The 115,343-nt window shown below is 49.7% G+C and carries 109 protein-coding genes, 2 tRNA genes and 5 pseudogenes (2 of these 116 running past the window's edge); 49 read left to right on the top strand and 67 right to left on the bottom strand.

Annotated features, from left to right (window positions below; translation table 11 throughout):
• The 3 genes from IPJ88_00610 to IPJ88_00620 all read left to right on the top strand — a co-directional run.
• On the top strand, nt 1–857 hold the 3' portion of the coding sequence (locus IPJ88_00610; GenBank protein QQR90291.1) for an alkaline phosphatase family protein. It extends 733 nt beyond the left edge of the window; only the last 857 of its 1,590 coding nucleotides appear in the window; the start codon falls outside the window, past its left edge; the stop codon is at nt 855–857.
• 95 nt (nt 858–952) lie between these two features.
• On the top strand, nt 953–1,558 hold the full coding sequence (locus IPJ88_00615; GenBank protein ID QQR90292.1) for a hypothetical protein: 606 nt from the start codon (nt 953–955) through the stop codon (nt 1,556–1,558).
• Complete coding sequence (locus IPJ88_00620; protein QQR90293.1) at nt 1,507–2,097, top strand: glycosyltransferase; 591 nt, start codon at nt 1,507–1,509, stop codon at nt 2,095–2,097. The genes IPJ88_00615 and IPJ88_00620 overlap by 52 nt, the downstream gene beginning before the upstream one ends.
• A gap of 275 nt (nt 2,098–2,372) precedes the next feature.
• Here the strand turns inward: IPJ88_00620 and IPJ88_00625 are convergent, their stop codons facing one another.
• Together IPJ88_00625 and IPJ88_00630 are read right to left on the bottom strand one after the other, a co-directional pair.
• Nucleotides 2,373–2,783, bottom strand: a complete 411-nt coding sequence (locus tag IPJ88_00625) for an NUDIX domain-containing protein (GenBank protein ID QQR90294.1) — start codon at nt 2,781–2,783, stop codon at nt 2,373–2,375.
• Nucleotides 2,780–3,862 carry an AI-2E family transporter gene (locus IPJ88_00630; protein QQR90295.1) on the bottom strand — a complete coding sequence of 361 codons (1,083 nt, stop codon included), beginning with the start codon at nt 3,860–3,862 and terminating at the stop codon, nt 2,780–2,782. Before IPJ88_00630 ends, IPJ88_00625 begins: the two co-directional genes overlap by 4 nt.
• Nucleotides 3,863–4,138: 276 nt before the next feature.
• On the opposite strand from IPJ88_00630, the gene IPJ88_00635 reads away from it, so the two are divergent.
• Entirely contained in the window at nt 4,139–6,358 is a 2,220-nt protein-coding gene (locus tag IPJ88_00635; GenBank protein ID QQR90296.1) for a PQQ-like beta-propeller repeat protein, read from the top strand.
• 552 nt (nt 6,359–6,910) lie between these two features.
• Here IPJ88_00635 and IPJ88_00640 read toward each other — a convergent pair.
• The 17 genes and pseudogenes from IPJ88_00640 to IPJ88_00720 all read right to left on the bottom strand — a co-directional run bounded on the left by IPJ88_00640 (nt 6,911) and on the right by IPJ88_00720 (nt 22,469).
• A complete protein-coding gene (locus tag IPJ88_00640) occupies nt 6,911–7,744 on the bottom strand; it encodes a carbon-nitrogen hydrolase family protein (protein ID QQR90297.1) in 834 nt (277 codons plus the stop codon).
• A gap of 34 nt (nt 7,745–7,778) precedes the next feature.
• A complete protein-coding gene (gene rodA / locus IPJ88_00645; protein ID QQR90298.1) occupies nt 7,779–8,879 on the bottom strand; it encodes a rod shape-determining protein RodA in 1,101 nt (366 codons plus the stop codon).
• 12 nt (nt 8,880–8,891) lie between these two features.
• Complete coding sequence (locus IPJ88_00650; protein ID QQR90299.1) at nt 8,892–9,827, bottom strand: hypothetical protein; 936 nt, start codon at nt 9,825–9,827, stop codon at nt 8,892–8,894.
• A gap of 2 nt (nt 9,828–9,829) precedes the next feature.
• On the bottom strand, nt 9,830–10,738 hold the full coding sequence (locus IPJ88_00655) for a hypothetical protein (GenBank protein ID QQR90300.1): 909 nt from the start codon (nt 10,736–10,738) through the stop codon (nt 9,830–9,832).
• A complete protein-coding gene (mreD, locus tag IPJ88_00660) occupies nt 10,735–11,280 on the bottom strand; it encodes a rod shape-determining protein MreD (GenBank protein ID QQR90301.1) in 546 nt (181 codons plus the stop codon). The genes IPJ88_00655 and mreD overlap by 4 nt, the downstream gene beginning before the upstream one ends.
• 6 nt (nt 11,281–11,286) lie before the next feature.
• Nucleotides 11,287–12,144, bottom strand: a complete 858-nt coding sequence (gene mreC, locus IPJ88_00665; GenBank protein ID QQR90302.1) for a rod shape-determining protein MreC — start codon at nt 12,142–12,144, stop codon at nt 11,287–11,289.
• A gap of 21 nt (nt 12,145–12,165) precedes the next feature.
• A pseudogene (locus IPJ88_00670) lies at nt 12,166–13,200 on the bottom strand (rod shape-determining protein).
• A 124-nt stretch (nt 13,201–13,324) separates the two neighbouring features.
• A complete protein-coding gene (locus tag IPJ88_00675; GenBank protein ID QQR91926.1) occupies nt 13,325–14,287 on the bottom strand; it encodes a metallophosphoesterase in 963 nt (320 codons plus the stop codon).
• Nucleotides 14,288–14,444: 157 nt separating this feature from the next.
• On the bottom strand, nt 14,445–15,941 hold the full coding sequence (locus IPJ88_00680; protein QQR90303.1) for an outer membrane protein transport protein: 1,497 nt from the start codon (nt 15,939–15,941) through the stop codon (nt 14,445–14,447).
• Nucleotides 15,942–15,978: 37 nt separating this feature from the next.
• Nucleotides 15,979–17,379, bottom strand: a complete 1,401-nt coding sequence (gene dnaB, locus IPJ88_00685) for a replicative DNA helicase (protein QQR90304.1) — start codon at nt 17,377–17,379, stop codon at nt 15,979–15,981.
• Between the two features lie 9 nt (nt 17,380–17,388).
• The gene (locus IPJ88_00690) at nt 17,389–17,853 is read right to left on the bottom strand and encodes a 50S ribosomal protein L9 (GenBank protein ID QQR90305.1); all 465 of its coding nucleotides are present in this window, start codon (nt 17,851–17,853) and stop codon (nt 17,389–17,391) included.
• A gap of 25 nt (nt 17,854–17,878) precedes the next feature.
• Nucleotides 17,879–18,427, bottom strand: a complete 549-nt coding sequence (gene rpsF, locus IPJ88_00695) for a 30S ribosomal protein S6 (protein ID QQR90306.1) — start codon at nt 18,425–18,427, stop codon at nt 17,879–17,881.
• Nucleotides 18,428–18,621: 194 nt separating this feature from the next.
• Entirely contained in the window at nt 18,622–19,185 is a 564-nt protein-coding gene (locus IPJ88_00700) for an aminoacyl-tRNA hydrolase (protein QQR90307.1), read from the bottom strand.
• A gap of 16 nt (nt 19,186–19,201) precedes the next feature.
• Entirely contained in the window at nt 19,202–19,663 is a 462-nt protein-coding gene (locus tag IPJ88_00705) for a 50S ribosomal protein L25 (GenBank protein ID QQR90308.1), read from the bottom strand.
• Nucleotides 19,660–19,845, bottom strand: a complete 186-nt coding sequence (locus IPJ88_00710; protein QQR90309.1) for a hypothetical protein — start codon at nt 19,843–19,845, stop codon at nt 19,660–19,662. Before IPJ88_00710 ends, IPJ88_00705 begins: the two co-directional genes overlap by 4 nt.
• A gap of 20 nt (nt 19,846–19,865) precedes the next feature.
• A complete protein-coding gene (locus tag IPJ88_00715) occupies nt 19,866–20,807 on the bottom strand; it encodes a ribose-phosphate pyrophosphokinase (protein ID QQR90310.1) in 942 nt (313 codons plus the stop codon).
• A 102-nt stretch (nt 20,808–20,909) separates the two neighbouring features.
• Nucleotides 20,910–22,469 carry a GAF domain-containing protein gene (locus tag IPJ88_00720; GenBank protein ID QQR90311.1) on the bottom strand — a complete coding sequence of 520 codons (1,560 nt, stop codon included), beginning with the start codon at nt 22,467–22,469 and terminating at the stop codon, nt 20,910–20,912.
• Between the two features lie 285 nt (nt 22,470–22,754).
• Here IPJ88_00720 and IPJ88_00725 point away from each other — a divergent pair, with 285 nt between their 5' ends.
• Together IPJ88_00725 and IPJ88_00730 are read left to right on the top strand one after the other, a co-directional pair.
• A complete protein-coding gene (locus IPJ88_00725) occupies nt 22,755–23,996 on the top strand; it encodes a DUF1624 domain-containing protein (protein ID QQR90312.1) in 1,242 nt (413 codons plus the stop codon).
• A 54-nt stretch (nt 23,997–24,050) separates the two neighbouring features.
• On the top strand, nt 24,051–24,899 hold the full coding sequence (locus IPJ88_00730; protein ID QQR90313.1) for a helix-turn-helix transcriptional regulator: 849 nt from the start codon (nt 24,051–24,053) through the stop codon (nt 24,897–24,899).
• Here IPJ88_00730 and IPJ88_00735 read toward each other — a convergent pair.
• The 3 genes from IPJ88_00735 to recA form a co-directional block, all read right to left on the bottom strand.
• Nucleotides 24,834–25,670 (bottom strand): ABC transporter ATP-binding protein, encoded by an 837-nt coding sequence (locus IPJ88_00735; GenBank protein ID QQR91927.1) that lies wholly within the window; start codon nt 25,668–25,670, stop codon nt 24,834–24,836. The two genes, IPJ88_00730 and IPJ88_00735, sit on opposite strands and share 66 nt — an antisense overlap.
• A gap of 53 nt (nt 25,671–25,723) precedes the next feature.
• The gene (locus IPJ88_00740; GenBank protein ID QQR90314.1) at nt 25,724–26,230 is read right to left on the bottom strand and encodes a CarD family transcriptional regulator; all 507 of its coding nucleotides are present in this window, start codon (nt 26,228–26,230) and stop codon (nt 25,724–25,726) included.
• A 120-nt stretch (nt 26,231–26,350) separates the two neighbouring features.
• Nucleotides 26,351–27,472 carry a recombinase RecA gene (recA, locus tag IPJ88_00745; GenBank protein QQR90315.1) on the bottom strand — a complete coding sequence of 374 codons (1,122 nt, stop codon included), beginning with the start codon at nt 27,470–27,472 and terminating at the stop codon, nt 26,351–26,353.
• A gap of 415 nt (nt 27,473–27,887) precedes the next feature.
• On the opposite strand from recA, the gene IPJ88_00750 reads away from it, so the two are divergent.
• The gene (locus tag IPJ88_00750) at nt 27,888–28,853 is read left to right on the top strand and encodes a hypothetical protein (protein QQR90316.1); all 966 of its coding nucleotides are present in this window, start codon (nt 27,888–27,890) and stop codon (nt 28,851–28,853) included.
• Between the two features lie 32 nt (nt 28,854–28,885).
• Here the strand turns inward: IPJ88_00750 and IPJ88_00755 are convergent, their stop codons facing one another.
• The 4 genes from IPJ88_00755 to IPJ88_00770 all read right to left on the bottom strand — a co-directional run bounded on the left by IPJ88_00755 (nt 28,886) and on the right by IPJ88_00770 (nt 32,710).
• A complete protein-coding gene (locus tag IPJ88_00755; GenBank protein ID QQR90317.1) occupies nt 28,886–29,677 on the bottom strand; it encodes a hypothetical protein in 792 nt (263 codons plus the stop codon).
• 96 nt (nt 29,678–29,773) lie between these two features.
• Nucleotides 29,774–30,589, bottom strand: coding sequence for a hypothetical protein (locus tag IPJ88_00760; protein ID QQR90318.1), 816 nt, complete (start codon nt 30,587–30,589; stop codon nt 29,774–29,776).
• A complete protein-coding gene (locus IPJ88_00765) occupies nt 30,583–31,452 on the bottom strand; it encodes a hypothetical protein (protein ID QQR90319.1) in 870 nt (289 codons plus the stop codon). The genes IPJ88_00760 and IPJ88_00765 overlap by 7 nt, the downstream gene beginning before the upstream one ends.
• 10 nt (nt 31,453–31,462) lie before the next feature.
• Nucleotides 31,463–32,710 (bottom strand): competence/damage-inducible protein A, encoded by a 1,248-nt coding sequence (locus IPJ88_00770; protein QQR90320.1) that lies wholly within the window; start codon nt 32,708–32,710, stop codon nt 31,463–31,465.
• A 280-nt stretch (nt 32,711–32,990) separates the two neighbouring features.
• Between IPJ88_00770 and IPJ88_00775 the strand changes: the two genes are divergently transcribed.
• The 4 genes from IPJ88_00775 to IPJ88_00790 are packed head-to-tail and all read left to right on the top strand — an operon-like array spanning nt 32,991 to nt 38,553.
• Nucleotides 32,991–34,364 carry an insulinase family protein gene (locus tag IPJ88_00775; protein QQR90321.1) on the top strand — a complete coding sequence of 458 codons (1,374 nt, stop codon included), beginning with the start codon at nt 32,991–32,993 and terminating at the stop codon, nt 34,362–34,364.
• A 2-nt stretch (nt 34,365–34,366) separates the two neighbouring features.
• Nucleotides 34,367–35,866 (top strand): insulinase family protein, encoded by a 1,500-nt coding sequence (locus tag IPJ88_00780; GenBank protein ID QQR90322.1) that lies wholly within the window; start codon nt 34,367–34,369, stop codon nt 35,864–35,866.
• Nucleotides 35,867–35,875: 9 nt separating this feature from the next.
• Nucleotides 35,876–37,711, top strand: a complete 1,836-nt coding sequence (gene glmS, locus IPJ88_00785) for a glutamine--fructose-6-phosphate transaminase (isomerizing) (GenBank protein ID QQR90323.1) — start codon at nt 35,876–35,878, stop codon at nt 37,709–37,711.
• Nucleotides 37,712–37,755: 44 nt separating this feature from the next.
• Nucleotides 37,756–38,553 (top strand): hypothetical protein, encoded by a 798-nt coding sequence (locus IPJ88_00790; protein ID QQR90324.1) that lies wholly within the window; start codon nt 37,756–37,758, stop codon nt 38,551–38,553.
• Nucleotides 38,554–38,555: 2 nt separating this feature from the next.
• On the opposite strand, the gene IPJ88_00795 is transcribed toward IPJ88_00790, so the two are convergent.
• The 3 genes from IPJ88_00795 to IPJ88_00805 all read right to left on the bottom strand — a co-directional run bounded on the left by IPJ88_00795 (nt 38,556) and on the right by IPJ88_00805 (nt 42,512).
• Entirely contained in the window at nt 38,556–39,950 is a 1,395-nt protein-coding gene (locus IPJ88_00795; GenBank protein ID QQR90325.1) for an amidase, read from the bottom strand.
• A 168-nt stretch (nt 39,951–40,118) separates the two neighbouring features.
• Nucleotides 40,119–41,408, bottom strand: a complete 1,290-nt coding sequence (locus tag IPJ88_00800; protein ID QQR90326.1) for a citrate synthase — start codon at nt 41,406–41,408, stop codon at nt 40,119–40,121.
• 120 nt (nt 41,409–41,528) lie between these two features.
• A complete protein-coding gene (locus IPJ88_00805; GenBank protein QQR90327.1) occupies nt 41,529–42,512 on the bottom strand; it encodes a GGDEF domain-containing protein in 984 nt (327 codons plus the stop codon).
• Nucleotides 42,513–42,533: 21 nt separating this feature from the next.
• On the opposite strand from IPJ88_00805, the gene IPJ88_00810 reads away from it, so the two are divergent.
• On the top strand, nt 42,534–42,713 hold the full coding sequence (locus IPJ88_00810; GenBank protein ID QQR90328.1) for a hypothetical protein: 180 nt from the start codon (nt 42,534–42,536) through the stop codon (nt 42,711–42,713).
• Here the strand turns inward: IPJ88_00810 and IPJ88_00815 are convergent.
• The 3 genes from IPJ88_00815 to IPJ88_00825 form a co-directional block, all read right to left on the bottom strand.
• Entirely contained in the window at nt 42,710–44,188 is a 1,479-nt protein-coding gene (locus tag IPJ88_00815; GenBank protein ID QQR90329.1) for a DUF1552 domain-containing protein, read from the bottom strand. The two genes, IPJ88_00810 and IPJ88_00815, sit on opposite strands and share 4 nt — an antisense overlap.
• Entirely contained in the window at nt 44,185–45,816 is a 1,632-nt protein-coding gene (locus IPJ88_00820; GenBank protein QQR90330.1) for a DUF1592 domain-containing protein, read from the bottom strand. Before IPJ88_00820 ends, IPJ88_00815 begins: the two co-directional genes overlap by 4 nt.
• Nucleotides 45,817–45,983: 167 nt before the next feature.
• Complete coding sequence (locus tag IPJ88_00825; GenBank protein ID QQR90331.1) at nt 45,984–46,322, bottom strand: DUF4112 domain-containing protein; 339 nt, start codon at nt 46,320–46,322, stop codon at nt 45,984–45,986.
• 558 nt (nt 46,323–46,880) lie between these two features.
• Here IPJ88_00825 and IPJ88_00830 point away from each other — a divergent pair.
• From IPJ88_00830 to IPJ88_00850, 5 genes are all read left to right on the top strand, one after another.
• Nucleotides 46,881–48,035 (top strand): hypothetical protein, encoded by a 1,155-nt coding sequence (locus IPJ88_00830; GenBank protein QQR90332.1) that lies wholly within the window; start codon nt 46,881–46,883, stop codon nt 48,033–48,035.
• 153 nt (nt 48,036–48,188) lie between these two features.
• The gene (locus IPJ88_00835; GenBank protein QQR90333.1) at nt 48,189–48,671 is read left to right on the top strand and encodes a hypothetical protein; all 483 of its coding nucleotides are present in this window, start codon (nt 48,189–48,191) and stop codon (nt 48,669–48,671) included.
• On the top strand, nt 48,671–49,114 hold the full coding sequence (locus IPJ88_00840; protein ID QQR90334.1) for a hypothetical protein: 444 nt from the start codon (nt 48,671–48,673) through the stop codon (nt 49,112–49,114). The genes IPJ88_00835 and IPJ88_00840 overlap by 1 nt, the downstream gene beginning before the upstream one ends.
• A gap of 159 nt (nt 49,115–49,273) precedes the next feature.
• Nucleotides 49,274–49,819, top strand: coding sequence for a sigma-70 family RNA polymerase sigma factor (locus tag IPJ88_00845; protein ID QQR91928.1), 546 nt, complete (start codon nt 49,274–49,276; stop codon nt 49,817–49,819).
• The gene (locus IPJ88_00850) at nt 49,816–50,811 is read left to right on the top strand and encodes a zf-HC2 domain-containing protein (GenBank protein QQR90335.1); all 996 of its coding nucleotides are present in this window, start codon (nt 49,816–49,818) and stop codon (nt 50,809–50,811) included. Before IPJ88_00845 ends, IPJ88_00850 begins: the two co-directional genes overlap by 4 nt.
• Before the next feature lie 11 nt (nt 50,812–50,822).
• On the opposite strand, the gene IPJ88_00855 is transcribed toward IPJ88_00850, so the two are convergent.
• Nucleotides 50,823–51,668 carry a glutamate racemase gene (locus IPJ88_00855; GenBank protein QQR90336.1) on the bottom strand — a complete coding sequence of 282 codons (846 nt, stop codon included), beginning with the start codon at nt 51,666–51,668 and terminating at the stop codon, nt 50,823–50,825.
• Nucleotides 51,669–51,721: 53 nt separating this feature from the next.
• Here IPJ88_00855 and IPJ88_00860 point away from each other — a divergent pair, with 53 nt between their 5' ends.
• The 4 genes from IPJ88_00860 (at nt 51,722) to IPJ88_00875 (ending at nt 55,448) form a co-directional block, all read left to right on the top strand.
• Nucleotides 51,722–52,579, top strand: a complete 858-nt coding sequence (locus IPJ88_00860; GenBank protein QQR90337.1) for a response regulator — start codon at nt 51,722–51,724, stop codon at nt 52,577–52,579.
• Between the two features lie 35 nt (nt 52,580–52,614).
• Nucleotides 52,615–52,845, top strand: coding sequence for a PAS domain S-box protein (locus tag IPJ88_00865; protein ID QQR90338.1), 231 nt, complete (start codon nt 52,615–52,617; stop codon nt 52,843–52,845).
• Nucleotides 52,784–53,623, top strand: a complete 840-nt coding sequence (locus IPJ88_00870; GenBank protein QQR90339.1) for a PAS domain S-box protein — start codon at nt 52,784–52,786, stop codon at nt 53,621–53,623. Before IPJ88_00865 ends, IPJ88_00870 begins: the two co-directional genes overlap by 62 nt.
• A gap of 127 nt (nt 53,624–53,750) precedes the next feature.
• Entirely contained in the window at nt 53,751–55,448 is a 1,698-nt protein-coding gene (locus IPJ88_00875; protein ID QQR90340.1) for a PAS domain S-box protein, read from the top strand.
• Between the two features lie 21 nt (nt 55,449–55,469).
• Here the strand turns inward: IPJ88_00875 and IPJ88_00880 are convergent, their stop codons facing one another.
• Complete coding sequence (locus IPJ88_00880; GenBank protein ID QQR90341.1) at nt 55,470–55,844, bottom strand: IPT/TIG domain-containing protein; 375 nt, start codon at nt 55,842–55,844, stop codon at nt 55,470–55,472.
• Between the two features lie 140 nt (nt 55,845–55,984).
• Between IPJ88_00880 and IPJ88_00885 the strand changes: the two genes are divergently transcribed.
• The 7 genes and pseudogenes from IPJ88_00885 to IPJ88_00915 all read left to right on the top strand — a co-directional run bounded on the left by IPJ88_00885 (nt 55,985) and on the right by IPJ88_00915 (nt 63,851).
• Nucleotides 55,985–57,064 carry a response regulator gene (locus IPJ88_00885; protein QQR90342.1) on the top strand — a complete coding sequence of 360 codons (1,080 nt, stop codon included), beginning with the start codon at nt 55,985–55,987 and terminating at the stop codon, nt 57,062–57,064.
• The gene (locus IPJ88_00890) at nt 57,006–58,118 is read left to right on the top strand and encodes a hypothetical protein (protein ID QQR90343.1); all 1,113 of its coding nucleotides are present in this window, start codon (nt 57,006–57,008) and stop codon (nt 58,116–58,118) included. Before IPJ88_00885 ends, IPJ88_00890 begins: the two co-directional genes overlap by 59 nt.
• A gap of 4 nt (nt 58,119–58,122) precedes the next feature.
• Nucleotides 58,123–59,331, top strand: coding sequence for a thiolase family protein (locus IPJ88_00895; protein ID QQR90344.1), 1,209 nt, complete (start codon nt 58,123–58,125; stop codon nt 59,329–59,331).
• Between the two features lie 25 nt (nt 59,332–59,356).
• Nucleotides 59,357–59,839 carry an N-acetyltransferase gene (locus IPJ88_00900; protein ID QQR91929.1) on the top strand — a complete coding sequence of 161 codons (483 nt, stop codon included), beginning with the start codon at nt 59,357–59,359 and terminating at the stop codon, nt 59,837–59,839.
• 11 nt (nt 59,840–59,850) lie between these two features.
• Nucleotides 59,851–60,981 (top strand): annotated as a pseudogene (locus IPJ88_00905) (DegT/DnrJ/EryC1/StrS family aminotransferase).
• A gap of 45 nt (nt 60,982–61,026) precedes the next feature.
• On the top strand, nt 61,027–62,481 hold the full coding sequence (gene tldD / locus IPJ88_00910; protein QQR91930.1) for a metalloprotease TldD: 1,455 nt from the start codon (nt 61,027–61,029) through the stop codon (nt 62,479–62,481).
• On the top strand, nt 62,478–63,851 hold the full coding sequence (locus tag IPJ88_00915) for a TldD/PmbA family protein (protein ID QQR90345.1): 1,374 nt from the start codon (nt 62,478–62,480) through the stop codon (nt 63,849–63,851). Before tldD ends, IPJ88_00915 begins: the two co-directional genes overlap by 4 nt.
• Nucleotides 63,852–63,871: 20 nt before the next feature.
• Here IPJ88_00915 and IPJ88_00920 read toward each other — a convergent pair whose 3' ends face one another.
• From IPJ88_00920 to ytfE, 8 genes are all read right to left on the bottom strand, one after another.
• Entirely contained in the window at nt 63,872–64,516 is a 645-nt protein-coding gene (locus IPJ88_00920; protein QQR90346.1) for a hypothetical protein, read from the bottom strand.
• Nucleotides 64,517–64,549: 33 nt separating this feature from the next.
• Complete coding sequence (locus IPJ88_00925; protein ID QQR90347.1) at nt 64,550–65,389, bottom strand: ABC transporter permease subunit; 840 nt, start codon at nt 65,387–65,389, stop codon at nt 64,550–64,552.
• Nucleotides 65,386–65,859 carry a hypothetical protein gene (locus tag IPJ88_00930; protein ID QQR90348.1) on the bottom strand — a complete coding sequence of 158 codons (474 nt, stop codon included), beginning with the start codon at nt 65,857–65,859 and terminating at the stop codon, nt 65,386–65,388. Before IPJ88_00930 ends, IPJ88_00925 begins: the two co-directional genes overlap by 4 nt.
• Nucleotides 65,852–66,748, bottom strand: a complete 897-nt coding sequence (locus tag IPJ88_00935; GenBank protein QQR90349.1) for an ABC transporter ATP-binding protein — start codon at nt 66,746–66,748, stop codon at nt 65,852–65,854. The genes IPJ88_00930 and IPJ88_00935 overlap by 8 nt, the downstream gene beginning before the upstream one ends.
• Before the next feature lie 148 nt (nt 66,749–66,896).
• Nucleotides 66,897–68,057, bottom strand: coding sequence for a nitrous oxide reductase family maturation protein NosD (gene nosD / locus IPJ88_00940; GenBank protein ID QQR90350.1), 1,161 nt, complete (start codon nt 68,055–68,057; stop codon nt 66,897–66,899).
• Between the two features lie 62 nt (nt 68,058–68,119).
• Nucleotides 68,120–70,087 (bottom strand): Sec-dependent nitrous-oxide reductase, encoded by a 1,968-nt coding sequence (gene nosZ, locus IPJ88_00945; protein QQR90351.1) that lies wholly within the window; start codon nt 70,085–70,087, stop codon nt 68,120–68,122.
• A gap of 11 nt (nt 70,088–70,098) precedes the next feature.
• Nucleotides 70,099–70,530: a c-type cytochrome gene (locus tag IPJ88_00950; GenBank protein ID QQR90352.1), complete on the bottom strand. Its 432-nt coding sequence runs from the start codon at nt 70,528–70,530 to the stop codon at nt 70,099–70,101.
• A gap of 184 nt (nt 70,531–70,714) precedes the next feature.
• Nucleotides 70,715–71,377 (bottom strand): iron-sulfur cluster repair protein YtfE, encoded by a 663-nt coding sequence (gene ytfE, locus IPJ88_00955; GenBank protein QQR90353.1) that lies wholly within the window; start codon nt 71,375–71,377, stop codon nt 70,715–70,717.
• A 163-nt stretch (nt 71,378–71,540) separates the two neighbouring features.
• On the opposite strand from ytfE, the pseudogene norR reads away from it, so the two are divergent.
• The 6 genes and pseudogenes from norR (at nt 71,541) to IPJ88_00985 (ending at nt 77,476) form a co-directional block, all read left to right on the top strand.
• A pseudogene (gene norR, locus IPJ88_00960) lies at nt 71,541–73,099 on the top strand (nitric oxide reductase transcriptional regulator NorR).
• An 80-nt stretch (nt 73,100–73,179) separates the two neighbouring features.
• Nucleotides 73,180–73,575 carry a FixH family protein gene (locus IPJ88_00965; protein QQR90354.1) on the top strand — a complete coding sequence of 132 codons (396 nt, stop codon included), beginning with the start codon at nt 73,180–73,182 and terminating at the stop codon, nt 73,573–73,575.
• A gap of 86 nt (nt 73,576–73,661) precedes the next feature.
• Nucleotides 73,662–74,498, top strand: a complete 837-nt coding sequence (locus IPJ88_00970) for a hypothetical protein (GenBank protein QQR90355.1) — start codon at nt 73,662–73,664, stop codon at nt 74,496–74,498.
• 28 nt (nt 74,499–74,526) lie between these two features.
• Entirely contained in the window at nt 74,527–75,147 is a 621-nt protein-coding gene (locus IPJ88_00975; GenBank protein QQR90356.1) for a redoxin domain-containing protein, read from the top strand.
• Nucleotides 75,148–75,727: 580 nt separating this feature from the next.
• Nucleotides 75,728–76,243 (top strand): CopD family protein, encoded by a 516-nt coding sequence (locus IPJ88_00980; GenBank protein ID QQR90357.1) that lies wholly within the window; start codon nt 75,728–75,730, stop codon nt 76,241–76,243.
• Between the two features lie 3 nt (nt 76,244–76,246).
• Nucleotides 76,247–77,476: an NnrS family protein gene (locus tag IPJ88_00985; protein ID QQR90358.1), complete on the top strand. Its 1,230-nt coding sequence runs from the start codon at nt 76,247–76,249 to the stop codon at nt 77,474–77,476.
• A gap of 5 nt (nt 77,477–77,481) precedes the next feature.
• Here IPJ88_00985 and IPJ88_00990 read toward each other — a convergent pair whose 3' ends face one another.
• Nucleotides 77,482–78,573: an SDR family oxidoreductase gene (locus tag IPJ88_00990; GenBank protein ID QQR90359.1), complete on the bottom strand. Its 1,092-nt coding sequence runs from the start codon at nt 78,571–78,573 to the stop codon at nt 77,482–77,484.
• The gene (locus IPJ88_00995) at nt 78,570–79,196 is read right to left on the bottom strand and encodes a dephospho-CoA kinase (GenBank protein ID QQR90360.1); all 627 of its coding nucleotides are present in this window, start codon (nt 79,194–79,196) and stop codon (nt 78,570–78,572) included. The genes IPJ88_00990 and IPJ88_00995 overlap by 4 nt, the downstream gene beginning before the upstream one ends.
• Before the next feature lie 27 nt (nt 79,197–79,223).
• On the opposite strand from IPJ88_00995, the gene IPJ88_01000 reads away from it, so the two are divergent.
• A complete protein-coding gene (locus IPJ88_01000) occupies nt 79,224–80,291 on the top strand; it encodes an arginine N-succinyltransferase (protein QQR90361.1) in 1,068 nt (355 codons plus the stop codon).
• Between the two features lie 15 nt (nt 80,292–80,306).
• On the opposite strand, the gene IPJ88_01005 is transcribed toward IPJ88_01000, so the two are convergent.
• Complete coding sequence (locus IPJ88_01005) at nt 80,307–80,597, bottom strand: hypothetical protein (protein ID QQR90362.1); 291 nt, start codon at nt 80,595–80,597, stop codon at nt 80,307–80,309.
• Between the two features lie 381 nt (nt 80,598–80,978).
• Between IPJ88_01005 and IPJ88_01010 the strand changes: the two genes are divergently transcribed.
• Both IPJ88_01010 and IPJ88_01015 read left to right on the top strand, forming a co-directional pair.
• Nucleotides 80,979–81,638 (top strand): prepilin-type N-terminal cleavage/methylation domain-containing protein, encoded by a 660-nt coding sequence (locus IPJ88_01010; GenBank protein QQR90363.1) that lies wholly within the window; start codon nt 80,979–80,981, stop codon nt 81,636–81,638.
• Nucleotides 81,604–81,676: transfer RNA gene (locus IPJ88_01015), tRNA-Phe, on the top strand. Before IPJ88_01010 ends, IPJ88_01015 begins: the two co-directional genes overlap by 35 nt.
• 143 nt (nt 81,677–81,819) lie before the next feature.
• Here IPJ88_01015 and IPJ88_01020 read toward each other — a convergent pair.
• Nucleotides 81,820–82,389 carry a Uma2 family endonuclease gene (locus IPJ88_01020; protein QQR91931.1) on the bottom strand — a complete coding sequence of 190 codons (570 nt, stop codon included), beginning with the start codon at nt 82,387–82,389 and terminating at the stop codon, nt 81,820–81,822.
• A 426-nt stretch (nt 82,390–82,815) separates the two neighbouring features.
• Here IPJ88_01020 and IPJ88_01025 point away from each other — a divergent pair.
• A pseudogene (locus tag IPJ88_01025) lies at nt 82,816–83,015 on the top strand (hypothetical protein).
• A gap of 228 nt (nt 83,016–83,243) precedes the next feature.
• On the opposite strand, the gene IPJ88_01030 reads toward IPJ88_01025, so the two are convergent.
• The 3 genes from IPJ88_01030 to IPJ88_01040 form a co-directional block, all read right to left on the bottom strand.
• Entirely contained in the window at nt 83,244–84,002 is a 759-nt protein-coding gene (locus IPJ88_01030) for a helix-turn-helix transcriptional regulator (GenBank protein QQR90364.1), read from the bottom strand.
• Nucleotides 84,003–84,363: 361 nt separating this feature from the next.
• Nucleotides 84,364–85,734, bottom strand: coding sequence for a hypothetical protein (locus tag IPJ88_01035; protein ID QQR90365.1), 1,371 nt, complete (start codon nt 85,732–85,734; stop codon nt 84,364–84,366).
• Nucleotides 85,735–85,792: 58 nt separating this feature from the next.
• On the bottom strand, nt 85,793–87,412 hold the full coding sequence (locus IPJ88_01040) for a hypothetical protein (GenBank protein QQR90366.1): 1,620 nt from the start codon (nt 87,410–87,412) through the stop codon (nt 85,793–85,795).
• 258 nt (nt 87,413–87,670) lie between these two features.
• Here IPJ88_01040 and IPJ88_01045 point away from each other — a divergent pair, with 258 nt between their 5' ends.
• Entirely contained in the window at nt 87,671–88,963 is a 1,293-nt protein-coding gene (locus IPJ88_01045; GenBank protein QQR90367.1) for a DUF222 domain-containing protein, read from the top strand.
• Between the two features lie 140 nt (nt 88,964–89,103).
• Nucleotides 89,104–89,388: a hypothetical protein gene (locus tag IPJ88_01050; GenBank protein ID QQR90368.1), complete on the top strand. Its 285-nt coding sequence runs from the start codon at nt 89,104–89,106 to the stop codon at nt 89,386–89,388.
• 20 nt (nt 89,389–89,408) lie between these two features.
• Here IPJ88_01050 and IPJ88_01055 read toward each other — a convergent pair whose 3' ends face one another.
• Nucleotides 89,409–89,582, bottom strand: coding sequence for a hypothetical protein (locus IPJ88_01055; protein QQR90369.1), 174 nt, complete (start codon nt 89,580–89,582; stop codon nt 89,409–89,411).
• Between the two features lie 9 nt (nt 89,583–89,591).
• Nucleotides 89,592–90,344 carry a hypothetical protein gene (locus IPJ88_01060; GenBank protein ID QQR90370.1) on the bottom strand — a complete coding sequence of 251 codons (753 nt, stop codon included), beginning with the start codon at nt 90,342–90,344 and terminating at the stop codon, nt 89,592–89,594.
• A gap of 108 nt (nt 90,345–90,452) precedes the next feature.
• Between IPJ88_01060 and IPJ88_01065 the strand changes: the two are divergent.
• Nucleotides 90,453–92,020, top strand: a pseudogene (locus tag IPJ88_01065) (GNAT family N-acetyltransferase).
• A 39-nt stretch (nt 92,021–92,059) separates the two neighbouring features.
• Here the strand turns inward: IPJ88_01065 and IPJ88_01070 are convergent.
• The 4 genes from IPJ88_01070 to IPJ88_01085 form a co-directional block, all read right to left on the bottom strand.
• Complete coding sequence (locus tag IPJ88_01070) at nt 92,060–93,394, bottom strand: hypothetical protein (protein QQR90371.1); 1,335 nt, start codon at nt 93,392–93,394, stop codon at nt 92,060–92,062.
• A 131-nt stretch (nt 93,395–93,525) separates the two neighbouring features.
• Nucleotides 93,526–94,491, bottom strand: coding sequence for an RluA family pseudouridine synthase (locus IPJ88_01075; GenBank protein QQR91932.1), 966 nt, complete (start codon nt 94,489–94,491; stop codon nt 93,526–93,528).
• Nucleotides 94,476–94,739 carry a hypothetical protein gene (locus IPJ88_01080; GenBank protein ID QQR90372.1) on the bottom strand — a complete coding sequence of 88 codons (264 nt, stop codon included), beginning with the start codon at nt 94,737–94,739 and terminating at the stop codon, nt 94,476–94,478. Before IPJ88_01080 ends, IPJ88_01075 begins: the two co-directional genes overlap by 16 nt.
• A gap of 16 nt (nt 94,740–94,755) precedes the next feature.
• On the bottom strand, nt 94,756–95,355 hold the full coding sequence (locus tag IPJ88_01085; protein QQR90373.1) for a hypothetical protein: 600 nt from the start codon (nt 95,353–95,355) through the stop codon (nt 94,756–94,758).
• Nucleotides 95,356–95,394: 39 nt separating this feature from the next.
• On the opposite strand from IPJ88_01085, the gene IPJ88_01090 reads away from it, so the two are divergent.
• Nucleotides 95,395–95,823, top strand: a complete 429-nt coding sequence (locus IPJ88_01090; protein ID QQR90374.1) for a DUF2752 domain-containing protein — start codon at nt 95,395–95,397, stop codon at nt 95,821–95,823.
• 65 nt (nt 95,824–95,888) lie between these two features.
• On the opposite strand, the gene IPJ88_01095 is transcribed toward IPJ88_01090, so the two are convergent.
• Nucleotides 95,889–96,779, bottom strand: a complete 891-nt coding sequence (locus IPJ88_01095; protein QQR90375.1) for a response regulator — start codon at nt 96,777–96,779, stop codon at nt 95,889–95,891.
• Between the two features lie 245 nt (nt 96,780–97,024).
• On the opposite strand from IPJ88_01095, the gene IPJ88_01100 reads away from it, so the two are divergent.
• The 3 genes from IPJ88_01100 to IPJ88_01110 all read left to right on the top strand — a co-directional run bounded on the left by IPJ88_01100 (nt 97,025) and on the right by IPJ88_01110 (nt 99,250).
• Nucleotides 97,025–98,362 carry a methyltransferase domain-containing protein gene (locus tag IPJ88_01100; GenBank protein QQR90376.1) on the top strand — a complete coding sequence of 446 codons (1,338 nt, stop codon included), beginning with the start codon at nt 97,025–97,027 and terminating at the stop codon, nt 98,360–98,362.
• Between the two features lie 178 nt (nt 98,363–98,540).
• Nucleotides 98,541–98,614 (top strand) — tRNA-Pro (locus IPJ88_01105).
• A 27-nt stretch (nt 98,615–98,641) separates the two neighbouring features.
• Nucleotides 98,642–99,250 (top strand): response regulator, encoded by a 609-nt coding sequence (locus IPJ88_01110; GenBank protein ID QQR90377.1) that lies wholly within the window; start codon nt 98,642–98,644, stop codon nt 99,248–99,250.
• Nucleotide 99,251: 1 nt separating this feature from the next.
• Here the strand turns inward: IPJ88_01110 and IPJ88_01115 are convergent, their stop codons facing one another.
• Nucleotides 99,252–100,838: a tetratricopeptide repeat protein gene (locus tag IPJ88_01115; protein QQR90378.1), complete on the bottom strand. Its 1,587-nt coding sequence runs from the start codon at nt 100,836–100,838 to the stop codon at nt 99,252–99,254.
• Between the two features lie 107 nt (nt 100,839–100,945).
• Between IPJ88_01115 and IPJ88_01120 the strand changes: the two genes are divergently transcribed.
• The 3 genes from IPJ88_01120 (at nt 100,946) to IPJ88_01130 (ending at nt 104,167) form a co-directional block, all read left to right on the top strand.
• A complete protein-coding gene (locus IPJ88_01120; GenBank protein ID QQR90379.1) occupies nt 100,946–103,069 on the top strand; it encodes a (Fe-S)-binding protein in 2,124 nt (707 codons plus the stop codon).
• Between the two features lie 90 nt (nt 103,070–103,159).
• Nucleotides 103,160–103,498 carry a flagellar biosynthetic protein FliO gene (gene fliO, locus IPJ88_01125; protein QQR90380.1) on the top strand — a complete coding sequence of 113 codons (339 nt, stop codon included), beginning with the start codon at nt 103,160–103,162 and terminating at the stop codon, nt 103,496–103,498.
• The gene (locus IPJ88_01130; protein QQR90381.1) at nt 103,499–104,167 is read left to right on the top strand and encodes an EscR/YscR/HrcR family type III secretion system export apparatus protein; all 669 of its coding nucleotides are present in this window, start codon (nt 103,499–103,501) and stop codon (nt 104,165–104,167) included.
• 283 nt (nt 104,168–104,450) lie between these two features.
• On the opposite strand, the gene IPJ88_01135 is transcribed toward IPJ88_01130, so the two are convergent.
• From IPJ88_01135 to IPJ88_01155, 5 genes are all read right to left on the bottom strand, one after another.
• Nucleotides 104,451–105,686: an acetyl-CoA C-acetyltransferase gene (locus IPJ88_01135; GenBank protein ID QQR90382.1), complete on the bottom strand. Its 1,236-nt coding sequence runs from the start codon at nt 105,684–105,686 to the stop codon at nt 104,451–104,453.
• Nucleotides 105,687–105,725: 39 nt separating this feature from the next.
• Nucleotides 105,726–106,895, bottom strand: coding sequence for an acyl-CoA dehydrogenase family protein (locus IPJ88_01140; GenBank protein ID QQR91933.1), 1,170 nt, complete (start codon nt 106,893–106,895; stop codon nt 105,726–105,728).
• A gap of 84 nt (nt 106,896–106,979) precedes the next feature.
• Entirely contained in the window at nt 106,980–108,434 is a 1,455-nt protein-coding gene (locus tag IPJ88_01145) for a sigma 54-interacting transcriptional regulator (protein QQR90383.1), read from the bottom strand.
• Nucleotides 108,435–108,582: 148 nt separating this feature from the next.
• Entirely contained in the window at nt 108,583–109,551 is a 969-nt protein-coding gene (locus IPJ88_01150; GenBank protein QQR90384.1) for a peptidyl-prolyl cis-trans isomerase, read from the bottom strand.
• Nucleotides 109,552–109,577: 26 nt separating this feature from the next.
• The gene (locus tag IPJ88_01155; protein ID QQR90385.1) at nt 109,578–110,609 is read right to left on the bottom strand and encodes a site-2 protease family protein; all 1,032 of its coding nucleotides are present in this window, start codon (nt 110,607–110,609) and stop codon (nt 109,578–109,580) included.
• A 33-nt stretch (nt 110,610–110,642) separates the two neighbouring features.
• Between IPJ88_01155 and IPJ88_01160 the strand changes: the two genes are divergently transcribed.
• Nucleotides 110,643–112,295: an NAD+ synthase gene (locus IPJ88_01160; GenBank protein ID QQR90386.1), complete on the top strand. Its 1,653-nt coding sequence runs from the start codon at nt 110,643–110,645 to the stop codon at nt 112,293–112,295.
• 292 nt (nt 112,296–112,587) lie between these two features.
• Here IPJ88_01160 and IPJ88_01165 read toward each other — a convergent pair whose 3' ends face one another.
• The 5 genes from IPJ88_01165 to IPJ88_01185 form a co-directional block, all read right to left on the bottom strand.
• Nucleotides 112,588–113,112, bottom strand: coding sequence for a hypothetical protein (locus IPJ88_01165; GenBank protein QQR90387.1), 525 nt, complete (start codon nt 113,110–113,112; stop codon nt 112,588–112,590).
• A gap of 174 nt (nt 113,113–113,286) precedes the next feature.
• Entirely contained in the window at nt 113,287–113,802 is a 516-nt protein-coding gene (locus IPJ88_01170) for a hypothetical protein (protein QQR90388.1), read from the bottom strand.
• A gap of 47 nt (nt 113,803–113,849) precedes the next feature.
• Nucleotides 113,850–114,044: a hypothetical protein gene (locus tag IPJ88_01175; protein ID QQR90389.1), complete on the bottom strand. Its 195-nt coding sequence runs from the start codon at nt 114,042–114,044 to the stop codon at nt 113,850–113,852.
• A 44-nt stretch (nt 114,045–114,088) separates the two neighbouring features.
• Nucleotides 114,089–114,697 carry an NTP transferase domain-containing protein gene (locus tag IPJ88_01180; GenBank protein QQR90390.1) on the bottom strand — a complete coding sequence of 203 codons (609 nt, stop codon included), beginning with the start codon at nt 114,695–114,697 and terminating at the stop codon, nt 114,089–114,091.
• A gap of 16 nt (nt 114,698–114,713) precedes the next feature.
• Nucleotides 114,714–115,343: the 3' portion of an ArsA family ATPase gene (locus IPJ88_01185; protein QQR90391.1), read on the bottom strand. It continues 531 nt past the right edge of the window; 630 of the gene's 1,161 nt are visible here — the last part of the coding sequence; its start codon lies beyond the right edge, outside the window; its stop codon occupies nt 114,714–114,716.

Raw genomic sequence — 115,343 nt, forward strand, 5'->3', positions numbered from 1 at the left:
ACAAGGCGGTTGGTGTTCTTATCGAGCACGCGGGCAAAGAAAAAGTCGAAGTCACGGTGCTGAGCGATCATGGCTTTGGAGGCTCTTCAGATAAAGTACTTTATCTGAATCGCGTGCTCGAAGCGCATGGACTGCTTCGTTTCAAACGCAAAGGTCTCAGCCATTATGTCGCGCGGCTGTGTAAAGAGGCTGGCCTACGTTTCCTTCCACCCTTTGTTCGTGAAAAAGTATTTGCGCTTGCGGGACGCAGCTTGCCCTCCATCATCGAATCGCAAGTGCGCTTTTCCACCATCGACATGAAGGGCACAAAAGTTTTTAGTGACGAGCTAAACTACTTTCCGGCATTGCATCTGAATCTCAAAGAGCGTGAAACACACGGCACCGTGAGACCCGATGAGGTAGCCGCATTGCGTCAACGCATTGAAACCGCATTGCTTGGACTAAAAGATCCCTGGACATCAAAGCCCGTCATTAAGGCCGTCTATGCTCGAGAAGATCTTTTTGAAGGGGAGTTCCTCGATCGCGCCCCGGATTATCTACTGCAGCTGCATTACGATGAGGGCTATTCCTACAATCTTATGCCAAGCAGCGCAGCTCCACATGAAGGCGCATGGCGCAAACTCAAAGCACACGAGTATCTCGGTCAAAAAGGACGTAGCCTTGCAGGTAGTCATCGGGAAACCGGCTTATTCCTTGCTGCCGGCCCAAAAGTTGAAAAACAGGGCCTCATCGAGTGTGACATGGCCACAGCCACCGCCAATGCACTTTGCCGCATGGACAACCGTGGCATGTTAGATAGCTTAAAACCGCCAAACTTGGCATTAAAAGAGCATTTTTCACGCCAATTGGCAAGATAAGCCTCCGGGCAAATCATCGTCTGTATCCGAGAGCAAGCAAAGTATTTTGGCAGCGCGACTCCGAAAACTAGGTTACATCGATTAGAAGCTCTGTCATGCATACGGTATTGCACGTCGCGGCTTTGCCCTTTCCTAGCACTCAAGGCACCCAAGCCGCGATCAAGCACATGCTTGAAGCGAGCGCTACACAACATGATACCCATCTGCTGTGTTACGCCGGCCAAGCCTACGCGCTCGATAAGCAAGCGTACAAGGTGCATCGTCTCTATGATCTTCCAAAAGATTCATCGCTGCGTTCGGGACCGAGTTTGAAAAAGCTTGCGTTGGATATGCAATTGGTGTGGCAAGTAAGAAAACTGCATGCAGTGCTTGCGCCGAAACTTGTGCTCGCACACCATATCGAAGCAGCATGGGCTTGCACCATGGCCGGCATTCGACCCTGGGTATTCATTGCGCATAGCAGTCTAGAAGATGAACTAGGCAGTTATTTTCATCGTGCTTTTAGTCGACCTCTTTCGCTTGCAGGCCGTTATTTGGATCGTGTGGCCACTTTTCGTCCTTATCACCGCTTTGCAGTGACTCCTTGGCTTTGTAAGACTCTCGAAGGGCGGCATCACAAAAGCTTTTCCTATTTGCCTATTCCTGGCCGATGCATAACACAGCAAGCAACACCCAGAAACGGCAAGCTAGGCAGAGCCTAGGACTTGCTGAAAACGATCGGGTAGCTCTTTACGCTGGAAACCTTGATGCCTATCAAGGCCTTGATCCAGTGCTACGGGGTTTCGCGCAAATCAAAAACGACCGACCCAAACTTGTTGTTCTTACGGCATCCAATGCCGAAGGATTAGCAAAGCAAATCCTGCAACTCAAACTTGGACCCGATCTTATCGTCTTAGCGCTCGATAACACAGAGCAAAGGCAACGCGCTTTATGCAGCGCTGACTTTGCGATTGTTCCACGACAGATTGAGGGAGGACTTCCTGTCAAACTACTTGATGCACTCGCTCTCGCTCTGCCCATCGTCTGTTCCCCAAAAGCCCTAGCGGGCCTTCCCCTCCAAGCAGGCCTCGTCGTCGCCAAAAACAACTCTGCTCCTGATTTCAAGGAAGCCATCCAGCACATGTGCCAAACCCTGCAATCACAAACCGAGCGCATAAAACAAAGCCAAAACTACCTAAAAACCCACCACAGCCCCCAAGCCTACCTCAACGCCCTCTCCTCTATCCCATCACTTTCATAGACAAAGAGTACTCATCTGTTCGCTAGCAATACGATGCACTCACTGCTTTGCCCCGAGAGCCCTATCCACGTGCAGGAGCATCTGCCCAGAGCGCGAGAAGGATTTACGGGAAGTTAGGTGCTAACTAGTTTCGCCGTGCCGGTGGTCTTGAAAGCTCCAGCACGTGGATAGGACTTTCGGGGCAAGCAAGTTAATCGCTTATGCCCGGGCTATGTCTTTTGACGCTATCAAGGCCGCGCCTCCTTCGGCTCACTTAAGTTAAACAAATAAAAATTTTAAGGTGCACTCAAAGCAAGACCGACAGCCTCAACAAGCTGATCAAATTCACATAGCTTACTGAAACCATCTAAATCAACCCACCTAAATTCAGAATGCTCCTCACTGATTGCAATCTCACCAGAAACAACCCGCCCTCGGTAAACCACAACAACCATGTCTTGCTCAGCACGCTTCGCTAAATAACTAAGCAAGGGGCGCTCTTCTAGCTCAACATGCAGAGCTGTTTCCTCGAACGCCTCACGTCTTGCAGCCTCTAGCAAGCTTTCCTTAACCTGCACACGGCCTGAAATCGTTTCCCATTTTCCAGCTGCTGCATCAGAATGCTCCGATCGCTTCAGCGCCAAGACTTTATTCTTCTCAACGATAAGCACTGAAACAGCAACAAGCGCTCTTACATATGAACTCATGCACTTTCGCTTGTTTTTGGAGGAAGCATACTTGGCCGCAAACCTTCCATACAACGTTTACCGCTTGGACCAAGCAACACAGCAATCCAGCGCAGATCTTCGGTATTGGCCAACCAGATTCGAACCATCATGGTAAGCGGCACGGACAAAAATGCTCCAATTGGGCCAAGAACCCAGCCCCATACCAACATCGAAAGAAATACAACCAAAGGAGATAGCCCAGCAGCCTTACCAAAGACACGGGGCTCGATGATGTTTCCGATTACAAAGTTGATGAATAAATAGCCCGAAGCGATGACCATGGCAGCACCAAAGCCATGCTGCAGGACACCAAGCAACACCGCTGGTACCGCAGCCAGAATCGAGCCGAGCGTTGGGATGTAGTTGAGCAAAAATGCAAGCAAACCCCAAAGCCGTGCACCGTCGAGGTCACAAAACCGCGCCCAAAAATAAACGAGAAGTCCAGTCACCACGCTCGCTACCGTTTTGATGAGCAAGTATTTCTGAATATCATTTGTGGCACGCGCAAACCGCAAAGCAGTGCTCTGGGATTCGCCCATAGCTTCTCGGATTTTTGTTTTAAAACCTGCTGCTTCGAGTAAAATAAACATGACCACAAGCAATACCAAAAACCACATGGATATAAGGCGCAGCAAATGCTTTGCCGTATCCACTGCAAACCCCATGGCATAAGCTGGATCAATTGCCTCCTGCAAGGACGAGGCCGCTACATTAATTCCATAGGATGAAAGCCATTGACCAAGCATGGACGTAAGTTCACCGGCACGCTCTTGATAGGAAGGCAATGAAACCGATAATTTTTCAACACTTACTGCCAGCAGAAACCCGATGGCGAGTAGACAAGCCATATCCACTGAAAACGCCACAATAACTGATGGCCCGATCGGCAAGCCACGCGAATTCAGTGCGCGAACGACAGGCATGGACACAATCGCAATGAAGATGGCTAATAGAAGCGGCACAAGAATTGGCGATGCTAATTTAAGCCCCGTCATCACGATAACGAGAGCAGAAAGTATGATAAGAACGCGGCCGCCTTTTCCAAGGTCTACTGACATGTCTGGCATCATTCCACAAAAGGGCAGAGAGCGGGAAGAGATCTTCGGAGACTGCTTTTGCCAAGATGTGTTATTTCAAGGAGTTGGACGGAAAAACGATCTGCGCCGCCAGCCACAGAGCCTCACATTCCCCTATAAAAAGCCGATAATTTCGCCTTTTTGCAGAAGCGAAGTAGGATCAGGCGTTGTCCACTTGTCTTGTCAAGGTGTATTTTTTTTCGTCTTCTGATGGCAAATACTTTGTTAAGAGTCGTACCCAAAACCCCACCTAAAGCCATGAGTACTTTAGGTCAAAGCACGCACATTCCAAAACTAGCATCCATGCTACTTGGGCATGCCCGTGGACCACAAGAGCTGCCCGAACTTACAGATTTGGCCAGTGGACTCATGAACCTTGCCAAAGGCCTGCGTCATAAGGTGATTGTTCCTCTCGCTGGCAGCACCTCGGAGTTTGCTTTTTTACGTCGAGGTTCCGAGATTCTAATTAGCCACTACGACACAAGTTCAGTAGCCGAAGTCTACAGCCTTGATAGGCCTGTACCCTTTCGCGACCTACTTGATGCCTGTGCGGATACTCTGCGAGAAAGCGCGCTTGGCACGAACCATCCTACCGAGCGCAAGGTTGGCCAGCGCTTAGCACATCGCCTAAAGCATATTGATATCGTTCGCGATGTCTATCTCAACCGAGTACCCAGCCAGCGTACAGGCGCAACAGTCAACGATCCCAGTGAACACTTTCCTCTTGCCTTTAGTTTTGAAGCCATGATTCCAGCTGGGGCAGAGCCTTTACGGGAAGCTTCTTCGCGTGCTGATGTTCACGCCACGCTTTTTACTGGAAAACTTTGGGTTCATTCGCAAGGCCGTCGCTACTTGCTTACCGAAGGGCCGATCATGCCTACCGTACAGCGAGCGGTGGATATCGTACGCGCTCTACTTGATGCCTCGGAGACTCAACGTCCTTCCAATATACGCTTGCGCTCCGGATCTATTTCCATTGGCTTTAGACTCAGTCATGAGCAAAAGGTTGCTCTCACCTTTATGACCCAAGAGGGTCAAACCATTACGATTCCCAACCTTGATGTCTCAGGAGCAGCACTACCCTTTTTGCGTCTTGCATCGATTATCATTCGTGCTGTCATCGGAGTAGACCGAAATCAGTCGAGGAATCTACGTATTTCTTCATTGCGTGATCAGGTAAGACGCTTGAGAAAAACAGTTCGAACGAGAGAGAAAGTAAAAGGCTTCACCAATCCGCAACCCGACCGCTTGCGCATGGGAATGCACCCCGATAGCGAACGGCCGCCGACTGTTACGGCACTGCCTGTTTCAAGAGGTTCGGTGCGTTTTCAAAAACGTTGGACCACCGAAATCGAAGGCCTGGATGCTGGCTCAACCTTTTTATGTGGTGATCGATTAATTATAGCTACCCCACGCTACACAATCGCGTTGGAGCGCGATACCGGTGAAGTGATATGGGCGAAGCCGACCTCTTTTACTACGGCGATGATGACCGGTCAGACTCTGGTACGCCTTGGTCTAAACGGCGAAGTCGAGCTTTGCGAAGTCGAGCATGGCGACGTGTATGCCCGTGGTTATATTGCACCGCGAGTTGGCGGACCTGCTCAAGGCATGCTGGCAGGGGGAGGAAGTTTGCCGCCTGTTGCAATCCTAACCGAAGGGCAAAACAGAATCTGCGCAATTGATCTTCGAACAGGGGAGCCTCGTTGGCGCTTTACCTCTCCGTCGGGCACGATGTTTCAAATGACTCGTTCTGGCCGAGTTCTTGTAGTGGTGTGCGGAGACAGTGCAGTGCATGCGCTTGATATCGGTTCTGGTGAGGTCGTATGGCGTTTTTCTCAACACGGGCGTTTTTGTCTAAAACCACATATTGTTGGCGATACCGCATATGCTGTGACAAGTGAACCAGGCGGAGAACCTGCTTTGCTCTATGCACTTGATCTTTTTTCCGGCCAGATGAAATGGCAAGAGCCTCTTGCTGGAAGTCCAACCGCTCCGCCTTATGCCACCTCAACTGCTGTAACGGTACCCTTTCTAATGAATGAGACCCGCGGTATCGTGAGTTTCGATAAGGAAAACGGCCAAGAACATTGGCAAGCGGTGGACCCTGGCTTTGGTCATGGTGGATCGGTCATGCACATCGACAACCACTTGGTGATAAACTCGCCTACTGGAACATTGAGTGCTCTTGATATGAGCAATGGACAACCGAAATGGCAGCATCGTTTATCCGATCCAACCTCCGATGACATTCCGCGTCAGCTCGATCCAGTGTTGCGTGGTGGGGCGCTCTTTGTACCTTCCGCCTCTGTGTACACAGTACGACCTTCCGACGGCTACTTGATGGGTGAACTTGAAGAGTGCGATCTGGTGCCTGACTTTTTGCGTGTTGATGAACGAAGCTGGCTTTATGTTGCCGAAGAAAGCGGCTACATCGCAGCATTCGCTCCCGCTCCTGCTCTTTATGTTGTTCGTTGAAACTGATGGCCTTGAGTGAATCGGAGGCCCCTCTTGTTTGCTGGAGCTTTCAAGATCATTAGGTCGGCGTATTCATCAAAGCCCCATCTTCCTGATTCTAACTTCATGCGCTCTGGGCAGATGCTCCTGCAAACAAGAGGGGCCTCCGATTCAAACCACTTAGATTGTTACTAAATAACAGTTCGCTCTTTTAAATAGTTAGACAACCAGCTATTTTAGGGCCTGCTCAGTTGGTGACTTCGACCTACAATCATAAAAAAGATAATCGACAAAGAGTGCAAAGCTAGAAGGTATAGCTTTTTTCGAGGTTTTCTTGGCTTCGAGTGCCCCCACAGCGACGAGGAGGCACGTACATCGGTACTTGCCGACGAGGAGCGAGGAGGTAAGCCGAAGCTAAGGAAAGCTCGGAAAAAGTGCTGGAAGAAAGCAAGTACCCGACTAGATACCTTCCGCAGCGAAGCGAGGACTGTTTGAGCATGGAGACCCTACGCTCCGTTGCAAGCTTGAAGTCAAATATTTTTCTAGACGATTGAGTCCGTCGCTCGCTCAGCCTTACAGTCGTCGGTGTTTTAAGCTTGGGAGGGAGGTGCGGATTTTGTTTTGGCGTTCGAGATCGATTGTCGCAACGGCTACACCTTGTCCGTCGCTGCATTCGGCGATCACGCAGCCCCAGGGATCGACGATAAGAGCATGGCCGTAAGAGACTCTGTTGCCGAAATGTTTTCCAAACTGAGCCGCTGCAAGCATATAGCACTGCGTTTCAATGGCACGTGCCCGAAGCAAAACATGCCAATGATCTTTGCCCGTTGTCAGAGTAAAAGCAGCTGGCACAGCTATCAACTGAGCACCATCGTCAACCAAACGCCTATAAAGTTCGGGAAAGCGGATGTCGTAACAAATAGAAAGACCAAGCTTACCAGCCACACTATCCGCTAGTACCGACTCTGTTCCTGAACACACCGTATCAGATTCTCTCAGAGATGTACCGTCTGCAAGATCAACATCAAACAAATGTATCTTGCGATAAACAGCTTTAAGTTCGCCATCGTTTCCGAGCAACAGCTCACTGTTATAGACATGCTTACTGTCATCAGGAATGGATTCCCAAAAACCACCCAATACAAGCTCCAAAGAAAACTCTTTAGCAAGGTCGCGGCAGAAATCCAAGATGGCGCCACCTTTGGGCAGCGTCTCTGCAATAGCAAACTTGCCTTCCTCAGGCCCCAAATAAGCAAAGCATTCGGGAAGCACGAGCAGCTCAGCTCCAAGCGAATGTGCTTCGTTGCAGCAGCGCCTGACCGCCGAAAGGTTCGCCTCCACATCCGAGGTACTTGTCATCTGCGCTACGGCCACGCGTGTTCTTTTGTTTGCCTCGGTACCCGTCATCGTCCAATTCCAAGTCTTGCATCTCTGTAATAAACTACACGCGTTGTCTGCGCATGGACACATTCATCATTAAGCCAACGCCAACCATGGTCGTAATAACACTCGATCCACCATAAGAGAACAAAGGTAAGGTTACGCCCACTACCGGCAACATGCCACTGACCATGCCAAGATTAATAATCGTCTGCCAGAAAACAATAGCTGAAACGCCTACCACCAGCACTGCCCCAAAACGGTCTTTCGCCTGAGCAGCAATTTTAAGGCCCCAGAGAATAAAAAAAGTGTAAAGGCCAAGTAGAACAAGTGTTCCGACGAAGCCCTGCTCTTCTGCCCAAACCGGAAACGGGAAATCGGTGGGAGCATCCGGCAAGAACCTAAATTGGTTCTGGGTGCCGCGCATAAACCCCTTCCCCCAAAAACCTCCACTACCAATGGCGATGGTCGATTGATAAGCATGCCAACCCGAATCAAGCACATCAGCTTGTGGATCCATGAAAGCGAGTAAACGCTCCTTTTGGTAATCTTTTAACAGATAGGTCCAAGTGACCGGCGCACTAGCAACAAATACCGCAGTAAGGGTAAGCAATGAGCGCCAGTGCAGATTAGTAAGCATCATAATGCTTCCAAAAATAGCAACTAGCAACAGTGCGGTTCCCAAGTCTGGCTGAATCAAAATCAGAAAAATAGGAAGCGCTACAATTAGCCCTGGAACGATTAAATCCCTGAGTGTTCGCCCTTCCGTTTTTGGATCGTTATGTAGATACTTTGCAAGAGCAATGACCAACACAATCTTAATTAACTCACTGGGCTGCAAGGCAAACTTCCCTATCGGGATCCAGCGCTGTGAACCACGAACTTCTCGACCTAAAAGAAAGACCAAACACAACAGTGCAATGCCCACGCCATAAATCACCCAGGCATAGCGCTCGAATACTCGATAATCGATGAGAGAAGCACCGATAGCGCATACGGCACCAATCGTGAGCCAATAAAACTGCAAAATATAAATATCTGATCGCCCACTATGCACCGCACTCGTCGCGCTATACAGGTTCACGACTCCAATAGCAGCTATGCTAGTTACACACAGAAAAAGTGGCCAGTCAAAAACATCTCTTGTTTCTTGATTCAACATAGTTTCGTCATGCTATCGCTGTCGGAAATATTCCGTTAAAGCGTTGATCGCAATGGGAGCTGCATATTTTCCACCACCGCCCCCATGCTCTACCAAAACAACAATCGCAAGTTCAGGCTGTATTGCAGGAGCGAAACCTGCAAACCAGGCATGATCACGATTCAACTGAAAATTAGGGAAAGCAATGGATGTACTCTCAGCTTGCTGAGATACCTGTGCTGTTCCAGTTTTCCCAGCGATCAGGACACCATCAGGGATACGCGCATCAAAAGCCGTTCCCTTTGAATCGTTAACAACACCAATCATGCCCTTGCGGACTTCTTCAAGATACTCCTGAGGTATACCCAAGGTCTTCTTTATCTTCGCCGGAAAGCCTCTCTCGACTACTTCTTTATCATGCGATCGAACACCATTCACAAGCTTCGGAGCATAGATCACACCTCCGTTAGCCAAAGCAGCGTAGGCCATTGCAAGCTGAAGGAGTGTCACACGTGTGTTACCTTGACCAATGGCTTCGTTGAGGGTGTAGCCGATTCGAAATGGCGTTTTGTAGTGATCCACATACCATTGCCGGGTCGGTATAAAACCAGCCGCTTCGGTATTGATACCAATGCCTGTCTTTTGTCCAAAACCAAAATCAGTGAAATATTTATAGACTCGATCGAGTCCAAGAGTCTCGGCGAGTCGATAAAAATACACATTGCATGACTGGACCAATGCGGCCCGGAGATCGACATCGCCGTGTACCTGAGTGCATCGCTTTCTGTCACGACCCAACTCATAATACCCGCCACACGTGACACGTGGATGGTCCTTAACCACGTGCTCCATCAAACCGGCAATAGCGACCATCGGTTTTAGGGTTGATCCTGGCTGATAGATCTCATAAAGCGTTTTATCGATACGTGGTCTACGCGGGTCAGTATCCAGTTCCTTTGCTCGGGCCACGGTTAGTTTTCCAGCAATTCATTTAAGTCGTATGCGGGCTTAGAGTAGAGCGCCTTTACTTCACCGTTTCGAACATCAACCACAACCGCAGCGCCCGAAGGATGCTCAGCAAAGGCATTTTGCAGAATCTGCATGAGATTCATATCTAACGTAAGCAAAACATCGCGACCAAATTCCGGATCGCGCCGAGTTGTACGCACTTTGCCGTTTGTGCCTTCACTTGGGTTAAGCCCCTGCACATCGACCACAACTTCTTCAAAGCCGTCTTTGCCCTTTAGCACACGCTCCCATGCTCGCTCCACGCCAATGCGGCCAATTTCATTGCCAGGACGATAGCCATCCTTGGCCAATTTTTCTAAATCCTCTTGATTGACCTCATTGACAAAGCCAATGGCATGCGCGCCAAGCGAATCGTAAGGATAGGTTCGAACAGGAGAAACGACCACATCAAGACCCGTAAATTCCTCGGCGTGTGTTTCCAAAACCGCCAGTTGATCGCGCGTGATATCGGAGAACACCTCAATTTGATGGGTACGGCGACGTGCAGGAACAGCTTCCAGATGTTTTTTGAAGGCCTCAGTGGTTGTTGAATCGAGCTCGAGCAAGGCGGACAAACGAGGAAGATCACTCTCCATATCGATCATGCTTGGCGTAGCAAACACGCGATACGATGCACGGTTCGTCGCAACGATTCGGCCTTCGGCGTCAACAATATCACCACGCATTGCAGGGATGCGAATGGTTTTTGTTATATTTCCCAAGGCTTTCTTTGCGAATTTATCATGCTCAACAAGTTGCAACTCGACCATTCGAAATAGGACACCTGCAAAAATGACAAGCACAAACAACGCCATCCACTTATAGCGTTTTCTAAATTCCCCAACTTCACGATGAACAGAAAATAGACTCATCCGTACTCTTTCGCCTGTTCTTGACGGCGCATACTCCAACGTTCAACTAAAGACAGTACAAAAAAGATAATAGGCGCGCAAAACGCGGTGCTTACAGACACACAGAGGAGCACGACAAAGTTCGAATACTCTTCTGCAGGGAAAGGTGCGGGATATTCAAAAATTGCTCGCATCGCAAGTTCAAGACAACCTGCCAAAAAACACACAATAAAAGCCAAGGTAATCTCAGAAAAAACACCTCGCATAAAGAAACGCAGACCAGCAGCACGCGAGACAACATAGGTGGCGACGTGCGTAAGAGTGTATAAACCAAAAGGCAACCCGCTAAACGAATCAAAAAGAAAACCAAGACAGAACGCGACACAAATTCCAACAGGCAACGGAATGCGCGTTGATACAGCAAGGTAAATCACAAAGGGGATCAAAATCGCCGGAACAAAAGGATGTATTGCTAAGTGTCCAGCAATAACATTATGTAAAATTAGTAACGCACAACCCAGCAATAAAAAACGAAAACCATCACTTATTGCTCGAGTTGACATAGTTGCCTACTTTTCCTCAGCAAGCGAGCCACCTGGAGGGGTATTTAACACGACAAATACTTCATCCAGTGTCGAAAAATCTACAATGGGTTTAACGAGCGCTTCCTGATGCAAACCAAAAGACTTTTTCGTAATTTTTTTAATGCGACCGATAGGAATTGAGCTTGGAAAACGCTTTCCAAATCCAGAAGTGACTACCAAATCGCCAGGGCGTACATCGTTAGCTTGATCAAGATATTGGATTCGGCACAAATATTTTTCAGTATCACCTGTACCGCGGAGCACACCGCGAGCACCTGTACGATCGATGACCACGTCGACTGCGCTTCGTCTATCCACGGTCATCATGACGTCGCTATAGTCGGAAACGGTTTTTTCTATCTGGCCTACCAAACCCTGAGGAGAGATGATCGCCATCCCAGGTCGAAGGAGGTCACTTTCGCCGCGGTCAAGACGCATCCGCAAAACTCGGAAAAAAGCATTGGCATCTTTGGAAATCACTTCCGCGCCGATGAGTTCAAGATGCGAACGTTCTCTAAAATCCAACATGGTCCGAAGGCGCTTATTTTCCCGTGCATCGTGGAGCCACTGTTGTCGTTCCAATTTTAAACGAGAATTGCTTGATCGAAGGCGGTGATTCTCTTTTGCAACGTCGACTAGCCAAACATAATACTCGACGCCATCTGATACCAGGCTAGCTAGTGCCCCGCTTACATATTGTACAGGAGCGCTTATTTGTATCACGAAACGATCAACGGAATTTAAATGATCCGGCTTTTTTAGATGGCTATTCAAAAAGAGAAAGGGAATCAGTAGCAAAATAATACTGAATGCGGCATCTCTAAAACGTTGTAGTGTGCTCACGATAACCCAAACCGACAACTACTAATAAACAGTCACTTCCCTTAAAAGATCCATATGATCTAAGGTTTTTCCTGAGCCCAGCACCACTGCTGAGACAGGATCATCAGAGGCCATCACCGGAAGGCCGGTTTCCTCACGTAGCAAAACGTCAAGGTTGCTAAGCAAAGAGCCACCGCCAGTAAGCACGATGCCCCTTGTCCACTATGTCAGCGGAAAGCTCCGGGGGTGTCTTTTCCAGAGCTTCCATTACGGCTTCAAGAATAGCGGAAATCGGTTCACTTAGCGCTTCGCGATTTCATCCCCATTGACCATAACGGTCTTTGGTACTCCCGCCACCAAATCGCGCCCCTTGACCTCCATGGAGTCCAAGGTTTCTTTTTCGTAAGCATTGCCAATCGTACACTTTACGCGCTCTGCAGTTTGCTCACCAATCAAAAGATTATACTTGCGCTTCATATAAGCAATAATGGCTTCGTCCATTTTGTCACCACCCACGCGAACCGATTGGGAGTAGACAATCCCGGCAAGCGAAATAACGGCCACCTCGGTTGTCCCACCACCGATATCGACTATCATGTTTCCGCTCGGCTCTGTGATAGGAAGACCAGCTCCGATAGCCGCAGCCATGGGCTCCTCAATAAGATACACCTCGCGAGCACCTGCACCTTCAGCACTTTCTTTAACCGCGCGCTTTTCAACTTCGGTAATGCCAAATGGCACACAAATAATAATTCGTGGTTTGACAAGAGTGCGCCGTGTATTGGCACGCGCGATAAAATAGCGAAGCATAGCTTCGGTAATCTCGAAATCTGCAATAACACCATCTCGAAGCGGACGGACGGCAGTAATGCTCCCGGGCGTACGTCCAAGCATTTCTTTAGCCTCGCGCCCCACCGCAAGAACTTTCTTGCCGCCTCGACCATCGTGATGAACCGCAACCACCGAGGGCTCGCATGAGACGATACCGCGGCCACGCGCGTAGATCAGAGTCGTTGCGGTCCCAAGATCGATAGCGAGATCATTTGAAAAAAGCCCTTGAAACCAATCTTTAAACATAAAAAAACCAGACGAAAACCGCGAAATTGAAATGAATCTCGCCGCAGGAACTACTCGTCCCTTAATCCGTCAAGTCTTAACAGATTCACAAGGAGGGATCAAGGTGAATCACGATAGCTAACCATTAGATTTTCTTGCTTTTTTTGCTGTTTTTCAAGGGCTGCGAGACCTTTGCAGCTTGGCGGTCACGGGATCGCTGTTTACGCTTCACTTTTGCGGCTCGCTTGGCTAGCGCTTTGGCCGACGGTTTTCTTCCGGGTAAGGGGTTTTGCTCTTCATGATGCTCATCTAAGCTTCCTGGTTCGAGGCCTAACTCGAAGATCGTGACTTCGGGCCTACCTCGATCGCCAATGCGTAAAGGCATGACTGAAGCCCCAATACCAGCTCCGACATAGACGGCTCCCGAGGTTTTTTCGCGATTGTCAAAACGACTTCCATACAGACCATGAACAAAACGGTGTCCTGCCAAGTGTCCCAAAGCAAATTCATGAAGTCGAGCCAAAGTAATCTGTCCTGCATGCGTGTGTCCCGACAGCACAAGAGGAACGCCAAGTTGCCACATCTTTTCTGCTTCCTCCGCAATGTGCGAGAGGCCCAACACAGGCAAATCGGAACGCAAACCTCGACTTGCTTTGCGCAAATCGGCATGCCCCGTATAGGCATCATCCAAACCGAGTACCTGAAGACGCACGTGCCCCAACGTAACGATAGTATTCGCGTTATCGAGTACTTCCGCCCCAGCTTTTTTTAGACTGTGCCGTACTTCTTTTGCGCCTGACCAATGATCGTGATTTCCAAGAACGCCTATGACCGGGGCATCGATCTCAGAAATCACCTCTTCGAGCGCATCCAGATAGGCTTGGCCGTGACATACAAAATCTCCGGTAATCACAACAAGATCGGGTTTTTGTTCGTTAACAAGTTGCACTGCATGCTTTTGTACTGACATCGGGGTCACGCGACCCACATGCTGGTCGGTGAGGTGAGCAACTTTGAGTTCATTAAAATACTGAGAAAAACGAGTGTGCCCGGCAAAGCGTCGAAGAGTCACGGGTTCCTGTTTCTCTTTTTTTGGCGGAGTCCACATCCGGTTGATCGAGCGCTGTAAAGCAGCGAGCATTTTCTCGGATGGAGCAATTGCCATGGTCGTAGTCTACCACAGTCTTGAGCTGCGTTTCTTCCTTGTTTTATATCAGGATATTGAGGTCATTCCCCACCCCACCAACGGGTTTCGGAGCTCAGCTCTAAAAATGAAAATTTGCACCAAGGGCAAAGATATCGAAGTGAGCACTGTAGGTTCCCGCATTGATGACACTTCCACTGAGACTTCCCGCAACAACTTGTTCAAGTTCAGCGTGCGTTTGAGATACTTCAATGGTCTCTTGAAAAACATGTGCAAAGGCTACAGACAGATCCCATGCGCCAAGACGAAGCGTGCTTCCCAGATGCAATCCGAGTCTTTGAGCGGGCATGAAGGTAAGATTTTGGTAGGCAGGCGAGACGCCTCTACTCTCAAACGACACACCAAGTCTTAACGCCAACAGGTTCTGAATAAGGTTGTAGTCGCCTCCTAAATGAGCCGTAAACTGATTGTTCCATTGATAAGGAATTACCGTTTGCAACGGAACGGGAACATTAACGGCTTGCGCACCGAATGCTTCGATAACAAGACTGTTTCCTTGAGGGACGTTGACCTTAAAAGCATCGATTGTTGAATTTAGCTCGTACGCGAGATCAAGTTCGATATCAAAAAGCTCTTGCGCCATGGAATCGTGTTTGTTCTGCTTCGAGGCATGCTTTGCACGAAAATGAACGTAGCGAGTCCCCCAACTGAACTTGATTCGCGATGGGACTTGAAGTTCGGCATTATCAACGCGTGTTGCATGCGGGACGTAACCGCCTTCAGCATTGGTGCCAAAGTCACTGGCGCGTAAGTCAAGGGTTCCGCCGCCGCGAATTGAATCAATCCAGCGCAGCGCTAGAGCAAATTCCAAAAAGCGGAAGGGGCGTAAATTAATACCTGCGTTAAGGACGGGAATAAAAAGATCCTGAGTATTTAGCTTAGTACGAACATCGTTGGCCGGGGATGTCCCTGGTATTGCAGCGCTGTAACTTGTGAAATTATAGAAACCCATTCCCCACCCAAAAGAAGCACCCAGACTGAGCCAAGGCTTGGGTGTCCACGATCCACCAATCGTGGGCCAAATCTCCATAAGTCGCGATTCCACCAGGGTGTATCGTGTGGGCGAAGGCAGAAGCGTTCCGTCGCTATTCTGGATGGAGCCGTTACTATTTCCGTACTTGAGAGTGGAAAGCGCGTTAGGGCTCAGCAATCCAGCAGCCAAACTAAAACCTTTGGGCAGTCGAATCGCAAAAACCAAACTTGGAACAATTGAAGGCAGTCCGTCGTTGCAAACCTTCGGCAGTTCTTGAGCATTGAAATCCGCGGGCTGACCAAAAACCGTGGGAACGTTACCACTGCTCCCTCGCCCATAACTTCCAGCTAAATCCGCACAGGCGCTTAAGACTGCGAGTTGCGCATTTATAGCAAGCTGCCGGCCATCGATTTTTGAAAGCGATGCTGGATTATAAGCCAGCCCCATCGGATCATTTCCGCCAATAAGGTATGCACCGCCGCGTCCCAACCCTTTTGTTGTTGGGCTGGGATATTCCAGCCCCCCCGCCCACGCAGGACGAGCAACAGCAAGGGCTCCCAACAGCACAAGCCCCACTTTTGACATCGAGTAGAACGAGAAGCGAGACTTAATACAACTGCTCCTATCCATTGAAGGGCTGCTCGAAGTTATCGTCGTCTGCCAGGTTATCAAAGCGCGTGTATTCATTAAAGAAGCGTGCTCGCACAACGCCCGTCGGACCCGAACGTTGTTTGCCTATGATAAACTCTGCGATGCCAGCGTCGGAAGTCTCCTGATTGTAGACTTCATCGCGATAGATAAAGATGATCGTATCGGCATCCTGCTCAATGGCTCCAGATTCCCGAAGATCTGAGAGCTGCGGTGGTTTGTCTTTGTTGCCTCGTTGCTCGACGCCGCGGTTAAGCTGTGAGAGTGCAATCACAGGAACGCGAAGCTCTTTGGCTAGCGCTTTGAGCGAGCGACTGATTTCACTAATCTCTTGTTCTCGACTGTCGTTACGGGCACCTGAACGCATCAGCTGAAGATAATCAACGATGATCAGACCAAGATCATGCTCTGACATCAAACGCCGGGTTTTTCCGCGTAGTTCCATGATGGTAAGCGCTGGCGTATCATCCACCCATATCGGAAGCCCGCTTAGCATGCCAGCAGCAGCAACAAGCTTCGGCCAGTCTTCTCGCAGCAGCTGCCCCGTTCGTAGACGTGAACCATCCACTCGGGCTTCACTGCACAGCATACGTCGCACAAGTTGCTCGCTTGCCATTTCAAGCGAGAACACTGCGACGGTTTTCTTTCTCGCAAGGCAGGCATTGACTCCTAAGTTCAAAGCAAAAGCGGTTTTTCCCATACCAGGCCTACCTGCGACGATGACCAAGTCACCCGGATGAAAACCAGCAGTCAAAAAATCCAAGCGATCAAAGCCTGTAGGTAGGCCAATAACGCTTTCTTTCTTTTTTGCCGCGCTATCAATGTCTTCAAAAGTCGCTTTAACCACCGCCGCAATATGTTGAGTGGGGTTACGTTCTCTTTCTTTTGCTATTTGAAAAATCGACTTTTCAGCGCGATCCAAAAAAGCTTCATAATCACCGTAGTCGCCGTAGCCACCTGCAGCAATTTCATGCGAGGCCGATATAAGTCGGCGAACCACCGCTTTTTGATGAATAATTCGGGCATGCGCTTCAATATTGCTCAGCGCGGGAATGGTGTTTGTTAGTGCAAGAAGGTATTCATCACCACCCACAATTTGAAGCTTGCTGTTCTGCACCAACTCTTCACGTAAGGTTACCGTATCAACCGGCTGACCTTTGGCAAAAAGACTAGCCATCGCTTCGAAGACTTGAACATGCGCTTCGCTATAAAAATCCTCACCGGAAATGTGCTCGACAACGGTATGCATCACGCTGTTTTCGAGCAAGATGCCACCGAGCACTGAACGCTCTGCTTCAACAGAGTGCGGAGGAACTCGCCCGCTAATATTGCTGCGAGTTACATTCGAAGAACGGGAATACGACTCAAGCGCCATTCCCAAAAACTACTGAGCGCGTTGCTCTACAACACGTATTTTGAAGTTGGCAAGCACATCGGGTGCAAGCTTGATTTTGATCTCATGATCACCAAGCTCACGAATCGGAGAGTCCAACAAAATTGTGCGACGATCTACCTTTTGACCATGGGTCTCAAGCAACTCAGCAATCTCCTTGGTTGTAACAGAGCCAAAAAGTTTACCTTCTTCGCCCGCCTGCTTGGACACTTCGATGGAAAGACCTTCAATCTCCGTTCGACGCGTTTCAGCATCCTTGCGGAGCTTACTTGCACGAGCTAAGGCCGAGACTTTCTCGTGCTCAACTTGCCTAACGTTTCCACGCGTTGCAAGCACACCAAGCGCTTGCGGCACGAGGTAGTTCCGCGCGAAACCGCGTCGCACGCGAACAATCTCGCCGGTCTTGCCTAGTTTTGGCACATCTTCTCGCAAAATAACTTGCACATTCACAGCCATGATTGTTGCCCTCTTTCAAATTCCTTTAGTTGAGCCCGCTATCATCAGAAGAATCAGCATCACTATCGACGCTGTCTTCTTCAAAGTCATCATCCGATTCACTGACATCATCCGATGGACTTAACGCAGCAGACGGACGTGGCCTTTGAACTAAGCCGAGACGCTGCTCAATGCTTTGCTCAACAACATTGTCTTCGATTTCAACACGACGAAACTGGATTTTCTCCTCGTCGATTACGGCAGCTGATAAATCAACTTCGTCAGCCAACAGATTGGTCTGAAAACGAAATACTGTATCCTGCATACGCAGATTACGTTCGATTTCCGCTACCAAGCCACCTTGTCCGTAGTAACGCAAGTACATGTAGTAGCCACGGTTCTTTTTATCGGTCCGGTAAGCAAGCTTACGCCTACCCCAGTTGTCGATAGCAGCGAGTTTTCCATCAAGCTTGCTAATCACATCCGCCACACGTGAAGTAATTTTCTCCACTTCAGCTTGGTCAACGGTGGGATCAACAGCGAAGATTGTTTCGTATTCGCGAGCTTTGTTTGCTTTTTGAGACGTAACGGACATGTTTTATTAACCTCGGTCGGTCGCTAGTTCAGCCGAGCGCGATAGCACCCAACCCTAACGAAAGGAGGCGGAGTCATACCACGACTTTGGGCAGGATGCACCTTAAGATTGAGTAGATTTCATCACTCGGAAAAGGCAGAATTGGCCGGACTCCCGATCGATTCAACTTACCACAGATTGGATCGCAAATTAGCTTATGAATTACGGCTATTATGGCGATTCATACTGAAATCAAGACCATCGGAAAGAAAGCTCTCACTCATTTCCGCTGCTTTTTCGAGCAGTTCGGGCAGCTCGGCGCGCTCCTCGCTTGAAAAACTACTAAGAACGTAATTTTCTACTTTAATGCCTGGAGGCCGGCCAATGCCGAAACGAAGGCGTCCAAAGTCGTGTCCACCGTGATTTACAATCGAACGCAGGCCATTGTGCCCCGCAGTACCTCCACCCTTTTTTAGGCGAAGGCTCCCGAAAGGCAAATCAAGCTCATCGTGAACGATAAGTACATCAGCCGGCTCGACCTTGAAAAAGGTCTGAGCTTGTTGGACGGACTCGCCACTCAAATTCATAAAGGTCTGAGGCGCAAGCAATACAAAATCTTGTCCCTTGAAGCTTCCTTTAGCAAAGAGCCCCTTGAATTTGTCTTTCAAGGGGCCCGCTCCTAACCTGCTCAGCAGCGTTGCTAACACCATAAATCCAATATTATGGCGATGCGTCGCGTATTTAGAACCAGGATTGCCAAGTCCAACGATAAGCTTCACAAAAGCTCTCTACTCGCTAAGCTTCAGCCTTAGCTGAAGCTGCTTCGCCACCGTCTTTCGCTGCCTCAGGCGTTTCAGCGCCTGCTGCATCAGCAGCCTCACCGCGATTACGCTCAGCTTGGACATGCACCAGTGTTTGAGCGGCTGGCAAAGTAACCTCGACACCTTCAGGTAACTTGAGGTCGCTTACATGGAAAATATCATGCAATTCCATAGGTGTTACGTCCACTTCGATTTTTGTGGGAATCACACCGGGAAGCGCTCGAATTGGAAGTTCATGAAACACAACATGCAACTCACCGCCCATGACAACGCCCGCTGCACGCCCCGTGATACGGAAGGGAACGGTTGTTTTAATGGGCTGATCTTCATAGATTCGATAAAAATCAGCGTGAATGAGATCCCTGCGAACAGGATCGATTTGAAGATCGCGAACCATACTCAACTGAGCTTTCCCGTCGATCTGCAACTCAATCACTGAGTTACGGCCATGTTCACTGCTAAGAACTTGCTTAGCGACTTAGGGGATACTGCTAATCTTTGGGGCTCGAATTTAGCTCCGTAAAACACGCCAGGAATCATCCCAGCTGCACGAAGCCTACGTGCCGGCCCCTTTCCGCGCCCTTCGCGGACCTCAGCCTGCAACGTAAATTTATCCATGATATTCCTCTCTTTTTTTCCTAAACAAACAACGAACTCACCGAGTCGCCGTTGTGAATGCGCTTTATAGCCTCTCCGAGCAAACCTGCAACAGAAAGAACCTTGAATTTCCCCGTCGCCTCCGCTTCCGGGCTGAGGGGAATGGTGTCGGTGACCACAACTTCTTGCAGTGAAGAGGCCGCAATGCGCTCAATTGCAGGCCCAGAAAGCACCGCATGAGTCGCTGCAGCATAAACTTTTTTCGCTCCTTTTTCCATAAGCGCTGCCGCCGCATGGGTAAGCGTGCCGGCCGTATCAATCATGTCATCCAAGATCACGCATTCGCGAGCCTTAATATCACCCACGATGTTCATGACCTCGCTTACGTTCGCGCGTTCACGCCTTTTATCAATAATGGCTAAGTCCGCTCCCACGCGCTTGGCATAAGCGCGAGTACGCTCCACACCACCTGCATCCGGAGACACAAACACGGGAGTATTGCCAAATTTGGGTCGTAAGTATTCGAGAAAAACCGGCAAGGAATACAAGTGATCAAAAGGAATATTGAAAAAGCCCTGTATCTGACCCGCATGCAAATCCATGCTCACCACGCGATTTGCTCCGGCTGTGGTCATCAAATCGGCCACAAGCTTTGCTGTGATGGGGGTTCGAGGAGCGACCTTTCGGTCCTGTCGAGCATATCCGTAGTAAGGAACGACAGCTGTAATCGAGCCAGCTGATGCACGCTTTAGCGCATCGATCATCACCAGCAGCTCCATTAAATTGTCATTGACCGGAGCACACGTAGGCTGCACCACGTAGACGTCCACGCCACGAACGTTTTCTTGAATCTCCGTGAAGACTTCTCCGTCGGAGAAGCGAGACAGAGCAGCACGGCCCACAGGCACTTGAAGGTAGTCGGCAATCTGCCCGGCCAGCTTACGGTTTGCGGCCCCGGAGAATATACAGATCGACTTAAACATGGCTCACCCTCAGTCCAGACGCTGCGATCCAGTATCAAGCCACCCTAGCCCTGTCAACCAAACAAACTCTTCGCAGTGATCAGCTGCCTTTTCTGGAAGTATTTACGAAACGGCTTGTAGTACTCGGACAACCTGTGCTTCGTGGAAAATACGTACCAAATCTGCATCAATATGACCCGATGAAGCTTCAGAAAATAGAATATCCATCGCTCGCTCATGCGGAAGTGATTTTTTGTAAGGTCGATCGGCCGCTGTAAGCGCATCGTAAATATCAGCTACCGTCATGATTTTAGATTGCGCGGGGATCTCGCTATCACCAAGACCATAAGGATAACCAGAGCCATCAAGCCGTTCGTGATGCGCTGCTGCGATCTCAGGAATGTTCTGAAAGGTTTTTCCCCAGGGAATGCGTGATAAAAATTGAAAAGTATGCACTACATGCTTGCGTATTTCCTCGAGCTCATCCGAGGCGAGTGAACCTTTTGTGACTTGCAAGGCTCGGATGTGCTCTTCGTTGAGAAGTGGCACGCGCAACTGTTTAAAATCGCGAAGTTCAATATTTGCAAGACCTTGTATGCGGGAAAAATCTCCCTGCCGAAGAACCGTCGGTTCGTTAGCTCTTTCAATGAACTCTCTTGCTTCTCGGAGCAGAGCACACTGCGCAGCGTAGTTATTTTCAACTGCAGCAAGCTCAGTTGCGGACGCGCTATTCTCAATCAAGGTAAGTTTTTGCTCCAAAAAATCGGCCCGAGTCTGATGAAACAACGCATCGATGCGGGTTTGTACAAGACAAAGCTCATGGTCGTGAAGTTTCTTTGCTTTTAGCAAGACCTGCTCACGCACGCCTATTTTGCCGAAATCATGGAGCAACGAAGCATACTCCAATTCCTGCATCTGTTTTTCGCTGAATTTGAGATCAGCAAAACGACCATCAGAAACATGATCGACTTTACTTGCTAGTTCACAAGCAAGCACACTGACTCTCAACGAATGTCCGCTGGTGGTCGGATCACGTTGCTCGATCGCTTGCACGCTTGCTCGCACAAAACCTTCAAAAAGATTTTGGATGTCCGAATACAAAAGAGCGTTCTCAAGAGCAATTCCAGCTTGCGCAGCCAAGGTCGTAAGGACCTGTTCACTGTGATTGTCAAAAGGAACCACATGCTTTTCAACGGCACTGTCTGAATCGAGTTTTACTTCCTTGCTCTTTTTCTTGTTAATAAGCTGGACAACACCCAAGACTTCACGTTTTGCCGAGACCAGAGGGACCGCAAGCATCGAACAGGTCCGGTAACCAAGTCGATCATCAAAACTTTTATCGAAAGTATAAGGGGTGCCTTTTTCAAGATCGTACACATCATCGATGTTGACGGGCCGTTTACTCAACACAACAGCACCAGCCACCGATGCGTTGGAAATAGGTAAGGTAAATTCGCTGCTTTTGAAATCACAGCTATCATTCTGAGACAACTTAAAATGAAGGCGCGGCTCCTCGCCAGGCACGTGCTCGACAACATAGATGCTTCCGGCATCTGCGTTGGTGATATGACGGCATTTCTGCAGAATGATATCCAAAAGCCGATCAATGTCTTTTTCTTGAGTTACCGCTCGAGCGATATCCACCAACTCGGCCAGCTCACTTTTCGAAGCATTGTTGTCCACCCAAATACAATAGCTTAGAAAGCGGCCTGAACCCACGGTTGTTTTTTAGGAACAGCCGCCTGAAGACCGAGTCGAGCCAGTGAGGAGAGATTTTTTTGATAGTAAGGAAGTTTTTACCGCAAGATCACGTGGCTTCTTACAGAAAAAGTGGCATAGCCATCGGGAAAATATCGCTTCACTTTGCACCGAAGGCTGTCCTGGAACAGCCCAGAGTATCCCTGTATACGCAGCAGTAGCTTGTCCATGCAAACCCTATCCTCAGCCAAAAACGTATGGCAGCAGACCATGAAAAGTCGAGCGGCCGATAAGCCCCGTCAAGACTACGTGGATAGCCTGCGCGGCCTTGCCGTACTTGTGATGGTGTGTTGGCACACGGCCTCCGGGTGGCTCGAGCCAGAACTTCAGCAAGGTTTCGTTTGGGCGAACTTGCTTGCACTGGGCGGGCTCGCCGCTCCACTTTTTTTGCTGATCGTTGGAGTCTCCATCCAACTGCGTTTTTCCTCGGAAGCAAGTGCTCCGAAGCAACCGTTTAGTGTGCATGGTGCACTCGTAAAGCGCGGGGCTTTTATTCTTCTTCTTGGCTATCTACTTCGTTTTCAGATGTGGTTCATTGATGTGTCTATCGCATCGCGGCCACGCACCTGGAAGTTCTATCTGCCCATTTTACTTGCCTTTGCTCTAGCGCTCACTGGGCTATCGAAAAAAAGCAAGTCATCCAAGCAGATTTTTTTATACCTGGGTTTCGCAATATTCTTTTTCTTTCACGGCTACGCCCGGCTTTACGCCTTTTATCCACACCGACTTTATCCTTTGCTCCGTGTTGATATTTTGCAAACTATCGGGCTCAGCTTAATCCTGATTGGATCGGTCCATCAACTTCGATCTTCGATTACCCTCAGTCTTGGTATCGCCTCGCTTCTTTTACTGATCGCGCCTTTTTCGAACAATGTATTGCCTGGTTTCCTCCCCGAACCGATCGCTGCTTATCTGGGACACTGGTCGGAGCAAAATCAGCATGCAAGTCTTGCTATGTTTCCGATATCGCCTTGGTTTGCCTACGTCTTACTTGGACTGGTTCTAGGTAACTGGTGGCGCAACCCTAAAACCAAAGCCATGAGCCTTGCGTGTATAGCTGGTCTATTTCTTGCCTATGTTATCTCGGAAGATCGACGCTTTATTTACAACCTTCTACAGGTCGCTCCGAACCTGATCGAAGTGATTCGAGCACTGCATCGTCTTGCATGGGCTCTTGCTCTTGGCGGCTTTTTGTATTTAGCCGACCTTTTCCTACCTAAGACTACCTTTGTACTTCGTCGTTTTGGGAAAAGCTCATTGCTCGTGTATTGGCTTCATCTGAGTTTTGCCTTTGGTAAGGGCGCAAGGCTCTTTAAGCCTGTCCTTAGCTATCAAGATTGGCTTGAAAAGGCGTTATTATTGACACTAATCCTGCTTGCGCTGGCCATCGCAAAACAGGAACTTAGTCGCCATTTTGCCCGAGCTCGCCGCAAAACATCAAAGGCATCGTAAATTACCCTACACAAAGCGTGGAAATGATCCTCGTAGTAGGTTATTGTATCAAGTATGCTTCCAAGGGTCCTTCTGGCGACCGATCGTTCTTCCTTTGAACAAGCGTGGCGTGCAGCAGGGGCGGAATGCTCCTTTGAGATCGAGACTTGCAAACCAGCACAACTTGCTGAGCATTTAGCGGATGCCGACGGCCTCGTCATTGATGGTGATAGCTCATTTTATGATGAGGACGAACTGCTCGTCGCTGTCGGGCTTGCTAAAAGTAAAGGGCTACTCGTTGCCGTCATGGTAAGCCTTAACCAGAAACTGGGCGGTGAACCGGATCTACTCAACGAAATGTGTGAAGGGCTAGTGGTTAACTACACGCATCCAGTAAGCGAGATGGCATTTCGCGTTGAACGACGTATCGATAAAGACAGGGAACGGCGGTTTGAGTACCTAACCGTTTGTCCCAACGGAAAAGATCTACTCGCTATTGACGGGCAAGCACGTGCATGGGTTCTGAGCCGTCCGCTGTCTGCCGAAGACGATGAAAGCGAAGTGCAAGCCATCACCCTAAGTGACGATGCACGATTTGCCGTGTTAAGTTTCAATAACGGGAAAACCCTTGAACTCATTGCTGAGCATATTTTCAAAAGCAAAAATGCACAGAGCACGCCTCAATCGATAGATGACGATCCAAGCTTCGCATTGAATAACGCAGAACTAGGACCACGTCTTAAGGCTCTTCGCCTGCAAAAAGGGCTGACCCAAGCAGAAGTCGCAAGACGTAGCGGTATTCATCGCCCAAACATTGCACGTGTTGAAGCTGGAAGACATACACCGTCACTTGAAACGCTAAGGCGCCTGGCGGATGCGATCGGCGTGAGCACCGCCGAAATTCTCGCCCAGGTCAACAGCTGACTCGCTACGCATGGGTACAAAATAGCGTTTTTGATTGATCTCATTGAATCCGACATAAACTTCGCAGTCAAACGTGTCCCTGATCCTACGATAAGTCATCACTTCTTCAACGGCGCCTTGTGCGACTTGCTTTCCTCGACGCAGCAACAAAAGTCGGTCGCAATACTGTGCAGCTAGATTTAAATCATGCAAAACAACCAACGCAGCAAGTTTCTTTTGTTCAATACGGCGGCGCAGTAGATCCAGTAAGGCAATCTGATGATGAACATCCAAGAATGCCGTTGGCTCATCAAGCAAGAGCACCTGCGTTTGCTGCGTTAAGGCTCTCGCAATTGAGACGCGCTTCTGCTCGCCAGCGCTTAGTGTGCTTACCGCCCTGTCTTGAAGATGCAGCAAATCGCACTCTTGCATAGCTTGATGGACCACAGCTCTGTCGCTCGGTCTCTCCAAAGAAAGTAGGCCCAAATGCGGCGCGCGGCCCATGGCCACGACCTCAATGACACGAAAACCAAAGGCAATGCTCTCTTTGGCCTCCACGACGGCCACTGAGCGCGCAAGTTCAATGCGAGAAAACTCGGTGCTTAATTTTGAGCCAATCCGGATGTTTCCAGACGCAACCTTGAGTTGCCCCGAGCACAACCCAAGCAGCGTACTTTTTCCGGAACCATTAGGACCCAGCACGCCAAGCAACTCACCAGCTCGAAGCCTTAGACTGATATCCGATAACGCAAGCTCAGCTGCATTGGAATACCGAAAACTAACGGCTTCCAACACAACCTCCGCCTGCGATGTCTGTGAATCGGACAATTTAAGCGCTGATGTGATCAGTCACAAAAAATGCTTTGAATATCTGATTCGACTTTGGCTTCCGAGCAACGACGTGCAATGGCTAGCTCACGTACGAGCAAGCCCTTGGCCTGATCCAAAATACGACGCTCACCAAAAGAAAGCTCTTTGCTTGTTTTGATGCGCAAGATATCACGAAGCACACAAGCCACCTTGAAGGGGGATCCACTTGTGAGCATTTCCATATATTCACGATGCCTACGGTTCCATGGCTGTGCTTCCACAGCAATGTCGTCGGACTTCAAAACGTCAAGCACCTTGCCGGCATCTTTGCGCGAAATAATCGCACGCAGTCCAGCACGCTGAGCACCATCGGTCGGCACCATGACTTTCATGCCATTTTCGAAGATTTTCATGATATAGAAATTCTTCTTGTGACCTGCAATCTCACGAATCTCGATGCTCGTGACCTCACCCACACCATGTGCGGGATGGACTGCTTTGTCACCAACCTTAAAACTTGAGTTTCTTGCCGCTGTACCCATTGATGCACCTAGCTTCTACATTGTGAGCGCGTGTGTGCGCTCGCGTTGGATGATTATACCTTAAAAGTAAGACTTCGCACGATTAAGAATTGCGAGTCGTTGTAATTACTGATTTTTTTATTAGTTAGTCGCTCGTGGACGGGCCGCTTTGCTCTTGGATGCATTGGTTTGAGCAGGGGCTTTAGCGTCGCTAGCTCGTCCAGCTTCTGCATCGTCGGCTTTCTTTACAGCTCGTTTTAGGCCACGTTTTTCAAGCAACTGACTCTCAATTGCCACCAAGATCTTCGGGTTTTCCTCAAGGAAGTTTTTCACATTGTCTCGTCCCTGACCAATGCGATCGCCGTTGTAGCTGTACCAAGCGCCTGACTTATCCACGATGCGATCTTCGACAGCCAGATCGAGCACATCACCGCTGCGGCTAATGCCTTTGCCAAACATGATGTCAAACTCACAGACCTGAAAGGGTGGCGCCACTTTGTTTTTCACGACTTTGACGCGTGTACGGTTGCCTATGGCCTGCTCGCCTGCCTTTATCGTGCCAATACGGCGCACGTCCAAACGTACCGAAGCATAAAACTTGAGCGCATTGCCACCCGAGGTTGTCTCAGGTGAGCCAAACATCACGCCAATTTTCATGCGGATCTGGTTGGTGAAAAATAGAGTTGTATTCGAACGGTGCACTGTCGCAGTGAGTTTGCGCAAGGCTTGTGACATCAGACGCGCTTGCAACCCAACGTGCGTGTCACCCATTTCGCCTTCGATTTCAGCTTTGGGAACCAACGCAGCAACCGAATCGACGACGATCAAATCAACGGCACCGGAACGCACAAGTAGATCGGCGATTTCCAAAGCCTGTTCACCAAAATCTGGCTGTGAGACGAGTAGAGCCTCAGTATCCACACCAAGCTTCTTTGCATAGCCCACATCAAGGGCATGCTCGGCATCAATAAAGGCTGCAACGCCGCCGTTCTTTTGGCATTCAGCAATCGCGTGCAAGGTTAATGTGGTCTTACCACTTGATTCAGGCCCGTAAATTTCAATTATTCGACCTTGCGGATAGCCACCCACGCCGAGCCCGAGGTCAAGCGAGATAGATCCCGTCGAGATTACCGGTAAATCCACCACAGCGTCGCCATCGCCAAGCCGCATGATGGCACCTTTGCCATACTGCTTTTCAATGGTACCCAGCGCGAGTTCTAGCGCCTTGCTTTTGCTGCTATCATTGCTTGCGTTACCGGCCATCGTTTCCCCCTAACAAACCTGAGTGTTGGACAAGAAATACAAGTCTAGCTTGTTTTTGGCCTTTTTTGCGGCGTTAGACCTTCTTGAATTACCCAAGAGGGTAGTTCTGCGTCGGTCTGCCTTGCAAAAAAGACCATATCCTGCGCTATATTTGCATTTCTTGTCCAAAACTCGGGTTACTCCAAAATTGCTTCATTAGTTAGTGCGTTTTTACCCAGCACTCAACAACTGAACACACGTCTAGCATAATTAGCTGTGACTTGGCAACAAGTGCGCTATAGGAGCACAGCTGACCCCAGCCGGGAAAATTTCCCCCACTTGCTAAGCCAAATTAGCTAATAAATTTGAGGGATGTCACGAAAAACAAAGCGGTACGGATATTGCTTACATATAGGCAAAACCAGGACATCAGACCATGCATTTCAGCAGTCAGTTAAAAGAAAACTCTCCATATTTAACTTGGACCTTATGCACGCTTCTCTCTGCGTGCACTGTGGATACCGCCAGTGTTGACGGCCAAAATCAAGCCTACGAGCCCTCGATTCCTGGCATTGGCTTTTGCGATCCGGACGTGCAGGACATTGTTAAAGAAGAACTTCTATCCTTCAACCCTTACTGGTATGGCGCACTCAGTGATCGTCTCGAAGAGCAGCACTTAGTTAATCACGGCGAACACTCTAACCCTTATTATAACACGACAGAATATTACAGCTTGAAGGACGATTCTGGCCTATTCGCTAGAGGCCATTTTAAAACCTTGGATATCTATTTAGACACACCCCGAGGCCTCCCAATGCCTTCAATTGTAGCATATGGATTTGTAAGATTTACGTACGAGACTATTGAAGGAAACGACCTTGCGCTTCGCTATGTTGAAGTTTTCAAGAATCCTCAAGACTCCGCACCTTATCGCTGTGGTAATACCTGCGATGCTCTTGAGGCCGAAGTTTCAACCATCAAAGAAGTACAAGGACCTTATCCTGGAGTCGGCAAAACCTCATCTTTTAGCATCCTGAACGGCGCCAACGATACTGATGTCTTGCGGGTCTCCTTTTCAAACGGTGTTTCTGAAGTTTATGGTGGCAAAAAGCTGCGTGTTCAACTCAAGGGAATCGATGCTGCTCAGGTTGAAAAGCTAGAGCTTTCAAACTTTAGCTGCGAGTCCGGAAACCCCTCAAGGACAACATGCAAAGGCTCAAGCGAAAGCACTGAAGACGGTGGATGCCAAGTGCTGCCCAGCCCCGAAAACGACTCTCTTTTAATTGAAGCACGCTTGGCCTGTAAAGAAGACCTATTCAAAACCGATGGCCAGATCACACTTTCGGTCACGAGCAGCAGCGAACTCGATGAGTGCATCAACTACGGCATTCTCATCGACTAAGTAAGCTTACCCTGTCCTTCTCAATCTTCATGCTAATTGCATTCGCAATCGATGCTCCCCGGATAACCTGGACAAGCATTGCGACATAGGTTCGTAAAGTTTGCTTCTGCGGGCGGTAGCGGATTTGACGTGTTGCAATAATAGGACTTGCCACCATTGGAAAGTGATTCATTGAGCTCAACGACCAGGCAACTAAAATCAGGATCGATAGTAGCCCCGCCAATCCTGCATTTTCCACCACCAGTACAAGTCCAACTATTGTGGAAACTGATCGAATTGCTGCTGCAACCGCAATCGCCTGCATCACATCGATCCGTAGAGCCTTTGTCAACTCGTGTGCTGCCACTACACACTGTGCCGCAAGCGTTAGTTTTGCCGCAACGCACACCTACGCAAGTGTCAGCGGTGTTGGCGCAGGTGCCTCCGCAACCATTGCTTTGGCCGCATAATGGAGCGTTACAGGTTGGCGTACAAACCGGAGTACAACCGCTTCCTGTTTCGCATATACCGGTGCCGCAACTGTTTTGCTGGCCACACGTCACACCTGTACACGTGGGCTGACAGCTCCCGGTGCAACCACTACCTTCTTGGCAAGAACCACCAGGACAACCATCGGAAGCACCACACGTTTTACCCTCACAGTCAGGAACGCAAGAACTTGCATCCGCCACTGCACCGTCGCCCTGGGTTGTACCATCCAGTCCCGTATCTGAACCATCAGAGCCCGCATCATCAGAGCTTCCGCCTTCAATGCTGCCGCCACAGGAAGCAAGGAAAAAACCAGCAACAAACACGGAAAAAACTAAGGATGTCGACCAACGCATAAGCCCAACTTTCTTAGTGTATATTATTGTCCAAGTTCACCGAACTGGCAAATGCAATGAAGATTTAACCCTTTTTCAAAAAGGTTTCTTTTTCGCCTAAAATCGCCAAAAAACATCTAGTTCGGGAATGATGCTTTTGGTTGGCAACACAAAATTGAATAGGGGTACATTGTAGTTTCCGTACCCTAGCCCCACGCGAAGGTTAAAACTGCTCCAGGAAAACAGCATGCTGGGTACGAGCGAGTAGGCTTTGAAATCCAAGGCATCTGTTTTAACCGCGGCATGCACCCGTGCAGTAGTAAAGTCATCCAGGCTTACCGTGGATGAAACATTGGCCGCAGCCCCTTGAAAAACAAGCCAGCGCGCATGAAGCATCAAAGCAAACACACGACTGAATCGCCACTGTAAAACAGCGACCCATTGCAGATTGCTTACCGCCGCTAGGCCCTCGAACTCATCTGCCTCGTAATCGCCTTTCAGCACCGTGTATGTATAGCTTGGCATCACAGACAGCTCGAAGCGGCGATTGAATCGATAACTGACAGCCGCTTGAAATGGCAAGCTGGTAATGCGTGCATTTGAATTTTTATCAAAGCTTTTAAAATTTCCTAAGTTCACCCAGGCAAAGCCCGTACTCAATGCAATGGTCCAGTCTTTATCTTGATACAGGTTTAGCTTTGCCTGAAGATTCGGTACACGCAGAAGCCAAAGGAAGTGATAAGTGCCTAGCTGCAGCCAAGGCGCAAAACCGTAGTCATAGCGCCAAATGCCTAAACGAGATTCATGGCGATCGAGTTGATGCGCTGTATCAGTGACCACAGATTGTTTTTCATCATGATAGGCACTGGATGGTGTAGCACGGAGGCTGCATAGAGCGATGCCTGCCACCACGACAATGCTGCGCACTACCACCTGAGCTCACCGTCAGTTTCACTCACACAACTATTTTGTTGAAAGTCACATGCCCACTCACCGTTTTCTGCACGAATGCCCACTGCACCGGCTCGCGTAAAATAAAGCAGGCTGCTGCCATCTGATAGTGGAATACGAACCACCAACTCGCAGCGGCTTGTGCTTGATTCAAAATCAACTTCAAGTGTTCTCGTTTCGCCATCCATCGTGGAGCGACCTGAATACACCACGATGGCATCGTCGCTATTCAAATCAGCAAAGGCTAATATCTCAGGAAAGATCAAACTTAAGTCTGCATCAAACTCTCGAACGACTCCGTCGCGATTGGACATGCACTGATCGAATACGCCCCACAGCGTTGGATCGATGCCCAGTTCACTGAAGGTAAAAGTAAGCTCGGCTGCACCATTGCTATCCAATGGATGGGCTTCTTCACCTGGACCTCCGCAGATTTTCGTGACCTGAGCATAGCCATCGCCCTCGATATACTGGCTAAGATTATCCGCCTTATCGCCGGAACTTTCGATTTGCCCGTCATTTGCAAGCAGATCCAACAACTCCGCAAGCACATCAAGGCCAGTACATACAGAAAGCGAGGAGACGTGGATATCGCAGTTGGGTGTTTGGATAGCTTCACCACAAAGAAAAGCTAGGGCACCAAGACGCTCCTCTATACCGTCTTCAACGGCCTGAGCATTATCAGCTGTCAAAGGAGCATCTGGCATTCGATAAGCGTTAACGACTGCTTTGCGATTCGGTGCTTTAGGTTTATCAAGCCCATCTGTACATGCCGCTAAGCACAACGCTAGTAGCACAGGCAAAATGCACCAACGTATCGTGTGCTTGTGTGCAGAGTTTCGCATGGTTTTGCTGTTATTTTGCTGCTTTGCTTCGTAGTCTATCTGCGATCATAAAAAGCGCATAATACGATGCAAGAGTCCGTATCCGATCGCGCGATCCACTGAAATACTTTGTGTCGCTGTAAACCGTACCATTCCGATCAGCTAAACCGAAACAGACCATGCCGACAGGTTTCTCTTCGCTGCCTCCGCCTGGTCCTGCAATACCCGTTGTGGATACAGCCATATCTGCGCCAGCTACTCGCATTGCGCCTTCGGCCATCGCCCGGGCAACTTGCGTGCTCACAGCACCGTGCTTGCTCAGTAAATCTTCGCTTACCCCTAACACTTGGGCCTTGGCAGCATTGGAATAAGTTACGCCTCCAAACAAAAAGTATTCTGAGCTACCCGCAACGTCAGTGAGCATCGACGCTATCATGCCGCCCGTGCAGGATTCGGCCACAGCCAGCCGCCGTTTCTCTTGACGCAAAAGCTGACCAACATAGGCCGCATAGCTTTCCCCCCGCTCGGAAAACACAAGAGAGCCTAGCTTTGCTTTGACTTTTTCAGCAGCCACCGTGGCTAACTCTTTTGCCTCTGCTGCAGTTTGTGCTTTGGCAAGCAACTTAACTTCGACCACCGGTATATGCGCCCGGTAACCAAAAGTGATCTGCTTTTCACTTTGTTCAAGCTCTTGCAACATCATGGCTAGCTCAGCTTCGGGCCTGCCATAGGTGTTGAAACGAAGCTGATACAAACCGCTATGAATCAATTCAGCCAGACCGGGCCGAAGGTAGCTATCAAACATAGCCTTCATCTCGCGCGGAACCCCAGGCAAGCAACATACTTTAGAAGAAGCAAGCGATACACAAAAGCCAGGGGCCGTGCCCTCGTCGTTTTGCAAGACTTCACAACCCCGGGGCAAGTAAGCCTGCTTTTTTTGAATTTCCAAAAGCTCACGCCCTCTGGATTTCAAGCGTGCATCAATGCGCTCCAATGAGGGTTGGTGCAGCTCAAGAATTAAACCTGCAGCTTCGGCTACTGCTTGCGCACTTAGATCATCGCTGGTGGGGCCCAAACCACCTGTGCACACTACCAGATCGCAGTAACTTGCCAGTCGCCGCACAGCACCAATGATCTGCGCCGGGTCATCTTCAACCGAAACATGTTCAACAACGCTAAAGCCCATCTCGCACAACGCCTCAGAAAGCCAGGCCGAGTTGGTATTGAGCAACTCGCCACGCGTGACTTCTGTACCAATCGTTAAAACTGCCGCAGGCATAGTGATATGTTTAGCGCAAAGCGATCAAACAAACCAGGAGTCTTTAGGTGACGATCCTATGTGCGCAGCCTTAGTTTACCACGCTAAAAGAGATAGCCGATCATGATTTACCACAGCTCCATAGAGCAAATAGCTACAACAAAAAATCGCTTTTCCCGTGATTCGCCACTGATTACAGCAATGTATCAAAAACCAGCATAACTTTGCCTGCTCCTACATCTTGGCCAGGGGGCGCTCATCGTGGTATCGACGTGGTGATTCTTACACTAAAGGATGTGGCATGAACGCTTTTCGTATCGTTGTTATCATTTCACTGCTTGTATTCTCGAGCAGCTTTTCAGCCCAAGCCAAAGAAACAAGCAGTCCCGAGGACAAACCATCGGCCCTATCGCAGATCTCCATCGTCCGCCATACACTTAAAAATGGCTTGCGCTTGGTGCTTATTCCCGACGAGACCGTACCGACGGTTGGAATTGTCGTTTATTACGATGTCGGATCGCGCAACGAAGAAAAGGGGCGCACAGGCTTCGCGCACCTTTTTGAACACATGATGTTTCAAGGATCAGCCAACGTTGGCAAAGGCGAGCACATTCAATGGGTAGAGCACCGCGGCGGGAAAATGAACGGCACGACCAATTCCGATCGAACGAACTACTTTGAAACCTTGCCCAGCAATGAACTTGCTTTTGGTTTGTGGCTCGAAGCAGACCGTATGCGTTCGCTGGCCATCACCAAAGAAAATTTTGAAAACCAACGGCAAACGGTCATGGAAGAAAGACGGCAATCCGTCGACAACCAACCCTATGGCCCATCGATGCTGCGCATCAACGAGCTTGCGTATGGAGAGTACTTTCCCTACGCACACTCCACCATCGGGGATATGACCGATTTGCAAAAAGCACCGCTAAGCGCTGTTCAAGATTTCTTTAACACTTACTATGCGCCAAACAATGCCGTGCTCGCCATCTCGGGTAAGTTTGAACCCAAAGAAGCCATTGCACTTGCGGATAAGTATTTCGGAAGCATTCCTTCTCGCAGCACAAAAGCTTTTTCCAACCCGCCTCCGCCCAAACAAGATCAACCGCGTCATGAAACGATCTACGATGCAAACGCTGAGCTTGCAGCCTTTCATATCGCCTATCACATTCCGCCATCGCAACAAAAAGATCACTACGCGCTTGATCTTCTAGCGATGGTCCTTGGTGACGGCGCTTCATCGCGTATGTATCAAGAGCTCGTCAAAAAACAGGAGCTTCTGCAAGAAATTTCGATTTCCACCGACAAGCGTCGTGGTCCTGATTTGTTTTCAGCATGGGGCATCGTCCAAACAGGCAAAAAGGCCGAGGATGCACGCAAAGTCATCTATCAAACCATCGACAAAATCGCGAAAACTGGCATCAGCGCACGTGAGCTTGAAAAAGTGAAAAACCGCATTCGTGCAAACTTTGTCTTTGCATTGCAAAGTAATCTTTCACGCGCCATGCGGTTTGGTCGATATGAAATGTACTACGGCGATGCCAACGGGCTCAAAAAGGAACTCGATCGCTATCTTGAAGTAAGCCTTGATGACATCAAGCAAGTTGCAGGCAAGTACTTCAGCGAAAACAACCGCACCGTTCTTGATGTGTTGCCAAAAGGCAAAGGAGCTAACTAACCATGAAAACTTTTCTTATTCACATTGCCCTTCTTGCTGCCTTGCTAATCGCGTGTTCATCCACTGCACCACGCAGATCCAATCATGCTACAAAGTCATTAGCGACGACTGACTACAAAACAAACAAAGCTAAAGAAGCTCCGCCCAAGTCGGATGCCCCCGATGAACTTAAGTTTCCAGCGATAGAGCGACAAAAGCTCGACAATGGCTTGGAGCTTAACGTGGTTGAAATGCACGATTTGCCCATGGTTCATCTGCAACTGGTAATCCGGGAAGGTGAAGCCGCCGATCCAAAAGATAAACCGGGCGTAGCAAGCCTTACCGCATCGATGCTTGAAGAGGGAACGCGCCGTCTTAGTAGCAGCGCCCTTGCCGAGACCATTGAGTTTCTCGGAGCCGAACTTCACGTCGGAAGCAATGCAGATCAGCTTTACGTTGGTATCTCGGCGCTAAGCAAGGACCTGGAAAAGGTCTTGTCTCTGCTTGGAGAAATCATCAGCCAACCCGGCTTTCGCGCAAACGAATTTACAAAACTTAAAAAGCGCGAACATGCACGACTTGAACTTAGCCGCAACGATCCCTATTTCCTAGCAAGCCGCGAGTTTTATAAAGCGCTCTATGGCGATCATCCCTACGCGCATATCGATACCAACGAGCAAGCTCTTGAGACAATTTCCCGTGAGGACTTGATTCGTTGGCACCGCGAGCATGTGCTTCCCAACAACGCTTTCCTCGTTGCCGTAGGCGATCTTGATCAAGAGAGCTTTTCCAAGTTGGCAAGCTCCAGCTTTAAGAACTGGAAAAAACGCGACTTGCCAAAAATGGCAACTTTTGACCCGAAAAGAAGACAAAACAGGCAGGTTTTCGTTGTAGATCGGCCAGAATCTGTTCAGTCCGTAATTTACTGGGGCAACTTGAGTATTGAGCGCAGCAACCAAGATTACATTCCGCTCCTTGTCGCTAACCAAGTGTTGGGTGGCTCGGCTGCCGCGCGTTTGTTTATGGACTTGCGGGAAAAACGCTCGCTCACTTACGGCGCATACAGCCGCTTTGATGAACGTGCAGGGCTTGCTCCCTTTAAAGTTAGCGCCGCAGTCCGCACAGAAGTCACCGGCCAAGCCATGGACGCCTTTGCCGAGCATCTGCACCGTATAACAACGGAGCCTGTACCCGATGATGAACTGCAAAATGCAGAACGCTTGCTTAGCGATTCCTTCCCTCTTCAGCTCGAGACCTATGGAAGTATCGCAGACTTGGTTTCAGAACTTCGTTTGTTTGGACTGCCCGATCACTATTGGGATAGCTATCGCGGGAAAATCCGCGACGTTAGCGTTGAGCAAGCGCAACAAGCCGCACAGCACTATATTACCCCAGACCGCGGTGTCATCGTCGTAGTTGGCAAAGCAGCGGATATCGCACAGGATCTACGTCGCTTCGGTAAAGTTACCGTCTTAGATAGCTCCGGCAAAGAGATTGCAAGCTTTGCTGCTGCTGGAAAGTAAGGACTTCTTATGTGCGGAATTGTTGCTTACGTTGGGACTAAACCTTGCGCCTCGATTCTCATCGATGGACTGAAGCGCTTGGAATACCGTGGCTATGACTCGGCAGGCCTGGCGTTGCTCAACGGCGAGCAGATTCATTTGCGACGCGCGGTAGGTAAGTTAAGTAATCTAGAGCAGTTGCTTTCTGAATCACCGATTCAAGGAAGCACAGGTATCGGACATACGCGATGGGCCACGCATGGCCGGCCGTCTGAAGTAAATGCTCATCCGCACGTGGTCGATGACGTCGCTGTCGTTCACAACGGTATCTTTGAAAATCACTTGGAGTTGCGAGGTAGCCTTGAGCAGCAAGGCATTAAGATGAGCAGCGATACCGACACTGAAATCGTGGCTCACTTAATAGCCTTGGCGCGCAAAAGAACGAACAGTCTGAAAGATGCCGTCAAGCAAGCTCTCTCTCAAGTGCGTGGATCCTACGCTTTGGCTGTAATCTGCCTGAAAGAGCCGCAGACGATTGTGGTTGCTAAAAACGCCTCTCCGCTTGTGGTAGGGAAAGGCGAAAACGGCGAGATGTTGTGCGCTTCGGACATTCCTGCTTTGCTGCCCTACACACGCGATGTGTTGCCGCTTGAAGACGGAGATCTTGCGGTGCTCGAGCCCGGCAAACTCCACATTGAGGATAGCCAAGGCAAAAGCATTGAACGTGAAACGCACCACATTCAATGGTCTGCGGTCATGGCTGAAAAGGACGGTTTCAAGCATTTTATGCTTAAAGAGATCCACGAGCAGCCACGTGCAGTTGAAGACACTCTGCGAGGCCGTTTGCACCGTAGCGAAGGACGCATCGAAGGCAAGGAGATCGGACTTGATGCCGACGCGGTAGCGCAGATCAAACGAGTCTATCTACTGGCTTGCGGCACGAGCTACCATGCGGCGCTGCTGGGTCGCGACTACATCGAACGCTTTGCCAAGATTCCGACAACCATTGAGCTTGCAAGTGAGTTTCGTGGACGTGATGCTGTCATTTGCCCCGGTGATTTGGTGATAGCGATCAGTCAATCTGGAGAAACACTTGATACCTTGATGGCTGCTAAGCAAGCCAAGGCAAAAGGCGCGAAGGTGCTTAGCGTGTGCAACGTGCTCGGCAGCGCTTTGCCCCGCATGAGTGATGCAGCATTTTATACGCACGCCGGCCCGGAAATCGGCGTGGCCTCGACCAAATGCTTTACCACACAGGTCACAGCCATGCTGCTCTTGAGTATCTACTTCGGCGGCATCAAAGGCACGTTAAGTAAAGAGCAAAGCACCGCGCTCATCGAAGACCTCGTTCGCGTACCACAGCTGATGCGCGATACCTTGGCAAACATCGAAAAGCCTTTATCCGAGCTTGCAAAAAGCTATAGCCATGCACGCGATGTGCTCTTCTTGGGCCGAGGTTTGAGTTTTCCCATTGCTCTTGAAGGAGCACTCAAGCTGAAAGAAATTTCCTACATTCATGCTGAAGGTTATTCCGCAGGCGAGATGAAACACGGCCCCATCGCGCTTATCGATGATGCGATGCCTGTCGTCGTGGTTCTTCCTAAAGATGAACATTACGAAAAAACCTTGGCCAACTTGCAAGAAGCACGCGCACGCGACGGCAAAGTCATCGCCATAACCTTCGATGATACACCCGAAGTTGATACGATAGCCGACGAGGTGATTCGCGTCACAACTGTACAAAGTGCCCTAAGCCCCTTATTTACCGTGCTGCCTCTTCAACTGTTTTCCTATTTCGTAGCCGATGCCAAAGGCACAGACGTCGATCAGCCTCGTAATCTCGCCAAAACAGTCACCGTCGAGTAGAACTTGTCCGCGCATATCGGCTGAGTCATACTGCATAACGAACGATGTTTCTTAGTCGATATGTTTGCCTTCTTATGCTCTGCCTGTGGCAGTGTTCCAGTTTTGATGGCTCACTATTGCTGATCGATGACGCCGGTAGCTGCGATGGAGATAGCTGCGATGCTACTGTCACCGACTCCGATGGTGATGGGTTTGCATCATCAGTCGATTGTGATGACAACGATGAAAGCATTGGCTCAGATGCACAGCGCGCTTGTCAGGGAAGCTGCGCTCCAGGCTTAGAGCGTTGTGTATCGGGCACCTGGCAAGCCTGTGATGCGCCCGAGGATTGCAGTTGCACTATAGGGCAGAGTCGCAATCTTGATTGCGCAATGTGCGGTACGCAAGCTCAAATCTGTCCCGAGGGAAGTTGGCAGAACAACGGTACATGTCTCGATCAAGGCAGCTGCAGTCCCGGAAGTCTTGAAACCAGCAGCGCGTGCGGCAACTGTGGCGTGCTTCAACGTCTATGTAACGAGGACTGCAGCTGGGGACAAGATTCATGTGTCAATGAAGGCGTATGCACCGCAGGACAGGTTTTTGCAGAAGAGCAAGCCTGCGGAACAAACGGTACACGATCACGCACATGCAGCTGCAGCAACAGCTGCACAGTCAGCAACTGCAGTGCTTGGTCGAGTTGCACCGAGTGCACCGAAACCTGTCCCGCGGAAAACGATCTTCCTGTCACCTGCAACGGATTGACGGCGACAAGCCAGCAAGGATGCGCCCCAATGCAAAGCAAAACCTGTACTTGCATTGTTCGCGCCACGGGATCCCTATGGCTATGCGCTTGGTGCCAATAGCTTCATTTCTCGGACTCGCCTAACGCAGATTCAACTACGCTGGCTGCGTCGAATAAAATGGATTCATTTCCTGGTGCTGTTGCAAGCATGATGCCTGGCACTAGACCGGTAGCTTCATCGCGAAATTTGGGTGCGGGCACGGTGATCGCAGGAAGGTTCATGGCGTTGCAAAAGGCAACCGAAGTCATGTCTTTGTTTACACCCGGTTTAAGAGAAGCTCGGTTCATCTTACCATGCTCGGGAGCAAGCAGTCCTAAGGTTGGAAACACTAAAATGGCATCATCTTTGAGCAGCTGAGCATAACGCCTCCGGCCATTTTCAAAATCAGCCACAATACGTTCTATTTTCTCGGGGCGTTTTGTTCGTACGATTGGACAAGCAAGAAGGAGTTGGAACAGACCACTATAAATCGTGGGTTTCCCCAAAATCTGAAGAACAGCTTCCTTTACAATCGAAAAATCCTTACCTTTTTCCGTTTTAAGCTGTTTGCGAATATCACTTTCGAAATCATGTGCAAGCAGAGGTTGCAGATTGGTAAAAAACCGCTCGACGTCATCAAAATGATAGTCTTCGCCTTGCATCCCGGAATCAAGCAAAGCGGCTATTGATTCGCTGAGTGCTGCTGCTATGCAAGAAACCTTTGTGTTGATCGGAAAATGCGTTGGCAAAATGAGGCGCAATGCCTTTACCGACTGAAGCGGAGCTGTGGGCTTATCGGCAATCACATTGTAGAGCAAGCGGGCATCGCGCACGGAACGCGTAATTGGTCCGAGTGAAAGCCAGCTGTCCATGTAGCCGTCTATCACCGGCCAAGTTCCCCATTTATCAACTGCGTTGGACGCTGGTTTAAAAGCAACGACACCACAAAAACAACCAGGGATGCGCAAGGAACCTAGGACATCTGAGCCAAGACCTACTGCGCTACTCCCGGAAGCGACCAATACGCCTTCTCCGCCAGAAGATCCGCCGCAGGTCCGTGATGTATTGAGCGGGTTATTGCTTCTGCCAAAACGCGGGTTATCTGTTTCTCCGGCCATGGCAAATTCGGGAATATTGCTTCGCGCAATGATAATTGCTCCAGCATTTTTTACGCGCTTAACAATTTCACTGTCTTCATCGCAGACAATCGGCGGCATCCGAAGTGAACCTGCAGTGATCTGCTCGCCTTTCATGCCAAAGGTTTCTTTAACGCTAAATGGCAAACCTGAAAGAGGACCCGACTTTGGTGATTTGGCTCGCTCAAGTGCTTCGCTGCGGAAAATCTGCACTGCACCGTTGAGCGTCTCTTGCTGAGCTTCCAGACGATCAAGATAGCTTGCTACGAGCTCAACTGCCCGCAAGCTACCCGATGCCATCGCTTCTAAGGACGCCGTCGCGTCAGTGATTTCTTCAGCCATGCCTAGTGTTCGTGTGAATAAGTGGTGACTCGGTTGACTTGTCTTTGCTTCCGCGAGCTGCGTTATTTTTCCTCAAAATATCACCAATATTCCTCGTCAAAAAGCCTTGCTCGCGAAAGCGAATCCGGCGCCAATAGGCTCAACACTTATTCACACGAACACTATTATCTAGCGGCGTTGCGGAATGGGCACAAATTGCCGTTCTTCTTCGCCAAGGTAAATTTGCCTTGGACGCGCAATGCGTTGTTCTTCATCTTCAATCATCTCTTGCCATTGTGCAAGCCAGCCGCTCATACGGGGTATGGCAAACATGACCGGGAACATGTCCATGGGAAGATTCATGGCCTGGTAGATCAAGCCCGAGTAAAAATCGACGTTTGGATAAAGCTTACGCGATACAAAATACTCGTCTTGAAGAGCAATGCGCTCAAGCTCTACTGCAATATCCACCAAGGGGTTTTTCCCAACGGCATCAAACACTTCGTAAGCAAGCTCCTTAATAACTTTGGCACGCGGGTCGTAGTTTTTGTACACGCGGTGACCAAAACCCATGAGTTTTGCTTCTCCAGATTTCACGCGCTTGATGTGATCTGGAATTTTATCGATCGAGCCAATGCTTTTGAGCATGTGAACAACGGCTTCATTGGCGCCGCCGTGCAAAGGTCCGTACAAAGCAGCAGTCGCCGCTGCAGTCGCCGAAAAAGGGTCCACGCGTGAAGAACCCACGGCGCGCATCGCACTTGCTGAACAATTTTGTTCATGGTCCGCATGCAAAATAAACAGCACGTCTAGTGCCCGTTCGATTACGGGATTTGGCCGATAGGTTGGCTCGGTCATTTTGAACAACATAGCCAGGAAATTACCGGTGTAACTTAGATTATTGTCGGGATAAACGTACGGCAGACCACGTCGATGTCGGTATGCATAAGCCGCTAAGGTTGTAATCTTTGCGATGAGACGATGGATCTGGATGCGGCGCGACTCCGGATCTTTAACGTTTTTGGCATCAGGATAAAAAGTTGATAGCGCGCCAATAGCGCTAACCAGCACGCCCATAGGATGCGCATCATAACGAAAGCCTTCAATAAACTTACGAATGTTTTCATGCACCATGGTGTGCTGAGTGATGTTTCTTCCGAAGGCATCAAGTTTAGTGCGGGTGGGCAGCTCACCTTTGATAATCAAGTAGGCGACTTCCAAATAGGTGGCACGCTCAGCAAGCTGATCTATCGGGTAACCACGGTAACGCAATATACCTTTCGCCCCATCAATAAAAGTAATGCTGCTTTTGCAAGATGCTGTGTTCAGATAAGCTGGATCATAGGACATGATGCCAAAATCATCGTCACTGGTTTTAATCTTGCGTAAATCCATCGCATGAATCGTGCCATGCTCGATTGGAACCTCGTAACTCTGGCCCGTACGATTGTCAGTAATAGTAAGTGTATTCTTGCTCATATTCTCCCTCGACGCACTGCATTATAAACCATATCCACGAACATCATGAAGTCCTTTGCAACAAAAGTAGGACGCCCTGAATTATTAGCTAAAATAAGCCGGATTAATCCCAATTCTCAGTTACTCAACCAGAGCTTCTTGCCCTTGGGCGACAATAACACGGCCTTTACCTGCTTGCTTTGCCCGATACATTGTTGCATCCGCTTGCCGAAAGAGTTCACTCACAGTGCTTGGCGGCGTGTTAAAGGATACAACACCTAGACTTATACCTAGATCAGCATCTCCATAGTCTCGCAGTTTACTCTGCATCACCGTATGAAGCCTACCGGCGACCTGCTCTGCGGCCGCAAGATCTGTCATCGGTAGTAGCATCGCAAATTCATCGCCTCCCAGACGAGCACTCACATCGGAAGGGCGAAGCATCGAAACAAGCGCAGACGCAACTTCACACAAGCAGGCATCGCCCCATTCGTGACCTTTGCTATCATTTATTCTCTTAAAGTTGTCGATATCAAGGTATCCGACCGAAAGTGGCGCGCTTTGTCTCATGCAACGCGCAATCTCACGTTCGACCTGCTCTTGAAATCCACGACGATTCAGCAGTCCAGTTAGCACATCCGTTCGCGCATTGGATGATTCCCGCGCAATCGCTCCTTTAAGAACGATGTTGAGCCGCTCCAAACGTTGCTGATCGCGGCGAATACGCGCCACAAGAAAGGCAAAGGCAATGAATATGATGGAACGCATGCCAGCATTGATGCCTTCAACAAACCATTCATGGGGTTGCCGCCATGGAACAATCGCCGCAAACCACCCCAAAGTCGCAAGCGATGCCATGGCGATTCCCCAATACAATCCTGCCCACCACGTCACGAAGGAAATGACTGCAATATAGAATGGCGATAAGCCAACTTTTCCACCGGTCGTGTAGTCTACTATCGTAACGACGCAAATGCCTGCCATTGCTATCAACGCGGCACCAAGCGTTGAAAATTTGATGCGTTTGGCGTCTGGCTCTGTAAATCGCTGTTCCTCTGATTTGCTTCGATTCATACGGGAGATACTCAATCCTTCGGTATGAAGAGTCGCAACGCCAGCTGACAACGTTCCATATGCTATTTCAAGATGCGCCTGCAGTATCGCCATCTTGAAGAGACAGAGGATAACGCCACGCTAGTATGGAACTGGATTTATGCCAATATTCTTCACTTTGCCGTCACTGGTTTTGATGGCAATGAAGTCGAAGCTCCTGTTCGGTATGAGCAGCGGCCAATGCGCCGAGAAGTAGCTGAGATTTCGAGTTAGCTGTTGAGCAAACCGGGAACCGTGCCCTGAAAGCGCGAATCGCTTGCGAGCACCGGATCCCCGAAGAAGTTCACATCAAGGCCCATCACCTGACAGATCGAGGTGAGCACGCGGTTGTGAGGGAAGTGCTTGTCCTTGTCATCGCCCCAAATGCAGTTTGCGGTGCCGGGATCTTCCGCAGGCCAGTTGCACTCGCGAGTCCGCGTCGCAAGATAGCGTCCGGTACGAACTTTTCCGCCGCCGCCGCCCGCAACAATCGTTGGAATACTCCAGGAACGATGCCCCGCGGGATCACCGAGCTCGTTGGTCCAATAGATGATGGTGTTATCGAGGATCGTGCCCTCGCCCAAAGGATCCGGCACGTTAAGTTTCTCGAGCAGGTAGGCAAACATTTCAGCAAACCAACGCTGCGTGATCATTTCATTGACTAAACTCTTCTCATCATCTGCGTTGACGGCGTGTGCAACGCCGTTGTGGATGTCGATATCAAATTCACTTCCAAGCCATGGCATGGCTGGGCCATGACCCGCACCAAAAAGCAAAAGACTGCTGATGCGGGTGGTGTCGCACAAGAATGCCTGAGTGATCATATCCATCTGAAGTTTGGTCACTGCGGGGACCTGGTGTTTGTCCTGGGGATCGACCAGGCTTGGCGGAGCCATGTCTCCGCAAGCGATTCCGCCGGCAAGGCGCTGCTCGACGCCTCGAAGACCATCCAAATGAGCTTCAAGGCCCGGGCGTGCCTGCGCGGGAACTTGGCTTTGCAAGCGCTCGAGTTCCTTGAGATTCTTGTCGAGCACGGATCGTTGGCGCAACAGAAGGCGTTGGCGTTCGGATTCGCTCAGATCATGGTTGGGGAACAGAGTTAAGTAGACCTGGTAGGGATCGAGCTCGGCTGGCACAGGACTCGGAACTCCATTAGCCCAACGAAAGCTCATGTTTTCGTAGATTCCCGACCCACCTCGATCGTAGACCGAAAGCTCAAGTGAATTGAGAGGCGTGCCGGGTTGTAGCTGATCCACCAAATATTGATCGACCGAGATATTGGTGGGTGTCCAACCATCGGATGCGGATTCCTTTCCGCCAGTTAACATGGCGAGCATCCCTGCTTCATGCCCGCCCCCGTCGAATTTTGTGACCGACGCGTAGTCAACACCGTCCAATACAACAAGCTTGTCTTTCCATGGCTCAAGTGGTGATAAAATCGATTTTTCAGCGGGCGCGAGCGGCGAGGGAGCAAAGTCGAAAGTAAAATCGCTTTCCGTTGGAAATCCACCGGCACTGCTTCGCGGGCGCCAGTAAGGTAGCCACGTTCCGTGAGCATTACTTACCGCAATGAAACGGATTGGCGCGCCGGTTTGAGCGGAAACAGCATGGCGCCGCAACATCGAAGCAAAGGGCAGCGCAGCTCCAGCAACGCCCATGGCGGTTAAAAACCGTCTCCTGTTTAAGGTATTGGCCCATTTTTTTGTCATGATCCCCCTAACGCGGCCCGTTCAACAAACTTCGATGAGCGCACCATTGCGACCCATGATTCAAGCACACTAGTCTCTGATTGAACGAACTGCGCTTTGACGTTTTGACCTATTTCCGTGTCATCCGGACTTCCTAAATCCGCACCTAAGCTTCGCTGGATTAGCCGTCGAAGGAAACAATTCTGCGCTCGGGCATCGTTTACAACGACCTGGCTGAGCTCCACCCCGCCAGTAAAGTTACCGGAATCCGCCGCAGGATTGGCCGTGCTGTCATTGGGACTTGCTGAGGCACTCGCTTCTGGCACATAGCCCGAAGCATCCACCGGAACACCGTTCTCTTCTTCACGGTAGCGACCGATTCCATCGTAGTTTTCCAAACCGAAACCAATCGGATCAATAATCGTATGACAACCTGCACAAGCTGGATCCGCGGAATGCGCTGCGAAATGCTCCCGTGTCGTCCCTTCGGTCACCGGCTCAGCGGGCACAATCGGTACGCCCGGAGGTGGATCGGGAAGATCTTGGCAAAGCACCGCGCGCCAAAGAAACACGCCACGTTTTACCGGAGAGCCAGCTTCTGCACGGGCGTGCTTGGCCAACACAGAGCCTTGGGTAAGGATGCCGGCACGCTGCGCCGGATCCAGATCGACTCGCACAACTCCTTCGCCGGGATGCGGCACTCCGTAGAACGAAGCCAACTCGGCTCCGATCCAACTGTAGTTCGCGGTCATGAGGTCACGGAAACCCCCTTGCTGTGAGACAAGGACCTCGGCTGCGAAGGTGCGTGTTTCCTGCAACATCGCCTCCGCCATCGAAGCGTCGAAATCCGGGTATACCGCGCTACTTTTCTGAAGTCCGGAAAGGTCCGAGATAAGGAGCCATTCGGTGACAAAATTCGAAACGGTCTCGGAGCTTTCGCTGAATAGGCGTCGCAGCTGCGCTTCGCGCGTGTCCGGGTTTTGCAGTGTTCCTTCGCTTGCCGCTTTTAAGAGTTCAGCGTCCGGAGGCGATTCAGTTAACATATAGGACAGCAAGGTAGCAATTTCGAAATCGTTTAAAACAGCCACCTGTGAATCTTTGTTTTGGCCAATCTCTGGTCGAAAGAGAAAGTTCGGCGAAGAGAGAAAGGCTTGAATCGCTAGCACGATGCCGTCCTCAAAAGCTGGATCGCTGCCGGATTGGAAGAGCGCCATGTATTCCTGAATTTCTTCATCGCTCAAAGGGCGCCGAAAGGCACGCAAACCAAAGTCCTTGATGAAACTCTCTGCGCAGCTGTCGCCCTCGCTTGCATTGCAAGGCAGAAGATCGCCAAGAACGGCTCTGGACTTTTCCGCGAAATACCCCGCGGCGTCGAACATTTGCCGGGTATAGAGCCTGGAACTTATCAGAGCGGATGCTTGGTTCTTAAAACCATTGACCATGCTATCGGGGCTTAGCTCCGGCAGGGTTGGATCGTTTTTATCAACGACAGCCTCTCCAAGAAGCGCTGCAATCGACTGGTAGTACTCTGTGCGACTCAATCGCCAGACCCGTTGGGTGAGTCGACCATTGATAACTTCGCTTACCGCGGTGTTTTGCTGGTTCGCGTTTCCATCCGGGCTAGAGATGATACCCGAGCAACCAGACACAACAAGACAGAGCCAAACAAGACCTTTGCACCGCATAAACGGTATACTGAGCAACAACTATACCAAGTTTTTTTGTCATATTTCCTAACAATCCCAATGCATCTAAAAAGCGATTTGGAACAAATAGAGCATCTCTAGTTCCAAAAGCTCTGCCAATTGGCGCTCGACTATGCCGAGGCGTCGTTATCTAAATGCCCACGGAGCAACTTCAAATTTCGTCGATTCGTCTTGAACAGCAGATCAAAATAATCACCGATCAACGGCAGCATTCCTAAAACCGCATCGAAGATAATATTCGCAAGCATTCTAGCAACAATGCGCCATGGCAACTTTTTCTTGATAGCTACCCCCACGAGCACCAATGAAACAAGCGCTCCAAGCCAGTCACCGACGACGGGCAGTAAAAAGCCAAGCAAACTATCCCAACCAAAATAGATCTTGGTACCTGGAATACGATAGCCATCATCCAAAAGCGCCACGAGCCGCGAAAGCCAATCCTCTTTCATGACACCTTCATACACCACCTACGCTGCCTTGTGACCGCCTGGCAGATTGTCGCGGCGAAAAGGTAACCGGTCAGTCGGAGACATTTGTCTGCAGCTATCAAACATGTCATCGAGCATGAGAGCCAGGCTAGAAGTGATAGCTTTTTTCGAGGTTTTCTTAGCTTCGAGCAGGTCTAGGGCCCCCAGAGCTCGCTTTTTGTTCAAAGGCCGCTCGCAGCGCTTTGAACGCGCCCAATCGGACGGAGCTCTGCCCCAGACACTCTCCCACAGGGGCGAGGACGATTATACTTTGTATTTGAGGAGGAGTCCCGAGGAGGTAAGCCGAAGATAAGGAAACCTCGAAACAAGTGCTTGCAGTCACCACTGACTGACCAGTTACGCGAAAAGCGATGACACAACCCGAGCCCCGTGGGTTGTTTTATCCCCAATACCTAGCCAAAGCTCTCAACACGGAGTCCGGTAGCAGTAAAAAAACCAATGTTTTCGTATTGAGCTTTCGGCATGTTTTTTGCTTCGGTTTAAAGACACATGAGATTACCGAACTACATCCAGGCCTTTATGAATACATTCAAACACATCCATCCCAAGCGTTTTTTTGCGCGGGCGCTTAGTGCCTCGCTAGGTGCAATCTTGCTTTTCAACGCTGCCGGCTGCTCCAACGCTGAATCGGTTGAAAGCTCAACCGATGCTTCGAAATCAAAAAACAAAGCAGCGAAATACCTTCTGATCGAGGGACTCTGTGAGCTTGGATACTTTTCCGTGTTCGATAACTACAGTTCATGCCCCCACGCTGCAAGCACGCTGAGTCTAGAAGACTTCTTTTCACTTGGAGGCAGCCCACTTAGTGTCATCAAACTCTATACACATGATGGCCGACTCGACGTCACAGAATGGTTGATTCGCAATCTAAACGACGAGCACCAATTTGAAGACGTCAAAACCTTGGCTAACTCTTACGGCAGTACCTTAAGCTGGCGCGACATCGCCGAGCAAGTGCATCCTTCGCTGGGCGATATTCAAAATCAGCTACCCGCTTTGCTTTCTTTGCTCCCTGACAATGAAGTTGCAAACCGTGTACGCTCGATGTTGCTAGCCGCCTTTGATAAGCCTAGCGGCACACAAAAAACTCAAGCCATCGTGATTCCCGGAGATGAGCTCGTTATTCTAGCTGCTTTACTGTTAATTGTGATTGTTTTAGCCATCTACCCCGTGATCAATCCCAACGCTGATTATTCCGGATTGATTAGCTGGTTTGATTCGCTGGTACATCGAGTTACAGCGCCTTCGGTTGTTTTAACCACATCGATCACCATCCCTCACGAACAAGGTGATATTGTCATTGAAAGTCCCGAGCAGTTTAAAGAGCTAATGGAGGCGCTCTATCGGGAGATTCAAGGGCTATCCATAAAGCTTGCAAAAGGCGAAGCGACTCCTGAAGAAGAAGGTCGGTACAACGCACTAAAAACTATGATCAACGCTTTGTTTGATACCATTCGCGAATTGTTAAAGAGCGGAGAACTTTCGGACGACGAACGCGCCTTGCTATGTGACGCTTTGGCAGCCTTTATCGATGTAGCGATGTCCCTTAGTGAGTCTATCATTGAAGTTCCACTCGCTGAGGACGTCGAGCCTTTGGAATACAATCACTATGCGCGAAGCGCTACGGCCAGTTTGTTCGATCTGGCGGAGGAAGCCTACGGCTTTTGCCCGTAGTATCCTACGATAGTATACCAAGAATGGCATAAAAACAGACATTTAATGCCAAGTTTGGCATCTAAAAAGCGTATTTAACGCCAATTCTGTCATATCGATTTAATTTAGATCCTTTCTGACCTTCGTCCGTGTGTATGGGCATCGGAGGTTGTTATGTCAGGAATACACAGGTTTTTTATGATGATGGTGGCTGCGGCGGGCTTGTTTTGTACAAGGCCAGCCCATGCAGCGGAGCTGCTTCAAAGCAAGCAGGGACCTTACTCTTTTGAGGTCTTAAACAACGGCCAGAGGGTATCCACCTTCTATCACAAGGGACAGAGTTATGTGCTCGGTCAGAACGGTCAACGCTATACGATTCGGGTTCACAACAATTCATCCCGTCGGGTTGAAGCGGTGGTATCCGTGGATGGCCTGGATGTACTTGATGGAAAAAAAGCAAACTTTGGCAAACGCGGCTACCTAATTTCCGCGTGGAGTTATGTCGACATTGACGGTTGGCGCACCTCCGATGCCACTGTTTCAGCCTTTCGTTTCTCAAGCGTGGCAAACTCGTATGCTGCTCGAACTAGTGGCGATCGTAATGTTGGCGTAATCGGCGTAGCGATTTTCCAGAATACCAAACGCCAAGGCCAGTAGTGGTGCCCCCGCCAGGCTATCCATTGCCTGAAACGCAATACGACTATGAAGAGCGCAGCAGCGCTGGCTCCGCAGCAGACGAAGGCATGGCTCAACCAAGCGCGCCTTCGATGTCACAAAGTTATCGCGGTGGCGCTAGCTCGAAAAGCTCAAGCGCCGCGCCGGCTCGAAAAAGAAGTTCACGCAATGAACGTCCTGGGCTCGGGACGAAGTTCGCTGAGACACATTACTCATCGGTTGAGCATGTCACTTTCTCTCGAGCTAGCTGGTCGCATCCTGCTTACATTCTAGGCGCACGCTATAATAATCGGACCGGTCTTGTTGCCCTAGGTATCGATGTCGATCGCTTCAACCGTCAGGCCCACGATCTTAGGCTTCGTCAAAGCGCTAGCCCCTTCAGCAATGGCTATGCCACACCCCCACCGAATTGGGAATATCGCTAAAGGCCGGTTAATTCGGTGTCTGTTTGGTGTGATAGCGCAAGGGATACAACAAACCCGCGAGAAAAACGCTTCCACATCGAACAGACACCGTATTATGTTGCCGCAAGGGAGTTCGAAACTTTGCCGCAACTCAATCCTGATAGCAGCGATGAAGCATTAATGCAGGCATACCGCCAGGGTAATCCAGAAGGCTTTGACATGTTGCTCTCACGTTACCAGAAAGCCATTTTTGCGTTTATCTATCGTTTTACACAGAACGCTGCGCACTCCGAAGAACTGCTGCAAGAGGTGTTTATGAAAGTCATAGCTGCAGCACCCACTTACAAAGCCAAGGCAAGCTTCAAGACTTGGCTCTACACTATCGCCCGTCGCAGCTGCATTGATCATGCACGCAAAGCCAAACACCGGCGCACACAAGCCTTTGTTGAAACAGTCCATGAAGACCCGCAGGCGAGCCCAGACACTGGCCTCCGACAAAAGAATTTACAGCAAGGTATTGCCGATGCCTTAGCCAAACTGAGCACTGAGCAACGCGAAGTCTTTTTGTTGCGTGAGTATTCGGGTTTATCTTTCAAAGAAATCGCTACCACGATCGGCTGCTCCGAAGGCACGGTCAAAAGCCGCATGCGTTATGCCCTGCTGAGCTTAAGGCAAAGCCTGTTAAATTTCAGACAAAGCAGTTATCCACCGAAGGAGCTCGCATGAGCAACTGCGATCACATCCAAGATTTGCTCGTAAGCTACATCTTTGACGAGCTTTCCGAGTCCGATAAACGCATGGTACAAGAGCACTTAGGCAGCTGTTCGGTGTGCTCTCAGGAATTGCAAAACCTTGAGGATGCTCGTATAGGCATGCAAGCGTTGCAGGTGCCTGAGCCCGCAGGTCATATTGAGATGCGACTGAAACAGGCGGCGCGCTTAGCTCTAGACGAGAAGAAAGTTACTTGGGGCGGGAAGCTAACGAAGCTCTTTGGCCCCACCTTGCTCGGGCCGGTCTTTTCAGCAGCAGCGGTCACTCTCATTGCAGGCGTGACTCTTTACATGCACCGCAATGATCTTGACCCCGGGCCAAACCCAGCGACTGGGGCAGCATACAAAACCGAAGCTGACGGCGCAAAGACAGATCGAGAGCAGGATACGGCAACACCGCCTTCGGTCGAGAGTCAAACAGAAGCAAAAGAGTCGCCATCTGCGATACCCATCTCCCCCGCACAAAAGCGACCTCGATCACAACGACGAAGTAAAAGAGCAACATCGAGCCTTACGCAACAAGGAACAAAGCCCCGAGCAGAAAGTTTCAGCGCTGAGCAAGCTGATCAAGCCATGCCCTTTGCGGAAATGCGGGGAGCCGCAGCTGAACCAGCGGGTGAATCACTTGCTGCAGAAAGAGAAGCGCCCGCAGCGCAAGCGTCGAAGGCTTCAGCCAGAGCACCTGAAGCCAGCTCTGCTGGAGCAGAATCGGCCATGGACACTGCTCAAGAAGATAAAGTAGCCGATGCAGCGCAGGAGTTAGTTGCCGAAGGAAGTCGGCTTGCCAGAGCCCGAAAGTGTCAACAAGCGCTTGGTTATTTTGCAAAAGCACTGCGTAACGCGAGCCCTAAGACAAGAAAGCAAATCCGAGCGGCAATCACTCCTTGCTTGCCGCTTTCAGATGTCCAACGACGCAACTACCCGAGCCTCGCTGCACTGACAGATTGATTTGCTCCAAGTTAAAGATCGATTTGTGTCACGCTACTAGGCTGCAATGCCTTTCCAAAAAAGCGATTCAAGCGTTCTTCGAAATCACCCGGCAAATCGCTTAAATGAATACGCAACGCGCCTTTGTCTGTTTTGGTGTTCTGTAAACCACGCTGACTCATGATTTCAAAGAGGGCTTCTGCGGCAGCAGCCCCGCTGTCAATCACATTTAGATGACGTCCTGCCATCTTAGTAAGCTGCGTTTCGATGCTTTGATGAAGTACGGGATAGTGCGTGCAGCCAAGTAGCAGCGTATCGATGTCCTGTTTTACCAAAGGTTCAAGGTAGCGCCGAATAGCCAGCTCAGGGAGCTCTCCTTCAAGCCAACCTTCTTCAACCAGCGGCACAAGCAATGGGGCTTTTTCGGCAAACACTTCCGCGCGGGAACTGCAAGCAGCTACCGCACGAACGTAGGCTCCCGAAGCAACCGTTCCAGCCGTCGCCAAAATACCAATACGCCCTTGCTTACTTTGCCGAACCGCTTGTTGTGCCCCAGGATGGATGACTCCGAGCACAGGCATGTCCAAACTCAAGGACAGATCGTCCAACGCCACAGCACTTACGGTATTGCACGCTACGACTAAAAGCTTGATTTGCTCCCTCGCGAGGTGCGCAGCGCAGCGCTCGGCATACCTTAATACAGTTCTCGGTGTACGTGTGCCGTAAGGAACCCGAGCAGTATCGCCAAGATAGAGCAAGTCCTCATTGGGAAAGCGCTCCGCGATGGCACGAAGCACGGTAAGCCCACCAAAACCAGAATCAAAGATTCCGATACAGGCATTTTGCCTTTGCTTATTGTTAGGCTGCTCTTCTGACACTGTATTTTTCCGTTTCCTGGTCTACATGACCTGCCTGTGGAATACTAGTCTTAGTGTTAACCCGGATCCTCGTTATAGACCATGATGCCGAAACCCGGCGCTGGCTCGAGCATATCCTGAGCGAAGCCGGTTTCGGGGTACTTTGTACCGAAAACATTGACGAAGCAACCGCTGTTTTGGCTCAACAGCAATTCGGTCTTTTGCTTTTGGAGCAAGCTCCCGAATCCGAAAGCGGACTGCGTTGGTTGAAGGAGCTACGGGCACGCAACGATGACACAGCTCACATGCCTGTGATCATGGTCGCTTCAAAACTTGAACACGCCGACGAAGTGGAAATTATTACAGCCTTTGAAGCTGGTGCCGACGAATTTCTCCGAAAGCCTTTACGCGCTCCGGAACTTTTGGCGCGCATTCATAGTATTGGACACATGCGAAAGGCACAAAAAGAGGCTGCTCAGAAACAAAAAGATGCCGAAATATTACTTGAGCTTACACAACGCCTCTCTTCGTCGCGCTCGCTTCGGGACAACTTACAACTGGTTGTATCGAGAGTGGCGGAAGCTACTAAAGCTGATCGTGTATCCATTGTAGCCGCTCCAGATTCTGAAAGCTCTAATGATGCATTCGTCGTCGCTTCAAGCGGAACCGCATCCATTCGAAACCTTCCGCTGGATCTACGCAACTATCCAGAAATACACCATGTCCTAAAAACCAATACGATTATAACGATTGACGATCCTTTGGAACACGAACTTTTTGAAAGTTGTCGTGAAAAGATGCGCGATACACAAGTCACATCAATTACGGTGCTACCTATTGCTTGGAAAGAACGCCCCCTAGCCGCGCTTATACTGCGTTCCACGAGCGAACCAATTTGTTTTGACGAGCGTGTAAATTTTGTCAAACCGTAGCAAACGCTACCTCCGTAGCGCTGCGTAACGCACGCGTGATGCAATCGTTGCTCGACCGCACCCGCACACTAAGCTACGCACAAATCGAAACAGAAAAGCGCCTCAAATCCCTTAGCATGTACGCCGACCTTTTTGCATCAGCCGCAGACGGCATGGTTGCAACAGACACCAACGGGCAACTTTTATTTGCCAATCCACGTGCGCATGAAATCGTCGGGATGTCGGGCGGTAACCTTTTTAAAAGAAAAGCTCGGACGTTTTATTGATCCGACTGACCTTGAATGGGCCTACAAAATATGGGTTGGTTTCTCAGCAGGACGTTTCCCGCAAAACATTGATCTAAAGCTTTTCCGCAAAGACGGCCAAGCGCTCATCGTTAACGCCTCCTTTGCACCGTTGCAAGACAGCGAAGGGGTTGTGTTGTGTACTTTCCGTGATGTCACTGAAGAACGTCACATAGCTAGCGAGCTAGTTCAGACTAAGGAATTTTTAGAATCGCTGATTCAAGCGTCAACGGATGCCATTATTGCTTGGGACGTAAACAGAAAAGTCATTCTATTTAATCAAGCGGCTTGCCGCGCAACCCGGTACTCTGAAAACGAGGCCCGTGAGGATCTTCTGGTCTCAGACCTGTATACTGAAGGAGAGTTTGAACGTGTTTGTGCGCTCTTGGATTCTGAGGCTCACGGAGGGGTGGGAAGACTTGAAGCAACACGCCTAAAACTCAAGGATAAAAATGGCACCATTATACCCGTGTCTCTTTCTGCAGCAGCCATCAAGGAAAAAGGGGAAGTGACCGCTTTTTTTGGGATCTATCGCGATTTGCGCGAACGCGTACTCATCGAAGAGCGTTTGGCAGAGGCTCAACAACAACTAGAGAAAACCGAAAAGCAGGCTTTGCTCGCTGAACTCGCAGGAACGGCCGCGCATGAACTCAACCAACCACTCATGAGTATCATGGCCCACGGACAATGGCTTCAACGCATGACGCCTGAGAACACCAAAGATCGCAATGCAGCCAATACCATCGTTTCCGGAAGTTGAGCGCATGGCAGACATCGTCAAAAAATTGGAAAGATTACAAACTACGAAACGAAATCTTACGTTGGTCAACAACGCATTCTTGATCTTGATCGCGCCACAAACGAACCCACCGAGCAGGACCCTCACGATGACCGAACGCAAAAGCCACGAAACGCTGACTTCCCTACTGAAAGGCTTTACACCTTTTCGAAAAGACGCCGTTGTGGAAAGCCACCCAGACGAGCTGAGTGATGACAGCACAAACCTTACATCGCCTAGCACGGAGGAAGTACTTGAAGCGGTTTTAGCTTTTGCGAGTGAAACTTCGTCACGCACCGATGAAGATCAGCTCGTACGACGCTTTTTCGATATCTTGAAACATCTTTTTCCTGCACGACGTTTTGCTGTTCGCTTAATTGATTTCGATGAACTGGATCTTTCGCTTATCGTTTCCACTGGCTCGATTTTTCCGGCGGCCAAGGAAAAAATCTACTTAAGCAAAGAGAGTGTCGAATATCACAAGTTGCAAAACATCATGGCCGAATCCGACCACAGCGGCTCGTTGGAACTGACCGACCACTACGTACCTATCTTTGATGAAGACGCTTTCGGCTTTGAAGTGCCTTTGGTCATCAAAGACAGAATTCTTGGAATCCTCAACGTTGAATACTCACCTAAGGTGCCTATCCTCGCGGAGGATCGCGATATCATACGACAGTTTGCAAGGCCTTTTGCAAACCAGCTTCGTAACGCTCGCTATTTGCACGAATCGCTCTACTTGCGTAACTACTTGGCAAAGCTTTTGGAGCACGCGAATGCACCGATTGTTGTAATCGGAAAGCACCGTCGCATCAAAGTAGCAAACAGAGCTTTTTTGAACCTCATAGGGCAAAGCAAAGAATCCGTGCTCAACATGGATTTTGTGGAACTTAGCCCAGAAACAGAACGCGCAAGGCTCTTACCCGTTTTCATCAATGCTCTACGCGGCGTGCCAACAAGCAACTTCGAGCTTCGAATTCATCGACACAACCATAGTTTCGCGAGACTAGCGCTAAACATTGCTTCGGTGCTTAACCCTGAAGGACAAGTTGAAGGCGTCATATGCATCGGTCGTGATGTCACAGAGTTGCGTGAGCTCGAGGAGCAAATGATCCAAGCCGAAAAGCTCGCTACATTGGGGCAACTCGCCGCCGGCGTCGTCCATGAGTTAAACAATCCCCTCACAAGCATATCGGTTTATAGCGACTACCTTCTAAAAAAGGCGAGGAACTCAAAAATTGACCCCAAGGATGTTGATCGTCTTGAACGGATTTCGCAGAGCGCGGAACGTATCTTAAGGTTTACACGCGATCTGGCTATCTACGCACGTCCATCTACTGCGGAACCTAAACTTGTTTCAATTCACGACATACTTGATCAAGCCATTGTCTTTTGTGATCACCTTGTAGCAGATCGTGGTGTCACTATACAGAGAAACTACAGCACTGATGTTTCTGGTGTCTTCGCAATAGCGTCACAGCTGCATCAAGTATTCATCAATCTAATCACAAACGCTTGTCACGCTACTTCCGATGATCAAGGCCTTCTGGTCATACGTACTCGACTCAATGAAAAAAACAATGTTCAGATAGAAATAGAAGACAACGGGATTGGAATCAGCACGGAAAACCTCGGAAGAATCTTCGAGCCTTTCTTTACGACCAAAACGGAGGGCGAAGGGACAGGTCTTGGCCTGAGCATCGCTCGCAACATTGTCGAGCAACACAACGGAAAGATTAACGTGCAGTCTCAAGAAGGAAAAGGCACAACTTTTGTACTTCTACTTCCCGGAGGAGCTACCGGATGAGACATTCCGATTTATCAGGCTCTAGTACCGCAGTTTCTTTGATTCGGTATTGCTCGTCGTTCCCTTGGAGGGGATAATATAGCGATACCCGTCCTTTATACGAAAGGCCGCTCCATCATCGGAATAAATTGTGACGTCCACAGCGCCTTCCTGGTTAATCCTGGGCGAGACGGCAACAATGGTCTTGTCGTTGATAAGGGTTACAGAATCAGACTTTTCCTTACCGAAATACACGGTGTAGCCGGTATCTGAGCTAAAATTGGATCCCATGATTCGAACCGGTTGATCGCCATCCGTCGGTCCGCTGCTAGGGTCGATGCCTTTTACTGTGGCCTCAGCCGCGCCCCCGCAAGCCATAAGTAATAATCCGCACATCATACCGCTCAGCAGTCTCATAAATTCCTCCCCAGATTGCTGCCCCATGGGCCCCTCCGAATTTGGCTCCAGTCGGCAATTGACGACGGCCCCTTGCGACGTACCTTAGCCAGGTCCGGGCATAGTTACAATACCGGAAGTATTTTGAAAATCAGGTATACTTGGAAGCAGTGGAGCATCAACGCATCATTATCGTGGATCCAGACCAGAGCTACGCCGCCCAACTGACGGAAAAACTCCGATCAGCTGGATTCTTGGTTGAGATAAACACCGAGCAGGACGCAGCCCTATCCCGTATTGAACAACGGGCGCCCGATATTGTGGTCTCTGAGGTTGAGCTCGGTCACGGCTCGGGTTTCAACCTTCTGCAACAGCTTCGAAGCGCTGACCGCTATGCATCGCTCCCTTTCGTTTTTCTTACAAAGAACTATTCACCCGCCCAGAAAATGCGTAGCTTGGAGCTTCAAGCAGATGATTTCCTGGATAAATCAAGACCTATAGAGGAAATTGTAAAAACGGTGAAAGAATCCCTGGTTCAAAAAAGACAACATCAACTTCGCAATAAACTACGTGAAGCTTCCGACGCGGTATCGGGTTCCCTCAAAACCAATTCCGTCAATGATTTACTTGTTGCCATAAGTGCGACTCAAAAAACTGGTGTACTCACCCTCAGCAACAAACACGATCGAGGTGTTATTTATTTTAGAGACGGCTCTCTCATCGACGCTGGTATCGCAACGCTCAACAGAGAAAAGGCCATCTACCGAATGATGCTCATGCAAGAGGGAAGCTACCTTGTGCAATTTCGTGAAGTGCAGCGACCGGATGAAATCGCTATCACCACACATGGACTAGTGAAAGAGGGGCAACGTCGAGCTATCGAATGGAATTCTTTTGCTGAACGATTACCAAGTTTTCAAAGTATATTAAAACTAAACGTAACGAAGATCGCTGATCGTTTGGGCGAACTGCCGGACGAGGTGAACGCTGTACTTCGCTTGTTTGACGGAAAACGATCGATTTTACGAGTGATCGACGATTGCGCAGGAGACGACTTAACTGCGTTGGGCATGATCGCGCGTCTGTTTGAAGAGCAATTTTTTGAAATACTGACCGAACCAGAAACCGAATCACTGGCGGTTTTTGACGAAATGACCCCCTGCTTGGATTCCTGGCCCAGAAATGAACAAACTAGGCCTAGACGCGAGCACCGGAAACACGACTCAGGATCTTCCCTATGAGTCCATCAAAATTGTCGAAGGTGCTATCGCTGTTTCCAATGAACATGAAAGCGTAACAACACGTCCTCCGCCTCCACACACAACGCCGCATCGCCCGCCACCACCACCACCAGCTTTGCCACGCGACGAAAATTCGTCACCCAGCATTCAACGGCAACTCACTGCATATGACATCCCGCTTGAGCCATCGGATTCCAGTCCGAAAGATGTTCCTGAAACCGAGCCTTTTTTTCCTCCCCAAGACATCGTCGAGCCGGAAGAGAACACAGTGAGCTATGCGCACTCCGCATCTATCACAAGGCCTTTTGTACCACACAGCGACGAGCCCCAAGTCTTTGTTTCACGGGCACAAGATGAAGATTTTGATCTTCCAGAGGAAAAGAAAAACTCAAAGTTAACCATCGTTTTTAGCATTGTCACAGTATGTTCCGTCATCGCTGCTGTCATGCTTTACTTCTATGCTCCAGCGGATGGCCCCAATCAACCTTCTGTTCAAGCCACTGAAAGTACTACGCCGAATAAGCAAGTCGTTATTGAAGCGTCCAACATCGTCGACAAGAAACTAGAAGAACGCGAAAAAAGAGAAGAGGATTCAAAGTCTGAGCAAATCGTTATCGAGCAAGCGCAAGTAACGAGCAGCGATAGCCCTGAAGCTCAACCACAAGCCTTGGTCGAAAAACAGGATCAAGACTCGACAAGCACGCTTAGTCCCACTGAATTGAGCAAGCTTCTTCGCCAAGCCAACAACCAGCGTTACCGAAACCCTGAACGTGCAATCGAGCTCTATCTAAAGATCATCGAATTCGAGCCGACTGAACAACGAGCCCTCACCCCCTTGGCCCTTGTCTACTACGAGGCAAAAGACTATAAAAAGGCAGTTGAATTTGCAGCCCAAGCGGTTACAGCAGATGCGACAAACTCCAAAGCTTGGCTAACATTGGGAGCGGCTCGACAATCGCTCGGGGATCGCTCAGGAGCCAATGAAGCCTACCGTTTATGTGCCAGTCATGGAAAAGGAAGTTTGGCTAACGAGTGCCGCCGTATGTTAAGGTGAAACCATGAACCAGCCTGTGATTCTTAGTGCGGTACGGACGCCAATTGGCAAATTCCGAGGTGGCCTGACAAACGTCCGACCTGACGACATGGCAGCACTCGTGCTCCGAGCTGCACTGGAGCGCGTCCCGGAAAGTCGCAACGCAATCCAAGAAGTCTGCTTTGGAGCAACCAACCAAGCAGGAGAAGACAACCGCAACGTGGGCCGCATGGCTGCCTTGTTGGCTGATTTACCTTTTGAAGTTACTGGCTCAACCCACAACCGTCTTTGTGGCTCAGGCATGGACGCCATTGTCAGCGTCGCACGCGGCATTCGTTGCGGTGATTTTGATTTAACCGCCGCTGGAGGAATCGAGTCCATGACACGTGCTCCTTTCGTGATGAGCAAAGCATCCGAAGGATTTTCACGCACAGCCCCCGTTGTGTTTGATTCAACCATTGGTTGGCGCTTTTCAAATCCCCAGATGGCGAAACGTATCCCTTTGGAATCGATGGGGCAGACAGCTGAAAATGTTGCCGAACGTTTTACTATTAAGCGCGAGGCCCAAGATAATTTCGCACATCAGAGTCACCTTCGTGCAACACAAGCTTGGGATAAGGGGCTTTTCAAAAATGAAGTTATCCCTGTTCCCATCATTACCGGGAAGAAAAGCAATACTGAAGTTCTTTTTCAAAAAGATGAATGCATTCGTCCAAACAGCACTGTCGAAAAGCTTGCAGCCCTAAAGCCTGTGTTTAGGGAAGGTGGCAGCGTTACCGCCGGAAACTCATCACCACTCAACGATGGAGCAGCTGCTCTTGTCATAGGCTCGGAAAACTGGGCTAAGAAAAACAACATTAAACCTTTGGCTCGTATCGTAGGCTGGGCTGTCGCGGGGGTTGACCCAAGTGTTATGGGCACCGGCCCGATTCCCGCTACACGAAAAGTTCTCGAGCGCACAGGACTATCCGTCAAAGACATCGGGCTCATCGAACTGAACGAAGCTTTTGCTGTGCAAGCCTTGGCTTGTATCACAGAGCTTGGGCTTGATCCCAACAAGGTAAACATCAAAGGTGGCGCCATCGCATTGGGCCATCCTATCGGATGCTCCGGTGCACGCATCGTCGTGACTTTGGCGCATGCCATGCAAGAACACGACATCCGCTACGGCCTTGCCACCCTTTGTGTCGGCGTCGGACAAGGGATGGCCATGATTTTGGAGAAAGCACAATGAGCGATTTTTTGTTCATCAAAGCGCCATTGTCGATCTACACGCTCATATCGGCAAAGGGACAAAGATCTGGCACTTTTCTCATGTCTCAGAAGGCGCTCGGATCGGCGATGGTTGCATCTTGGGACAAAATGTTTTCATTGGTAGAGACGTTCAGATTGGCAATGGCGTCAAAATTCAAAACAACGTTTCCGTCTATTCAGGGGTAGTCATTGAGGACGATGTGTTTTTGGGTCCGAGTTGCGTATTCACAAATGTGCTGTTGCCCCGAAGTTTTGTTGAACAAAAGCAGTCTTTTTCAGAAACTCGTATTCGAGTCGGCGCAACAATCGGCGCTAATGCCACCATCGTTTGCGGCAACAACATTGGGCATTACGCCATGATTGGAGCCGGCTCCGTCGTCACACATTCAGTGCCTGACTTTGCTCTGGTGATGGGCGTGCCAGCAAAACAGCTCGGCTGGGTCGATCGTGAAGGAAAACGACGTGACACGCCGCCCGCAAAAAGCTAAATACCACGAACATGCCTGAGATTATTCCTTTATTTGATTTGAGCGAACAACACCAAAAGCTTGAGCCTTTACTCAAAAAAGCTTTTGATCGCGTACTGCATTCTGGTCAATTTATCTTGGGCGATGAAGTCGCCGCTTTTGAAAAGAACATTGCAAGCTTTATAGGAGTTAATCACGCGATAGGCGTCTCGAGTGGCAGTGACGCTTTGCTTGTTTCCTTAATGGCGCTCGGAATCGGTCAAGGAGACGAAGTCATCACGCCATCCTTCTCTTTTTTCGCGACCGCTGGCTGCATTGCTCGTTTAGGGGCAGTTCCTGTTTTTGTTGATATCGATGAGCACAGCTACAATATTGATCCGAGTTTGATCGAAGCGGCAATTACGAGCCAAACAAAAGCCATCATTGCTGTTCATCTGTACGGACGTCCTTGTGAGATGTCTGCCATCAATGCCGTGGCAAAAAAGCACAAGCTCTTTGTCATTGAGGATGCAGCACAAGCCATCGGAGCCAAACTTGATTCAGAAAGCCCCGTCGGCGCTTTGAGTGATCTTGCATGCTTTTCTTTTTTCCCCACCAAAAACCTTGGAGCTCTTGGTGACGGCGGACTTGTCAGCACAAACAATCCAACCCTTGCAGACAAGGTACGGCTGCTGCGTGCTCATGGGGCATCTCCCAAATACTATCATCTTACCCTTGGCGGAAACTTTCGTCTCGACGCTCTTCAAGCAGCCTTTTTTAGATTGCAAACTCGCCTTCCTTGCGGAATGGATCAATGCTCGAAAAAAAATCGCAAGCAACTATCGCGACCTCTTTGCGAAACATGGGATTAGCACTGAGCAGATTACGCTTCCAGAAGAAACCATAGAAGGCCAGGTCTATCATCAGTTTGTTGTTCGTTCACCTTTGCGTGATCGTATTCAATCGCATCTTAGCAACAAACACATCGGAACCGCTGTTTACTATCCGAAGCCCTTGCACCTTCAGCAGTGTTTTTCTCACCTTGGATACAACGAAAACTCACTTCCAGAAACTGAAAAGCTTGCAAAGAAGTGCTCGCACTACCCATGTTTCCCGAACTTCGTTTTGAACAACAAGAGCTTGTTGTTCAAGCAATCAAAGAGTCGCTTTCTATCACTCAATAAGAGGGGTTATTAAACTTGTGCTCTTTTACAGAGTTGCTAAGGTAGATAACCATGAGCAAACGATATCACGCCTCTTTCCTTCCTGGCGGCGACTCCCCAGTCGATGAAGCCATCTCTCAAAAACTTCTTAGTTTTGCTTTAGAAAAAGGCGGTGACTACGCTGACCTTTATTTCGAATTTTCAGTCAACGGTAGCTACAGCTACGATGAAGGTATTTTAAAAGCAGCTGGACGTTCCTTATCGAGCGGGCTTGGTGTTCGCGTGATGAAGGGCGACGCGACGGGCTATGCCTACGTTGAAGATCTCAGTTTCGAAGCCATGAAACATGCCGCTCAAACAGCAGCTCAAATCGCTGCTGAGGGAGGATATGCTGGCTCCGTTGCACTAAAAGCAAATGCAATCCCTCAACGCTACAAGGTTGAGACACTCAGCCTCGATGTCGATAACCTGAGCAAACGAGATTTGCTCAGGCGTGCAGACGAAGCTGCTCGTGCGGCTGATTCAAAAGTGATTCAAGTTCAAGCCTCTTTGAGTGAAGAGCTTCGGGAAATTCTTATCGCCACAAGCGACGGAAAGTTTGTTCACGACTCTCAACCTTTGCTGCGTTTTTCCGTTAGCGCTATTGTTGAAAAAGGTAAACTTCGTCAAAGCGGATCTTCTGGCGGCGGAGGGCGCGTCGGCTTGGATTATTTCAAAGACAAGTCGCCTGAATGGCATGGCAAAGAAGCCGTACGTTGCGCGCTCGCCATGCTCGAAGCCAAAGAAGCACCCGCAGGCGAATTCCAAGTCGTTCTCGCTCCCGGCGACAGCGGCGTTCTTTTGCATGAAGCCGTAGGGCATGGCCTCGAAGCAGATTTCAATCGTAAGAAAACCAGTAACTACACGGACTCTGTTGGAAAACAAGTCGCAAGCGACCTCTGTACTGTTGTGGATGACGCCACGCTCATGAATTCACGTGGCAGTATCAACGTCGATGATGAAGGAAACCTGCCTGAGCAGGCCCTTCTGATTGAAAAAGGCGTACTGCGTGGTTACATGCATGATCGACACTCTTCGGCTTTTTTCAAAAGCAAAGCAACGGGTAATGGACGTCGCGAAAGTTTCAAAAGCCATCCGATGCCGCGCATGACCAACACCTTGCTTCTAAACGGACCACATGATCCAGAAGAAATAGTCAGCAGCGTACAATACGGTGTTTACGCAAAGAGGTTTGGTGGCGGACAGGTCGACATCTCCAATGGAGACTTTGTCTTTTCGCTAACAGAGTCTTATTTGATCGAAGACGGTAAAATTACGGCACCGCTTAAAGGCGTAAACCTAATCGGCAATGGTCCTGATGTCATGCGCAAGGTGGTTATGTTGGGAAACGACATGCAGGTATCCGACGGAATCTGGACTTGCGGAAAAGACGGACAATCGGTTCCAGTCGGGGTCGGATGTCCCACCACTAAAATCTCGGCTGTTACAGTCGGCGGAACAGAAGTAGGAGCCCGATCATGAGTGTTGCTTCAAAAGAGGAGCTCGTTGGCCTTGCAGGACAAATGGTCGAGGCAGCAAAAAAAGCAGGCGCGGACATTGCAGAGGCTTACTCTCATCAGAGCTCTCACCTTTCCACGAAAACCCGATTGAAAGCGCCTGAACTTGTCGAAGAGGCTGGCTCTAAAGGTGTTGGATTGCGTGTCATGCTAGGAAAACAAGTTGCACTTGTGCATACCAGCGATCTTAGCAAAGCAGGTCTCAAGCGGACGGTTGAAGATGCCATCGAACTCGCAAAACTAGCGCAAGAAGACCCTTTTGCAGGACCTCCAGATGCGTCTTTGCTTTCGAAAAGCGATCAGCATGTCAATCTGGATCTTTTCGATGAAAGCATGCAGAAGCTTTCGACGGCTGAAGCCATTGAACGCGCCTCCGCTGGCGAAAAAGCTGCTTTTGATTACGACTCGAGAATCACCAACAGCGAAGGGGGCACCTTTGGCCGCATCGCTGGCGCTTCGGCTATTGTGACAAGCGGCGGCTTTCAGGGTTATTCCAAAGGCACTTATGCTTCGCTGGTTGTGAGTCCAGTCGCTGATGAAACCGACGGAAAGAAGCGTACCGGTTATTACTGGAGCGCAAAACGCCATCTTGCTGAACTCAAAGACGCAAAAACGGTGGGCGAGGAAGCAGCGCGACGTACACTTGCAAAGCTCGGAGCTCAAAAAGTCGCAACCCAGCACGCCCCAGTTGTCTTTGACCCCGATGCAGCACGGAGTATTTTGTCTTTGCTGGCAAGCTGTATCAACGGCAGCGCCATATGGCGTAAGAGTAGCTATCTTGCCGAAAAAGAAGGCGAGCGCATCGCAAGTGAACTGGTCAACGTGATTGATGATCCGCTCATACCACGAGCCCCTGGATCAAGACCCTTTGATGGCGAAGGACTGGCTTCTCGTCGTAATACGATTGTCGAAAACGGAGTACTGCGAAGTTATCTTCTGGATAGTTATTCAGCTAGAAAGCTTGGAAAAGAAAGCACTGCCAACGCCTCACGCGGCGCTTCAGGTGGGGTGTCTCCTTCAAGCAGCAACTTCATTCTAAAACCGGGCTCGCAATCGGCAGAAGAACTCCTTGCCTCGACACCTAAAGGTCTTTACGTCACCGACATGATGGGCTTTGGTTTCAATGCGATCACCGGTGACTTTTCTCGAGGGGCATCCGGTTTTTGGATCGAAAACGGTGAGAAAACTTTCCCGGTCTCAGAGGTCACCATCTCGCTCAACATCGATGAGCTCCTCAAAAGCATTGATGCGATCGCCAATGACCTTGAACTGGACACCTCGATAGCTGCCCCAACCTTCCGCGTGCGCTCCATGACCATTGCTGGCCGCGATTAACGATTGCATGCAAAAACAACTTAAACCTCGTCAGCGCGAATGGCGTCTTTTCGGCCAACAATAAGATGCAAAATAGCCAGGATGATCACACCCACGGCAAAAGTGCCTAAAAATGCACTTCCTAATTCAGGGTAACTGTAAGTTGTAAAATTGGCGATCTGTTTACTGCCAATGATGGCAGGCGTAAAAGGCTCAACAGTCACAGGTGCATCGGGCGCTAGATCGTGACCAAAAGAATACAATTTATATACAAAGCGCCCAAACGAAAAAAGACCGATGTACACGGTCATGGCTGATAGATCCAAAAGCGAACGTACCGTTCCCACAACAGCCACCCTCAGCCCCCATAAAATCAGCAAACCAAATGCAAAAGGAAGCCATCCCAAATCGCTAAGAGCTGTGCGATCAATAGGATGCATGCCGATATAATGGTTGAGTGTATTGATCTCCGAAATATGTTGATCGTCATTTCCACCTTTGACAGTGTATGCGTAAATCTCCATCCACAATCCATCCGGATACTGTGGTGCTTCTAAGCGTATCTTCCAGAGTGGAAAAGCAAAACTTGCCAACATAAGCAAGCTTAGAACGATGAGTATCCACCGAGCGTGCAGAATTAATGGTTGATCCAAATACTGATAAAATTTATTTACTGGATGCTTCATATCTATCCTCCATGGGTCGAAGTGGCTACAACACTACAATAGGTCGTCATGGCGTAACGACCAAAAGGAGGTCATCCAAGCAACGCATCCCACTACAACGGGCCATGCCACACCAATGACCAACAACCAGCTTGCACCGAGTCGCGCACCTAAAAAATGGCCAACAGGCCCCAATACTGCCAGATCGGTGTTGATTCCTGCCAACAAAGCCATACGCGCAGCCTGCAAAGGGTTCAAAACAGCCAAAACAAACACGACTTCTGGCTGAAGCTTCCATCGCAACATAAGAGCGATAATACCAAAATCGATAAACGCGGCACTCAGTGCCCAGATCAATAGTAAATAGATCATAGCCCGTGCTTGGTTGCGAACAAAAATCGATACCGTAAGACCAAGAGCAACATAACACCAAAGCAACGCTGCGCTAAGCAGCAACACGCGCAACAAGAAGGACCATTGTATGGTTCCAGATGCAGCCATATGATCGTAAGCAGCCATGCCCACCATCCAAAAAAGAAGAGGCACAAAAATCACCAAGTACCGTACGACGCTCACCGCAGCGAAAAAGCGCCAAGGTGTGATTGGATGAGAAAACAAGAGCTCAAAAGTGCCGTCCTCCCGAGCTTGACTCATGACCTGGCCTGTAGCTGCGAGGGCCAGCAGAGGCAGGATGAGCAAGAGTGTGTGCGAAAAGGAAAGCAGCGCTCTACCCATGCCAGTAAAACCCATGACGGTTGATTCCCGCATGCCTACAAAAATAAAAACAGCCGCTAACAGACAGGTTACGAATGTTGAAAACAGTACCCAACGCGAGCGCAATGCTTCGGCCAAATCCAAATTAAAAGCGGCTCGAAAATCCAGTGCAAGCTTCACGGCGCGTCCTTATCACCAAAATGCATAGGTTGGTGCTGTTTATTAAGAACCATAGCGTTTGCTTCTGAGTAAGGCATTGATCCCGCTGATCCCCTTTTTACTGCTGCTGGGCCATAACCCATCGGAGAACTGTCCACTTTAATAAAAGCAATGCTTGTCTTTGTTAGCCATCGATCCTCTTGATAGGCGCGAAAATAAGTTGCTTGAGCTTCGATGTTCTGTTTAACAAGATGCTCAAACAAACAACCTGGATCGTCAAAATTGAATACCTCGGCATTGTTGCTTTGCACTTGTGCCGCAAAACGCCGATCGCTAATATGCATTCGACAATGTGCACATACATCCCGATCCCATGCGATTGGAACTGGACCTTCGACAGTTCGCTGCACTTGCCAGACAAAAAGAACAAGCGACAAGGCAACGATGATTGTCACTGCAACTGCAATTTTCTTTAACGAATTATTACTCATGTTGTACCTGCTCTTTTGAATTGAGGCCAAGCTCCACCGATTCAATATCCTGAACATAAAGGTGTGCAAGATCACTCCCTAACTCTTTCATCGTCGAGGCTAGAAGGCTTATTTTATCTTTTTGCTTTACTCGCGAAATCCACCATCGTCCCAATGCTGGTTCAAACCCCCGCGCCGCGAGCCATTCATCATGTTTGTGCTGAGGCACATGAAGTTCAACGATGCTAGTAGCGTGATCATCGAGGAAAACACGAGCCGAACCACTGAACACGAGCCTACCCTGTTGCAATAAAGCGACCTCATCAACCAAATGCGTAAGCTCGTCTAGACGATGCGAGGAGAGCAACATGGTGGAGTGTCGTGTGTAGTGAGGTAGAAGTTTAAAAAACGCTTGCCGACTCCCAGAATCCAGACTCGCGGTAGGCTCGTCCATCACTATAAAGGTCGGTTTGGAAAAAAGCGCCAATGCAATCACAAGTTTTTGTTTCATTCCACCCGATAAGCTCCGAAACGACTGAGTGGCAATAGCATCCAGATCAAGACCGAGTTCAGCAGCCAGGATGTGAACGTCATCGACTGGGGCTTCACGTACCATGCAGATGTTTTTGACGATTTCGCCTACCGGTGCTTTGAGTTGCGGTGAAATCTGCGGGACATAGCCAATGTGCCTTGTGAATTCTAGATCTCCGTTTATGAGCTGCTCACCGTTGAAGCATACACTTCCTTTTGAACGCAAAAGTCCAAGCGCGATACGGACAAGGGTGGTTTTCCCAGAACCGTTGGGACCAATGAGGGCAAGTTTGCTGCCCTTGGCGATGCACAGAGAAAGGTCGTTGAGCGCTCTATGCTCAGCAAACGATTTTGAAATATGCTTGAGTTCAATTCGCACCGCAACAGCTACCTTGTTCTAAGAGTTAACCTTGGCTTGGGATCGACCAAGACCAGTTTAGGCTTCAATAACGGCACTGCATGCCCCACAAAGTCAACTATCGATAACGACAGCGTACTGAAGAAAAAGGAAAGCTGCGGGTAGGTGCTTACGAGTTGATTCGAAAGGCTGCGTAGCTCATGGGGATATCGCCAACCCCATCTTCATCCATGTCATAACCCACATAATCATCGAACATATTGCCTCGCCAGGTTGTGTTGAGGGCAGTACCGCCGCCTTCAACGCGCACGGGCGTTTGATAGTCAAAGAATGCATTACCCTTGAAAGTATTTGCTCGCTCGCCGCCATGAAATATCACAGCTACGTCACCAAACTTGAAACGGTTATCGTAAAAATCGTTTTGATCCTCGATCTGAAGTGGAGAAGTATCTAAATACACACCGACCGTGTTGTCTATAAATTCATTGTGTTTGACGCGCAGGTTACCGGATTCTTTGATGCCAAGGCCCATCCCTGCTGCACCCGAGGAATGCCAAAACTCGTTTCTCTGCAATGCGATGTCCCTGGAATACATAATAAAAACTCCCACCACATTATTACGATAACGGTTCCCGATGATCCTGTTTCTGTGGCTGTACATAAAATGCGTGCCGTAGCGACCATGGGTTACTTCATTGTTTTTAAGGACATTGTTTGATGAATACCAAACAACGACATCGCGGCTATGGGCCACTTTGTTGTCTTCAACGCGACTGTGATACACTTCCCACAAGCGAATACCATCGCCTCGTAGACCCAAAGCTGCGCCAGAGTTTCCAAGCACGTGGTTGCCCTTGATCACGGCGTGTTTAACTTTTTCAACCAGTATACCGAAGGTTGCATGTTGCACACGGCAACCTTCAATACGCACATCATTGGCTTTGACGTGTATCGCAGCATCCAAGGTATCAAACCGACCACCACTTCCATCCACTGTCAAACCCAATAAATGAGTACGATCTGCTTGGATTTCCACCGTGGTACCTCGACCAGTGGATTGGATCACGCTTTTAGCATGTCCCCAAAGGACAACAGTTTTTCTCAACACGATTGGACCAGGATAAACCCCTTCTTTTAAACAAAGCACTTGCCCCTTAGGAACCGAATCGAGCACGTGCTGCAAGTCCTGATCGACACGAACCTCCTTGCAAGCCAATGGTTTATCAGGATGTGCATCATGAAAGACGCTGTGTCTTTGAACAGCACGCTCAGATGCACACTGTCCTAGCAAAAGAACAACAAACACCACGATGTTAGACTGAGTTTTCACCTTCGAACTCGAGACGATCCCTGTACCCTAGGGAAAGCTACAAGGATCGTCCCTTTCACTTGTTACAGTTGTCCTTTTGGTTCGACCAGCAAATAACCCGCCATTTCAAGATGCAACGCGGAACAGAACTCCGTGCAGTAGAAAGGAAATACACCAGCCCTTTGTGCAACGAAAGTTACGTTGGAGTGTTTACCAGGCTCGAGACTAAGATGTATGTTGTGCGAATCAATGGTAAAGCCATGCGTGGCATCCTGCGCTTGCTCGACGTTGGTCACGTGCAAATGCACTGTGTCTCCTTGCTTAACGCGGATAATATCAGGGGTGAAATGACTACGCACGGCGGTCATGTAAACGTGCACACCATCTTCTTTACGCTCGATTCCTTCTTTGCCTCCTTCAACAGCAAATTTGTCTTTCCTACCGGATAAAACATCGGTCCCTACGGGTTTGTACACATCCACTGCTTTAATTTTATCGGCTTTTATCATTTGTGCGTAATGCGGTTCCCCGAGGGGGATGGGCAAGTCGTAAAGCAGCTGCATGTTTTCAGTACTTGTGTCGATCAGTTGAAAGTTTTGGGGATGCAAAGGCCCCACTTTGGCAAAACGATCGATGGCCCATTTGTTCATAGCAACCAAGTACTTCCCATCGGGACTGACCGTATCTCCTTCAGCGGTCGCCAAATGGCCTATGTTGTAATGCACTGGTATTTTCTCAACGACTTTGAGATCTTTAAGAGACCATTTGGCCACTTTGGACTCGATAAAAACCGAAGTGTACGCATAGCCCTCATTGTCAAACTGAGTGTGCAGCGGACCAAGACCGATTTCACATTGTCCGCGAATGGCTTTCTTGAAGGGCAAAATAGGCACACCATAAGAATCTTTGCCTTCAAAACTTTTTGACTCAATGAGTTTGATCATCTGTGCCCAATTGTACACTGTGGCATGGGTATCGAGTTTCCCTCCAACAACCATCTCTTTGCCATCCGGCGTCACATCGATGCCATGAGGGCTCTTGGGCTCGCCCACAAAATAAAGCAAACCTTCTTGGATGGCCGTTTCAAGCGAAATCACCGGCATCTTGGCTATGGTTTTGGTCTTCCCACTCTTGGCTACTTGTTCAGCTTTTTTCCAATTGAAAATATGCAGGTAGTCCATGTCATTTTGCGAAGCTCCGGACTCCATGGGCGGTTTGCCTTCCATGTTTCCACCGTACGAGCGCTCCACGTTAAAGGAGTTAAAAAATACCCAACCCTCGCTAGCAAGTTTCCCGGCATCGGATAGATCCTGACCGTAGGGAGGGAGCTCAACCGCCCAACTTTTCTCTGGGATGATCCGTCCTTTTTCGCGATCAAACTTCCAAAATATGGCAGCACCACGGTATTTTTCGTTGAACTCATCCAGCGATGCATAGCCGCCCCCAAGCGGCGCAGGATATTGCGCTGCTTCGATCACGTACTCGGTATTGGGCGTCACGAAAGTGGCGCCATGCTCGGATTGAATTAATTCACTGGCAACAATCTGTTTTGTAACAAAATCATGCAAATCGATGACTGCAACACGCGGATTGGCTTTGTCATTAACAAAAATGTACTGCCCGTCGTATTCCCCCTTGGTCTCGCTCAACGCCGGATGATGCATATCTCCCCAGGTCAGCATCTTTCCATTACGCGAGCCTTGTTTGAGTAACTCGTTGGTATTGTCACCATAACCATAGCCTTGCCAAGGCTCTGGAGTGAACACGCCCACGTACTTCAAGATGCGCATGCTGGGTACGCCAATTACAATAAGGTTTCCTCCATGACCCCCGGAAGCGAAAAGATAGTAATCATCCTTTGTGCCTGTGGGCATGTAGGTTTTTAGAGCCGCGGTCACATCCGCTTCGCTTAGATTGCGTGCTTCCATGATTTCAGCCACCGTTGCTCCAGAAGCGCTTTTCTTGTCGCTCCCGCAATTCCAACCCAAAGACAGCAGAACCAGCGCTGCAATGCCTATTGCAGATACAACTATTTTTTTCTTCTTTGTCATGGCGATTCCTCTCACTTTCCGCTCAGATCGCGAATTTTGTTGCGTAATGCAATGACCACTTCTGCTTTGCTATTCAAGTCTGGATTCGGTGGCATTGCAGCGCTCTTACCCACCGCCGCGCCTCCGTACTGTATAATTTTTTCTAGATGCTCATCCGTGACAGATTTTTGCCACTCCGGATCAGTCAAATCACGCGGCGGCGGCGTTAGACCTTTAGAGGCCGGACCATCACCCTTTCCCATGGTTCCATGGCAAGGCGTGCAACGCGTTGCGAAAATTTCCTCCGCTTGAGCAAGAGCTTCCGGTGAAACGCTTACACTACTCTTTGTTTGAGTTTGTTCAGATGCTTGCGTCTGATTGTTTCTAGAACAGCCGCTTGCCAACAACCCACCGGCGGCAAATCCAATCAATAGACACCACCCGCGCAGTTCTCTTGCATGCATATGCGTCTATCCTCCTTGTTGAAATCGAAAGTAATTGTTTTTCTCACCATTAAAGTTATCTGACAAGGCGTGACTGCAAAGAATCACTTATCGTTCGGACTATTTTTGTTTCGCATGCACAAACCGAGAGTAAAGTGCTGCCGAAAAAAAGTGGACACTGTCTACTTACGCAATCTCCATTGATTCAGCCGGCTAGCGCCCGAGGGAAGAGAATGTTGTTTTCCAAATGGATATGGTCCATCAGCTCAATCTCGAATTCTGCAAGCGCACGGTATAGCTCGTGCCAGCTCGTGCAAGCTTTCTCTGGAACGTTCAGATCATGGGTGAGCTCGCGGATACGCTGCAAAGTCTGTCCATGATCATCGTGCTCCTGCATCATCACCTGGACCGGCATGTGAGCCATGGCACCGCGGCCCGTCACGATGAGCGGAAATAAAATTTGCTCCTCCTTTGTTAAATGCATCTCGATAGAAGCCCTCGCCTCCATTAGCAACGCAGCAAGTCCTTGTGGACAGTGCGCATGCTGGGCATGAACGCGCTCAACTTTTGTTGCAAGCTCAAGCAGCCTGGGTAGCTCACTGCGCAAAGGAGTATGGTAGCGATCAAGGATGTGCTGGATAAGTTCATCCATCGGACGCTCATCCCAAAAAGTTTCATCCTCAGGCTCGAATACGGCAGCTTCAATGTCGCGAAGCACCACTTCAGCATCAATCTTTTTTTGGGCGCACGCTTCGCTCAGCGACCGCTGTCCACCGCAGCAGTAATTGAGGTGATAACCATGTAAGATCCTAGCCGCTCTAGGGTGGGCCATGACGAGTTCAGCCAGCGTCTGCTCAGTATCCTTCATAGGACTCTCCAATGTGTGTCAACTTGCGATCTTTGGCCTGCACAAAGCAAGAGATATGCCAAACTTAAAAGTTCGCTAAAATAGTGCGTTGTCAGACATGTTGTATTTTTGACAACGCCATCTGCCGTTGTGATTTTCACAACATGGTTGTATATATCGCAACATGAGCCAGCTTAATGTTCTTGTCTCCATTGCTTCAGATTTAACTGCGGCGCTGTCCTCCGAGGAACGTTATCATCGTCTACTTAGAGCACTGCGCAGGGTGATTCCATATGATGCCGCTGCTCTTTTGAAATTTGAAGGCGGTGCTCTGTTTCCATGGCCTCTGAAGGACTATCGGCCGACACAATGGGAAGGCGTTTTGCGCTAAAAGAGCATCCTCGACTTGAGATCATCTGCCGCTCTAAGCAGCCTGTTATTTTTACGAGCGACAGTCCGCTTCCGGATCCTTACGATGGTTTGCTTGCTGATGATCATGGGGAGTTCACACGCATCCATGCGTGTCTTGGCTGTCCGCTTCGCGTTGGCGATGAGTTGATTGGCGCTCTGACAGCCGATGCTGCACAGCCACACGCTTTTGATGACATCGACTCCAGTTTTCTTGCCACAGTGGGAGCTCTGGCTGCTGCGGAACTAAGAACTACACATCTTATCGAAGCGCTTGAACACAACGCCAAGCGACAAGGGCTCATTGCTCGTGACCTGATGCGTGATATGGACCTGCGGCAAGGCAACGACATGATTGGAACCGCGGCAGTGATGCAACGCTTGCGTAAGGACATCGATCTTGTGGCACGCTCTGATTTTACTGTTCTCATTACTGGCGAAACAGGAGTTGGTAAAGAACTTGTTGCCCGCGCGGTGCACAATGCCTCGTTGCGTCACGCTGAAGCCATGCTCTATGTCAACTGCGCGGCATTGCCGGAGACTTTGGCCGACAGCGAATTGTTCGGTCATGTTAAAGGAGCTTTCACCGGGGCATCGGCCGACCGAGCGGGAAAGTTCGAGGTAGCCCAGGCTGGGACACTTTTCCTTGATGAAATTGGAGAACTCCCTCTTTCTGTGCAGCCCAAATTATTGCGCGCTATTCAGGAAGGAGAGATCCAGCGCATCGGTTCAGACAAACTCATCAAAGCCGATGTGCGTCTCATCACTGCAACCAATCGCGACTTGGAACGCGAGGTAGCAAGCAATAAATTCCGGGCCGACTTGTTCCATCGTCTGAATGTTTATCCTCTTCGGGTTCCTCCGCTTCGCGAGCGCAGCAGCGACATACCACTCTTAGCGGGATACTTTTGCGACGTGATGAGGCGGCGTTTGGGCTTCGGACCTGTCCGACTCGATCCGGAAGCCGTAGTAGCCCTCAAACACTATCCCTGGCCCGGTAATGTTCGCGAGCTGCAAAATCTCCTTTCGCGAGCCACACTCAAAGCAGCAGCTAACATCCGACGCGGGGAGCCGGTGATCATCCGCTGCTCGCATCTCGGACCTGACTTCAACACTTCATTTCAATCGACCGAGGAGATCATCGCCGCCAAGGCCGAACTAACTCCGATAAGCTTGAACCTCAAGGAAGCAACACGTGAATTTCAGCGAACAGTGATCGAACGTACTCTTGCTCAAAGCGAAGACAACTGGTCGGCCGCGGCACGTGCGCTTGGCATGCATCGAAGCAACCTGCACCACCTAGCCGTGCGCCTGGCAATTAAGTCACAGTCTTAAGGAATAGGGGTGCCGGGGCTGGGACTGCGTCAATTTACCGCATCCAAAACGACTTAGCTTGTGATACACGACCGATCAGTATGACAAAGAGAACTATTTATATCGCACTGATGTTTTTCGTCCTTGGCCCCATGGCCATCACGGCATGCTCGGATGAAGACGACTCGGAAGCTGGAGACTTTATCATCAGCGCAAGTATCGATCCTGATCCTCCTATCGTCGGTCGACACACGATGACTCTTTCCGTCACGGATCTTTCGAGTACGCCAGTGCTCGAAGCAAGTATTGAAGTCGATCCTCAGATGCCTGCACACGGTCATGGTTCCAATGAAACACCACTCGTTACCGAAATAGGTGAAGGGACATACGAGGCTTACCCTGTAACATTCACCATGCCGGGAACATGGGAGGTTACAGTGCATGCTACAGCTGGCGAAAAGCACGGTATGCAGCATTTTAACTACGAAGCCCAGTGAGTTTGTATCGATGGCTAGGCCTCACCGGGATGCTCTTGATGGTAGTAGTTTTTTCGGTGAGCAAAGCAAGCGCCGCAGCGTGTTGCATGTCAGCCACGACCCAGGGCGTAGGCCGTCTTCTCATCTGGGAAGAATTCGCAGTCGGCATCAATACCTCTGTTGCCGTGAGTTTAGGATATTGGGACGCGGAGGGTCAGTGGCGACGCTATGGCAATAGTTACAGCGAGCAGGAGTGGCGTACCGAACTTTGGGGACTATTTGCTTTGCATCGCCGCCTATCGAGCTATTTGCAAATTCCTTTTGTGGTGGGTCACCGCGAAAGTCCGCAGTTAGAAGGATTGGGCGTTGGAGCGGGTGATATTCAAGCCGGCGTTCGCTACGAACTGCTTGAGGTGGGGGAGTACGACGAATTACCCGCGGTGGCCCTCATTGCAGGGGTTTCGGCTCCCGTCGGCACGCCCGTTCAATCGGCCGATGAGTCCCTGGGAGCGGATACCACGGGCCGCGGAGCCTGGGTACTCACGTTGGGCACCAGTCTTGAGAAAACAGTTCTTCCGTGGTTTGCCAGGTTAAACATAGGAGCCTCGCTCCCTCTGCCTTTCAAACGCGATGATCTCGAAGTCTACCAATGGTTTGGTCCTGGAGTACAGTGTGGCGCTATGGGTGGAGTTGAAGTGACACAGGGTGTAGTCGTTAGTCTATTTGCACGCATGTCATGGGAAGCCGACTATCAACTCGACGGACAAACGATTGCCAATTCAGCACGCACTGATGTCAGTGCGGGAACAACGCTGTCCTGGCGCTTAAGTCCACACTGGACACTTCAATCATCGGTGAGTACAGGTTTTTTTGTAGACGGTCTGGGCGATAATCAACCTGGCCGAGTGGTTACTAATCTTGGCATGCGTTATGGGTATTTCTAAACTCACAGGGTTATTATTGTATCTCACGATGAGCGGCTGTGCTTCTGCTGCAGGGATCAGCCATGTTGCACTGTCGCCACCGCCGCCTGAGGTGGTTGCGTTAAGAAATCTTGATGGAGGAGCAGCTAAGCTGGGCGATATTATAAAAAATCATGAAGCCACCGTGTTAATATGGTGGGCCACTCAATGTCCTTGCGTGGCGCGTTATGAGGAGCGCATGACTGCCTTACGCAGATCCTATCCAGAGAATCGCATTGCCATTTTGGCCGTTGCAAGCAACGCTGACGACGATTCTCTTTCCATAAAGAAAACGCTCAAGGAACGCGGTTTTCATCTGCCTCTTATCATCGATTCACACGCAAAGCTTGCAACTTTACTCGGCGTTCGCAGCACACCGACTGTGGTTATACTTGAGCGTTCCGGAAAAGTTCGATTTATAGGCTGGATGGATAATGAACGAAGCCCCGGTGAAACGGACCGCATACCCTACGTCCAGCTCACGCTTGATGCCATGCTTGGAGAGGCCAAGGAAAGCACGCAGAACCGCACTCCTGTCTACGGCTGCATCATCACCCGTTCATTACTCGAAAAAAACACTTGTCATTCTGTGAAAAAGAAATGCACTTATGGACATGAACCAAACCAATAGAAACTTCCTCTATTCGGTGTTGCTCAATCTCGTTGCGATAGCAGCTGTCGGACAGGCAAAAGCTAGCGTGCACAATCGCACAGAATACGTCTTTCAAGTTAGAAAGACGGCAATAGTACGGGCGAAGAAAACTTCTGCTTTTGAAATTCAGATCACACCACGAAAACCCTATCATCTCACCGAAGATTATCCCGTACGGATAGAAATCCGCTGCATGCTTAGACTGCAGCCCTACCCTACAGAACATCCATCCTGGCAAAACTTTACGCACTAGCGAAAACAGGCTTTGGGCATCGTTTGCGGTCACACCTCAAGAACGCGGGCCTAGCAGACTACGGATTGAAGTTCACCTCAGTGTTTGCACCAAACAGGCCTGTATACAAAAAAATCACCAACATACGATGACCGTAAACGCGCAGTAGTGCAAAGATGTTGCTTGGAATTTGGACCATCTACAGCCCCAATCCGAATTAACTGAACTAATAAAACTCGTCCTGCTAAGAACCCCATTGTTCATTTAGCATTGCCGTCGTATTTTAAACCTCTTATTAACCGCGTTTTTATAAAAAAGAATCGACTAATGCAGCTTCCATCATTTTATGCGCTTACTCTTTGGATCCACATCTTGGCGGCTTGTTTGTGGGTGGGAGGACTATGGTTCTTTGTCCTGGCCTTGCTACCGGCCCTTCGTCGGGAAGTCTCGATCACCGAACGCATGCATTTGATCAAAGTGGTAGGTCATCGCTTTCGTGTTGTGGGTTGGATTAGTTTGTTTACGCTTTTGTTGAGTGGCTCCGTAATTCTGTGGTTTCGAGGTATCGAATGGGCTCATTTGTTCTCCTCCTCGTTTTGGCACGGCACCTTTGGCAAGGTGCTAGCGTTGAAGCTGTTCATGTATGTTTTAGTCGTTGCCTTCAGCGGTCTGCACGATTTCGTTCTTGGTCCACAGGCCACTACAGCACTTCGATCGCAACCGGATTCTACCAACGCACAGCGGCTTAGACGTTGGACAGGCCTTGTGGGACGTGCAAATGGGCTGCTGTCCCTCCTCATAATTTTTTTGGCCATCATGTTGGTGCGTGGCTGGTCGTGGTAAACCATGAGTACAATCTTGCCACACGATAGAAACAGTGAAAAAACCATCGCTCAGTCACCAGCTTGGCTCGCTATGGGATTTCGACCCTTTTTTCTGTGCGCTGCCCTTTTCGCATGTGTGACCATCTTGATGTGGCTGCACGCGCTAAGCTCAGGAACTGCTCCGAGTGCAGGCTACATGCCTTTTACACTATGGCATGCACACGAAATGATCTTCGGTTTTACGATGGCCGTTATCGCAGGTTTTTTGCTCACCGCCGCTCGCAACTGGACGCAGTTAAACACCATGCACGGTTATTCTCTTCTTATGCTCGTTTTACTTTGGCTGTTTGGACGAATCGCTATGGCGGGACTGTTTCCTCTGCCCGGAAAATTGATTGCTTTGAGCGTTGTGGGCTTTCAACTGTGGCTAGCCCTTGCGGTGGGACATGTCATCGTGCGAGCTGGAAGTAGACGCAACTTCGGTATTGTTGTCGTGCTGGTACTATTTACAGTCGCCTCGGCATGCGCCCATCTTGATGCACTGGGTTTTATCAACAATGCCGCCACACCAGCCATTCACGGAGCATTGCATCTTATTATTGTACTCAACGTAGTGATCGGCGGTCGAATCGTGCCACTTTTCACTCGTAATCGCACGGGACAACAAAGTATACACAATGTGATTAACGTAGACCATGCCGCGATCATCGCTGCAGTGTTAGTCGCAGCAATAGCGACGCTAGCCACTGTGTTTCAAAACAAAACGCTTGTTTGGACGCTTAGTTCCGTGGCTTGTGTCTCGGGTGTCTTGCAATTGTTACGTATGCGCACTTGGGGAAGCAGAGCAGCGATGCGTATTCCGATGCTTGCCGTGCTTCATGCAGGCTATGCTTGGATCGGCGTGGGACATCTGACGATGGCAGCAGCCTTCTTCATACCAACGCTCAGTCACACCCTCGCACTGCATGCCCTCAGTATTGGTGTTATCGGCACCATGACGCTCGGCATGATGGCACGGGTAACCCAGGGGCACACGGGACGGGCGATTCAAGCCTCACGGCTTTTGGTCGCAGGATTTGTTGCGATAAACGCGGCTGCAGCTGCTCGATTAGCGGCAGCCCTACTTCCGGCTAACCACTTAGCCACAACTTGGATGGTATCGGGCACACTATTTTGTGTTGCTTATGCTGCGTATTTCTTTTCGGCACTCAAGCCACTTACGAGCCGACGCATCGACAATCGAGCCGGATAAGAGCACTAGTTGCTGGCTACTTTTTCGCTATTTCGGTGCTGTTTTACAAAGTCGACTAACTGCATCACATAGTCACGAAACGAGGGACAGTGCATTCCGCTAGCTTCGAGCAAGCTATCGGCGCGACGCGAATCGTATTTAACCTCGGTCAAAGCTTGCTGCAAAAACGAACGCGGCACCGGTGCAAGTCTTTGCATGCCGGGAAACTTCAACAGGGCTCCCAGTAAATCACCGGCAAAACTCTCTGTTGCGATTCGGTGGCCTGTCGCCTCCGAGAGCAAAGCAAACACTTCCGTTGCAGGAAGCGCATTTGGGTCACAAAGATGAAATGCTTTACCAATAGCCATATCCTGTTTGGCAATGAAGCATCCAGCCTTCGCCGCATAATCAACGGGGACCAAATCCAAGGTTGTATCGCCCAACGCTGGGAGCGGTATTCGAAACTCCGCAGGTGCATTGAGCAGCAAACGCACTAAAAGAAGGAAGCCCTGGTTAAGGTCCATTTCCCCTGTCGTTGAATCACAGGTCAGGATGGTCGGTCGCAACACCACGATAGGAAGCTCGTGCATCGCGTTGTGCATCAAGCGCTCAGCGCGAAAATGCATTTCCTCGATCGGGTTCCGAAAACCCGCATCGTCTTCAAGTTCATCTTCGCGAATCACACCGAGTCTTTGACCTGAAACGAGAGCTGTTGACCAATAGACACAACGCATTAATTGCGGAGCAGCTTCGGCAAATTCCAGCATCTCACGGGCAGCCGTTAAGGTACCCAACTTTGCATCCCGTCGGGAGGCACCCAGGTATGAGCAATTCGCGCAATGGTGCAACACTCGTGTTCGCCTCGCGAGACTCAGGTAAGCTGCGCCGGAAAGAGAAAAATCCATAGCGACAGGATCTCCAAGGATAATTTCCACACGATCAGCTCCGGTACCTATCTTGGAAAGATCGGATTTTGCCTGCTCTAAAAATCTTTCCTCGACCAAACACGCTACCCTCTGTTGCTCATCAAGAAGCAACTGCCGCAATACTTTACGTGCGAGCAAGTGCTCCGGATAGCCTGTCACAAAAGTGACGGAATCATCGTTATCATTTTTCATAGGGCAGAGTCCTTGGCGAAACGAGAAACAAGATTGTCATGCACTTTGAGGGTCTGCTCTTTCGTCGACTGTAAATCACCATCGTTGTCGATGATGAAGTCCGCAAAAGAAAGTTTTTTCTCATTTGGCATTTGAGCATCGAGACGTAAGATTATTTCGTTTTCAGAAAGATTATCACGAGATTTAATGCGCTCAATTTGCCTCAACCGGCTTGCGCTTACGATAACCAACGCATCAAATTGATTTTGAAGGTTGTTTTCGATTAAAAGTGCAGCATTGTAAATCACATAAGCAGGATTACTCTTCCTTAACATCGCAATTTTTTCCTGACTACGTTTGGCGATTCGAGGATGGGTAATCGAATTGAGAAGGTTGCGATGCTTCGGCGATGAAAAAACGAAATCCCCGAGTTTTTTTCGATCAAGGCTACCGTCTTTCAACAGAAAAGCATCACCAAAAACTTCAACAATTTCTCCAAGCGTTTGGCTTCCTGGCATTACAATTTCTCTGGCAATTTGATCGGCATCGACACTCGGCACGCCCAGCTCATTGAAAAAACCAGCCACCACGGATTTTCCCGTTGCAATTCCTCCTGTAAGTCCAACAACTCGTTCTGCTGCCATTGCCTCTCGCTTCGAGCTAAGTTACGCATGCATGATCCCAAAGGGCTCAATACCATGACACCGCGTTTTACCATACGTGCAGGGCTTCCTGAAGACTACAACGAATTGCTAAAACTCAGTCAGTTCTTGGATTCTGCAAACCTTCCGAACGATCCGAAACCCATCAAAAAGCTTTTGGATCTATCATTGGACTCTTTTTCTGGAAAGATTAAGGATCCAACGGCTCGCAAATATGTGTTCGCTATCCACGATGAAGAAGAACAAAGCATTGTGGGCACTTCCATGATTATTGCTCAACTTGGCCGCAGAGAAGCGCCCTATGTGTACTTCGATATTCATCGCGAAGAGCGCTACAGCGATACCTTAGACAAACACTTTGTGCACCAAGTATTGACTGTCCGTTATTCGTACAATGGTCCAACAGAAATTGGTGGACTCGTCGTACACCCGGATTACCGAAAGAGTGAGCACAAGGTTGGGATGTTGATTTCCTATGTTCGCTTTCTTTGGATAGCCATGAATCGTGCACTTGTTCAGGATCAGATCTTAGCAGAGCTCATGCCGCCTCTTAAGGAAGACGGCTCGAGTTACCTTTGGGAAGCTGTAGGCCGGCGCTTTACGAACATGACTTACCGTGAGGCCGATAGACTTTCAAAAGGAAACAAAGAATTTATTCGAAGCTTATTTCCTCGGCAAAGCATCTACACCACACTTCTTTCTCAAGAGGCCCAGGACGTCATTGGACAGGTAAGCCCCAACACACGAGGTGTCGAAACATTGTTGCGCAGTATTGGGTTTGAATATGCTAACCGAGTCGATCCTTTTGACGGCGGCCCGGACTTCATCGCCTCAACCAAAGACATTTTGCTCGTTAAAAGAAGCCTTGAGTGGCAAGCATGCTTAGGCAAAAAGAAACATGATACGCATGTACTTCTTGCCCATCAAAGCAGTCAAGCACCGTTTTTTGTTTGTATTCCAGCGTGGTGCAGTTTTGATGAACGACACAACAAATGCTTCGTTGATGATTCGATTCTTGAACGCCTAGCGCTCACCGAAGGAGACCGTCTTTGGGCCTTGCCGCTAAGCCTGTCTTAGCGCCTGGAGCATATTTCATTTCGTTTTTCCCCAGCCTTTTGGCAGTGGTTTGATTCGAAAATCGCTTTGTTCAAACTTCTTACGATAAGGTTTATGGCAACCTTTGCAACTTTGTCTTGCTTCGGAAAATTTCCCTGCGCGAGCAGCCTCTGCTCCCTTTTTAGCAATCGCAGACCAGCCATTGGCTCCCTCGTCCCATTCTTTTGGAAAAGCATACAAATCAGGAAGCTTGGCAATCTCATCGAGAAGCACCGCAAGTCGTTTTAGATCTTCAGCTTCCACAGCGGATTTAACATTTTTATCCATCCAAGCTTCTAACGGACAATCCTTGTTTTTTCCGCAGTCACGTTTTTTATTTGAAAGCGTGGTTTTATCCTGAGCCCTTGCATGCTCTATTCCCATTGGATTGCTAGGACTCATGGGCATTACTAGCCCTAAAGTGATGCCCGCCAAGCCAAGGTATGCCCATCGATGCCATTTCCTCATAAAGTCTCCTGTCGTCAGCATAAAAATACAGTTACACTAACAAATTACGTCATGCTTGTGACGAAAATTGACTGCTAATTATTCAAATTTTTGTATCTAAAGTCAAAAAACTCAGTCATTGCGAAGCAAGAGTATTGGCACGTTTTTTGGATACTAAATAGCCTGGGAAGCGGGTTTGGAAAACTATGGGTAATGGATTGAATGCTTAGTAAGTGTAAAAACAAAGACGGCTTTACGTTGATCGAGCTTATGATTGTCGTCGCCATTCTAGGCGTTCTTGCGGGCTTAGCAATCCCCGCATTTATCGGCTATGTGCGGCAGTCCAAAACATCCGAAGCCACCAGTAACCTCGATATGCTCTACAAGGGAGCGACTTCGTATTACAGCCAGGAGCGTACGGAAAGCGGTATTACGGCAACAACCAATGGCGGGTGCACGGTGGCGAGCGCTGCTTTGCTACCCTCCAATCCTGGCACCGACAAGCAGTTCGTTGATTTTCAAGCAGCCGGTGAAGAGTGGGCTGCGGTGAATTTTTCGGTAAGTGATGCGATCTACTTCGGCTACCGCATTATTTCTGCCGGAGGAGGCTGCGCAAACACAGCCGATAATACAAACATCTACACCTTCCAAGCCCAGGGCGATCTCGACGGCGACGATGTCAACAGTATTTTTGAGCTTGCCGTTGGCAGCGACGCCCGCAACGAGGCTCTATCATGCGCAAGGTTTTTACACTCAAAACCAAGAGGAATAACCTTTGCGCACTTACGACTTGACAGCCACCCAAAGACCATGATGGTCTTCGCCCTCGCTGGCCTAAATGGCCCGTGCCCAGGTAGCTCAGTCGGTAGAGCAGAGGATTGAAAATCCTCGTGTCGGCAGTTCGATTCTGTCCCTGGGCACAAAGATTTTCATCGACTTAGCCGCATCGCTGCGTTGCCCCTTTCTAGCTTTCCAATCATCGTATCGCGGATACAAAATATGCCTCGGTCACGGACCCAGCCACTGACACCGTCATAGCTCCCTCTTCGACTTCGAAAGCGCGCTACTCGCCCGCGTCGATCCAAAGCGCCGCAAGTTCAAGTTCGATGGCATCAAAGGGCTCAGCGCGCACCACCGCGTTGCCCTCATGGCTGCCGATGACAACCCACTGCTGATCACGCAAACCGTAGACCTCGAGAGTGCGCTGCAAAGGATCGAGAAGCCACGCAAAAGCGACGCCCTGCCGCGCATAGATGGGCATCTTTCGTATGCGATCAATGCGAGCCGTCGAAGGTGAAACCACTTCGCAGATCCAGTCCGGCGCAAGCTCAAACCAGGCTTGGTTTGGCACCTGTGGCATGCGCTCTTTGCGCCAGCCCGCCAAATCCGGCACGAGCACATCGTCTGCAAAATGAAGCTCGGGTTCATCGATGATCCACCAGCCACCGGGCCCGCCGCGCCCGCGCTGAAAAGGAGCGCCGATGTCCATGCCCAACACGGAAGTTGCGGTGGCATGCGGCGCAGTAGGCCGCGGACTTGTGATGAGCTCACCTTCCAGGATTTCGCCAATCAGATGCTCCGGTAACGCCACAAGCTCCGCGTAAGTGGCTTTTTTAGGTGGAACAGACGACATTGATTTTAGCATAGTGCAGCTCCTTGCGCTTGGCCAGCAGGCGGTTGTCCTTGAACTGCCCGACCGCCCTTATCGACCGACCGCCCCAAGAGTTGCTAAAGCCCCACGACTTTCCAAAGATGCACTAAACAAAAATGTCGTTGGCACCTTGAGGGAGGTTAGAAAAATAGCGATGAGCATTTTTGCGTCGCTGTATCGCGCAAGGTGTTTGTACGCATGAAAGAGAACTTCACGAGCCTGCTCTGAACTTGCTTAGAACTACGCAAAGCAATCTATCACGTGACCAACGTACAACCTTCGGTCTTTTTAGCGCGGCTAAACTCAAGCAAAGCACTGTATTTTTTTATCCAAACACACTTGGCTTTTATCTTTCGAGATGGTTACAAACAATCAAGTATTTGATTTGTGATTCGGGCCAAAGCAAGCATGAAAGCAACCCCATGGGACATACACTTTTGCCGGCGTCACGAAGTGGATGATTCAAAGCAGTCGCTGTTGCGCCTCCGCCCATGTTCGGCGGCGGGGGAAAATGGGAGGCAATGCATGACGAAATGCAAGGTTTCTATGAAATCCGGGCAGACGGCCCTGGACGTAGGCACTACCGCCTTTTTTGCATTCTGGAACGCGGCCAAGCCAACAACGGTCTTGACCGTCCAGGCATTATCGTCATCGATGGCCGTAGCAAAGCTTTTCGCACAACGATTAAACCAAAAGAGTATTCAGAAATCAGGAAGCTTGGCGAGGAGTTTCGCTTACATCGAAAATATCGCGTTCGATTTGGTGAAGGTTAAGGAATCGTCGTGCTCTGCGGCAGCTTCCATGCCGCATCGATTTCTTTGAAGAACGCGTGGATCCTATTCATGTGTTGCCCGCAACGCTTCGGTAAAGTCTTGAACTTGCAGTTTGGTGATAATGCCCCAACGTTTCGAGATAGCTGAGCTCGCTTCTTTCACACGCTGGAGTGTTTTCTGTGAACGGATTTCAGAATCAAGGATGTCAGGCACAAGTTGTTCATCTATGCACAACCTGTTTTTTGCGACATCAAGGTATGAGCCCAAGACCAATTGAGCTCTTTGGTAACGTTGCGTCACAGGGCGAGATGGCAGACGGGCCAGCTCACATTCGATGCCGGCGAGGATGTTTTCTACCAACCAAGGGAAACGCCTTTGTAGTCCAAGCTCTGCAAGCTCGGCCTCCGGCTTTTGAAGGTGAAGTTTATCGAGATTATGAATCAACACAGGAGCAAGAGCTGTGATGTACCTGGGATTGCCGCTGAGCAGTGCATCTCGAATGAGCTCACTAAGATCAGCATATTCTGCCGGTAGGACCGCTTGGCTTTCCTGCAAATGAGTTGCGCCGAAACGGGCTAGCGCATTTTGTAGCTTCAATGAAGGATCCGCCTGCGGCTCGATCCCAAAATCACGGAGGGAAAGATTGAAGAGCCTAAGAATCGTCAAAAACTGCTCAGCTGAAAACGAACCATCCCCCCGTTCTATCTGGCTCAAGCGCGACTGCGACAAATCAAGCCGCGAAGCAAGTTCAGCTTGCGTCCAACCCCGCGCACTGCGCAAGCGACGAACGCTGACTGCAATATGGTCGGTGATGTGTTCCATATCCTAAGCATAGCCCGTTTTATTGGTTTTTCAATACATTTATATATTTTTCAATATTACATACAAATTATACAATAAATACAATATATTTAGACCAATCCACACGCCTCTTCCCTTGAACCTGGGTTCGACTCCCAGCGCATCCACCATTGCTTGTGATTCCGCGACGGTCACAGTAACAGTTTCCGTACCTGTTTCTGTTTCAGGAACAGTGCCCGAAACCGTAACCGTAACAGTTCCTTGTTTAACTTCGAAAGGGCACTACCCTGACCACCTTATCGGTCAACCCTATTTGACATTAAAATATTGAAATCACGATTTCGCCCTGTCGAAGTTACTAATAAACAACGACCTAGCACGCTCACAAGTTGGGCCGTTCCCTCACGACGGCCTGTTTTTGAACGCGGTCGAGCAATTTCTCACATGTTAAATCCCCCAACAGGGCAAGCTCGATAATTTCTATGTTTTCGTTATCGATTTTCTTTACTCGGGAGAGGTTGATAAACGCAGCAATGCTCCTTCGAACAAGCTCGGAAAACTCGCGCAATTGGGCGCGGACGTCAGCTCCGTGATCCACGTCCTCATGAACTTTTTCATTCCTCAATTTATACAATTGGCGAAATTGCCCTTCGACTGATTTAGCTTTTTCACCACGGTCCAAAAGACGGCTCGCGCGACGCTTCACCTTGGCACTGCCCTGCTCATTCTTTTCCAAAAAGAGCGTGTCTAGCGCTGTACAAAGATCAGAAAGCCAATCCCCAGCATCTTTTCGAGAACAGGCAGTCTGAAGGCGTTTCACAGCTCTTTGAAGCTGCGTGCTTTCATGCTTTTGGTAGGACGAAAACAAATCACTGGCTGGACGTAGATACTCATTAGTGGTCAAAAAACTTTTCGACCTATCTGACGATCCAAAGATTTGCATCCTTCCACTCGAGATATCGATTCCGCCCATTGCACAGGCCGTCCAACTTAGCCCTACCACCTCAGTTACGGGCCCGACAAAAACCGTATTGGCGCCGAACAACACACGAAGCATTGGAATAGTCTGATCCGTATCCCGGTGTACACCTGCAACTGCCATGTTGGTGGACTTAAGGTAAAGATCTTTCTGAAACCATAGCAACGACTGCCAGGCGGTACTTTGATAATTATCAAATGGAGATTCCTGCGTAAATGCATTTGCAATCTGCACTCTTTGGCTTTCGGTCGGCCGAATTAGCCTCCATGGCCCAAGTCTGCCTCGTAGTTTCTCTTGGTGCATCTCTACACCCCGAACCGGAATGTACAAACGATGCGTTTCTTGCCCGTCTATAAAGAAACTTCGGAACGCCTCGGTTAACTTACCAATTTCGATCTCACTTCCATCAGCGTGCAGACGAATACAAGCATAAGCCAGCGCTCTCTTTACATGATCCTCATCGGCCGACTTTATTTCATTTCTTACCGAAGAGTTGCGCCTCATCTGAACCACAAAATCATCGAGATCTTTTTTCCAGCACGGGTCAGCCTCCAACAAGGAATCATACGCCCAACGCCAACGGGCAGGCCGTTTTTGTTGGTGGTAGCGTAACCCTTGTTTTTCGGATTCGAAAACTGTGTACGGGCTAAGCGGCACTTGGTCGTTTTTGAGATCACTAGCAAAACAAACACGAATCCTCCGAATAACCTTTCTAAGAATTCGCTTTAGCTCCTCTTCGCTATTTTCTGATATTAGATTCGACCGTTTCTTCATCGTCCCACACCCCGCTGGCAATAGTAACGATTGAAAACGCCTTTTCAGCAATTTTCAGCTAAATTTTTATTTGCTCTTGTCCTGTCAACATGATTTCCGCAGCCGTCCGCTTGTCATATCTTCCATCGGCGGACCATTCTTCTTGCCAATAGTTAGTTAGGTTGACGAGTAACGCTTCTGCGTCTTCATCCAGAGGTAGTTCCTGTGCGCCATGACGATCCTTCCAAAGGCCTATCGTTCGTGATGGTGCTTTGCCATCTGGTCGGCTACGCAGAGCCATTCCCAATGACGTAAGCGTCAGCACAGACGAGCCGGGATCTTCCGCTAGTACGGTTGCGTAGCGTGCGGACCAACGATGTTTTAGCTGAGGACCGTCCTGAAGGAGCGCGATTACTAGGCTCGGACCCACACCTCGAATGACGCGAGCTACCGGATCAGTGCGAGCCAAGTCTTCACAAATCAAAGGACAGATAGTCAGCCATTCATTGGCAACCACAAACTGAAGAGTGCGATGCTTTATTTCGATGTCTTCCCACCAGTATTTCCTAGGGTCTAGTGCAAAACCTAAATCATATTGTTTGATTTGTGCTTCATCCATGCGCCAGCGGTGATGTTTACATTGTTCAAAAGTTTTCCCGTCGCGGCCAGTCTCTGCCAAACGCACACAATTTACTTTCTTGTTCCGCATTCCGGCAATCACAACGGGAACATCGGCTTGCTTTGCAGTTTCCTTTAGAGCATTAAATCCATCCTCGGTCACCGCGAGTTCTGGCAACACGACTGCGTGCACTTCGGCATGCATTTGTGCCTTTTTAATGATTGCGCTGAGTTGTTTCTTGTCAAAACTTTCTGTTGGCTCAAATTTGAAGGTTCCGAAACGTTGGGCATCGAGATTGCCGAGATTACACTTTGTAATCCTGAAGTCATTGGGACTCACCTTTAAAGGCCATGGTACAAGCAGTAAATTTAGCTGTTCTTTGACCGGCAATTCGCGGTCAAACCAGGTAAAGTCTTCTATGATGTTCCATGAGGGCGTGAGCTCGCTGCGATCAACATGTAGGTGTTGCGATAACGAACGAATCGTAATCCCACTTTGCGGTGTTCGTATCTTTGGCAGAACGCGTAATAACTCTGCAGGGAATCTGCTCAGTGACTGCTGCTCCCCTAGCATTATTCTATCATCGCGCCTAACTCGCCGGTCTTCGTCCTCAAGCACGCCAAATCCTACGCAGCATGCATCCGCGGCTGCATGAATCGTAAACAGCGCTACAAATTTGTCCCAATGTTGTGCCAGCCTCTCTCCTCTAAGCTCAGATTCTGGAAGTGTAAATAGTTCTCGCACCGCTTGCCAATGCTTTAGAAGTTCTCGTTTAGCCTCTGGCCATTTCTTCCAAACTGGATTTTCGCGATTTTTCTTATCTTTGAAGCATTCGCGCCATGGATCCGACAACGTCTCTTTGACTTTTTTATTCCAACTTCCGCTCTTGTCCCACTTCTTACCCTTGGGCGGGGAGATTATGAGTCGATAGTAACCTGTGTCCTCGAGGAAGATTGATGTGATTGCAAAAACATCTGGAGGCCACTCTAGGTATTTTTCCCATTTATCCGTGTCAAATTCGAAATGGCGCAAGAACGCTGAACAGTTTTTGACTTGTTCTTCGGTTTCAGAACCTTCCACAAATAGAATGTAAAGGCACAATAAGCACCATGTAAAAAAAGCAGATCATTCGTATTCTGTTGTGAAAAGTCGCATGCAGGAACCCACAGCTCGCACATCCTCTTTGGTTATCGGTCATTGGTAGCGGAAGTTGCGTGGAGAAAATTATTTTTCTTGGGAGCAAGCGCGTGCTGGCGCAGCGCGAGCATTTCAATAAAAAAACCCAGAAAAACCCTCGTCTGGGCTTGGTTCTTAGGATGCTTTGGGTATACTGATCGCATGCACAGTTCCGCGACAAAAATGGTTGAAGATATTGATGAAATTGGCGAGGAGATTGGGCTTTTGGCAGCCCAGATTTCGCTTGCGACGCATCGGCTGCTCTTGCTGATTCGGGCTTTTGATGAGGGCGGTGGGCCGCGCAGACAAGGGGCTTTAAGTTGTGCGCATTGGCTGAGTTGGCGCATCGGCATGAGTTTGGGTGCGGCGCGTGAGCATGTGCGAGTGGCGCATGCGCTGGCAGAGCTCCCAAGGGTTGATGCGCAGATGCGTGAGGGCAAGCTGAGCTACTCCAAGGTAAGAGCGATTACGCGGGTGGCAACTCCTGCAAACGAAGCGCGGCTTGTGGCGCTTGCGCTTGATAGCAGCGCATCGCAGCTTGAGAAGATTTGCCGGCAGTATCGCAAATTACAAAACCTTGAAGAGGCCACAGAGCAAGGCAAGATGGAGCGTTACCTGCGACATTGGGAAACCGAAGAGGGCATGGTGCGTTTTGAGGTGCAGCTACCTAAAGACGAAACGCTGGTGCTGCTCAAGGCGCTGCAAGCAGCGCAAAGTGAGGCGAAAGAAACCGGAAGTGACGTTTCCGCGGGAAGGTCTGAAGAGCGCTCGCAAGAAATCTCCGCGGAGACGCCCTCTCCGGCCCCCTCTACTGATAAAAGCGATGCGCTGCTTATGATTGCCGAGAGTTTTCTGACGCACGGGGCTGCTGCACGGCCTGCGGCCGAGCAAACGCAGCTTTATGTGCACTTGAAACAGGATGTGCTGGCCGAGGACAATGGTTGGAATGCCCAACTTGAGGATGGTTCACGGCTTGCTCCAGAGACCTTTCGGCGTTTGTGTTGCGATAGCTCATTGGTAGCGGTCAAAGAAGATGAGCGCGGCCATGTGCTTGATATTGGGCGAAAGACCCGAACGATTCCCCCGGCCATCTCTCGGGCGCTAAGGTTGCGCGACCAAGGCTGCCGTTTTCCTGGATGCACGCACACCAAGTTTTTGCATGCGCATCACATCAAACATTGGGCGCATGGGGGCGAGACCAAGCTTGATAACTTGATATTGCTTTGCACGAAACATCATCGCGCTGTGCATGAAGACGGCTTTAGCCTGCGCAAACACCAAAGCGGCTGGAGTTTTTATGCGCCTGAAGGCAAGGCTCTTTTAGCGACACTCGTGTTCCCGCGGGAACGCCTCACGCTGGTAAAAGCACAAGCAGTGCCTGAACATGCTGAAAGCCTGGTTCCCGAAAATTATCAACATCGTCCCGATTATTGTGCTGCAGCGCAGAGTGTTTGAGACCAATTTTGATAAAGACCAGGAAGTAACGGAACCGAACGCCAACTTTAGACACTCATCATCAAGCCATTGACCATGTACTCGCACAAGGTCCGTTCTATGGCATACTGTTTGTATTGTTCTGAAAGGGGAGATGATAAATGAGAAAATTCAATTGGGTGTTGTTTGCGTTACTGTTGATGATTTCCAGCACGGCATTTGCGGAAAACACGCTCACCAATCAAGATGAAAAAGTGTATCGTTACACGATTACCTGTGGCGAAAACAGTGCCAGCGAACGCATCAAGCCGAGGATGAAAACCACCATCTATAGTGGCGATACCTGCACACTCAAGGTGGTTGGGGTTGGCAGCCACACGATCACCAACAATCAAGAATGCTTAATCAAGGGCAAGTCGCTTACATGCAAAAGCAAAGTTAAGTAGAGCTCCGGAGCAGGGGACGACTATACGCTTAAGGTAAAGGGCGCGGGATCTTGGAAGTTCATGCGGCGGCCGGTTTTGGGGTGTTCGAACTCGAGTTCGTAGGCGTGGAGCATTACGCGTGAAGCTGGGATAAGCTCACCGACGTAGTCGCGGATGTAAAACGCGCTCACCAACAAGAGGATGGCCACGTTCACTTAGATGAATTAAATTTGGTGCTGTCTACCAGTCTCAAGCCGTATACGCACAAGCGATACTGGACCATGCGGTGTAGCTTCTTCAACGATAGTAAGCGCTCGGCGCGCGCCTTCAGGAGGCCCTCCGCGGGCGCGCCTAAAGTGTCCGTGCGATCCACGCAGACCATCACCTCGGTTTGGCAAAATCCAAGATTCAATGCGTTCTTTCTTTGGCGTACCTTGCACCCATGCGTAGTAACGCCGCACCACGCTATGCACCCTAAACTGTTGCTGCAAATGTCGCTTTGCACTAAGCGTGCGCGCAAAAACCAAAATCCCACTGGTCTCTTTGTCAAGACGTTGCACCACACCGAGCATGGGATCGTAGCCCCGCTCTTGTTTGGATGAAAGCTTGCGCAGCGCAACGCGCGTCTGATCCACCAAGGTATCCCGATCTGTTTTCTCATAAGGGACGGTCAGAACATGAGGCGCTTTGTGCACTACGACAACATCACGATCCACATAGAGAATAGACTCTTTGGCGAGAGTGCCGCGCCGAGGTATTCTGGCAGAAGCGTGCACAACGATGCTTTGATCTGCACTCAAACGATAGTCTGGATTGGTGCATAAACGTCCGTCCACCTCAACGCGTCCTCGTTCAACGCATTCACGCGCTTGCTTCCAAGTCTGCACAATTTTCTGCGAACGAAGCCACGCCGCCAGCGTACCACCGGCGTCTTCAGCGCTTGTTACGATCGCTTCATTCTTAGTTTTCGTATTCATACAAATGCCACTTTAGCACTCTACACCACTTTGCTTCGTGTTGGATGTGTTCTGATCAGCGAGCAAGCCTTTACAAATGCAGCTGTTTTTTGCACGGTGTTTCTTTCCATGACTGAAAAAAAATCAAAAAGCTCCAAAGCAAAGGTACGCCGTTGGGAATTACAGGACATTCCGGCGATTTTAGAAGTCCATCGCGCAGCCTACCGTGACTTTCCTGAGCATCAGCTCGAAAACGAGCGTTTGTTCCGGCTCAAAATGGAAGCCTTTCCAGAAGGGCAGTTGCTCATCGAATACGAAGGAAAGATCGTTGCCTATTCGACCTCGCTGATTGTGCAACTCGATCAAAGTTACACCTACCGCTACAGTGAAATCACAGGAGCGCTTACCTTCAGCACGCACGACCCCTCAGGCGATAGTCTCTACGGGGCAGACATTGCCGTGCATCCAGACTACCGAGGCAAGCGTCTTTCCAAGTTGCTTTACACAGGCAGACGCAAACTGCTGAAACGCTACAACCTCAAACGCCTCGTCGCCTACGGGCGTATCCCGGGCTACCATCAATACGCTGGCAAAATGAGTGCCGAGCAATATGTCGAGGGCGTGCAAAAAGCAGAGATCAGTGATCCGGCTTTAAACATGCACTTGCGTGCCGGCTATGAAGTCAAGCGCGTGCTTTTTAATTTTTCAAGGACCCCTCCAGCATGGATTGGTCCACTTTGCTTGAACTTGAAAACAACGATTTCGATCCAAAGCGCAGGAAAATCGCAGCAGCAGCACTGGAGCGACCTGTACGACGCATCCGCATTTGCGCTGTGCAATATTTCTTAGGTCGCATTCGTAGCTGGGAAGAGTTCGAAGAGAACTTGGATTTTTGGGGCGAAGTCGTTGATGAATACCATGCACACGTCTTGGTATTCCCTGAGTTTGTCACCTTTCACTATCTTTGCACGCTACCCAGCAACGATCATCACAAAGCCATCAAAGAGATCGTGAGCAAAGCCGAGCGCTTTCGAAACAAGCTTGCTAGCATGGCCAAAGAAAAAGGCATTTACATTGTGGGCGGTTCAACCCCTGTTGAACGCGATGGTAAAATTTACAACGTCTGCCATCTTTGCACACCATCCGGCAAGGTATTCACCCAAGACAAGCTTCACATTACGCCTTCTGAAACAGAGAGCTGGGAAATCCAGGCGGGTGAAGGCCTCAACGTTTTTGAAGCATCCTGGGGACGCTTTGCCATTCAAGTGTGCTACGATATCGAGTTCCCGGAACTTTCGCGCATCTACACACTGGCAGGTGCAGAAACTATTTTTGTGCCCTACAGCACCGACGATCGCAAAGCCTATTTACGGGTGCGTTATGCGGCCCAGGCACGCGCTGTCGAGAACTATGTTTACGTCGTGCTTGCTGGCAACGTCGGCAACTTACCGAGCCGTAACTACCTTTTGAACTATGGACAGGCCGCTATTTTGTCACCCAGCGATGTTGGCTTTCCCATGGACGGAACGATTGCCGAGGTTCAGCCCAACATCGAATCGGCAGCCATTGGTGAAGTGGATTTCGAGGTGCTTTCCCAACAACGTCACCTGGGCAGCGTCCGACCTTTACGCGACCGGCGCCCCGATCTTTACAACCTCGCGCCCAACTACCCCGTTAAAATCATCCCGGTTGATTGAGGCTTGGCCCAAATGTAATTTCCTTTCCAAGGAAGCTTGCTAACATTCGCCCGGCAAGCACCCAGTATGCACTAGGCACGCTTTGCAGCTTTCAGCGTAGCCGTCCGGCCGAGAAAGAAAAGTCGCACCAAGATCAATCCACTCGGCTCCCCAGGTATCCGGAGAATGCCCCTCATTGTAGCAATAGAAGTGATCGGTCCAGCCAACGCTTGCATCGCTCCAATGAGGGCCCGCCTCTTCAAACAAAAGATCACCGCAGGCTACCGGTAGGGGCAAAGCACCATGATCATCCGATAGCGACGCTAGGCTTGGCCGATTCGCATCGTTCTTAGCAAACATTGCATCGTTAAAACGATTGTCTACCGTTTCAACATCCGTACTGCCTTGCTTGTACTGGCGCGAGTTAAGCCCACACCAATGCCCTTCGCTACAATAGCGCATCGCGTAGATCCAACGAAAAGCATGATCAAAGCGCGTATAAAAGCTGCCAGCGGAAGCCATCAATACTTGCTCTTGTTCATCGTAGCTCGGTTGATAGCCCCAGGAAAAGAGTCCATACAATACTGTCTGGCCTTGTGGGTCTTGGCGATAGAGCGCCGCGCCATAGTCCTCGGAATGATTCCATCCTCCACTACCTGCCTCCTCCTCATGAGCTAGGGTTTTATAGAACCATCGATCCGAGGCATTCAGTAAGACTTCTTTGGAAACAAGCGTATCGAGCAAGCTCAATTCTTCACCCCAAAAGCCATCCACAAGCTGAGCCCGGCTCGCAACCTTTACAGGCGGCGCAATCGATGCCGGTTGATTGATCACGTAAAGGTCAGGATTAAACGGAAGCTCGATATTCGAAGGCAGTTGAATCACGGCTAGATCAAAGATTGCTTGATAGTTTCCGCTCTTAGAGCGTGGAACGATGAGTTCTGAATTCCATTCATCAAAGGTAAAGTGACGGTAAATCTTTAGGTCACGTACCGCAACTTGGGCCAAAGTCTCTGCCTCTGCATGCGTGGAACCTTCGGCGCTGGGACGTTGCGTCCCACGAAAAAAACGAACCAGTTTATCGGAATCAATACTTAATGGATCTTCTTGATCGGTCCAACGGCTTAGGCCACGCGCTGAACTTAAGATGGTGTGCGGACCGATGACTATGCCAAGAAGCTTTCGTTGATTGGGCCCAAAGATGTCACCCCAATCACGATCCAATGGCCAGTCAATGAGCACAACATGTCTAAGATCTGAAGCGGCGGACTGCTCGATCGCATTAGGCTGCGTATCAAGTTCATTGAGCTCGGAGCCACATGCCATCGAAACCAACAAAAAGCTGATGTGCGCGGCAATCCGACTCTGTTTTTTCCAAGAAAGACTTAAAAACATCGTGAACTATGTCATGGGAAAGCGATGGTCGCAAAGAAGACAGACATGTCATTAAAAAAGCATAAAACATGACAAACCTGTCATTTTTTTTACAAAAAACCTGCCAACCATGACCTTCGCACACGGACGCCTTAGGAGGTTTTTTCCGATTGCAATATCTTCAATGCCGCCTCGAATTCCACCGGAGGCTCTGAACGAAAACTGAGTTTTTCTTTCGTTGTTGGGTGCACAAAGGACAGATGTCTTGCATGAAGCGCCTGATGCGCCACGGCATCGTAGGCTTGTACAAGACGCGGATCTTTTGGTTTTTTTGCATAGAGGATGTCGCCAAGAACCGGGAAACCCTGATCGGCGCAGTGCACCCTGATTTGATGAGTGCGGCCTGTTTCAAGCTGACATTGGATAAGCGCTGCACCACTAAAACGCTCTAGAGTTTCAATCGTCGTTACCGCTCGGCGGCCTTGTTCGACTTTGGAACTAAAACGTTTGCGGTCTACTGGATGCCTTCCATGCAAACTTTCAATGCGTCGATTTAAAGGATGATTGCCAACGACAATCGCCAGATACTCACGGCCAATGTCGTGCTTTGAAAACAACTCGACCAAAGCTTCATGTACTTTTACTGATTTGGCCACGACCATCACACCACTGGTGTCTTTATCAAGACGGTGCACAATGCCAGGTCGAATACCTTGCATACCGCGATCATGCTGCCAATGATAAAGAAGAGCGTTTACCAATGTACCATCGGGATGTCCGGGCGCCGGATGCACCACCAAACCTGCAGGCTTGTTGAGCACAAGCAAGGCATCGTCTTCGTAAAGAATCTCTAGCGGGATGTCTTGTGGCTCTAAGTTTGTTTTGGGCGGTGGAGCAGGAACAATCTCAACACTTTGACCAGTGAGCACCTTGCGCTTGGCAGCAACAACATCACCATCAACACGTACTCGCCCTTCTTCAATCCAACGCTTGAGCACCGAACGCGAAAAGCCGAGATCGCGAGCCGCAAGCACTTTGTCGATGCGCTCTTTTTCTTCGCTTTCAAGAATACTGAGCTCGATAAGCTCGTCGTTCTCTTGTGTCACCACATGGGGGATTTGACGTGACCCTTGGCGCGTACCAACACATCAATCAGGGCACGATTGTAGAAATTACGCTCGTAGAGTTCTTGTGTCACGCGGCTTTTGAAAAGCGCCCGACCCTCTTCGATTTCTTCTTGGAGCACATCAAAGAGGTTGTCGTTTTGAACCCCTTCGACCACTTTGTCTTCATTGTACAAAGATAAGTCACTGGCAATGGCTCGTGCCAGCCGTCGTGCTGCTTCTTCTGTTTCGATTAGCGCCATGCTTTCACCTTATGATTCATAAATCGTCTTCATCCCACTCTTCAGCAAGATACCCTAAAATCACCTCATCGAGCGACTTTTCTCCGAGGCGAGCCTTGTCATGAAACATAGAGGATATCGATCGTGGCCGCTCTGGCATCGATGATTGACGGACCGAACGGCTACCTTGATAGCGGCCAATGAGTTTTTCGGCAAAAGCTCCAGTATCCTCGTGCCATTCGCCCTTTTCAGGGAGAGGCTGAGCAGGACGCTTTTCGACTGCCTTTGAAGCCGATCGCGGGGTAAGCGAGGCACTGGCCGCAGGCGCTAGGCCCAACTGCTCATCGTACTGTCCGTCGCGCAACGAAACAAACATCGCCTTATGCTGCTCTTGCATGAGTTTTTTAACAACGTCCCGATAGCCTTCGGTGCCCACGTGTTCGGCGTAACTGGTTTTGACGGACGCTATAATACGGCCACCGTCGGCGAAAAGATGGGTGATCACATGCGGCCGCTTGACCCCTGAATCTTCGGTTTGGATATGATAGACTTTGCCCCGATGCCGAGCATTGGTATTGTAGCCTAATAATGGTGAGACATTCGCGCTCATGGACACTTTAGCTGCTGGTTTTTGCACGGCTGAACCTAACAAAAGTCTTTACCTTCTCATGATAGCATGAAAATTGCGCTCAATCTGCAAAACTGCACTCTAAGGAGAGTCGTGTGGGGAAGCTGGCTACTTTGCACTACAGCAATTCTTGTGATTGCTCGCATGCTTCATCCTTCGCCATTGGGTTACGGCTCTCATCTTCAACTCGGACTTCCTCCTTGTGGATTCTTGATTTGGAGCGGTATGCCTTGCCCCAGCTGCGGCCTAACCACGAGTTTTGCTCACCTGCTTCACTTACAATGGATCGAGGCCTGGCATGCCAATCCATGGGGATTCTTCCTCTTGGCAACGCTCGTTTTAAGTGTGCCGGTTGCCGCAGTCGGGTTGCTTCGAGCTCTACCCATCCTGGCAACGCTTGAGAAGCTGCATACCAATAAACTCATTCTGACTTTGCTCGGGATCGGCCTTTTAAGCTGGGGCCTGCGATTGCAGTGAGCAACCACTGCGTTCTGAATGTTTGAGCAGTCATGCGGCGACAGCAGCGCTCACAACAAGCTTTCTTATTGAGTGGGAACAATGCTTGAGCGCGCTTTGCCGTAGGCATCTTCCGAAGCTGCCATGAGCAACAAGGAGGGTCGTTTTGTGCGAGCGTTTGGATGGGATGCCACGCCGATCTTTAGGTCAGGGACCGGATTGAGCGCACTCTTGCAAAACCCGTCGCCAGCTACCAACGATTCGAGGCGGTCTCGAACGATAGCAGCCCCACGGCGATCTGTTTCGGGGAGCAGAACGGTAAACTCATCGATGTCCGAGCGATACAATTGATCCACATCACGAATCGCACCACGCAATGCTTCGGCAACCGCTACCATCGCTTCATCGGCTGCTTGCACGCCATTTTTCTCGACAATTTGCGCTAAATTGCTAAGACCAACCACCATGCAGGTCAATGGGTGACCATAACGCATGGCTCGCGTGTACTCGTAGTTCACGCTAATACGGAGTTGCTGTATCGTACCGGTCTTCGTGAGCTCATCTGCTATGGTCGTGTGGACTGCTGGAGGAAAGATCGCGTTGCCTGTGCGGTGCCGTCGCAGCACATTTTGAACACGCTGCTGAATCTCAAATACACGGTACGGTTTAATAATGTAATCGACTGCGCCAAGCTTCATTCCCTCTTCGCAGAGGGCCGCGCTTTCAGCGCTCGTTACAAGAATTACCGGAAATTGCTCCAGCCTGTGATCTTCACGCAGCACACGCAGTACATCAAGTCCACGAATAGGCACACCAACATCAAGCATCAGCAGATCAGGTTGTTGCCTGGCTAACATGTCGAGCACTTGCTCAGCTCGCATGGCACTCAGCACTTCTTGTCCAAGACCTTCGCAGGCCTCCTGTAAAACGCGTAAATCGAAGGGGTCTCCCTCAGCGACAAGAACGGTAGAACGCACTCAAAAAGGCTATCATAACCATGGCTTATTGTCGCTTTTAAGAGATCAAAGGCGTTGCGATCTGTATGCTTTTGACGCACAAGCACGTACGCTCAAGACTGTCCGCCCCTTCTTCTTTCTCGCGTAGCCCGGAAAGATTGCCACTGAGGGAGCGCCTCGAACGTGGTAATTTTTCCCGGTTAGGTGCAAAAATCAAAAGCCATGGCAAATTTTCCGTACATGACACTGCAGTATGAGCTTTCTTTATGACACAGAAGGCTCTTCACAGTTCTCGAAGCATCGCAACCCATATCCTCGATCGTACGGCCAAAGGTGCCTACGTCGCGCCTTTGCTCAATGCTGAACTTAGGCGCAATGCGTTATCCAAAGCCGATGCGGCCTTTTGCACTGAACTTTGTTACGGCAGCTTACGCGTCTTGCCTATTCTTGATACTGCAATCAAAAAGCATGTTAAGAATCTTGATTCACTGGACAGCTTTACCAAGGCTGCGCTTCAAATAGCGATTTTTCAAATCTACTATCTTGATCGTGTACCTTTGCACGCTGTGGTTAATGAAACGGTCGCGCTGGTCACGCGCAAGCGTGGAAAAGGCCTTGCGGGCCTCGTGAACGCGGTGCTGCGCAAAATCGGTAAAGAACACGAAGCGCACCCCACAGAGCACAAAAATTTCGTTGTACCCGATTGGTTCGATCGCTCCATGACAAAAGCATTGGGCAAGACGCGAAGCGCTATTTTTCTAAATGAACGCCCTTTGCCGCCGGCATTGTGCCTCCGTATCCTCGAATCAGACGCGCAAACGAAGTGGATTCAGGCCATACAAGAAGCTCAACCAAAAGCAGAAGTTAAGGCTGGAGCTGTCTGTCCTCAAGCGATTTTGCTTCGTCGAGCCGGTGATCCACGTAACTTGCCAGGCTTTGATCAAGCTGCGTTTGTCGTCCAAGAAGAAGGAGCCCAGGCTCTGGCGCTCTTGCTTGGCGCAAAACAAGGCGAGTGCGTTCTTGATGCCTGTGCTGGTCACGGAGGAAAAACAGCTATCCTCGCTAAGCAGGTAGGCCGCAGCGGAAAAGTGACTGCTGTCGATAAGCATCCCAAAAAACTAATGGAGGCAAAGTCGTATTTGCAAAAGCTGCAGCTTGAATGGGTTGAGACTAAAGCGATCGATTTGAGTCGGGGCAAAGGCAAACTTGAGACGGGTTTTGATCGTATTTTGATCGACGCACCCTGCACCGCGCTCGGTACCATCCACCGCAGACCCGAACTATTACGCCGCTGCAATCAAAACGATGCGACGCGACTTGCCGAGCTGCAGCTAGCTATTAGTATTCAGCTGATTCCATTGGCTAAGCTGGGTGCAACGATTGTGTTTGGAACCTGCTCACCGAGTTACGAGGAGGGTGCCCAAGTCGTCGCAGCCATCGAAAAGCACTTTCCTGGCCTAGAACGGGAGCTCACAAGCCCTGATGAAGTGAAGCTGAGGGCCGACGACGATGGTCTGTTCCGGATTGGGCCTTGGCTTAGCCCCGACTACGATGGCCCCGATCTCTATCAGGCCGTTCGCTGGAAAGTAAAAAGCACTCCATAAAAACAGGGTTATTTACTACGCCACAGGGAGCCATCAAGATGGATGGACGCCCAAGCGGTAGCAATGTCAACGCAATGTTATGGGCATTCTGGCTGGAATTCGTGGTGGTTGAAAAAAGCCTTTGTTACTGATACTTTCCAGCCAGGCTAAACATAATACTACAATTTGATAGGTCACACGGGGCGTAGCGCAGCCTGGTAGCGCGCACGGTTCGGGATCGTGAAGTCGGAGGTTCAAATCCTCTCGCCCCGACCGAGCGTTACAAAAAAGGAAAATCACATGTCAAAACCAGCTTCACCAGTTCGAATCCTTGTTGTCGATGACGACAAAGCTATCTGCGAGTACATGGAAACTTTCCTTGCTCAAGATGGCTACGATGTGAAAACCATGTCGAATCCGACCAAAGCCCCAGAAGAAGTTCGGGAGGGTGGTTATCATTTGGTCGTATTGGATTTAATGATGCCTGGCATGGATGGCGTTGAGGTCCTGCGTCAGATTCGAAAAAACGATAGTGACGTCGCTGTCATTATTTTTACGGGCTACCCTTCCCTCGAGACAGCCGTCGAATCCATGAAGCTCGATGCGGTGGATTATCTTGAAAAACCTTTCAAACCGGAAACCTTCCGTGAAGTGCTTGATCGCATCATGCGGAAAAAGGGTTTAACACGGAGCCCCGAAGAGAGCCTGCACCGTGTGATTGGCGAGACGATTCGAAAGCTGCGTAAAGACCGTGATCTTACGCTCAAACAGCTTGCTAGGCGCACAGGCCTTTCTGTATCGCTGCTTTCTCAAATCGAGCGTGCTGAATCAAGCGCTTCCATCGGTTCGCTCTACAAGATCTCAGCTGCACTTGATGCACGCGTGCAAGACTTATTTGGTGATTTTTAAATCATTCATCAAGCGAAGGTGTTTCTTCAGGCAATAAACGCGTAAAGCGTTTGGACAGCGCATGAGGGAAGTCCATCGTTTTGCTCTGCTCGTACAGTTTGAAGAAGGCTTGCTGCTGCTCAGCCATCTGCAGGAATTCCAAAAGACGTAAACGCACTGCGTAATCTTCCGGTGCCTGCTCTAAGCGAACACTCAACAAAGCAATCGCCTGGGCCTGAAGCTCGCGGTTCCAAAGCTGCTCGGCACGGCTTCGATAGCTGTAACGAGGAGGCAACTCCTTTAGTTGAGCTTCCGTCGCCGAGAGAAAAATCTGCAAAGCGTCATCAAATGCTCCAGCGTATTCCAACAAAAATGCACGATGTATGCGATGCAACAGATCGGGAGGCTGCTCGAACAATGCCAGCGCCTCTTGAAAACGTGAATCCTCGGCGTACATGGAAGCGAGCAAGACACGAAGGTCGAAGGCTTTTTCTGGATTTTGCTCGATGGCCTCAAAGAGAAGCAATAGAGCCTGTTCTTTCATGCCTTTGCGCTCCAAGATTGTTGCTAGCTCAATCCGCGCTGAGGCAAACGAAGTCGAACCTGGCGCAACTTGTGCAAACTGAAAAGCACTTTGTCCTTCTTGACCAAGCATTATAAGACAGCGTCCTTTAAGCCAATGGGCCTCGCTTACGTTCTTCTCCGAAGCCACGGCCACATCTGCTAGTTCAATGCAACGCGCAGGCTTTTCAAGCTCGAGGAATAGTCGTGCCATCGGAATCTCTCCGCCCATTCGGTCAGGCGATGAGGTGCTTAGGATTGCAAGTGCACGTTTCATATTGCCTGCGCCTATTAAGGCCTCAATTCGAAGCACTTCGTCTGCAGCGTCACGACTAACTTGTTCTAGAAGCGCAACGGCGATGGCGAAATGTTTTTTTTCAAAAGCTTGATGGGCGACCTCACGAACTTCGTCAGCGCGCGCAGGTGCAACATCAAGCATACGCTCCGACGCAGCAGAGGCCTCCTGAACATCGCCAAGCTCAACAGCGCCTTCCAGCAATAAGCGAAGTTCCCCCAAATTCACTGTAGTCTCGGACCTCACATGCTCCTCTAAAACGGCATCGGCCCGCTGCCGCAAGCCATGGTCTCGAAGCGTTCTGGAAAGCGCTAGCGCGACCGCAGAATCACCTTGCGCTGAACGCTGCGCCTGAATGTAGGAAGCAACCGCGCGATAAAACTCTCCTTTTTTTTCCGAAAAACGTGCACTTACAATCCAAAGAGCTTCGGAGTTTGGAAAATCTTCTAAACTGTCTTCGACGAGATCCTCAGCCTCATCCTGTTCTTTATTTTCATACAAGACCTCGGCGAGACGAGACAAAACGTAGGGGTCGCGTGCTCCTTCGCGTAAGCATTTCCGGAACGATTCGATGGAGCGCTCGTAGTATCCTTTGGAGAAGAAAATTTCTCCCTGCAAATAGGCAGCATATGCCGTCTCGCTAACAAGTGGCCCGGCTCGACGTTCTCCGCCTACGTGTCGATAGATTGAACTTTGCTGTGGCTTGGCACACGAGATAACAAAAATCGTACACAGGGCCAATTTAAAAAGCATTGACCTAGTGCTGTGATTTAAAAATAGCGAGATGATAAACAATGGGTCCAGATTATACGCATTTTGTTCAAAAACAAGTATGATACCACACAAAGGACGGTGGGCAGATGAATCCAGCAGCCATGACCTTGCTTCTTGTCTTATCTCTTGGGTTGTTTGCCTATTCGGCAGCAAGACGCTTCTCTCTTTTGCAACGAGCGCAGCCAGAGCCTCGGTTTTCTGTTGCGTCATTGGATGAACTCTTGGAACGTGCGACCAAGACGATGATCTATGCCTTTGGGCAAAAGAAAATGCCCAACTACCGTTGGGCTGGTATCGCGCATATTCTGATTTTTTCAGGCTTCATGGTGTTGCTTCTTCGCAGTCTTATGCTTTGGGGGCGAGGCTTTGATCCCGGTTTCGATTTTTGGGGTCTGCTTTCACATGAACATCCATTGGGCATCGCCTACAGCTTCATTAAAGATCTATTTGCAGTCTTGGTCGTGTTGGGTGCATCGGTTTTTGTCTACTACCGAGTGCTCTCACCGCAAAAGCGCATGACCCTAAGCCTTGAAGGCTTATTTATTCTTTTTATCATCATCACCATGATGCTTGCGGACATCCTATACGACGGAGCGCGTATCGCACTGAGCGACTCCGCCGAAGCAAGTTTGCCAATGTTAAATCTAATTGAGCCAGCCGGATCTCTTACTGCTATTGCTCTTGTATCGGCACAGCTCTCAACCCCCCAACTCCATTTCCTGATGGAACTCGGATTTTGGTGGCATTCAGCCTTTGTACTTATCTTCCTAAACCTTTTGCCTTATTCAAAACATTTTCACATCATCACAGCAATTCCCAATGTCTTTTCGGAAAGCAATCTGGCCAAAGGAGCTTTGCCTAAAGTCGAAGACCTTGAAGGTAAGGTGGAACGAGAGGAAGCTCTAGGGTTTCGTGAAATCAGTAATCTCAGTTGGAAAGATGTGCTTGATTTGTACACCTGCACCGAATGCGGCCGCTGCAGCGATAACTGTCCCGCTTATACAACCGATAAAAAGCTTTCACCGAAACATCTAACGGTGGCGCTTCGAGATCATCTTTATGATAGCGAACAAGCATTGTTGGGTGAGAACCCTATCGCCAAGCTTAGCAGCATGGTGAGCGCGAGAGCTGAGACGGCAAACGATAAAACGATTCACGGGGATCCACCGAAAGATGCCTACTTTCGTTCGGCCACACCGCTTGGCCTCGTGCCGGGAATTTTAGCGCCTGAAGTGATTTGGGCCTGCACCACATGCCGTGCTTGCGAAGAGCAGTGCCCTGTAAACATTTCTTACGTCGATAAAATCGTAAAACTGAGGCGAGAAAAAGTCATGATCGACGCCGAGTTTCCCACGGAACTACAAAAACCTTTTAACGGCATCGAAAGCAACGGCAACCCTTGGAACCTCTCTGCCATGGACCGCCCCGCCTGGGCGGAAGGCCTCGATGTGCCTCTGATTGAGCAAAACCCAAATGCCAGTGTGCTTTACTGGGTGGGTTGTGCTGCGAGCTACGATGACCGCGCAAAAAAAATCGCAAGAGCAACTGTAAGACTTTTGAACAAAGCGCATGTTGATTTTGCCATTCTTGGCAAGCTCGAAAAATGCACGGGTGATCCAGCACGACGCGCAGGCAATGAGTACCTATTTCAAGTGATTGCCGAACAGAACGTATCGATCCTAAAGAAACATGGAGTCGATAAAAAAACCGTGCTTACCACCTGCCCACATTGTTTCAATACACTGCTCAATGAATACCCTCAGTTTGATGGTCACTTTAAAGTTGTGCACCACAGTGATTATTTAGCTGATTTACTTGCGAGCAAACGCTTGGTACCTGAAAAGACCGTCAATGCACGAATGACTTACCATGACAGTTGTTATCTTGGGCGCTACAACGATATCTATGAATCGCCCCGTGCGATCCTGGAAGCCATTCCTGGGATCGAGCTTGTGGAAGTAGAGCATTGGAATCGATCCAAGGGTCTTTGCTGTGGTGCCGGCGGCGGTCAAATGTTCATGGAAGAGCAAAATGATAATCGCGTAAATAACAAACGAACCCTGCAATTGCTGCAAACCCAAGCCGATACCATCGCCAGCGCTTGTCCGTTTTGCATGACGATGGTTTCAGATGGTCTTAAAGCACACGAAAAGGAAGAGCAGATTCAGAGCCTCGATATCGCGGAAGTTCTTGAACGTTCGGTCTTATAGAGGTAGTCCTAGGGGGTGCTTCTGCTCCTTTTGACAAGACTCGCTACAGACCAGCAGGCGGACAAGACTATACAAACAAGTTATGGCCTTATGCTTTTGCAAAGCCTACTTGCGCTCGCTGCGATTTGTCTTTTGGCCTGGCTTGTGCTGCGTTGGATCTCCTCAAGCTTTCAGCAACGCAGCTCTGGGGCAAAACACCTCCGTGTTATTGATAGCATCGCTCTAGGCCCGCGCAGCCGAATCTATATCGTCCAGTCAGCTCAACGTGCCTGGCTGATGGGAAGCGGCGTAGAAGGCCAGGTGCAAATGCTCTGCGAACTCGATCCAGCAGACATCCCCCAACAGGAGCAGGCTCCTTCAAGTCACTTTGCTCATGCGCTTATACAGGCGAAAGCCAAGCTCTCGCCCAAGAAAGACGGCCAAAGTTAGATGTCCAACATCACCCTTGCCACAGTACTCACATTATTGCTGCTCTCGCTGCTGCCCCTGCTGTTTATGGCAGCAACAAGCTTTGTAAAAATATCCGTAGTGCTCTCTATTCTCAGAAATGCGATCGGTACCAATCAGGTCCCGTCAGGCGCGGTTGTCACCGCCTTAGCGTCAATCCTCACCCTCTACGTGATGGCCCCTGTCGGAATGCAAATGATGCAAAGCGCTGAACCAAAACTTTCAGCCGTAAGTTGGGAAGCCCCCTTGGCCGGTCAAAACGGGAAGCGCTTTTTGGAAGCAGCCATGACAGCGTTGCTTCCGCTAAACCGTTTCCTTGAAAAACACTCCGGAAAGCGAGAAAAGAAACTCTTTTTTGATCTTGCAAAAAAATCAGCTCAAAACGGACCACCCATCGCTAGCTCCGAAAAAGACCTCGCGGTGGTTTTTCCGGCTTTTCTCATCACCGAACTTGCTGAAGCTTTTCTAATTGGCTTTCTTCTTTTTATCCCCTTTTTGATCATCGATCTTGTTGTTGCCAATATTGTGCTGTCTTTAGGCATGCACATGCTCTCTCCAACCACCATTTCGCTGCCCTTTAAGCTTCTACTCTTTGTAGCCGTCGACGGCTGGTACCTCGTCTCTGAAGCCCTGGTCTCAGGCTATCTATAAATTAGTTAAATACGAATTGGCGCTCTGAGCAGGTGGGTCTGTTGAAACAGACCCACCTGCTCAGACGCTTAAATTCCCTGCTATCGTATTGGATCTACGATTACATCACTTCTTCCGGGACATCTAATCGAGGACAAAGCTTCTTCGTATTGCTCATGTCATGAAGTTAGTCTGGAGATCCAATGCGAATTCAGATTATTTAAGCGTCGAAGGCAATAGATTGAGCGCACGCGGATCTATTGCCTTCGAGCGCCTTGGCGTCGTTGATCAGGTTTTGAGCGCACTATATCCGTTCGATAAGAGTGGCGATGCCCATACCGCCGCCGATACAGAGCGTCACCATGCCGACATTGAGGTCACGCCGTTCAAGTTCATCAAGGACGGTACCAATTAGGATGGCACCCGTCGCGCCGAGGGGATGTCCAAGTGCAATGGCTCCTCCGTTGACATTGACCTTCTCAGGATCGAGTCCAAGGGTACGTATGGTTTGCATGGGTACCACCGCAAAAGCTTCGTTGATCTCCCATAAGTCTACATCACTGACTTGCATACCCGCTTTCTTTAATAATTTTTGGCAAGTGGGTGCAGGTGCCGTAAGCATGATGACCGGCTCATTGCCTAAAGTAGCAGTCATGACGATTCGCGCTCGTGCTTTAAGACCCGTTTTTTGTGCATAGTCTTTGGATGCAAGGAGCAACGCAGCCACTCCATCAACAATGCCACTTGAATTGCCAGCGGTGTGAACGTGGTTGATGCCTTTTGTATCCGGGTAGACCCGTAGCGCAAAGTCATCGATCGTCTCTCCTTGAGGGCCTACTTGCATGGCACCTAGTTTTTCAAAAGCAGGCTTGAGTTTTCCCAAGGCTTGAAGATCGGTGCCAGGGCGCGGATATTCATCTTGCGCCAATAACACCTGGCCTGAACTTGGGTCAGTGACTGGGAAAAGGCTCTTTTCGAAATGACCAGCTTCCATCGCCCGAGCAGCTTTGCTCTGCGATTCAACCGCAAAACTATCTAAATCATGCCGAGAAAACCCTTCGCGTGTTGCAATCAGATCCGCACTGATACCTTGCGGCACCTGAACAATCTTCTGACGAAGCACAGGATTGTTGCCATCGACACTGCCTCCGTCTGCTCCGATAGGCACCCGTGACATGCTCTCGACACCGCCTGCAACCACCACGTCTTGTTGAGCGGACATGATTCCCAACGCAGCAAAATTAACTGCCTGAGCTCCTGAGCCACAAAAACGGTTTACCGTGACTCCTGAAATACTCTCGGGCCAGCCTGCACTTAAAAGCGCATGACGAGCCAAACACGCTCCCTGTTCGTTCACTTGGGAGACACAGCCCATCACCACATCATCAACATCATCGAGATTAAACGAATTTCGTTTTGCAATCTGCTGCAAACTTTGTGCGACGAGCTCCTGAGGATGGACGCTCGATAAAGCTCCGGTTTCGGCTTTTCCCTTGCCGCGCGGCGTCCGTACTGCATCAATAATCCAAGCTTCCATCACGCCACCTTCCTTCTGTTATCTCGAGTGTATCTCAAATCGTCAAAAACCCATGATTTTAGAAAGAGCGTACTTCATGACCTCGGTGCTTCCGCCAGCAATGCGCAATAAACGCTGATCACGCCACATACGGGAGACCCAAAGCTCATCCAAGTAGCCCATGCCTCCATGAAACTGAAGGCAGGTGTCGATGATCTCCGAAGTAACATCCCCAACAAAAACTTTACTCATCGAAATAAATTTTGTGGTCTCAAGAGAAACCTCACTTTGGTCGATGTATTTTTCTTGGTTGTAAGAACGAACGGCTTGGTAGCTGAGCGCTCTAGCCGCTTCAAGCTTGGTGTACAAATCGACAAAACGATGCTGCCACACTTCTCGTTTAATCAAAGGTTTTCCAAAAGCTGATCGTTGTCCACCCCACTCAACAGTACGCTCAAGCGCGGTATAGGCTCCAGCCACCGCGCTTATTGACGCTATCAAACGTTCGGTCTGAAAGTTTTGCATGAGGTAGTAGAAGCCCTGGCCTTCTTCACCCAGAAGATAGCGAGCAGGCACTCGACATCCATCGAAAAAAAGTTCGGCCGTGTCACTGGAACAGTTGCCGATCTTTTTTAGCATTTTCGAGACGCCATAACCTTTGACGTCGGTGGGGAGCAACACAATTGAAATGCCCCCATATCCAGCCTCTGGATCTGTTTTAACAAGCAGCGTCACAAAATCAGCACGACTACCATTGGTGATGTAAGTCTTCGAGCCATTGATCACATACTCATCACCCACGCGGCGGGCAGTCGTTGTGATGGCCGCAACGTCCGATCCTGCGTTAGGCTCACTTACTGCAAGCGCAGCAATTTTTTCGCCCTGCAATGCAGGTTTGAGAAACTCTTCTTTTTGCTCTTTGCTACCCAAATCTTGAATGCATGGTGTGGTCATGTCGCCTTGCACCAGTAACGCCATCACCACGCCACCGGACTCACAGCGATGCAACTCTTCGGCTTTGGCTACGCTAAACCAATAATCGCCTCCACCGCCTCCAACATCCTCCGGGTAATGTGCGGCGAAAACGCCAAGCTCGGCGGCTTTTTTAAATACCCACCGTGGAAAAATGCCAGCCTTCTCCCATTCGGAGGAGGCAGGTGCGAGTTCATTTTCCATGAACTGCTTTATTTGCTTTCGAAAAAGCTGATGCTCGTCAGTGAATGGGCTAAGTATTTCGGTCAATGCTCACACCGCCAATCTCGAAAAGTATTCATTGGAAGCGTAGCTTTATTTAAGACAGATGCGAAGAGGTCACGGCTACGCGTCGTCGACCGTAATCTCATATTTCTTCATGAGTTTGCGGAAATATTTACGATCGATACCAGCTTCGCGCGCAGCATGAGAGATATTGTTATCGTTTTGTTTAAGAAGCTGCGCAATAAAGTCTTTTTCAAAAGCAGAGACCCATTGCTCTTTGGCTTCTTTAAAATTACCGCTCAGCGCAGCCAAATCCGCGCTGTCGATAAGCTGCTGATCGTCGTCGTCGCTTCCGGCAGTTGTTGACCGAATTTGACTCTTGATTCGGCGTTCGGGCTTTGCAACGTGATCTGGAAGGTCTTGAACTTCCAGAGAATCGCTCTCTGAAAAACTTACGGCACGCTCTACGATATTGAGTAACTCGCGAATGTTGCCAGGCCAGGCATAGCCATGCAAACACTCCAAGGTCTCCGGGGAAAAAGCAGTTACCTTGTGTGTACCGTCTGCATTGCGATTGAAATGACAGGTATCAAGGAAGTGATGCACCAAGGCCTCGATATCTTCGAGACGATCCCGCAAAGGCGGAAGCGAAATACGCACTACACTCAGGCGATAGAACAAGTCTTCCCGAAAGCGACCCGCACGAACTTCTTCTTCCAGGTCTCGGTTGGTGGCAGCTACCACACGCACGTCAACTTTGATGGGACGAGAACCACCAACACGCTTTACTTCGCGCTGCTCAAGCACACGCAAAAGCTTCGGCTGCAAATCACTAGCAAGCTCACCCAACTCATCCAAAAAGACGGTGCCGCCATTCGCGAGTTCAAACACGCCTTGACGCGTCGAGACAGCTCCAGTGAATGAGCCTTTTTCATGACCAAAGAGCTCACTTTCAATCAAGTTTTCTGGCACAGCGCCACAGTCAAAAACAATGAAAGGCCCTTCTCGGCGAGGCGATTGTTGATGCACGGTGCGTGCCACGACTTCTTTACCGGTACCGGTCTCACCTTCGATTACAACGGTTGCATCGGTCGGGGCGATTTTCTCTAAGATGGCGTAGATTTCACGCAGTTTTGCGTTTTTACCAATCATGTCGCCAAACCGGTCTTTATCCGATGGCACGATTTCAACTTGTTCATCAACCGGCGCAAAGTGCACATCGGTTTTCCCCACACGGATCGTGCAATTGGGCCTTAGAAAAGCTTCGCGAATACGCACACGATTAATAAAGGTGCCGTTCGTGGAGTTAAGATCCTGCAAAATGTAATGATTGCCTTCGCGGAAAATCTTGCAGTGATTACGGCTGACGGTCTCATCATCGACCACAACGTCGTTGTCATCCATGGCCCCAACATTAATCACGTCGCGATCAAAGACGTGCTGTTTTGCTTCTCCATCTTGAACGACAACAAGCTTACAACGACGAAGTGTGATGGTTGTGGGCCTGCCACCAACGTAGGTAATTTTAGTGGGTGAAAAATTCTCCGCACTGGTATCCGGTAGCGATGTACTCATGGCAACGTTAATGGTATCTGCTTGCCCGGGTGGGGTCAAATGTCATCACCACAAAAGGTGTAATTTCACGAAATTACTACATAAATTCTCTGTTGAATTTCAACAGAAATTTTAAAAAACCGACTAAAATTATAACGAAAATAGTCGGTCAGTGATGATGCTTATCACTTTGGCCAGGCTTGATCTCGGCATCACGTAAATCGATGGCCTTGAGTAGCTTTTCATTAACCTGGACAGTGCTGCTCTTCCTCAAACGAGCAAGCAAGGACTCAATCGCTTGCTGTCGTTTTTGGCTAAACATTAGTCCTTGAATCTTGGCTTTGGCCTGAGCAAAGCTTTGCTTTTCAGCGGGGCGCAAACCAGTCAGCTTGACGATGCTCCAGTCTTCACCCACCTGCACCGGCTTAGCGTAAAGCTCGCCGAGTTCCGCAACGGCAAAGGCAGCTTTTCGTAAGGCGGGATCGACTTGTGGATTCTGTGAACTTTTGTCTTCGTCTTTGGGAAAATAAAGCAAGTCTCCACCACGCATACGCGTTTGCATATCGATGCTGTGCTGTTGCGCCAGTTCTCGGAAAGCCCGGACGTCTCCTTTTTGGGCCTCCCTTAAAAGAGCCAAGGCCTTCGTTTTGTCGGCGACCAACATATGACTCGCGCGGCGGTACTCTGCTTTTGAAAAATCGGCGATGTGGCTTGTATAAAAGGACTTGAGTTCAGCTTCAGGAAAAGCAGATGCCCGCAAGGGTTTATCTATTTTATCGAGGAGCAGCTCCCGCACTAAAAATTCTTTTTCTTTTTGAATGACTTCTTCATGAGTCGAGTATTTTTTTGATGTGGCGTATTTCTCCATAAGGGCCAAACGCAAGCGCTCGTCGAAAAGCTCTTTACGATGCTCTGGCGCGCTATAATAGTCACGCAAGGCAGGCGATTGGCTATTAATGAAGTCTTCAAGCTCGCCCACGCTAAGCGATTGTCCACCCTCAATATGGAATAGGAGTTCAGCGCGTCGCGTGAGCTCAGCTGTATCAGCTTGTTGACTATGCGCAAGCTGCGCAAAGACACTGAGAAATACCAGGCTACAACAAAGAAAAGTGGTGATGACAAAAAGACGGCTTAGCATGGTTCGTACTCCAAATAGCTACGCTCTTAGCTCATGACATCACGAAAGGTCACGAGGACCAAAAGCCCAAGCAGAAAAAGCAAGCCCACCGTGTGTACCACAGCTTCGATGCGAGCATCAGGTCTACGTTTGGCAATCATTTCATACATCAAAAAGCTCAACCGTCCACCGTCAAGCGCTGGCAAGGGCAATAGGTTGAACATGCCCAAGGCGACAGAAAGCACGATGAGCATCCAAGCATATTCGATGGGGCCACGTTTTGCCGATTCGGCAACCATTTTTCCCATACGCACTGGACCAGCCAGGCCTTCCAGTGTCTTTTTCTTAAACAGCTCGGCCAAGCCGAGGGCATTTAGTACCGTTACTTCATAAGGGAAGGCCAAGGCCATCGTGGCGGCTTTATCCCAGCCATAAGCTCGATAGTGCTTGGTAAATGTCACCCCTATCACCCCACGTTCTTCTTCAAGGCGTGGAGTAATCATCATCGGCGGCATGCGCTTGCCATCACGCTCCACGACATAAGACGTCGCTTTGCCAGCACGCACGGAAGTGATGCGAATCAAATCCCCAAAATTGTGCACAACCTCGCCATTGGCTTCGACGATGACGTCTCCTCTGTGCACGCCTGCGATAGCAGCCGGGGTGGTGTGATCGACAGGTTTGACCACCGGTCGAGTCAAATGCTCGGGCCAGCCCACGAGCGCAAGCGTGAAGGTAAGAGCAGCCGCGAGCAGATAGTTGGCAAAAGGTCCGGCAAAAATCGTAGCAATTCTCGCAAAAAGCCCCTGATTAGGAAAAAGACCTGGATCGTCGGAATCCACTTCTTCGTGAGGATTCATTCCGGCAATTTGCACATAGGCCAAAAATGGAATAGCGCAGAGTTGAAACACCGTTGGACTGTCTTTGGGCTGGTACCTGAATACCGTGGGGCCAATCCCTATGCTAAAGCGAATGACCCGCATACCGCAGGCCCTAGCCACTAGATAATGACCGCCTTCATGGACAATTACCAATACCGAAATTCCAGCAATCGCCAGAAGAATGAGCCCTGGATTCATTCTGAATTCTTACCCCATTTTCACTAAAAAATCATGCGCATCGCACTGTGTCAGTTTAATCCCACGATTGGCAAGCTCCAAGAGAATCGAAAACGTATTCTCGATTTCTCCCTACAAGCACAAAAAAAGGGCGCTGTTGTGGTGTTTTTTCCCGAACTTGCCCTCAGCGGCTACCCGCCGCGGGATCTTCTCGAAAGGGCTGCATTTCTTAGAGAGCATCAAGCTCAGCTCGAAAAGTTAGCGGCCGAGCTGCCAAAAGACCTCTATGTCATCCTTGGCTGCTTCATCTTGCCGGAGCAGTCGGCTTCCCGGCGCCCCTACAACAGCGCGGCGGTTCTTCACGCTGGTGTTATCGAAAACTTAGTGCACAAACAACTTCTACCAACCTACGACGTGTTTGATGAGCATCGCTACTTTGAAGCAGCCTCGGAGCAATCGTGCATTAGCATTTTAGGAAAACGTTTTGCGATCACGCTATGTGAAGATGCATGGAACGACGTTCGCTCGGAGAGTTCTGGGCATTATTCAAGCAATCCGCTAGCCACTTTGGTGGAACAAAAACCTGATGTGTTGATCAATCTATCGGCTTCGCCTTTCACACTTAAAAAGCCTCAAGAACGCGGCGCGATGTTTTCGACGATTGCGAAAAAATATGCCTTGCCCTTGGTGATGGTCAATCAAGTGGGCGGCAACGATGACCTTATATTTGATGGGCACTCCGCACTGTACGGGCCGCGAGGAGAACTTTGCCTGACCGCTACTGGGTTCAAAGAAGAGCTACTCGTTGGGGACTTGGATCAACTAAGTGAGGTGACCAAGCCCGATTGCAGCGAAGACGGAATGGTGCTTGATGCGCTTATTCTTGGCATCACCGATTACGCACGCAAATGTGGATTCAAACAAGCAGTGCTTGGCCTATCAGGAGGCGTTGATAGCGCTCTTTGTGCAGCTTTGGCCGCAAAGGCACTTGGTCCTAAAAACGTACTCGGCGTTGGCATGTCAACACGCTTTACATCGAAGCAAAGCGTTGAAGATGCCATGGCGCTTGCAAGCAATCTTGGCATCGAATGGAAGCACCTCAATATTGATCCTGTCTTTGAATGCTATCGCGGGATGTTAAAGCCCGTCCTTGAAGAAGATTCTCAGGCGACCGGTGATACAACTTTTGAGAATCTGCAGTCGCGCATTCGCGGCGCATCGCTCATGGCCATCTCAAACCGCTATGGGCACTTGTTGCTCAGCACAGGAAACAAAAGCGAACTCGCTGTCGGATACTGCACGCTGTACGGCGATATGGCGGGTGGGCTGGCAGTCATCAGTGATTTACCGAAAGCCATGGTCTACCGCATTTGTCGAAAACTCAACGAACGCGAAGGTCGAGATGTCATTCCGGAACGCGTGTTGCTCAAAGAACCTTCAGCTGAACTGCGGCCGGATCAGAAAGACAGTGATTCACTGCCACCCTACGAAGTACTCGATCCTATTTTAGAGATGTTTGTCGAGAATGGACTCTCTGCGGATGAAATCGTTGCCAAGGGTTTCGATGCCGTCACCGTAAAACGTATTGTGTCCATGGTAAGGCTCAACGAGTACAAGCGCAGGCAAATGCCCCCAGGGCTCATCGTCACCACAAAAGCCTTCGGACCCGGTCGTCGCTACCCTATCGCACAGGGTTACGATGCTTAAGCAAAGCTAACTCAAAGCCAAAGCTTCTTGAGTGCTACTGCAATCAATCCCTTTGCTGAGCTATAGCCAGTTCAATGGAAACGACGCAAGGACTTCACGTCGAGAAGGTCGCGCCGTTTCACTTTTGTATTAGTGTTAGCTTAAAGAAAGTCCTGAGCCACTGAGGCGCCGGGCTTTGCTCTAATGCCAAGGCGCCATGACGCAGGACTATCCCTTGATAATTCAAGGAATGGCAACGCAAATAGCAGCGCAAAGAACAAGCCGAATAACTCAGGACTTCCTCAAACGAACACTAGTTGCAATAAAATGAGTAGAAGCCGTTAAGCGCAATTGCGCAGAGTTCATCATTGCCGTCGGCCACCGATTCGTCGCAGCCTGGCCTGATATCGGGGTTGGTGATGCTTTGACAACAGGTCTCTGGGGCAGAGCAGTCGCCGGTGGTAGAAATCGTTGTTCCACCACTATCAACTGCAGGAGTACCAGCGTCAGTGTTGTTATCATCAGGGCAAAGGTTCTCGCACTCAGCAGGCGGAGCCGTGAAAACGGTATCGCAATCGGCAGCACTGATCGCACTCATGCAAGAATCAACTTGGCTCTGACTTGGGTTGCAGCTTGAATCTCCTCCGTTATCGCTGTCAGAGTTGCTTATGCACTCGTCCACGCAATCACTTTTGGTGGTACCGAAAAGCAAATCGCATTCGCTCCGTTTTGAGCAAATCGAGTTGCAGTATTCGCTGATATTTGCTGCCGAAGAACTATCGCTGCTGCAGCCAAGCAAAGCGATTAAGGATAGGGCCAATCCCCAATAGTTAAACATGCTTCCTCCAAAATTTGGTTTGTAAAATGAGAAACTACCGATCATACAGCTAAACCGCAACCACCGGGGCCGCCTGGATGCGTCTTTGCAGTTTTCGCAACGCATCATCAGTCGATATTTCCACAGTACCACCGCAAAAAACATCAATAACACGTCGGGTTTTGGAAGAAACAGTTACTTTTTGCCAGTTGTGGCTTTATGGGCTCGCAGATGAGCACGCAAGCGTTTGGCGTAGCCTTCTTTGTTTTGCTGTTTGGCGCGGCCGATGGCAAGCGCGTCTTGCGGCACATCCATGGTTACCGTGGTACCTGTGCCAACATATGCGTCTTTACCAATCGTGATGGGCGCTATGAGTTGTGAATCACTGCCGATGAACGCACCATCTTCTATAATGGTTTGATGTTTCGAGAAGCCATCGTAGTTGCAGCAAATAGTGCCAGCCCCGATATTGACGCCTTCGCCTACTGTGCAGTCACCGATGTAGCTTAGATGATTGGCTTTGGATGCACGACCGAGAATGCTCTTCTTCATCTCTACAAAATTGCCAATACGCGCTTCTGGGCCAAGCTCGCTCTGTGGACGAAGATGAGAAAAAGGTCCGGCTTGGGCGTTTTGCATAAGCACGCTGGCGGAAGCTACCGTATACGGTTTGAGATGCACCCCTTGTGCAATGCTTACATCTTCAAGCACACAACCGGCATCAATAACACTACCCTGCCCAATTTTTGTTTTGCCCTTTAAGACAACGCCAGGACCAAGCGTAACGTCTTCTGCAATTGCACATCGTTTTCAATGTAACAATTCTCTGGATCGATAAAGCTTACCCCATTTAGTGCATGGGCCATATTGATGCGTTTACGTTTTTCCTGCTCACACTGAGCAAGATCCCAACGGGTGTTGACCCCATGAAGATCTGCGATCGGCCACATCACATCGCGCACGCCTTTATCTTGAGCCGCCAGCTTTACGATATCGGTTAACAGTAACTCACCTTGAGCATTGTTGCTTTTAATGTTTGCAAGTGCACCGCTAAAAAACGAAGCAGACGCAAAATAAATTCAGGGTTAATCTCATTGATGGTCGCTTCTTCTGGATTGCAATCACGCTCTTCGCGAACCTCAACAATCGATCCTGCTTTGGAGCGTATCATGCGTCCATAACCAAAGGGCTCGGTGCTAAGGGTGCTTAACAAACTAAGAGAGAACTTACTGCTTTCATCTTCAAGCAGCGCAGCAACTGCTCCGGGCTCAACGAGAGGCATGTCACCGTAGAGCACGACAACAGAGCTGTTTTTGTCGGTGATCGCACCAAGACCACACTGCACCGCATGGCCTGTGCCTTTTTGCTCTTTCTGAATGGCAATCTCAATGCGACCTGGGAAAGCGTCGTTGAGAAAACGAACAACGTCCTCGGCGCCATGACCCACTACGACAACGACACCTTGCGCCCCGTTATCGAGCAAGGCTTTGATGGGATAGTAGAGGATCGGTTTGCCTGCAATTTGATGCAACACTTTAGGCAAATCGCTTTTCATGCGCGTGCCTTTGCCTGCTGCCAACACGATTCCCCAAAATTGATGGTTCATACCTTTCCCTTAATTCTCAAACTTTCAGCAACGCTTCGCCTAATTTAGCCAAACCGGCTAAATCATGCACGTCCTCCTCCATTAATGGAACACGCACCAGCAGAGTTCCTTTAGGCATGGCATGTTTTTTTTCCGAGCTCAATAAAGCTTCGTCGATTTGTGCGCGATGCACTTCGTCATCGTAGGCTTCTTGTAGTTTTCCCTGCAGCACATTGATACCCGCGTGATTCTTTTCCAATTCTCGATACGCAGACTGGAGCTCATCGCTATCATAGGGCGCCGGTGGAAGTTGCACGCGGTTAAATACAGTGGCTTCAGGATGCAGCCCTCGCTCGGTAAGCCTTCGCTGCACTTCTCTTAGCTCAAAGAGAGCCGGTGGGCTTGTGCTTGTTACTGTTAGATATCCAAAATCAGAACGTTGTAGCATGCCCTTGACCATCATCGCTCGATGACGAAATCCTCCAAAAAGAGAATTAAAGTCGAGCAAAAACTCGCCAATCTCCTGCATGAATTTCGCTCCTGTAATTTTAGACAGGGCCGCTAGGAGCACCGCCGCTCCTTTACTAAGCAAACCGAGAGATAGACGACCACTGGTGCTAAGCGCTTGCACCATCCAGCGCGTAGCTTGCGAGTCAATGGCTTCGAC

The sequence above is a fragment of the Myxococcales bacterium genome, from assembly GCA_016699535.1.
Lineage (GTDB): Bacteria > Myxococcota_A > Polyangia > Polyangiales.

Bases quoted from the DNA above. Each gene is read 5' to 3' on its own strand.
- IPJ88_00930 (QQR90348.1), bottom strand. From the start codon at position 65,859: ATGAGTAATAATTCGTTAAAGAAAATTGCAGTTGCAGTGACAATCATC.
- IPJ88_01100 (QQR90376.1), top strand. From the start codon at position 97,025: ATGACACAGAAGGCTCTTCACAGTTCTCGAAGCATCGCAACCCATATC.
- IPJ88_00615 (QQR90292.1), top strand. From the start codon at position 953: ATGCATACGGTATTGCACGTCGCGGCTTTGCCCTTTCCTAGCACTCAA.
- IPJ88_00635 (QQR90296.1), top strand. From the start codon at position 4,139: ATGAGTACTTTAGGTCAAAGCACGCACATTCCAAAACTAGCATCCATG.
- IPJ88_00795 (QQR90325.1), bottom strand. From the start codon at position 39,950: ATGGCTGAAGAAATCACTGACGCGACGGCGTCCTTAGAAGCGATGGCA.
- rpsF (QQR90306.1), bottom strand. From the start codon at position 18,427: ATGTCCGTTACGTCTCAAAAAGCAAACAAAGCTCGCGAATACGAAACA.
- dnaB (QQR90304.1), bottom strand. From the start codon at position 17,379: ATGGCGCTTGAGTCGTATTCCCGTTCTTCGAATGTAACTCGCAGCAAT.
- IPJ88_01180 (QQR90390.1), bottom strand. From the start codon at position 114,697: ATGAACCATCAATTTTGGGGAATCGTGTTGGCAGCAGGCAAAGGCACG.
- IPJ88_00775 (QQR90321.1), top strand. From the start codon at position 32,991: ATGAACGCTTTTCGTATCGTTGTTATCATTTCACTGCTTGTATTCTCG.
- IPJ88_00880 (QQR90341.1), bottom strand. From the start codon at position 55,844: ATGAGACTGCTGAGCGGTATGATGTGCGGATTATTACTTATGGCTTGC.
- IPJ88_00995 (QQR90360.1), bottom strand. From the start codon at position 79,196: ATGGCAGCAGAACGAGTTGTTGGACTTACAGGAGGAATTGCAACGGGA.
- IPJ88_01115 (QQR90378.1), bottom strand. From the start codon at position 100,838: ATGCTTTTTAAATTGGCCCTGTGTACGATTTTTGTTATCTCGTGTGCC.
- IPJ88_00870 (QQR90339.1), top strand. From the start codon at position 52,784: ATGAAATCGTCGGGATGTCGGGCGGTAACCTTTTTAAAAGAAAAGCTC.
- IPJ88_01045 (QQR90367.1), top strand. From the start codon at position 87,671: ATGCACAGTTCCGCGACAAAAATGGTTGAAGATATTGATGAAATTGGC.
- IPJ88_01110 (QQR90377.1), top strand. From the start codon at position 98,642: ATGTCAAAACCAGCTTCACCAGTTCGAATCCTTGTTGTCGATGACGAC.
- IPJ88_00970 (QQR90355.1), top strand. From the start codon at position 73,662: ATGTCAGCCACGACCCAGGGCGTAGGCCGTCTTCTCATCTGGGAAGAA.
- IPJ88_00965 (QQR90354.1), top strand. From the start codon at position 73,180: ATGACAAAGAGAACTATTTATATCGCACTGATGTTTTTCGTCCTTGGC.
- IPJ88_01120 (QQR90379.1), top strand. From the start codon at position 100,946: ATGAATCCAGCAGCCATGACCTTGCTTCTTGTCTTATCTCTTGGGTTG.
- ytfE (QQR90353.1), bottom strand. From the start codon at position 71,377: ATGAAGGATACTGAGCAGACGCTGGCTGAACTCGTCATGGCCCACCCT.
- nosZ (QQR90351.1), bottom strand. From the start codon at position 70,087: ATGACAAAGAAGAAAAAAATAGTTGTATCTGCAATAGGCATTGCAGCG.
- rodA (QQR90298.1), bottom strand. From the start codon at position 8,879: ATGTTGAATCAAGAAACAAGAGATGTTTTTGACTGGCCACTTTTTCTG.
- IPJ88_01010 (QQR90363.1), top strand. From the start codon at position 80,979: ATGCTTAGTAAGTGTAAAAACAAAGACGGCTTTACGTTGATCGAGCTT.
- IPJ88_00800 (QQR90326.1), bottom strand. From the start codon at position 41,408: ATGAGCAAGAATACACTTACTATTACTGACAATCGTACGGGCCAGAGT.
- IPJ88_00710 (QQR90309.1), bottom strand. From the start codon at position 19,845: ATGGATAAATTTACGTTGCAGGCTGAGGTCCGCGAAGGGCGCGGAAAG.
- IPJ88_01000 (QQR90361.1), top strand. From the start codon at position 79,224: ATGCATGATCCCAAAGGGCTCAATACCATGACACCGCGTTTTACCATA.
- IPJ88_01160 (QQR90386.1), top strand. From the start codon at position 110,643: ATGCGCATCGCACTGTGTCAGTTTAATCCCACGATTGGCAAGCTCCAA.
- IPJ88_00715 (QQR90310.1), bottom strand. From the start codon at position 20,807: ATGTTTAAGTCGATCTGTATATTCTCCGGGGCCGCAAACCGTAAGCTG.
- recA (QQR90315.1), bottom strand. From the start codon at position 27,472: ATGGCCGGTAACGCAAGCAATGATAGCAGCAAAAGCAAGGCGCTAGAA.
- IPJ88_00680 (QQR90303.1), bottom strand. From the start codon at position 15,941: ATGTCAAAAGTGGGGCTTGTGCTGTTGGGAGCCCTTGCTGTTGCTCGT.
- IPJ88_00875 (QQR90340.1), top strand. From the start codon at position 53,751: ATGACCGAACGCAAAAGCCACGAAACGCTGACTTCCCTACTGAAAGGC.
- IPJ88_00750 (QQR90316.1), top strand. From the start codon at position 27,888: ATGCATTTCAGCAGTCAGTTAAAAGAAAACTCTCCATATTTAACTTGG.
- IPJ88_01080 (QQR90372.1), bottom strand. From the start codon at position 94,739: ATGGCGCTAATCGAAACAGAAGAAGCAGCACGACGGCTGGCACGAGCC.
- IPJ88_00845 (QQR91928.1), top strand. From the start codon at position 49,274: ATGCAGGCATACCGCCAGGGTAATCCAGAAGGCTTTGACATGTTGCTC.
- IPJ88_00895 (QQR90344.1), top strand. From the start codon at position 58,123: ATGAACCAGCCTGTGATTCTTAGTGCGGTACGGACGCCAATTGGCAAA.
- IPJ88_00640 (QQR90297.1), bottom strand. From the start codon at position 7,744: ATGACGGGTACCGAGGCAAACAAAAGAACACGCGTGGCCGTAGCGCAG.
- IPJ88_00810 (QQR90328.1), top strand. From the start codon at position 42,534: ATGCGCCTGCAGTATCGCCATCTTGAAGAGACAGAGGATAACGCCACG.
- IPJ88_00780 (QQR90322.1), top strand. From the start codon at position 34,367: ATGAAAACTTTTCTTATTCACATTGCCCTTCTTGCTGCCTTGCTAATC.
- IPJ88_01020 (QQR91931.1), bottom strand. From the start codon at position 82,389: ATGTCGTCTGTTCCACCTAAAAAAGCCACTTACGCGGAGCTTGTGGCG.
- IPJ88_01150 (QQR90384.1), bottom strand. From the start codon at position 109,551: ATGCTAAGCCGTCTTTTTGTCATCACCACTTTTCTTTGTTGTAGCCTG.
- IPJ88_00630 (QQR90295.1), bottom strand. From the start codon at position 3,862: ATGTCAGTAGACCTTGGAAAAGGCGGCCGCGTTCTTATCATACTTTCT.
- IPJ88_00770 (QQR90320.1), bottom strand. From the start codon at position 32,710: ATGCCTGCGGCAGTTTTAACGATTGGTACAGAAGTCACGCGTGGCGAG.
- IPJ88_00690 (QQR90305.1), bottom strand. From the start codon at position 17,853: ATGGCTGTGAATGTGCAAGTTATTTTGCGAGAAGATGTGCCAAAACTA.
- IPJ88_01165 (QQR90387.1), bottom strand. From the start codon at position 113,112: ATGTTTAACTATTGGGGATTGGCCCTATCCTTAATCGCTTTGCTTGGC.
- IPJ88_00725 (QQR90312.1), top strand. From the start codon at position 22,755: ATGAAAAGTCGAGCGGCCGATAAGCCCCGTCAAGACTACGTGGATAGC.
- IPJ88_01090 (QQR90374.1), top strand. From the start codon at position 95,395: ATGAAAATTGCGCTCAATCTGCAAAACTGCACTCTAAGGAGAGTCGTG.
- IPJ88_00730 (QQR90313.1), top strand. From the start codon at position 24,051: ATGCTTCCAAGGGTCCTTCTGGCGACCGATCGTTCTTCCTTTGAACAA.
- IPJ88_00765 (QQR90319.1), bottom strand. From the start codon at position 31,452: ATGCGAAACTCTGCACACAAGCACACGATACGTTGGTGCATTTTGCCT.
- IPJ88_00815 (QQR90329.1), bottom strand. From the start codon at position 44,188: ATGACAAAAAAATGGGCCAATACCTTAAACAGGAGACGGTTTTTAACC.
- IPJ88_00915 (QQR90345.1), top strand. From the start codon at position 62,478: ATGAGTGTTGCTTCAAAAGAGGAGCTCGTTGGCCTTGCAGGACAAATG.
- IPJ88_00740 (QQR90314.1), bottom strand. From the start codon at position 26,230: ATGGGTACAGCGGCAAGAAACTCAAGTTTTAAGGTTGGTGACAAAGCA.
- IPJ88_01145 (QQR90383.1), bottom strand. From the start codon at position 108,434: ATGAGTACATCGCTACCGGATACCAGTGCGGAGAATTTTTCACCCACT.
- IPJ88_00920 (QQR90346.1), bottom strand. From the start codon at position 64,516: ATGAAGCATCCAGTAAATAAATTTTATCAGTATTTGGATCAACCATTA.
- IPJ88_01005 (QQR90362.1), bottom strand. From the start codon at position 80,597: ATGGATAAAAATGTTAAATCCGCTGTGGAAGCTGAAGATCTAAAACGA.
- IPJ88_00985 (QQR90358.1), top strand. From the start codon at position 76,247: ATGAGTACAATCTTGCCACACGATAGAAACAGTGAAAAAACCATCGCT.
- IPJ88_00975 (QQR90356.1), top strand. From the start codon at position 74,527: ATGAGCGGCTGTGCTTCTGCTGCAGGGATCAGCCATGTTGCACTGTCG.
- IPJ88_00790 (QQR90324.1), top strand. From the start codon at position 37,756: ATGTTTCTTAGTCGATATGTTTGCCTTCTTATGCTCTGCCTGTGGCAG.
- IPJ88_01070 (QQR90371.1), bottom strand. From the start codon at position 93,394: ATGTTTTTAAGTCTTTCTTGGAAAAAACAGAGTCGGATTGCCGCGCAC.
- IPJ88_00850 (QQR90335.1), top strand. From the start codon at position 49,816: ATGAGCAACTGCGATCACATCCAAGATTTGCTCGTAAGCTACATCTTT.
- IPJ88_00950 (QQR90352.1), bottom strand. From the start codon at position 70,530: ATGCATGCAAGAGAACTGCGCGGGTGGTGTCTATTGATTGGATTTGCC.
- IPJ88_00830 (QQR90332.1), top strand. From the start codon at position 46,881: ATGAATACATTCAAACACATCCATCCCAAGCGTTTTTTTGCGCGGGCG.
- IPJ88_00980 (QQR90357.1), top strand. From the start codon at position 75,728: ATGCAGCTTCCATCATTTTATGCGCTTACTCTTTGGATCCACATCTTG.
- IPJ88_00825 (QQR90331.1), bottom strand. From the start codon at position 46,322: ATGAAAGAGGATTGGCTTTCGCGGCTCGTGGCGCTTTTGGATGATGGC.
- IPJ88_01155 (QQR90385.1), bottom strand. From the start codon at position 110,609: ATGAATCCAGGGCTCATTCTTCTGGCGATTGCTGGAATTTCGGTATTG.
- IPJ88_00625 (QQR90294.1), bottom strand. From the start codon at position 2,783: ATGAGTTCATATGTAAGAGCGCTTGTTGCTGTTTCAGTGCTTATCGTT.
- IPJ88_00620 (QQR90293.1), top strand. From the start codon at position 1,507: ATGCATAACACAGCAAGCAACACCCAGAAACGGCAAGCTAGGCAGAGC.
- IPJ88_00675 (QQR91926.1), bottom strand. From the start codon at position 14,287: ATGTGGACTCCGCCAAAAAAAGAGAAACAGGAACCCGTGACTCTTCGA.
- IPJ88_01030 (QQR90364.1), bottom strand. From the start codon at position 84,002: ATGGAACACATCACCGACCATATTGCAGTCAGCGTTCGTCGCTTGCGC.
- IPJ88_01060 (QQR90370.1), bottom strand. From the start codon at position 90,344: ATGAATACGAAAACTAAGAATGAAGCGATCGTAACAAGCGCTGAAGAC.
- IPJ88_01130 (QQR90381.1), top strand. From the start codon at position 103,499: ATGTCCAACATCACCCTTGCCACAGTACTCACATTATTGCTGCTCTCG.
- IPJ88_01050 (QQR90368.1), top strand. From the start codon at position 89,104: ATGAGAAAATTCAATTGGGTGTTGTTTGCGTTACTGTTGATGATTTCC.
- mreD (QQR90301.1), bottom strand. From the start codon at position 11,280: ATGTCAACTCGAGCAATAAGTGATGGTTTTCGTTTTTTATTGCTGGGT.
- IPJ88_00655 (QQR90300.1), bottom strand. From the start codon at position 10,738: ATGAGTCTATTTTCTGTTCATCGTGAAGTTGGGGAATTTAGAAAACGC.
- fliO (QQR90380.1), top strand. From the start codon at position 103,160: ATGCTTTTGCAAAGCCTACTTGCGCTCGCTGCGATTTGTCTTTTGGCC.
- IPJ88_01035 (QQR90365.1), bottom strand. From the start codon at position 85,734: ATGAAGAAACGGTCGAATCTAATATCAGAAAATAGCGAAGAGGAGCTA.
- IPJ88_00835 (QQR90333.1), top strand. From the start codon at position 48,189: ATGTCAGGAATACACAGGTTTTTTATGATGATGGTGGCTGCGGCGGGC.
- IPJ88_00890 (QQR90343.1), top strand. From the start codon at position 57,006: ATGAACAAACTAGGCCTAGACGCGAGCACCGGAAACACGACTCAGGAT.
- glmS (QQR90323.1), top strand. From the start codon at position 35,876: ATGTGCGGAATTGTTGCTTACGTTGGGACTAAACCTTGCGCCTCGATT.
- IPJ88_00990 (QQR90359.1), bottom strand. From the start codon at position 78,573: ATGAAAAATGATAACGATGATTCCGTCACTTTTGTGACAGGCTATCCG.
- IPJ88_00755 (QQR90317.1), bottom strand. From the start codon at position 29,677: ATGCGTTGGTCGACATCCTTAGTTTTTTCCGTGTTTGTTGCTGGTTTT.